88 protein-coding genes and 2 tRNA genes (1 of these 90 running past the window's edge) are annotated in these 96676 nt (G+C 62.3%); 43 read left to right on the top strand and 47 right to left on the bottom strand.

Translation table 11 applies throughout. The features are described 5' to 3' along the window. Positions 1-29 precede the first annotated feature (29 nt). The 6 genes from RBH19_RS11410 to RBH19_RS11385 form a co-directional block, all read right to left on the bottom strand. Positions 30-539 (bottom strand): hypothetical protein, encoded by a 510-nt coding sequence (locus tag RBH19_RS11410; RefSeq protein WP_306728987.1) that lies wholly within the window; start codon positions 537-539, stop codon positions 30-32. Between the two features lie 109 nt (positions 540-648). Next, complete coding sequence (locus RBH19_RS11405) at positions 649-1155, bottom strand: hypothetical protein (protein WP_306728986.1); 507 nt, start codon at positions 1153-1155, stop codon at positions 649-651. A gap of 107 nt (positions 1156-1262) precedes the next feature. Further along, positions 1263-1853 carry a hypothetical protein gene (locus RBH19_RS11400; protein WP_306728985.1) on the bottom strand — a complete coding sequence of 197 codons (591 nt, stop codon included), beginning with the start codon at positions 1851-1853 and terminating at the stop codon, positions 1263-1265. 84 nt (positions 1854-1937) lie between these two features. After that, positions 1938-2474 carry a hypothetical protein gene (locus RBH19_RS11395; RefSeq protein ID WP_306728984.1) on the bottom strand — a complete coding sequence of 179 codons (537 nt, stop codon included), beginning with the start codon at positions 2472-2474 and terminating at the stop codon, positions 1938-1940. A gap of 120 nt (positions 2475-2594) precedes the next feature. Continuing rightward, a complete protein-coding gene (locus RBH19_RS11390) occupies positions 2595-3056 on the bottom strand; it encodes a hypothetical protein (RefSeq protein ID WP_306728983.1) in 462 nt (153 codons plus the stop codon). Positions 3057-3076: 20 nt separating this feature from the next. Then, entirely contained in the window at positions 3077-3790 is a 714-nt protein-coding gene (locus RBH19_RS11385) for a hypothetical protein (protein ID WP_306728982.1), read from the bottom strand. Between the two features lie 269 nt (positions 3791-4059). Between RBH19_RS11385 and RBH19_RS11380 the strand changes: the two genes are divergently transcribed. After that, positions 4060-5061 (top strand): integron integrase, encoded by a 1002-nt coding sequence (locus RBH19_RS11380; RefSeq protein ID WP_306728981.1) that lies wholly within the window; start codon positions 4060-4062, stop codon positions 5059-5061. Positions 5062-5448: 387 nt separating this feature from the next. Here RBH19_RS11380 and RBH19_RS11375 read toward each other — a convergent pair whose 3' ends face one another. After that, positions 5449-6669 carry a methionine gamma-lyase gene (locus RBH19_RS11375; protein ID WP_306728980.1) on the bottom strand — a complete coding sequence of 407 codons (1221 nt, stop codon included), beginning with the start codon at positions 6667-6669 and terminating at the stop codon, positions 5449-5451. A 135-nt stretch (positions 6670-6804) separates the two neighbouring features. Between RBH19_RS11375 and RBH19_RS11370 the strand changes: the two genes are divergently transcribed. Continuing rightward, a complete protein-coding gene (locus RBH19_RS11370) occupies positions 6805-7260 on the top strand; it encodes an Lrp/AsnC family transcriptional regulator (protein ID WP_306728979.1) in 456 nt (151 codons plus the stop codon). A gap of 63 nt (positions 7261-7323) precedes the next feature. Here RBH19_RS11370 and RBH19_RS11365 read toward each other — a convergent pair whose 3' ends face one another. The 3 genes from RBH19_RS11365 to RBH19_RS11355 all read right to left on the bottom strand — a co-directional run bounded on the left by RBH19_RS11365 (position 7324) and on the right by RBH19_RS11355 (position 10582). Beyond that, on the bottom strand, positions 7324-8268 hold the full coding sequence (locus tag RBH19_RS11365; protein WP_306728978.1) for an aldo/keto reductase: 945 nt from the start codon (positions 8266-8268) through the stop codon (positions 7324-7326). Between the two features lie 51 nt (positions 8269-8319). Further along, the gene (locus RBH19_RS11360) at positions 8320-9696 is read right to left on the bottom strand and encodes an NTP/NDP exchange transporter (protein WP_306728977.1); all 1377 of its coding nucleotides are present in this window, start codon (positions 9694-9696) and stop codon (positions 8320-8322) included. Positions 9697-9904: 208 nt separating this feature from the next. Next, positions 9905-10582 carry a helix-turn-helix transcriptional regulator gene (locus tag RBH19_RS11355; protein WP_306728976.1) on the bottom strand — a complete coding sequence of 226 codons (678 nt, stop codon included), beginning with the start codon at positions 10580-10582 and terminating at the stop codon, positions 9905-9907. A 186-nt stretch (positions 10583-10768) separates the two neighbouring features. Here RBH19_RS11355 and RBH19_RS11350 point away from each other — a divergent pair, with 186 nt between their 5' ends. The 3 genes from RBH19_RS11350 to RBH19_RS11340 all read left to right on the top strand — a co-directional run bounded on the left by RBH19_RS11350 (position 10769) and on the right by RBH19_RS11340 (position 13200). Further along, positions 10769-11626: a hypothetical protein gene (locus tag RBH19_RS11350; protein WP_306728975.1), complete on the top strand. Its 858-nt coding sequence runs from the start codon at positions 10769-10771 to the stop codon at positions 11624-11626. Between the two features lie 134 nt (positions 11627-11760). Further along, on the top strand, positions 11761-12741 hold the full coding sequence (locus RBH19_RS11345) for a hypothetical protein (RefSeq protein WP_306728974.1): 981 nt from the start codon (positions 11761-11763) through the stop codon (positions 12739-12741). A gap of 162 nt (positions 12742-12903) precedes the next feature. Next, positions 12904-13200 carry a hypothetical protein gene (locus tag RBH19_RS11340; RefSeq protein WP_306728973.1) on the top strand — a complete coding sequence of 99 codons (297 nt, stop codon included), beginning with the start codon at positions 12904-12906 and terminating at the stop codon, positions 13198-13200. Between the two features lie 13 nt (positions 13201-13213). Here the strand turns inward: RBH19_RS11340 and RBH19_RS11335 are convergent, their stop codons facing one another. The 3 genes from RBH19_RS11335 to RBH19_RS11325 form a co-directional block, all read right to left on the bottom strand. Continuing rightward, positions 13214-14395, bottom strand: a complete 1182-nt coding sequence (locus RBH19_RS11335; RefSeq protein WP_306728972.1) for an acetate/propionate family kinase — start codon at positions 14393-14395, stop codon at positions 13214-13216. Beyond that, positions 14392-15369, bottom strand: a complete 978-nt coding sequence (locus RBH19_RS11330; RefSeq protein WP_306728971.1) for a bifunctional enoyl-CoA hydratase/phosphate acetyltransferase — start codon at positions 15367-15369, stop codon at positions 14392-14394. The genes RBH19_RS11335 and RBH19_RS11330 overlap by 4 nt, the downstream gene beginning before the upstream one ends. Positions 15370-15450: 81 nt before the next feature. Beyond that, positions 15451-18057, bottom strand: a complete 2607-nt coding sequence (locus RBH19_RS11325; RefSeq protein ID WP_306728970.1) for an EAL domain-containing protein — start codon at positions 18055-18057, stop codon at positions 15451-15453. A gap of 140 nt (positions 18058-18197) precedes the next feature. On the opposite strand from RBH19_RS11325, the gene kynU reads away from it, so the two are divergent. Both kynU and RBH19_RS11315 read left to right on the top strand, forming a co-directional pair. Beyond that, on the top strand, positions 18198-19472 hold the full coding sequence (gene kynU / locus RBH19_RS11320) for a kynureninase (RefSeq protein WP_306728969.1): 1275 nt from the start codon (positions 18198-18200) through the stop codon (positions 19470-19472). A gap of 498 nt (positions 19473-19970) precedes the next feature. Continuing rightward, a complete protein-coding gene (locus tag RBH19_RS11315) occupies positions 19971-21326 on the top strand; it encodes an FAD-dependent oxidoreductase (protein WP_306728968.1) in 1356 nt (451 codons plus the stop codon). Between the two features lie 263 nt (positions 21327-21589). On the opposite strand, the gene zigA is transcribed toward RBH19_RS11315, so the two are convergent. Next, positions 21590-22804, bottom strand: a complete 1215-nt coding sequence (zigA, locus tag RBH19_RS11310; RefSeq protein WP_306728967.1) for a zinc metallochaperone GTPase ZigA — start codon at positions 22802-22804, stop codon at positions 21590-21592. Positions 22805-22948: 144 nt separating this feature from the next. Continuing rightward, positions 22949-23422: a transcriptional repressor gene (locus tag RBH19_RS11305; protein ID WP_306728966.1), complete on the bottom strand. Its 474-nt coding sequence runs from the start codon at positions 23420-23422 to the stop codon at positions 22949-22951. Positions 23423-23539: 117 nt separating this feature from the next. On the opposite strand from RBH19_RS11305, the gene RBH19_RS11300 reads away from it, so the two are divergent. From RBH19_RS11300 to RBH19_RS11290, 3 genes are read left to right on the top strand one after another with little or no spacing between them, the layout of a single operon-like run. Then, entirely contained in the window at positions 23540-24220 is a 681-nt protein-coding gene (locus tag RBH19_RS11300; protein ID WP_306728965.1) for an ATP-binding cassette domain-containing protein, read from the top strand. After that, positions 24217-25479, top strand: a complete 1263-nt coding sequence (locus RBH19_RS11295; protein ID WP_306728964.1) for an ABC transporter permease — start codon at positions 24217-24219, stop codon at positions 25477-25479. Before RBH19_RS11300 ends, RBH19_RS11295 begins: the two co-directional genes overlap by 4 nt. 18 nt (positions 25480-25497) lie before the next feature. Next, complete coding sequence (locus RBH19_RS11290; RefSeq protein WP_306728963.1) at positions 25498-26019, top strand: DUF3299 domain-containing protein; 522 nt, start codon at positions 25498-25500, stop codon at positions 26017-26019. Here the strand turns inward: RBH19_RS11290 and folA are convergent, their stop codons facing one another. Next, positions 26020-26508 (bottom strand): type 3 dihydrofolate reductase, encoded by a 489-nt coding sequence (gene folA, locus RBH19_RS11285; protein WP_306728962.1) that lies wholly within the window; start codon positions 26506-26508, stop codon positions 26020-26022. 43 nt (positions 26509-26551) lie between these two features. Here folA and RBH19_RS11280 point away from each other — a divergent pair, with 43 nt between their 5' ends. Next, complete coding sequence (locus RBH19_RS11280) at positions 26552-27145, top strand: TMEM165/GDT1 family protein (RefSeq protein ID WP_306728961.1); 594 nt, start codon at positions 26552-26554, stop codon at positions 27143-27145. A gap of 47 nt (positions 27146-27192) precedes the next feature. Next, complete coding sequence (locus RBH19_RS11275) at positions 27193-28062, top strand: undecaprenyl-diphosphate phosphatase (RefSeq protein ID WP_306728960.1); 870 nt, start codon at positions 27193-27195, stop codon at positions 28060-28062. A 69-nt stretch (positions 28063-28131) separates the two neighbouring features. Here RBH19_RS11275 and mgtE read toward each other — a convergent pair whose 3' ends face one another. From mgtE to lgt, 4 genes are all read right to left on the bottom strand, one after another. After that, positions 28132-29496, bottom strand: a complete 1365-nt coding sequence (gene mgtE / locus RBH19_RS11270; protein ID WP_306728959.1) for a magnesium transporter — start codon at positions 29494-29496, stop codon at positions 28132-28134. A gap of 69 nt (positions 29497-29565) precedes the next feature. Next, on the bottom strand, positions 29566-30255 hold the full coding sequence (locus RBH19_RS11265) for a PA4824 family protein (RefSeq protein ID WP_306728958.1): 690 nt from the start codon (positions 30253-30255) through the stop codon (positions 29566-29568). A 459-nt stretch (positions 30256-30714) separates the two neighbouring features. Next, the gene (gene thyA, locus RBH19_RS11260) at positions 30715-31509 is read right to left on the bottom strand and encodes a thymidylate synthase (RefSeq protein ID WP_306728957.1); all 795 of its coding nucleotides are present in this window, start codon (positions 31507-31509) and stop codon (positions 30715-30717) included. After that, complete coding sequence (lgt, locus tag RBH19_RS11255; protein ID WP_306728956.1) at positions 31506-32318, bottom strand: prolipoprotein diacylglyceryl transferase; 813 nt, start codon at positions 32316-32318, stop codon at positions 31506-31508. Before lgt ends, thyA begins: the two co-directional genes overlap by 4 nt. 362 nt (positions 32319-32680) lie before the next feature. On the opposite strand from lgt, the gene RBH19_RS11250 reads away from it, so the two are divergent. Continuing rightward, positions 32681-33877, top strand: a complete 1197-nt coding sequence (locus tag RBH19_RS11250; protein ID WP_306728955.1) for a class I SAM-dependent rRNA methyltransferase — start codon at positions 32681-32683, stop codon at positions 33875-33877. A gap of 253 nt (positions 33878-34130) precedes the next feature. Here RBH19_RS11250 and RBH19_RS11245 read toward each other — a convergent pair whose 3' ends face one another. From RBH19_RS11245 to gcvT, 7 genes are all read right to left on the bottom strand, one after another. Next, the gene (locus tag RBH19_RS11245) at positions 34131-36926 is read right to left on the bottom strand and encodes a trypsin-like peptidase domain-containing protein (protein ID WP_306728954.1); all 2796 of its coding nucleotides are present in this window, start codon (positions 36924-36926) and stop codon (positions 34131-34133) included. A 26-nt stretch (positions 36927-36952) separates the two neighbouring features. After that, positions 36953-37891, bottom strand: a complete 939-nt coding sequence (locus RBH19_RS11240) for a carbohydrate kinase family protein (protein ID WP_306728953.1) — start codon at positions 37889-37891, stop codon at positions 36953-36955. Positions 37892-38020: 129 nt separating this feature from the next. Beyond that, positions 38021-39529 carry an aminomethyl-transferring glycine dehydrogenase subunit GcvPB gene (gene gcvPB, locus RBH19_RS11235; protein ID WP_306728952.1) on the bottom strand — a complete coding sequence of 503 codons (1509 nt, stop codon included), beginning with the start codon at positions 39527-39529 and terminating at the stop codon, positions 38021-38023. 18 nt (positions 39530-39547) lie between these two features. Further along, positions 39548-40048: a thiol peroxidase gene (gene tpx / locus RBH19_RS11230; protein ID WP_306728951.1), complete on the bottom strand. Its 501-nt coding sequence runs from the start codon at positions 40046-40048 to the stop codon at positions 39548-39550. 38 nt (positions 40049-40086) lie between these two features. Continuing rightward, a complete protein-coding gene (gene gcvPA, locus RBH19_RS11225) occupies positions 40087-41460 on the bottom strand; it encodes an aminomethyl-transferring glycine dehydrogenase subunit GcvPA (protein WP_306728950.1) in 1374 nt (457 codons plus the stop codon). A gap of 250 nt (positions 41461-41710) precedes the next feature. Next, positions 41711-42100: a glycine cleavage system protein GcvH gene (gcvH, locus tag RBH19_RS11220; protein WP_306728949.1), complete on the bottom strand. Its 390-nt coding sequence runs from the start codon at positions 42098-42100 to the stop codon at positions 41711-41713. 55 nt (positions 42101-42155) lie between these two features. Then, the gene (gene gcvT / locus RBH19_RS11215) at positions 42156-43247 is read right to left on the bottom strand and encodes a glycine cleavage system aminomethyltransferase GcvT (RefSeq protein WP_306728948.1); all 1092 of its coding nucleotides are present in this window, start codon (positions 43245-43247) and stop codon (positions 42156-42158) included. Positions 43248-43528: 281 nt separating this feature from the next. Between gcvT and RBH19_RS11210 the strand changes: the two genes are divergently transcribed. The 5 genes from RBH19_RS11210 to RBH19_RS11190 all read left to right on the top strand — a co-directional run bounded on the left by RBH19_RS11210 (position 43529) and on the right by RBH19_RS11190 (position 49540). Beyond that, positions 43529-45316, top strand: coding sequence for a DUF885 domain-containing protein (locus RBH19_RS11210; protein ID WP_306728947.1), 1788 nt, complete (start codon positions 43529-43531; stop codon positions 45314-45316). Positions 45317-45483: 167 nt separating this feature from the next. After that, positions 45484-46698 (top strand): MFS transporter, encoded by a 1215-nt coding sequence (locus tag RBH19_RS11205; RefSeq protein ID WP_306728946.1) that lies wholly within the window; start codon positions 45484-45486, stop codon positions 46696-46698. A gap of 225 nt (positions 46699-46923) precedes the next feature. Beyond that, on the top strand, positions 46924-48168 hold the full coding sequence (gene ispG / locus RBH19_RS11200; RefSeq protein ID WP_306728945.1) for a flavodoxin-dependent (E)-4-hydroxy-3-methylbut-2-enyl-diphosphate synthase: 1245 nt from the start codon (positions 46924-46926) through the stop codon (positions 48166-48168). A 120-nt stretch (positions 48169-48288) separates the two neighbouring features. Further along, positions 48289-49128, top strand: coding sequence for a phenylalanine 4-monooxygenase (gene phhA, locus RBH19_RS11195; protein ID WP_306728944.1), 840 nt, complete (start codon positions 48289-48291; stop codon positions 49126-49128). 76 nt (positions 49129-49204) lie between these two features. Continuing rightward, positions 49205-49540, top strand: coding sequence for a 4a-hydroxytetrahydrobiopterin dehydratase (locus RBH19_RS11190; protein ID WP_306728943.1), 336 nt, complete (start codon positions 49205-49207; stop codon positions 49538-49540). Between the two features lie 303 nt (positions 49541-49843). Here the strand turns inward: RBH19_RS11190 and RBH19_RS11185 are convergent, their stop codons facing one another. Then, positions 49844-51013 (bottom strand): UbiH/UbiF/VisC/COQ6 family ubiquinone biosynthesis hydroxylase, encoded by a 1170-nt coding sequence (locus tag RBH19_RS11185; RefSeq protein ID WP_306728942.1) that lies wholly within the window; start codon positions 51011-51013, stop codon positions 49844-49846. Positions 51014-51233: 220 nt separating this feature from the next. On the opposite strand from RBH19_RS11185, the gene RBH19_RS11180 reads away from it, so the two are divergent. Next, the gene (locus RBH19_RS11180; RefSeq protein ID WP_306728941.1) at positions 51234-51482 is read left to right on the top strand and encodes a hypothetical protein; all 249 of its coding nucleotides are present in this window, start codon (positions 51234-51236) and stop codon (positions 51480-51482) included. 293 nt (positions 51483-51775) lie between these two features. Here the strand turns inward: RBH19_RS11180 and RBH19_RS11175 are convergent. From RBH19_RS11175 to RBH19_RS11140, 8 genes are all read right to left on the bottom strand, one after another. Beyond that, positions 51776-51852 (bottom strand) — tRNA-Arg (locus tag RBH19_RS11175). 321 nt (positions 51853-52173) lie between these two features. Beyond that, positions 52174-52263 (bottom strand) — tRNA-Ser (locus RBH19_RS11170). Positions 52264-52378: 115 nt separating this feature from the next. After that, the gene (gene csrA / locus RBH19_RS11165; RefSeq protein WP_306728940.1) at positions 52379-52579 is read right to left on the bottom strand and encodes a carbon storage regulator CsrA; all 201 of its coding nucleotides are present in this window, start codon (positions 52577-52579) and stop codon (positions 52379-52381) included. A gap of 228 nt (positions 52580-52807) precedes the next feature. Then, positions 52808-55447, bottom strand: coding sequence for an alanine--tRNA ligase (alaS, locus tag RBH19_RS11160; protein ID WP_306728939.1), 2640 nt, complete (start codon positions 55445-55447; stop codon positions 52808-52810). 342 nt (positions 55448-55789) lie between these two features. Next, positions 55790-56272, bottom strand: a complete 483-nt coding sequence (locus RBH19_RS11155; protein WP_306728938.1) for a regulatory protein RecX — start codon at positions 56270-56272, stop codon at positions 55790-55792. 37 nt (positions 56273-56309) lie between these two features. After that, positions 56310-57359, bottom strand: a complete 1050-nt coding sequence (recA, locus tag RBH19_RS11150; RefSeq protein WP_306728937.1) for a recombinase RecA — start codon at positions 57357-57359, stop codon at positions 56310-56312. A gap of 212 nt (positions 57360-57571) precedes the next feature. Then, the gene (thpR, locus tag RBH19_RS11145; protein ID WP_306728936.1) at positions 57572-58102 is read right to left on the bottom strand and encodes an RNA 2',3'-cyclic phosphodiesterase; all 531 of its coding nucleotides are present in this window, start codon (positions 58100-58102) and stop codon (positions 57572-57574) included. A gap of 49 nt (positions 58103-58151) precedes the next feature. Further along, a complete protein-coding gene (locus RBH19_RS11140; protein WP_306728935.1) occupies positions 58152-58667 on the bottom strand; it encodes a CinA family protein in 516 nt (171 codons plus the stop codon). 113 nt (positions 58668-58780) lie between these two features. Between RBH19_RS11140 and mutS the strand changes: the two genes are divergently transcribed. Continuing rightward, positions 58781-61372, top strand: coding sequence for a DNA mismatch repair protein MutS (gene mutS / locus RBH19_RS11135; RefSeq protein WP_306728934.1), 2592 nt, complete (start codon positions 58781-58783; stop codon positions 61370-61372). 200 nt (positions 61373-61572) lie between these two features. Here mutS and RBH19_RS11130 read toward each other — a convergent pair whose 3' ends face one another. From RBH19_RS11130 to RBH19_RS11120, 3 genes are all read right to left on the bottom strand, one after another. Beyond that, the gene (locus tag RBH19_RS11130) at positions 61573-62343 is read right to left on the bottom strand and encodes an esterase/lipase family protein (protein WP_510184480.1); all 771 of its coding nucleotides are present in this window, start codon (positions 62341-62343) and stop codon (positions 61573-61575) included. A gap of 159 nt (positions 62344-62502) precedes the next feature. Beyond that, positions 62503-62946, bottom strand: a complete 444-nt coding sequence (nudB, locus tag RBH19_RS11125; protein WP_306728932.1) for a dihydroneopterin triphosphate diphosphatase — start codon at positions 62944-62946, stop codon at positions 62503-62505. Positions 62947-63175: 229 nt separating this feature from the next. Then, positions 63176-64039 (bottom strand): SDR family NAD(P)-dependent oxidoreductase, encoded by an 864-nt coding sequence (locus tag RBH19_RS11120; protein WP_306728931.1) that lies wholly within the window; start codon positions 64037-64039, stop codon positions 63176-63178. A 251-nt stretch (positions 64040-64290) separates the two neighbouring features. Between RBH19_RS11120 and RBH19_RS11115 the strand changes: the two genes are divergently transcribed. From RBH19_RS11115 to aspS, 3 genes are all read left to right on the top strand, one after another. Beyond that, complete coding sequence (locus tag RBH19_RS11115) at positions 64291-64575, top strand: FmdB family zinc ribbon protein (protein WP_306728930.1); 285 nt, start codon at positions 64291-64293, stop codon at positions 64573-64575. Next, entirely contained in the window at positions 64572-65270 is a 699-nt protein-coding gene (locus tag RBH19_RS11110; RefSeq protein WP_306728929.1) for a DUF502 domain-containing protein, read from the top strand. Before RBH19_RS11115 ends, RBH19_RS11110 begins: the two co-directional genes overlap by 4 nt. Before the next feature lie 398 nt (positions 65271-65668). Further along, a complete protein-coding gene (aspS, locus tag RBH19_RS11105) occupies positions 65669-67465 on the top strand; it encodes an aspartate--tRNA ligase (RefSeq protein ID WP_306728928.1) in 1797 nt (598 codons plus the stop codon). Between the two features lie 166 nt (positions 67466-67631). Here aspS and mrtJ read toward each other — a convergent pair whose 3' ends face one another. From mrtJ to rluD, 5 genes are all read right to left on the bottom strand, one after another. Continuing rightward, a complete protein-coding gene (mrtJ, locus tag RBH19_RS11100; protein ID WP_306728927.1) occupies positions 67632-68102 on the bottom strand; it encodes a JDVT-CTERM system glutamic-type intramembrane protease MrtJ in 471 nt (156 codons plus the stop codon). Positions 68103-68113: 11 nt separating this feature from the next. Beyond that, positions 68114-70717 (bottom strand): ATP-dependent chaperone ClpB, encoded by a 2604-nt coding sequence (clpB, locus tag RBH19_RS11095; RefSeq protein WP_306728926.1) that lies wholly within the window; start codon positions 70715-70717, stop codon positions 68114-68116. 91 nt (positions 70718-70808) lie between these two features. Continuing rightward, a complete protein-coding gene (locus RBH19_RS11090; RefSeq protein ID WP_306728925.1) occupies positions 70809-71558 on the bottom strand; it encodes a ZIP family metal transporter in 750 nt (249 codons plus the stop codon). Positions 71559-71630: 72 nt separating this feature from the next. Beyond that, positions 71631-72386 (bottom strand): peptidoglycan editing factor PgeF, encoded by a 756-nt coding sequence (gene pgeF, locus RBH19_RS11085; RefSeq protein WP_306728924.1) that lies wholly within the window; start codon positions 72384-72386, stop codon positions 71631-71633. Continuing rightward, positions 72383-73384, bottom strand: coding sequence for a 23S rRNA pseudouridine(1911/1915/1917) synthase RluD (rluD, locus tag RBH19_RS11080; protein ID WP_374728974.1), 1002 nt, complete (start codon positions 73382-73384; stop codon positions 72383-72385). Before rluD ends, pgeF begins: the two co-directional genes overlap by 4 nt. Positions 73385-73511: 127 nt before the next feature. On the opposite strand from rluD, the gene RBH19_RS11075 reads away from it, so the two are divergent. Then, on the top strand, positions 73512-74336 hold the full coding sequence (locus tag RBH19_RS11075) for an outer membrane protein assembly factor BamD (protein ID WP_306728922.1): 825 nt from the start codon (positions 73512-73514) through the stop codon (positions 74334-74336). A 72-nt stretch (positions 74337-74408) separates the two neighbouring features. Here the strand turns inward: RBH19_RS11075 and RBH19_RS11070 are convergent, their stop codons facing one another. From RBH19_RS11070 to sucC, 3 genes are all read right to left on the bottom strand, one after another. Next, the gene (locus RBH19_RS11070; protein WP_306728921.1) at positions 74409-76034 is read right to left on the bottom strand and encodes an NAD+ synthase; all 1626 of its coding nucleotides are present in this window, start codon (positions 76032-76034) and stop codon (positions 74409-74411) included. Between the two features lie 97 nt (positions 76035-76131). Next, positions 76132-77001, bottom strand: a complete 870-nt coding sequence (gene sucD, locus RBH19_RS11065; protein ID WP_306728920.1) for a succinate--CoA ligase subunit alpha — start codon at positions 76999-77001, stop codon at positions 76132-76134. Between the two features lie 71 nt (positions 77002-77072). Further along, entirely contained in the window at positions 77073-78236 is a 1164-nt protein-coding gene (gene sucC / locus RBH19_RS11060) for an ADP-forming succinate--CoA ligase subunit beta (protein WP_306728919.1), read from the bottom strand. A gap of 22 nt (positions 78237-78258) precedes the next feature. On the opposite strand from sucC, the gene RBH19_RS11055 reads away from it, so the two are divergent. The 19 genes from RBH19_RS11055 to RBH19_RS10965 form a co-directional block, all read left to right on the top strand. Beyond that, positions 78259-78417, top strand: a complete 159-nt coding sequence (locus RBH19_RS11055; RefSeq protein ID WP_306728918.1) for a hypothetical protein — start codon at positions 78259-78261, stop codon at positions 78415-78417. Next, on the top strand, positions 78401-80035 hold the full coding sequence (locus RBH19_RS11050; protein WP_306728917.1) for an ATP-binding protein: 1635 nt from the start codon (positions 78401-78403) through the stop codon (positions 80033-80035). The genes RBH19_RS11055 and RBH19_RS11050 overlap by 17 nt, the downstream gene beginning before the upstream one ends. Before the next feature lie 257 nt (positions 80036-80292). Further along, positions 80293-80574: a peptidylprolyl isomerase gene (locus tag RBH19_RS11045; RefSeq protein ID WP_306728916.1), complete on the top strand. Its 282-nt coding sequence runs from the start codon at positions 80293-80295 to the stop codon at positions 80572-80574. A gap of 430 nt (positions 80575-81004) precedes the next feature. Next, positions 81005-82429, top strand: coding sequence for a cytochrome-c oxidase, cbb3-type subunit I (gene ccoN, locus RBH19_RS11040; RefSeq protein ID WP_306728915.1), 1425 nt, complete (start codon positions 81005-81007; stop codon positions 82427-82429). A gap of 4 nt (positions 82430-82433) precedes the next feature. After that, positions 82434-83045 (top strand): cytochrome-c oxidase, cbb3-type subunit II, encoded by a 612-nt coding sequence (gene ccoO, locus RBH19_RS11035; protein WP_306728914.1) that lies wholly within the window; start codon positions 82434-82436, stop codon positions 83043-83045. Next, positions 83045-83224, top strand: a complete 180-nt coding sequence (locus RBH19_RS11030; RefSeq protein ID WP_306728913.1) for a cbb3-type cytochrome oxidase subunit 3 — start codon at positions 83045-83047, stop codon at positions 83222-83224. The genes ccoO and RBH19_RS11030 overlap by 1 nt, the downstream gene beginning before the upstream one ends. Next, complete coding sequence (ccoP, locus tag RBH19_RS11025) at positions 83217-84140, top strand: cytochrome-c oxidase, cbb3-type subunit III (protein ID WP_306728912.1); 924 nt, start codon at positions 83217-83219, stop codon at positions 84138-84140. The genes RBH19_RS11030 and ccoP overlap by 8 nt, the downstream gene beginning before the upstream one ends. After that, a complete protein-coding gene (locus RBH19_RS11020; RefSeq protein WP_306728911.1) occupies positions 84130-84393 on the top strand; it encodes a hypothetical protein in 264 nt (87 codons plus the stop codon). The genes ccoP and RBH19_RS11020 overlap by 11 nt, the downstream gene beginning before the upstream one ends. A 27-nt stretch (positions 84394-84420) precedes the next feature. Next, positions 84421-85797, top strand: coding sequence for a cytochrome c oxidase accessory protein CcoG (gene ccoG / locus RBH19_RS11015; protein WP_306728910.1), 1377 nt, complete (start codon positions 84421-84423; stop codon positions 85795-85797). Between the two features lie 14 nt (positions 85798-85811). Beyond that, positions 85812-86387 (top strand): FixH family protein, encoded by a 576-nt coding sequence (locus RBH19_RS11010; protein ID WP_306728909.1) that lies wholly within the window; start codon positions 85812-85814, stop codon positions 86385-86387. A 2-nt stretch (positions 86388-86389) separates the two neighbouring features. Next, positions 86390-88849 (top strand): heavy metal translocating P-type ATPase, encoded by a 2460-nt coding sequence (locus RBH19_RS11005; protein WP_306728908.1) that lies wholly within the window; start codon positions 86390-86392, stop codon positions 88847-88849. Beyond that, positions 88839-89042 (top strand): hypothetical protein, encoded by a 204-nt coding sequence (locus RBH19_RS11000; protein ID WP_306728907.1) that lies wholly within the window; start codon positions 88839-88841, stop codon positions 89040-89042. Before RBH19_RS11005 ends, RBH19_RS11000 begins: the two co-directional genes overlap by 11 nt. 4 nt (positions 89043-89046) lie before the next feature. Beyond that, a complete protein-coding gene (gene ccoS, locus RBH19_RS10995; protein WP_306728906.1) occupies positions 89047-89289 on the top strand; it encodes a cbb3-type cytochrome oxidase assembly protein CcoS in 243 nt (80 codons plus the stop codon). Then, positions 89279-90025 (top strand): sulfite exporter TauE/SafE family protein, encoded by a 747-nt coding sequence (locus tag RBH19_RS10990; RefSeq protein WP_306728905.1) that lies wholly within the window; start codon positions 89279-89281, stop codon positions 90023-90025. The genes ccoS and RBH19_RS10990 overlap by 11 nt, the downstream gene beginning before the upstream one ends. Positions 90026-90361: 336 nt before the next feature. After that, positions 90362-91543, top strand: coding sequence for a cyclic di-GMP phosphodiesterase (locus RBH19_RS10985; protein WP_306728904.1), 1182 nt, complete (start codon positions 90362-90364; stop codon positions 91541-91543). Between the two features lie 192 nt (positions 91544-91735). Further along, entirely contained in the window at positions 91736-93337 is a 1602-nt protein-coding gene (locus RBH19_RS10980; protein WP_306728903.1) for an electron transfer flavoprotein-ubiquinone oxidoreductase, read from the top strand. Positions 93338-93581: 244 nt separating this feature from the next. Further along, complete coding sequence (locus RBH19_RS10975) at positions 93582-94328, top strand: electron transfer flavoprotein subunit beta/FixA family protein (protein ID WP_306728902.1); 747 nt, start codon at positions 93582-93584, stop codon at positions 94326-94328. Continuing rightward, a complete protein-coding gene (locus tag RBH19_RS10970) occupies positions 94328-95266 on the top strand; it encodes an electron transfer flavoprotein subunit alpha/FixB family protein (protein WP_306728901.1) in 939 nt (312 codons plus the stop codon). Before RBH19_RS10975 ends, RBH19_RS10970 begins: the two co-directional genes overlap by 1 nt. A gap of 26 nt (positions 95267-95292) precedes the next feature. After that, positions 95293-96676, top strand: the 5' portion of a protein-coding gene (locus RBH19_RS10965) for an acetoacetate--CoA ligase (protein ID WP_306728900.1). Its footprint extends 575 nt past the window's final position; only the first 1384 of its 1959 coding nucleotides appear in the window; its start codon is at positions 95293-95295; the stop codon falls past the right edge of the window.

Below are 96676 nucleotides of genomic sequence, written 5' to 3'. Positions count from 1 at the left end.
CGATCCGTGTTGACGCTGTGGTTAGGAGTTCAATCGACATAATATTTCAGCCGAATCCGGCTGACGTTTCCATTGCTAAGTTCGAATAATGCTTGCTCGGTCACGCCAGAATAGACGACCCTGTCTTCTTCTCTAATTGTCGGTTCGCCCAACGCCGTGACTACATGCTCGAATGACTGGCCCACCGCGACATCACGCGCGAGAACCCACCTAGAGGATTGAATATCAATCCAAATGACATGAAGCTGCTGAGGATCACCAAACACGCGATACCGGGCTTCCAGACCTCCCTGAAACTGAATGGTGCAATACGTCAAAACCCCATCTGCGTGGGGGTTTTCGACGTCCTCACAGCTTTCATCAAGAACCTTGGCAGTTGCCCGAAGACCTCCCTGGGATGAGTCATCGAGAAATATGGGGGCACGGTGAATGTAGCGATCAATTTCGTCCATTCGCTCAAGCATCGCCTCTTGCTCCGGCGTCAATTGAGCGGATACGAAGATAGGTACGAGAGCCAATAGCAAGAGGATCCACCTCATGCGATACTCCTAACGCAAAGCTGAGCGGCGGGCTTGAAGCGGAGCGGAAAGCCCGTCCGGCGCAGGCCCGGCCAGGGCCGGAGCGAACTCGAGCGACTGGTTAGGAAGTTTAGTATTCATCACCCCAATCCAGGACCCACCGGCCATCTTCATAAAGTACCTCGGCAAGCTGCCCGCACTCCAGGCAATGTGCCCAAAATAGCCTGCCTTCGCGCACAAAAAGGGCAGAGAAGTGCGTGTCGACTGTGTACTCAGAAAACACCACCTCAATTTCATCATCTTGCAGATTCGAGGCAATGAGAATCTTATAATCCTGGCCCGCCTCCGTTTCAGCCAGCCCTACCTCCCAACGTAAAATCTCAGATGACTTGTCGATTGACATATCAACGCGAAACATCGCCCGCTGTTCGGCCAATTCTTGACACTGGGAAGGCGAGAATACGTTGTCAGATCCACAGTCAAAAATCGCAATTTTCTCAAAATCCACCCTTAGCGTATCAACCGACTGACCAAGGTATCTCGTATCGCTAGGGGTAACCCGCTCAGTCACCCACCACGCCTTGCCCGGGGCATCCACCGCCACAAGAATGAAAGCTAGGGAAAGAAAGAGCTTCATGATTCGACTTCCTAACGCCCAGCGTAACCGGACGGTTTACCCTGTGCGAACGCAGAGGGTAAACCGGTCCGCGTTCACGCTGTTGTTAGACCATAAACTGGGTGAACTCACTGCCTGTTATTCGTTTTCCACCATCTACCTATAGCACCAAACAGCCGACTAATTGGACCTTGCCGATGCCTATCTACAATTTTAAATAGGCTTTGCAAGTTCTTCTCTAACTGCGCCAGTTGCGAAATATAGGCGGACCGAGCTCGCTCAGGGACTGGGCCATACCGTGAGTTCTCAACATAAACCGCCATTCCGGCGTAGATCTGCGTCAACCCCTGTACCAATCCCGAAATACCCCCCAATGATTTACTGATGTCCGCCGCTCCCTTCCGGGCTTCCCAATCCGACACATCTGATAAGACTTGATCATAATCCTGCGGAAGGGTCGGCGGAGAAGGCGGAAGCTCCTTGAAATCACCTTCGTCAAGGTCGAACAGTGCCTTGATACTTTCTATCCCACCCGCCTGTCGCCACGCCTTTGATATTTCTACATCAATAAAAATATCTTCCAAGACCCGCCAGACCCTAGAGAATACGCGACGTTTTTCCTCATTCGTCTTCCACAAATAGACTGCAAGCGCAGTAAATGTACTGAGCGCCCAGCCGATCAGTAGAAAAACAAGGTTTTCAACCGCGGAACTCGACACCCGGAATCTCCTTGCTTGGTCTAACGTCCGCAACACCGGACAAATTGCAGCGAAGCGGAAATTTGGTCCGCGTGCTTGCGATTGTTATAAGCCGAATTGGCCACCAAATTCATCTATGAGTTCTCCTGCCTTAAACACCTGAACTACATAAGATCGATTCTCTGGATTCAGCTCTACAAAGTAACCAAGCTCATAGCCGCACACATGTTCTGGGTGTGCTTCCCCATCGTAAGACCAAACACCATCAAAGCTAGATTTTGTCAATGCCCTCAATCTAGATCTATCACTAATTTTTTCTTCTTCTGGTCGCTCAGATTTCTTCATTTCAATGGCAATAAGATTATCTTTCCTCATGACTTCGCCGCGACTATGCAAGATTAAATCACAAGTGATAGTCACTACTTGCATGTCGTCATCGAGGATGGTTTTCACCCTGCCATTTTGCTTTCGATTATATTCTGGGTCTGCATAGTATCCGGGGTAACCATTTTCGTTGGCAAACACTTGCAAAGGCATAGCCAACCTAGCGCAAAGATTTCGCTCGCTCACCCCACTTAGTATGTTTTGAGCTTCGGCCTCGAAAAAAGCCTGTAAAGCCTCATTGAAAACTTGAGATAACACGAACTCTCCTTGGCTTATATTGGCTTATAACGTTTGCCTTAACCGGCGCGGCCACTGAGCCAGCCCGGCGAAGCCGGCCCGGAGCTTGCCCCGCGTCCGGTTGAAGGCTTTGTTATGTGCTCAGCGCTCCGGTTCCCAGCCCAGTATTTCATAAAACTGATGGGCAAAATGGTCCTGCTTTTCCTCAAACGGACATACCCTCTTGGGATATTCAGCAAGGAACCGGACGAACTCGTGGTATAGATCAAGAACCCAGCCGTCTCTTCCGATTTCTTCGGCAAATCCGACCATTTTGTCTCCATACATCTCCTTCTGAAAATGGTAAACCGCATTCCTCGCACGCTTAAGCAAGGCAACTCCCTGTTGATGTTTCATCAGGAGTCTATCGATTTCTGAATCCTGCAGCTTGAGCTCCTGCCATCCTTCTATTGCGACATACATGGACGCAAAAAACTGGAACGAAATGGCCAATGATTCAGCCGGAGTCTCGTCTTCAGCACATATCCAACGGTCACCGTTTAATTGTGCCCAGTGAACATAGTGCCCCCATGAGGCTACTTGCTTAAGTTCTGTCCAATCCATAAAGGCACATAACGCTTGGGTTAACCGGCGCCGGCACTGAGCTTGACCGGCTTTGCCACCGCGGAGCTTTCCGGCGTCCGGTTAAACCCTTTGTTAGCGCAAATCAATTCCTGAAACTCAATGACAAAGAAATCCCGTCTATCGCTTCGTTCAATGCTTCTAACTTGCATCGCTTCAGTTGGTCGCCATCTCGCGGAGTGGAAAAAACCCGAAATTTCCTTGGAGTATTCTCCGAACCCTTCCTTTTCTCTTTGTTTTTCTGGTCGATCTGCCAGGGAGTCCAGGTTCTGAAGCCGTTGCACCAACGCACGATCGCCCTCGAGCGTTACCTTAAAGATCCCCTGTCCGCGCCCTGGCCTTATTAGAACGATACGACTAGTAGTAACATTCCGGCTCGGACCAGACGAAAATGGCGTGGCCAGATGACCGATATGCCGTGTTTCCGGTGGAAACTCGACCTGAAAGTCACCCTCAATATCAGGACCAACGGACACTGACTCGTAATAGGTGCCATCCTTCAGCTCGTCAGCCACCAAATCTCGAAATGCCTCTGGCACACCATAGAAGACTGGCGCTACCAATACCATCGGACTAAGTTCACCACACGATTCTAGGGGATCAGGCTTAACCAATATCTCGAGAACAGGAACATCAGCAGACTGATGAGCAATCCCAATACATCCACCAAGCGCAGTGGTCAGAAGAAGCGCTGAAATGAACCAAAACTTACTCATCAATAGACACCGATTCGCATGCGCTAACAGTTGATTGTACGACTGGCGCGTTTATTGGGGATAACGCGCCGTCTCGATAAGTCCGTCGCCAGGTAGTTCGGTGCCCGGCGATTCGTGTTTTCTTTCAATAACATAGCGCAAACTTCGGGGTTTGGCGTCCGGGGATACCTTGACAGTCGCATTTTCCTCTCCCAATAATACTGTATATCCATACAGTTACCAAAAGGGGAGGTGGCGAGATGGGTCAGTGGCGATCTGGTGGGAGATCGGTGGCGGCTGCGGGGGCGGACGCTGCGCGGCAGGAAGGCCGGGAGGGGCGGCCGCGTTTGCGGGAACAGGTGCGGCGGGTGATCCGCACTCGGCGTTACAGCCGTCAGACCGAGAAGAGTTATTGGTACTGGATACGCTATTTCATTCGCTTCCACCGAATGCGCCATCCGCGGGAGATGGGGGAGGCGGAGGTGGCGGAGTTCCTGAGTTTTCTGGCAACGGAGCGGCATGTGGCGGTTTCGACTCAGAGCCAGGCGCTGAATGCGCTGGTGTTTCTGTATCGCGCGGTGCTGGAGCGGCCGCTGGGTGAGATTCAGGGCATCCGGCCGGCGAAGCGGCCGCGGCGCTTGCCGGTGGTGTTCAGTCATGAGGAGGCCATGGCAGTGATTCGGCGCCTGGAGGCACCTTATCAGTTGATGGCTTCCTTGATGTATGGCAGCGGGCTGCGGGTGACGGAGGCGGCTCGGCTGCGCATGAAGGATGTGGATCTGGGGCGTGCTGTTCTGACGGTTCGGGATGGCAAGGGGAACAAGGATCGGACGACGATATTGCCGACTGCCGTTACAGGAGCGCTCAGGGAACGAATGCAATGGGTTGAGACGCAGTGGCGACGAACGCCACTGGATCGGCGCCAGCCGGTCAGTCTTCCCTTTGCTCTGGCGCGAAAATACCCCAATGCGGCCACTTCCCTGCCCTGGCAATGGCTGTTTCCCGCGCCGGGCCTGAGCCTGGACGACGAGGACAGGGCCGTTCGTCATCATCTGCATGTGAGTGCGGTTCAGCGCCGCGTGAGAGAAGCGGTTCGAGCCTGCGGGATCGGCAAGCCGGCCAGCTGCCATACCTTCCGACACAGCTTTGCCACGGAATTGCTTCGCGGGGGTGCGGACATACGCACGGTGCAGGAGCTGCTGGGGCATGTGGATCTGAACACGACGCAGATCTATACCCATGTGCTCGGAACGGGCTTTGCCGGGGTGCGCAGTCCGATGGAGATGATCTGACGCTTCAGGCGGTGGCTTTCGGGGTTTGATGGCACGGCTCCCTGTGCTCGACTCTAATGATTCACCTCAGTGTAGCTGTCGGTACCAGGGCCCGCCATGTTGCTTGGTTTCCAGGCATTGCCGGCAGCCGCTCAGGCCTTCTTCACCCTGGGCGGTGTCGTTGAGAAACTGCCGGCCCTCAGCCTCGGGCTTCCCGGATGTATAGACCCGAATGATTACTTTGTCTTATACGCAAGACATTGGGGCCCTGATGTCTTACGTATAAGACGCCTAAGCCGTGAAGAAGCGATATCGTGCTGCCTGGGGGAGAATACTCGGACGCCAGACACCACGGCCCGGAACACCCTTCAGTGTCCCGGGCCGTGTTGCGTGTGGGTTCGGGCCGATTCAGCTCGCCTTGCGAAGATCGACCTTTTGATCAAGCTTGTCGAAGGCCTGTTGCAGGTCGGCGATGATGTCGGCCGGGGTTTCCAGGCCCACGGAGAGGCGGACGAGATCATCGCTGATGCCGTGTTCGGCGCGTTCCTCGGGGCTGAGCACGGAGTGGGTCATGCTGGCCGGGTGCTGGATGAGGCTTTCGGCGTCGCCCAGGGAGACGGCGCGGCGGATCATCTGCAGGCTGTTCATGAGGGTGCGGCCGGCTTCCACGCCGCCCTCCACATCAAAGGCCATGATGGCGCTGAAGCCGTGCATCTGCTTCTTGGCCAGCTCGTGCTGGGGGAAGCTTTCCAGGCCCGGGTAGTAGACCTTCTTCACCCTGGGCTGGGCTTCCAGCCAGCGGGCCACTTCCATTGCATTCCTTTCCTGGCGCTCCATGCGCACTTCCAGGGTCTTCAGGCCGCGCATGAGCAGGAAGGCGGTGAAGGGCGACATGACCGCGCCGGTGAAGTCCTTCAGGCCGGTGAGGCGGACATGAAACATGTCTTCCTCACTGCCCAGCAGCACGCCGGCCACCAGGTCGCCGTGACCGCCCAGGTATTTGGTGGCGGAATGGGCGACGAAGTCCGCGCCCAGTTCGATGGGGCGGGTGTTGACCGGGGTGGCATAGGTGTTGTCCACGGCCACGCGGGCACCATGCTTTTTGGCGATCTTCGACACGGCCTCGATGTCCACCAGGTCCATGGTGGGGTTGGCCGGGGTTTCGAAGTAGACCATCCTGGTCTTGTCGCTGATGGCGGCTTCCAGGTTGGCCGGGTCGGAGAGATCCACATGACGGACCTTGATGCCGAACTCGGTCAGGCCGTGGTTGAAGAAGGCGTGGGTGCAGCCGTAGAGAGTGGTATCGGCAATCATCTCATCGCCGGGGCGCAGGAAGCTCCACATCAGGGCGGTGATGGCGCCCATGCCACTGGCAAATCCCAGCGCGGCCTCGGCGCCTTCCAGGGCGGCCATGCGCTTTTCCAGCAGCTCCACGGTGGGGTTGGAGATGCGGGAATAGAAGTGGCCGGCCTCTTCGCCGGCGAAGCGGGCCGCGCCCTGCTCGGCACTGTCAAAGGCGAAGGTGGAGGTGACGTGCATGGGCGGGGTGAGCGCGCCCTGCTCTTCCAGTGGGTCGTATCCGTAATGGATGGCGCGGGTGGCGAAACCCGAGTGCTTGTCTGCGGCCATGGTGCTGCTCCCGTCGTCTTGCGACTGTCTTCCGTTGGCGATGCCCTGATGCTATGCCCTATTTCGGGGCATTTGCTTGCAATTCATGGCGCCTGGGCGCAGTCTTTTGGCAGATTCTGCCAATAGAGAAGGAATATGGACAAGATTGACCGCAAGATCCTGCGTGAGCTGCAACTGGATGGCCGTCTGAGCAATCAGGAGCTGGCCCAGCGGGTGAACCTCTCGCCCTCCCCCTGCTTGCGGCGGGTGCGGCGGCTGGAGGAACAGAAGGTGATCCGGGGCTACACGGCAGTGGTGGATCAGAAGGCCTACGGCTACCCCATCACGGTGTTCGCCCGGGTGGCCCTGGAGCGCCACGACACCGAAACGGTGGCCGAGTTCGAGCGCCGGGTGAAGGAGATCGACGAGATCATCGACTGCTTTCTGATGACCGGCCAGCGGGATTATCTGCTGCGGGTGGTGGCGTCGAGCCTGGAGGATTACGAGCGCTTCGTGCGCGATACCCTGCACACCATTCCGGGTATCGGCTCGATCGATACCAGCTTTGCCTATGGCGTCGTGAAGCGCTCACCGGCGCTGCCGCAGACCTGAATCGTCCCTGTCACGGTGATGGCGACGGGGGCGATTCCAGGCCCGGACCGGGGCGATGGCGATTTACAGCGATTCGATATGACGGACCATGCGCTGGCGCATCTCCTGATCCGGCAGGCGACCCAGGGCAGCGCCCATGTTGTCGGCCATGTGGCGGGCGCGGCTGGTGGCCGGTGTGGCGGCAGTGACCACCGGGCTGGAAACCACCCACTTGAGGAAGAACTGGCCCCAGGTATGGGCGTCGAATTCGGCCGCCCAGTCCGGCACTTCCTTGCCGTCCACCTTCTCCCACAGGCGGGTGCGGCCAAAGGGCGCGTAGACCAGCACGCCGATACCCTTGTCTCTTGCCATGGGGAAGATGCGCTCTTCCATGGTGTGGTTGTCAATAGCGTAGTCCACACCAATGAAATCCAGCTCGTACTGCTCCATTACCTTCTCAAGCTGTTCGTACTGGCGCGGGAAGGTGGTGGTGACGCCAATGTAACGGATACGCCCTTCGTCCTTCTGTTCCTGGAGAATCGGGAGCTGGGTCTCTACATCACCCAGGTTGTGCACCTGAATGAGGTCAATGGGATCCTTGCGCACGTACTCGAAGGAACGTTCCAGCTGAGCCATGGCTCGTTCCGGGTCGGCGGCACCACCACCACGCGGTGCCACATTGAGCTTGGTGGCCCAGAAGATTCGCTCCCGGATTCCGAGCTCGTTGACGATGCGACCGGCCACTTCCTCGGAACCCCCGTAGCCGGGGGCGGTGTCGAAGACGCTGTTGGCGTGCTCGGACAGTTTGGCGAACACATCACGGATTCGATCATACTCTCCTGCCTCTGCCACGCTGCGGAAGGTGGCGGAGCTGCCCAGGCCCACCACCGGCACCGCTTCGTCAGTACCGGGGATGGTGCGTGTAATCAGTGGCAGCTCGCGATCACCGGCCCACATGAGGCCGGGCTTCAGGGCGAGGGCCACCCCGGCGGCAAGACTCATCTTCAAGTATTCACGACGTGTGATCATGCAATGCTCCTCCTTATCAATGGGGGGCACGGCCTGGCAGGCCCGGGCCCACTAACCTCGCCCTGTCCCCGGGCTCAGTGACGATTCGGGTGACGCGTGACCATCACCGCCGTTCGCGGCGGGCTGGTCACCGAGATGCTGCCCGGCCAGTTTCTGCTGGCTGCGTCCAAGCCACAGGGCCAGGCCGGCCCAGACCAGCGCCAGTGGTACGGCCACACTGGCCACACCGGCCAGCCCCATGCCCAGACGCCCAAGCAGCCCTTCCACCTGGGCACCGACCACGTCACCGCCACGATAGACGAAAGTATCGATGAAGGCCTTGGACTTGTACTTGTCTTCGCGGCTGGTCACGGTATAGAGGGTTTCGCGGGCCGGGCGCTGAATGGCCCGCTGCACGGCGCGGAAGACCGCTTCAAACACGATCAGAGCCGCCAGCGATCCGACCACGGCCAGGCCGATGAAGCCGAGTGCCGCCGTGATGGGCAACAGGGCAAGCGTGATGTGAACCCCCAGCCGATGCATGAGATGACCGGCAATCAGGGCCTGCATGATGAGGGTGGCCACCTGAGTGATGAGATCGATGCGGGCAAAGACCGTGGTTCGGTAATCCAGATCATCACCCAGTTCGGCCACCATCTGCAGGCGCGTGAAATAGAGGAAGGTGGCCATGATGGCCAGGATGACCGCGTAGGCGGCGATGCCCATGAGATAGCGGGATCGGAACACCGCCTTGAAGCCCTCCCAGGCACTGCCACCAATCACGGCGTGTTCGTCCACGACCGGCGGGGCCTCCGGGTCGGAGGCCAGGTCCGGGCTGCGGCGGTGGGGCTGCTGCCAGGCCAGTATCCAGGCAATGACCACGGCCAGACCGAGAAAGGCAGTGGAAATCAGCAGCAAGGCCGGCGTACCCAGGGGATCCGCCAGCATGGACGCCAGCCAGGGACCGAAGATGGCGCCACAGGTGCCGCCCACGGCGATCATGCCGAACAGGCGCTTGCCCTGCTCCAGGGAAAAGCGGTCGGCCATCAGGGCCCAGAACACCATGGTGACAAAAAGATTGAAGACGCTGAACCAGACGTAAAAGACCTGACCGGTCGTCACGCCAATGACATCCGGCGTCACGGTCATCAGCATGTAAAAGACAATCAGGCTGAGGCCAAAGAAGCCATAGGTGGCACTGATGAAATAAAGGCGTGGCAGGCGGCTGACCAGCAACCCGAAGAACGGGTTCACCAGCAGGGTAATGACAGCCGTTCCCACGAACAGCCAACGCACGGCCTCAATGCCACCCTGCAGGCCCAACGCTTCGCGCGCGGGACGCAGCAGCATGAGCGCGGTCAGTACGCAGAAAAAGAACAGGCCGGCCAGAAAGACGGACAGAACCTCACTGCGCCGAACGTTGAAGAACTGCTGCAGGTAAGCGGGCATGAAGTTTCCTTCAACCAGGCTGCCCCGGCCTTGTGCATCACGGGGATCAGCACCGTGATGTGAGCAGAATCAGGACGAACTCGAACAGATTATCGACCTTAGTCCCGTTTCAAGGCAAAACGGTTCCCCCCGGCCCGGGATTTCTGCCGTGGCCACTCAGGAAACCTCCGACTGATCCATTTGCCCCGGGCGTTGACGTCGACAGGGCCTAGGACGATTCATCCGAATCCGTCAGGCGCCGGCCCAGGCGAAAACGGCACACCGTGCCACCACGCACCATGCACTCCACGTGCTCGACCTGCCGTCCACTCAAACCTTCCATCAGAGCGAGATCCATTCGGCAGACTTCTTCGTGGCGGCTGGCAAGGTGGTGGTAGATGCAGTTGTGGGCATCGATGAGGGGCAATTCGGCACCGGGTTCCGGCTGGCTGTCGGCCTCATAGCCCACCTCCTTCATGAGTTCGACCAGCGCATCAATGCGTGCCGCTTCACTGCGTCCCTGTACCCGCTCACGAAGCTGGTCGGCCAGGCTGGCACCCAGGCTCTCCATGTAACGGCCAAGTACCTCGCCACCACTCTGATCCTTGATCATGTTGATCAAAAGATCACTGAACATGGCGTAATGCTTGGGAAAGAGGTGAATGCCATCGGCGGTCAGGCGCCAGCCATGGGAGGGGCGGCCGCCCGTGGAAGGTAGTGTCTGACGCTCCACGTACCCGTCCCGCTCCAGGTTCTTGAGGTGCTGATCCACTGCGTTGCGGCTGAGACCCAGACGACTGGCCAGACTGTCGGCGGTGAGGGGTTCGGGCGCCGCCAGCAGCCGCCGCATCAGCGTCTGCTGGCGATCGGAAAAGGCCGCCAGTGGTGGCAATCCCGGTTTGCTCATGAACACGGCCTCCTGTCGGATTCGCTTTAGTTTGTACCAAAAATACTGGAAAAAGCGGTGTTTTGGACTACGCTCAATATCAAGGGTACCCCGCCCTTGTCCGCCCGTGTCAGGGCTGCCTGACAGTCACCACACCCGGTGAACCGGGCGACGGTTCCCCCCGCCCCAACCGGGATGGGGGATATCATGACCAGTCTCGCGCACCACCATCGTACTTCGGCCCCACGTCTCTCGCTCGCCATCAGTCTGACGGTCATCTCATTCGGCCTGACGGCTTGCTTCAGCAGCAGTTCCGGCAATGGCGATGACAGTAATGGGGGCGCGCTCGAGCCGACCCTGGCGTCCATTCAGGCAAATATCTTTACCCCCATCTGCACCGCTTGCCACATCGGGAGCAGTGCCCCGGAGGGCCTGCGCCTGACACAGGGTCAGTCTCACGCCCATCTGGTGGGGGTGCCAAGCAATCAGGTTGATCTGCTGCGTGTGGAGGCCGGGAATCCCGAGGACAGCTACCTGATTCACAAGCTGGAAGGCCGTCAGGCCGTCGGTGCTCGCATGCCCCAGGGCGGTCCGTTTCTCAGCCAGTCGGAAATCGCGGTGATCCGCCAGTGGATTCAGGACGGTGCTTTGGCGAATGTGGCTGGCTCGACCGCCGCGGCAAGTGTGCAACTCGCCTGGCCCCCGGACGGCAGCCACATCCATCACCCGCCGGATCCGCTCATTCTCCAGTTCGACCAGGAAATGGATGCCAGCCTCATTCATGAGGCTTCGATCCAGCTGATATACCGGGATACTCATTCCCCCGACACGACAGCGTCAGTGAAAGCCACCGATCTGACCCTGCGCATCAGCCATCTGGCTCCAACAACGGTATTGATCACTCGCGGCGAAGGGCAGTGGACTTCCGGGCACTACGAAATCCGAGTGGCGGGCAGCGGCCACTGGCCTGTACGCACACGCGCTGGCGAACCCATTGACGGCGATGGAGATGGTCATCCCGGTGGAGATTATCGCACCACCTTTGAGTTGAGCATGGAACCGTGAACGCCCGTAGCTGCTCACTGGGAAGCAGGAGAGAATCTGGCGCCCGCAGCTATTTGCTCCTCATACTGTTCTGCCTGGCGCTGCTGTCGGCTCCACCGTTGGGTGCCGAACCCTGGATTGCCGTGCAAACCGGAATGAAATGCGCCAATTGTCACGTCAACCCTGCCGGCGGTGGCATGCGCAACACCTACGGCAACATCTGGGCCCAGAACAGCCTGCCGGCCAGACAGATCGAGACGCGCGAAGGCCCCTGGACCGGGATGTTGAATGCCTATGCCGCCATTGGCGCCAATCTGCGCGCCAATGCCGTTTACGACGAAATACCCAATCAGGAAAGTGGCTTTGCCTTCGAGCACGAGGAAACCCGCCTGTATCTTCAGCTGAGCCCCCTGCCCGATCGTCTTGAAATCTATATCGACCAGCGCATGGGGCCGGGGGGTAGCAGCAATCAGGAAGCCTTTGGCCGCTATCGTCTTGCCAACCGGGAATGGCACGTGACGGCGGGGCAAATGTATCTGCCCTATGGTCTGCGCCTGGAAGATGACTCGGCTTTCGTGCGCCAGACCCCCGGCATCAATTTCAATACACCCCAGGCCGCGGTCTCGGTGGGATGGGAACCCCGCCGCTGGAGCATCCAGAGCACTGTCTCCGAGGGCAGTGATGCCCGGCGAGGCAAGCAGCTCAGTCTGCGTGCGGAGCATGTGCGTGAGCGGTGGCGTGCCGGCGGCAGTCTCAACAGCAATCATGGCGATGATGGCACACGCTGGATGCAGAATGCATTTGCGGGGCTGCGTACGGGGTCCATCGCCTGGCTGGCCGAGATCAACCATATCCGTGACGACAATCTGGCTGACGACACCCTGCGCCAATGGCTTGGCCTGGTGGAGGCGAACTGGCTAGTCCGGCAGGGACACAACCTGAAGCTCACGCTGGAGTATCTGGATCCGGATGTGGACGCGAGGGGTAATGATCGGAATCGCTACAGCCTGGTGTGGGAGTGCGCACCCATTCCCTTTGTGCAGTTGCGGCTGGGCGCCCGTCTCCATGATGGGCCTTCGGAGATCGACTTACACAATCGCTCCCGATACTTCCTGCAGTTCCACAGTTTCTTCTGAACCAGGGAGAGCGATGGCCGCATGGACCGCCCCTGTCGGGCGGGGAGGTAACCATCGTGTTCCGCATACACCCCTCGTTTCGACCTGCCCTGCTGTTGCCGATCACACTGCTGGCGATCTCGATGACGGCCTGGGTGGTTACTCCTGCAGTTCGACCGGGAAATGGATGCCAGCCGCCTGCACGGGCAATCCATCCAGCTGTTTCGCCTGACTGAAACAGACACCACACCGGAAGTCATGCAATTGATGGACAAGGCGACTGTTCGAATCACCCGCCTTGCTCCGGCGACGACGGTGGCACTCGCGCTGCCGCATGCCGAATGGCAGGCCGGCCACTATGAACTGCGCGTGATCGGTGACCCGGCTCATGGTGTCAGCGGTCGCCACGGCGATGCGCTGGACGGCGATGGTGATGGCATGGCCGGTGGCAACTACAGCGCATTCTTCGAGCTGCGCTGATTGCCGGCTGGCATCACCCCGACGGATTCGTCGTCAGCAGGTGGCGAGTGTGGCGCGCGATGACGGCCTGCTCGTCGGTAGGCAAGACGTAAACGGGCCGGCTGCCGCTGGAGTGAATACGGGCGGCATTGGTCTCCTTGGCCGGCTCATCGAGGTCGAAATCCAGCCAGGCCAGGTACTCGACGATGGCCCGGCGCACCGGCGCGCAGTTCTCGCCAATGCCGGCGGTGAAGACCAGTCCGTCCAGCCCGCCCAGGGCCGCGGCCAGGGAGGCGATTTCCCGGGCCGCCCGGTAGCAGAACACGTCCACGGCACGGGCGGCGGATGCCTCGCCGCTGGCGAGAAGTTCGCGCATGTCATGGCTGATGCCGGACATGCCGAGCAGGCCGGAACGGTGGTATAGAAGATCCTGCACCGCCTCCACGCTCATTCCCTGCTGTTGAATGAGGTAGAGCACTACCCCCGGATCCAGGGCGCCGCAACGCTGCCCCATGGGCAGGCCATCCAGTGCCGTGAAACCCATGCTGGTGGCCTGACTCCGACCATCCTTCATCCCGCAGAGACTGGCACCATTGCCAAGATGGGCGACCACCACCCGGCCCCTGGCCAGAACCGGATCTTCCTCTCTCAACCGGCCGGCGATGTACTCGTAGGAAAGTCCGTGAAAGCCATATCGCAACACGCCGCGCTCCTGCCACTCCCCCGGCAGGGCGAACTGCTGTGCCACCCAGGGCTGGCTGCGATGGAAGGCCGTATCGAAACAGGCCACCTGGGGCAAGTCGGGGCGCCGCTGCATGAGGTGACGCGCAGCGGCCAGGTTGTGCGGCTGGTGAAGTGGCGCCAGACCTGAAAGATCATCCAGCTCCTCCAGGCGGTCGGCGTCAAGGATGAGTGGTTCGCTGTGCCGTGTCCCGCCATGAACCACACGATGTCCCACGGCGCGCAGGGAGCGGTGTCCGACATTGGCGTCAAGCCAGTCCAGGAGCCGCTGCAGGGCCTCGGCGTGATCACCCCTATCCAGGGTCAATGTTTCATCGTTGGTGTCCTTGCCATCGCTGATGTGCAGACGGGCGCTGTTCCCGCCCAGCCCATCCGCCTGCCCTCGCCACAAGGGGGACTCGCCATCCATGGGATACACGGCAAACTTGATGCTGGACGAACCGGCATTGAGCACCAGCAGACGGTCTTCGCTCATGATTCGCGCTGCTCCCGCATCGCCTGTTCACGACGATCCTTGGCGGCTTTCACCATGAGCTGGGCGATGGCACAGGCGGCCATGCGTGAGAAACGGTCATCGGCCCGGCTGGTGAGAACCAGGGGGACGCGTGCACCGAGAACGATCCCGGCCGCCTCGGCCCCCGCCAGGTAATGGAGTTGCTTGCCCAGCATATTGGCCGACTCCACATCCGGCGCCAGCAGAATATCGGCCCGGCCGGCAACGTCGCCGCCAATCCCCTTGGCGCTGGCCGCCTCTTCGGAAATGGCATTATCGAAGGCCAGTGGGCCGTCCAGTCGACCGCCACGAATCTGACCGCGCTCGGCCATCTTGCACAGGGCTGCCGCATCCACGGTGGATTGCAGGGCCGGATTGACCTCCTCGGTGGCTGAGATGATGGCCACGCGTGGCCGGTCCGTGCCCATGGCCTCGGACAGTTCAATGGCATTCTGGATGATGTCGGCCTTGGTCATGAGATCGGGGCGGATGTTGATGGCCGAATCCGTGATGAGCAAAGGCCGTGGATAGCTGGGTACATCCATCACCCAGACATGGCTCATGCGTCGTCCGGTACGCAAACCGGCATCACGCGGCACGATGGCCCCCATGAACTCGCGAGTATGCAATGAGCCTTTCATGAGGGCATCCACCTCGCCCTCTCTGGCCATGGCGGCTGCCCGCTCGGCCGCACCATGGCTGTGCTCTGTTTCCTCGATGGCAACGTCGGCCAGGCTGACACCCGCCTCTTCCGCGCAACGGCGAATGCGATGGCCAGGCCCCACCAGCACCGGTTGAATCAGACCCTGATCACGGGCCTCCAGCGCACCACGCAGGCTTTCCTCATCCACGGGATGCACGACCGCCATGGTCAGCGGTGGCAAGCCCTCGGCCAGTTTCAGCAGGCGCTTGAGCTGCACCCGCTCGCTCTTTCCGTGACGCCCCTTGCCAGTCATGGATCGGTTCTCCCAGGTAGTCCGCTTCCCGGCCACTTTACCGGATATGCGCTGGCGATTGAGCGTTACCAGGCGAGGGGCTTACAACCCCCGCTGCTTCCGTCTGCCCTCGGCGTTCAGCGTCAACTGGCTGAGTGGTTGCGGTCGGCTGATTCCGTAGCCCTGGACCATGTCGACATTCATGCTTCGAAGCTCAGCCAGAATAGCGTCGTTCTCCACATGCTCCGCGATGGTCTGCTTGCCCATGATGTGGCCCAGGTCATTGATCTCGGCCACCATTGCCCGATCCCTGGGGTCATCAAGAATGTCGCGGACGAAACTGCCATCAATCTTCAGGAAATCGGCGGGCAAATGCTTGAGATAGGCCATGGAGGACTGCCCGATACCGAAGTCGTCCAGAGCAAAGCGACAGCCCAGTTCGCGCAGTCGCCGAATGGCGCCACTGGCGGTGGACAGGTTGGCAATCGCGGCGGTCTCGGTAATCTCGAAACAGAGCTTTTCGGTGGGCACACCGGTTTCCCTGACCCGACGTGAAAGCCTGTCCAGAAAAGCTTCATCACCCAGGCTGCGTCCGGACAGGTTGACGGTGAACAGGGAGATACTCTCCATGGTGCCCGGGTTGGCCTTGACCCAATCGAGCACATGGTCGACGACCCACCGATCCACACGATTGGCTACGGAGTAGCGTTCTGCCGCCGGCATGAACAATCCGGCTGAAATTCGCTCTCCTTCCGGGGAAAGCATCCGCAGGAGAACCTCCAGGCACAGCCGCTCGGGGTCTCCCACGCATTGAATGGTCTGATAATGAAGTTCGAAGCGATCTTCTTCCAGCGCCGCCAACACCTGCTTGGCCCACCGCATTTCACCATGACGCTCCAGCAATCGGTCATCATCGGCCTCATAGACATGAATCCGATTACGGCCTTCGTCCTTTGCCGCATAGCAGGCGGCATCACCCTGTTTCAGCACATCACCGGCGCTGACTGCGTCTGGCCGGATGGAGACCAGCCCGATACTGGTGGTCACGCGATACACGCCCTCCGCAATACGAAACTCCATTCGCTCCACACCACGGCGCAGCGTCTCCGCAACCCGATTGGCCTGATCCGGGTCAGTGTCCGGTAACAGCACCGCGAACTCATCCCCGCCAAGACGGGCAATCCGTTCACTGCTGCCCAGCATCATTCGCATTCGCAATGCTATCTGACGCAGCAGGTCATCGCCGGTGGCGTGATCCGTGGTTTCATTGATCAGTTTGAACTGATCGATATCCAGGTGAAAAAGTGCATGTTCACGACCTTCCTGGCGGCTGCTCTCGATCAGCCGGGCCAATTGACGCTCGAAATCGGTTCGATTGAGCAGACCGGTAAGCCGGTCATGACGACTGTGATAGTCCAGCTCCTCCGCCAGTTCGCGTACTTCCGTGAGATCCTGGGCAATCAATATGAAATGTCGTGGCTCTCCGTCCGTGCCACGAACGAGGGTAAGGGTTGCCGTCACCCAGACCGATTGACCGTCCCGATGCTGAAGGCGAAGCTCAAGCTGAAACACGGCGTTTTGCTGTGCAAGGCACTCTTCCATGCGTCCTTCAAGCCGCTCCAGATCCGACTCATGTGTCACTGCAGACAGGACTTGCCCCTCAATGTCATCCCGGGTCAGGCCCAGCATGGCGCACAATCGGCCGTTGACGGAGAGAAGTTCACCGTCAAGGCCCAGGCGTGCAATGCCCGCACCGGCGTGTTCGAACGTTGCCCGTGCATCCGCCTCGCTTTCCCGCAGCGCCCGCTCGGTGGCCTGCCTTGTCTTGAGCTCCCGCTGCAGTTCACGGGTACGCTGAGCCACCTGGCGACGCAGGGATGTGATCCAGACCAGGGTCATCAGGCCAAGCATCACCATCAACGCCATGAGCCAGCCCAGATACCGCAACACGTCACCCCAGCCGGGCCCCGATGGGGGCCCCAGCCACTGGTCATAAAGGCGATTGAATTGACCACTGGCACGCAGGGCAGCGATATTTTCGTTCAGGAGGTCGAGCATCTCCGTATTCCCGCGCCTGACCGCCAGTGCATATTCCACCGGAAGTATGGGTGGCCCGGTGGTCGTCAGATTCTCGAAACCCAGTTCCCGCAAGACCTGGCGACCGCCGATCTGGCTCACCAGGGCAGCGTCATAACGCCCGCTGGCGAGCAGGCGAATGGCATCCCGCTCGGTTTCCACCAGGACGGGGTATATCCCCAGATCGGCATCCTGAATCACATCGTGGGCATAGGCGGCACGCTGAACGATGACCTCTCGGCCAGCCAGGTCATCAAAGGAGTCAATTCCCGTCTGACCGCGGGGCACGAAGAGCTCGTGGTAAACCATGACATGGGGTGTGGCAAAATCCACTTCCGCCGTGCGACGTTCGGACACGAACATGGGAAGGATATCAATATCACCCGATTCAATGCCGCGACGGCGCAGCTCCCAGGGCCCCAGATCAACCTCCAGATTCCAGCCCTCCCGCTCGGCGATGGCCTGAACCAGGGCGACATTGAAGCCCTCTGCCTTGCCGTTGTCGTCAAGGTACTCGTAAGGGGGGTAGCCATAGTCTCCACCCAGACGGACGACTCGTGCCTCGTCCGCCCACAGCGAAGAAGAAAGGCAAAAAACGGGCAGAGCCCAAAAGCAAACCAGGAAATACCGCACCACCACTCTCCCCAAGAACCGGAAGGCCCCCCCTTTTTCTCAAGCCCCTGATTCAGATTAGTTCACGGCTTGCCCAACTTCCATGCTGAAGGCACTGCCGGGAGATGCGCGAACGGCAGGCTTCGGTACAATAGCCCGCCATGAACAACCTCGACTTCTCTCTCGACGCCGCCCGGCGCCTGGACCGGGACGACCCGCTCGCCGAATGGCGGGCGGCCTTCCATATTCCACCGGGCCCGGATGGCTCCGACTGCCTGTATTTCACCGGCAACTCTCTGGGGCTTCAGCCCCGGCGGGTGCGGGAAATGCTGCAGGAAGAGCTGGACGACTGGGCCAGGCTGGGCGTGCAGGGGCATACCGAGGCCCGCCGGCCGTGGATGCCCTATCACGAGAACTTCACCGAGCTGAACGCCCGCCTGGTGGGGGCAAAACCCCATGAAGTGGTGCAGATGAACAGCCTGACGGTGAATCTGCACCTGATGATGGTGAGCTTCTACCGCCCCACGGCCGAGCGCCCGGCCATCCTGATCGAGAAACCGGCCTTTCCCTCGGATCGCCACGCCGCGGCCTCCCAGATCCGCTTTCACGGCTTCGATCCGGAGCGGGATCTGATCGAGATCGGCCCGCGTGAGGGCGAGGCCAATATTCGCCCGGACGACCTGATGGCCCTGATCGAGGAAGAGGGCCATCGCATCGCCCTGGTGCTGCTCCCGGGCGTGCAGTATTACAGCGGCCAGGTCTTCGACATGGCGGGCATTGCTCGGGCCGCCCAGGCCAAGGGGGCCAAGGTCGGTTTTGATCTGGCCCACGCCGCCGGCAACATTCCCCTTCAGCTGCATGACTGGGGCGTGGACTTCGCCGCCTGGTGTTCCTATAAATACCTCAATGGTGGCCCCGGCGCGATCGCCGGCTGCTTCGTGCATGAACGCCATGCCGAGGACGAGTCCCTGCCCCGCTTTGCCGGCTGGTGGGGGCACGACAAATCCAGCCGTTTCCGGATGGGCCCGGAGTTTCATCCCATTGCGGGCGCCGAGGGCTGGCAGCTCTCCAACCCGCCGATCCTGTCCATGACCCCGGTGCTGGCCTCCCTGCAGATCTTCGATGAAGTGGGCATGGAAGCGCTGCGGGAAAAATCCCTGAAGCTGAGCGACACCCTGCTGGCCTGGCTGGACGAACGCCTGGCCGAGGAAGTCGAAGTCATCACACCACGAAACGAGCAGGAGCGCGGCTGCCAGCTGTCACTGCGGCTCAAACAGGGCGATGGGCGCCAGGTGTTCGAGGCACTGGAAGACAACGGCGTCATCTGCGACTGGCGCTACCCGGATGTCATCCGCATCGCCCCGGTGCCCTTGTACAACCGCTTCGAGGACCTGTATCACTTCGTGGGGCGGCTTGATAAAGCCATCAAGGGCTAAAACAGGGGAACCACCGAAGGGGGCATGACGGGTTCCGATAACCCCCTGTAGGCGCAGGAGCCTCTTCCCGTTGCTTACGCACACGCAGCCAAGGGGATTTTTTCTCTCGCGAGGCGCAGGGAGCGTAGTGTAGCCTCTGTGCTACATAAGCGAGCTGCAACGACGTCGAGAGGGAAAATCCCCTTGGCCCTTCGGGTTGGCACAGAGAGCACCTGCTTCGGCGTTGCATTGCTTGCCCGTAGCCCGCGCTACTGTGCGGCGCAATGCGCCTTGAATCAGGCGCTCTCTGTGCCAACTGCGTGGGCGTAGGCAGCGGGAAGAGGCTCCATCATCCGCGTAATGGCCAGAATTCGACGTTGGCCTGTTTCACGAGGTGCATCTCCCACTGCAGGGTTGTCCAATAGAGGATCAAGCGGCAGCTGCGATCATTGCGCGGATAAATCCGCGCCTACAGCGAGGCAATAGCTGGCGAAGTGCCCATTCAAGGTGAGATTTGTTATGAGCAATGAAAGGATCGTAATCGCTGGTGCCGGTCTGGCCGGGTCCCTGATGGCGGTGTATCTGGCGCGCCGGGGTCATGAGGTGACGGTGTTCGAGAAGCGGCCGGACATGCGGCGGGAGACCATCTCGGCCGGGCGCTCCATCAACCTGGCCCTGGCCAATCGCGGCATGGCGGGTCTTGAAGGGGCCGGGGTGATGGATCGGATCAAGGATCTGCTCATCCCCATGGAAGGGCGGATGCTGCATGACGAACAGGGCAATCTCGATTTCCAGGCCTACGGCAAGCGGCCGGAGGAAGTGATCTATTCGGTTTCCCGGGGCGAGCTGAACAAGCGCCTGATGGATGCCGCCGACGAGACCGGTCAGGTGCACTTTCACTTCAATCAGGCCCTGGAATCGGTGGACTTCAGGCAACGGCGCATTCATCTGCGGGATGAAAGCAGTGGCGAAGAGCAGGTGCTCGAATGCGACCGCCTGATCGCCACCGATGGCGCCGGCTCACCGACCCGCCAGGCCATGAAGGAACACCTCGGCATGGACGTGAGCGAGGAGCTGCTGGGTCACGGCTACAAGGAACTCAACATTCCCGGCACGGCGGACGGCGACTGGCAGATGGAACGTGGCGCCCTGCACATCTGGCCACGCGGGGGCTACATGCTGATCGCCCTGCCGAACCTGGACGGCAGTTTCACCGTCACCCTCTTCCTGCCCCATGAGGGTGAGCCTTCCTTCACCTCACTCGGTGATGATCCCGAACGCATCCGTCGCTTTTTCGAGAACAACTTTCAAGATGCCACGGCGCTGATGCCCGCGCTGGTGGGCACCTATCGGGAGAATCCCCTGGGCAAGCTGGGTACGGTGCGCACCCCGCACTGGCGGGTGGAAGACTTCGCCCTGCTGCTGGGGGACGCGGCCCATGCCATCGTGCCCTTCCACGGCCAGGGGATGAACTGCGCCTTCGAGGATTGCCTGGAGCTGGACCGCTGTCTGGATGAATTCAGCGGTGACTGGGAGCAGGCCTTCGCGGCCACGGAAGAACGCCGCCAGCCCAATGCCAATGCCATCGCCGACATGGCTCTGGAAAACTACGTGGAAATGCGCGATTCGGTACGCGACCCCAAGTTCAAGTTGCAGAAGGAACTTGGCTGGAAACTGGAGGAGCGCTATCCAAACCGTTTCATTCCCCGCTACTCCATGGTCATGTTCCATCACCTGCCCTACGCCGAAGCCCAGTCACGGGGCCGGATTCAGCAGGGCATCCTGGATGAACTGACCGAAGGGGTGGATAGCGTCGAGGCGGTGGACATGGAACGGGCGGATGCGCTCATTCGTGAGCGCCTGGATGAGGTTTGAAAACCTCGCGCCAAAGGCAGCAACACGCCTGATTCATAACCCCCTGTAGGCGCGGATTCATCCGCGCAATGGCCAGAATCCGACGTTGGCCTGTTTCATGAGGTGCGTCTCCCATTGCATCGCTGCCCAATAGAAGATCAAACGGCAGCTGCAATCATTGCGCGGATGAATCCGCGCCTACAGGGTGCGTTAGCAAGGAGCAGTTACGCGGTATTGTTCAAACGCCCGAAGTCGAGCGACAATCACGGCATTGGCCATGCACCTCAACCTGCCTCTTCCAGGGTCCGCCATTCCGGGAAGGGGTCCCGGAAGGATTGCCAGGCCTCCGGCCCCATGGCCATCTCTTCATCCGTCAGCAGGCACTGCTCGACCCGCGCCCGGAAGGCGGCCTCATCCATGTGGATGCCGATGAAGACCAGTTCCTGACGGCGGTCGCCGTAGGGGCCTTCGAACTGCTGGCGAATGGCGGCGCGCTCATCCGCTTCGGCAGGAAGCGCGGCCTCGGGTGTGGCGGCCCACCAGAATCCGGCGGCCTGATGGGTCAGGGCACTGCCGGCCTGGGACATCTCACCGACGAAGTCCATACGGGTCGCCAGCCAGAAATAACCCTTGGCGCGAACCACATTGCCCCAGTCTGAATGAAACAGCTGGTACAGACGTTCAGGATGAAACGGCCGACGGGAACGGAAAACGAAACTGCTGATTCCATATTCCTCCGTTTCCGGGGTGTGTTCACCCCGCATTTCCTTCGCCCAGCCAGGCATATTGGCGGCACGCTGAAGATCGAAGCGCCCCGTCTCCATGATCTGATCCAGCGCGACCCGACCAAACTCGCTGTAGACAATATGGGCCTCGGGATTCAGGGATTTCACCAGAGCGGTCACCAGATTGCGATCGCCATCACTGACGCGGTCGATCTTGTTGACCACGACCACATCGGCGAATTCGATCTGCTCAACCAGCAGGTCCACCACGGCACGTTCATCTTCCTCACCCGCTGACTCGCCCCGGTCCGCGAGGAAATCGGTGGTGCTGTAATCCGCCAGCAGGTTGGCGGCATCCACCACGGTTACCATGGTATCCAGTTTTGCCACTTGGGCGAGGCTGGCGCCATTTTCGTCGGCAAATTCAAAGGTAGCAGCCACGGGCATGGGCTCGGAAATCCCGGTGGATTCGATCAACAGGTAATCGAAGCGGACGGACTCAGCCAGCTCTCGAACTTCCTTGAGCAGATCATCCCGAAGGGTGCAGCAGATGCAGCCGTTGCTCATCTCCACCAGCTGTTCATCGGTGCGGCTGAGGTTGGCGCTACCGTCACGGATCAGGCCGGCATCAATATTCACCTCACTCATGTCGTTGACGATCACCGCGACCTTGCGGCCTTCACGGTTATGCAGGACATGGTTCAGCAGCGTGGTCTTGCCGGCACCAAGGAAGCCGGACAACACCGTGACCGGAAGACGGCGATCATTGCTCATGCTCATCACTCTCAACCTCATAATGTAACGTTATAACCTGACTATTCCGATCAAATACGCAGAATCACAGGGCAGCTGCGATCATTGCGCGGATGAATCCGCGCCTACAGGGGGTATTAACAAGGAGCGGTTACGCAGTTTAGCTCAGGACCCCGAAGCCGAGCGGCAATCCGGGCACTGTCCGTGAACCTCAACCGTCTGGCTGCTGACGCGAAAACCCTGCTTGAGGGCCTGCTCGCCCAGGGCCCTGGTCACCCCGGCCACGGAAATCTCTTCCACATGACGGCAATCGTCACAGATCAGCAACTGGAATTCGTGGGTACGTTCGGGATGCCGGCAGCCCACGTAGGCGTTCTCGCTCTCGATTCGATGAATCAGCCCCTGGGCCAGGAGGAATTCCAGGGCGCGATAGACCGTGGGCGGTTTGGCGCTGCCGCCCTCGTCGCCCAGGCGATCCAGCAGATCGTAGGCCTTGATGGCCTCGTGGCTTTCCCAGATCAGCTCCAGCACCCGCTTGCGCAAGGGCGTGAGGCGCGCGCCCCGCTCGGCGCACACGCGCTCGGCGCTGGCCAGCGCGTTGCGAATACAGTGTTGGTGATTGTGAGCCTGGGCGGCCATGCCGGATCCTCCGCAAAAACCCTATTGTGCCGCATTCTATTACCGTTACAATATAACACTTAATCCACCATCCGGCCAGTTTGGTGCCGGCCCCTGCCAGGGAGCGGACAGCGGTTCATGAGCGAATCATCCACCAGGGAGCAGCCATCCGGCCTCGCTGCGGTCGAGGTGAAGAACCTGCGCTGCCGACGCGGGGAGCGCGAGCTCTTCCACATCCACCATTGGGCCTTGCCGGCCTCCGGCCACGGGCTCCTGCAGGGACCTTCCGGCTGCGGCAAGACAACCCTGCTGCATCTGATTGCGGGGCTCGATGTCAGCGCTGAAGGGCAGTTGACCGTGCTGGGTGAGGGATTGCTGACGAAGGGCAGTCGCCAGCGGGATCGATTCCGGGCACGACGCATCGGGCTGGTATTTCAGGATTTTCACCTGCTGGAAGGCCTGACCGTGGAAGACAATCTGCGCCTGGCCGGCTGGCTGGGTACCCGCGGCGACCGCCGTCGCCCCGCCCTCGAGCTGCTGGACCGCCTGGGCCTGTCGGGTCTGGCGCGTGCCTGGCCTCACACTCTGAGTCAGGGCGAGAAGCAGCGGGTGGCCATTGCCCGGGCACTGATCAATCACCCGGACCTGATCCTGGCGGATGAACCCACTTCAGCCCTGGATGATGACAATGCCGAAGCGGTGATTCGCCTGCTGATGGAAGAGGCTGACCATCATGGTGCCAGCCTGCTCGTATCCACGCACGATGCCCGCATCGCCGATCACTTCCCCCATCAGCTTCGGCTGGGAGGCGATCGATGAACGCCGTGTCGCTCTCCCTGCGCCAGCTCGCCCGGCGACCCTTCCAGACCGTCATCAATGCCCTGGTCATGGGCCTGGGCATTGGCATTGTGGTGCTGCTCTTGCTGGGCCAGGAGCAGCTGCGGGAACGCATGAGCCGGGATGCCGACGGCATCGACCTGGTGGTGGGGCCCTCCGGCAGCCCCATGCAGCTCATTCTGTCATCCATTTACCACGTGGATATTCCCATCGGGAACATTCCCCTCTCCGCCCGGAACGTCATTCATCGGGAGCGTGCCGTGCGCGGCACCATTCCTCTTGCCCTGGGTGACAGCTATCAGGGCTTTCGCATTGTCGGCACCGAGCCCGCTTACGCCGAACATTATGGCGCCGAGCTGCGTGCCGGCCGGCTGTGGCAGGGCAGCATGGAAGCCGTGATTGGTGCCGAGGTGGCCCGGCGCACGGGGCTGGCCAAGGGGGATGTCTTCGCCGGCCAGCATGGTCTGGGCGAAGGCGGCCCCGTTCATGGCGACCACCCCTTTGAGGTGGTCGGGGTACTGGATTACACCGGCAGCGTGCTCGATCGCCTGATTCTGACGGCGGTGGAAAGTGTCTGGGATGTGCATGGGGGCCATGATCACGGCCATGGCCATGGCCACGCTCATGAGCATGAGCATGAACACGGGCACGGGCACGACAACGACAACGACAACGACAACGACAACGAGTATGGGGGGGAGGTGACGGCGATTCTGGTGCAGTACGCTTCGCCCATGGCGGCGACGCGCCTGCCCCTGATGATCGAGCGGGAGACGCCCTGGCAGGCGGCCCAGCCAGCCCGTGAGTCGGCCCGCCTGTTCGCCATGCTGGGCCCCGCCCTGGATGCCCTGAAGATCTTCGGCGCCGTCCTCGTGGGCGCGTCCCTGCTCGGGGTCTTTGCCCTGCTCTACCAGAACCTGCGGCAACGGCGCTATGATCTCGCCGTCATGCGGGCGATTGGGGGCGGCCCAGGGCTGATCTTCCGGCTGACCCTGCTGGAAGGCTTTTTCATGGTGCTGGCCGGCCTTGGCACCGGCCTGCTACTGGGCCATGCGGCCACGGCACTTCTCGGTGCCTTCACGGTCGAAGGCCGGGCCATGCAACTCAGTGGCTGGTACTGGGCAGCGGGCGAGACCACTCTGGTGCTGGCTGTGCTGGGGCTCGGGCTGCTGATTGCCCTGATCCCCGCCTGGCTGGCCGCCAATACGGATGTGGCACGAACCCTGAGACGGGGTTACTGACACCGGAGTCAGACGTCAATGCGAACCATTCTTTCAGTCCTGCTTCTGCTTGCCCTGAGCCTGCCCGTTGCGGCATGGGCCCAGCTCACCGATGAGGAACTGGCCAGCGAGCCACCACCGGAAGACGCCACCTTCGATGACTTTGCCCACCTGGTACCGCCCACCCCGGAAGGCGCGGTCAGCTGGGATCTGCTCGGCAGTACCGAGGAAATCGTGGAGATCGTCAACCGACGCAGCTTCCTGCGCCCGGATTACCCGGATGAGGTCAAGGCCCTGGATGGCCAGACCATCCGCATCAAGGGCTTCATCTATCCCATGCAGAACCAGGAATGGATGGCGGAGTTCCTGTTCACCGCCCTGCCACCCAGCTGCCCCTACTGCCTGCCCGCCGGCGCTGGCTACATCATCGAAACCCGTGCCAAGAACCCCATCCGCTTCAGCTGGGATGCCGTGCTACTGGAGGGCGAACTGGAGGTGCTGGAGGATGATCCCTACGGATTGTTCTATCGCCTGAATGATGCCCGACGAGTAAGGGAATGATCACCCCTTCCGTTCCAGCGTCACGAATGCCAGATCATGGGCATTCTTTTCATCCGCCGGCCGATGCTCACGGCTGACTTCGCCCCATTGTTCGGATGACCATGCCGGGAACGCCGTATCCCCGTCGATCTCGGCATCGATGAAGGTCAGTTCCAGACGGGTCGCACGGGGCAAGGCCTCGCGGTAGAGCTGACCGCCGCCGATGACCATCACGGTCTCGCTGTCCGCCACCCTGGCCAGGGCCTCCTCCAGTGAAGTGGCCACCTCGGCACCCGGAAATTCCGCTTCGGGGTTGCGCGTCACCACGATGTTGCGGCGCTTGGGCAGGGCAAAGCCGATGGACTCAAAGGTCTTGCGCCCCATGATGACCGGGTGATTGAGCGTGACCCGCTTGAAGTGGGCCAGGTCGGCCGGCAGATGCCAGGGCATGCCGCCGTCACGGCCGATGACATGATGGCGGGCCATGGCGGCTACCAGAACAATCTCCATACGTCTCTCGCTTGCCGAAGTTGATACCGATTCACGGGCGCCAATGATACCCTACGCCGCCATGGAAGCCTTTATTCTCTCCCTCGCCGCCGTGTCTCTGGCCGAACTGGGTGATCGCACCCAGCTGCTCGCCTTGCTGCTGGCCGTCCGGTTTCGCAAACCCTGGGCCGTGCTGGCCGGCCTGGCGGTCGCCTCGGTGGGCATTCATGGGCTGTCGGCCGGCGTCGGCATGAGCATCGGTCAGTTCGTGGATCAGCAGGTGCTGGGCTGGATCGTCGGTGCCCTGTTCGTCGGCATGGGCATCTGGGTGCTGGTGCCGGAGGAGGCACACGCCGACGATCGCCCCCGCGAGACCGGTCGAGGCGCCTTTGTCACGGCCATGATCACCTTCTTTCTGATGGAGATCGGGGACAAGACCCAGCTCACTTCCATGGCCATGGCCGCCCATTTCGAGACCGTGATTCCGGTCATGATGGGCGCCACCTTTGCCATGTTGCTGGTCAATGCCCCCGTGATCTGGCTGGGCCACAAGTTCGCCGACCGCATCCCCATGCGCACGGTGCGCGTGCTGGCCGCTCTGGTCTTCATCGCCATTGGCCTGTGGATTCTCTGGGAGACGGGCTTCAACAACGCCTGAATTGACGCTAGGCTGCAAGGCCAATTGCAAGGGAGTCCGACCGACTGATGGCATTGTGGATTGCACTGCTGCTGGGGATCATCCAGGGCCTGTTCATGTTCATTCCGGTGAGCTCCACCGCTCACCTGGTGATCGCCCAGCACTGGCTGATCGGCGCCGGCCACGACCTGCCAGCACCGGACAGCGCCGAGATGATCCTGTTCGACCTGGTGGTCCATGTGGGCACCCTGGTCTCCATCGTGGTGGTCTTCTGGCACAGCCTGTTCGAATTCGTGCGTCGAATCTTAAGCGACACCTGGCAGTGGCTGAGTGAGGGGGGCCACGCCCCCTGGCATTACCTCTTTCTGCGCCTGTTCCTGCTCTGCCTCTTTTCCGTGCTGGTCACCGGCATCATTGGCCTGAGCTTCAAGTTCTTCTTCGAGCGATTCTTCGCCAACCCCGTCCTGGTGGCCGGCACCCTCACCCTGACGGGCGTCCTGCTCTGGTGGACGGATCGCCTGCGCCACTTGCCGGTGGGTCTGAAGCGGATTCGCCTCGGCACCGCCGCCTGGATCGGTCTGGCCCAGGGTCTTTCCCTGGTACCCGGACTGAGCCGCAGTGGCATGACCATCACCTTCGCCCTGCTGGCCGGGGTCAAGCGCCGCTGGGCCGCCCAGTACAGCTTCTTCCTGGCCATACCCACCATCCTGGCCGCCACCCTGGTGCAGAGCGTCGAGGTGGTCACCGGCAATGGCCTCAACGGCATGAGCCTGACCGCCCTCAGCATCGGCTTTGTCACTGCCGCCGTGGTCGGCATTGCCGCCTTGAAGTTGGTCCTCGCCCTGCTCTACCGCGCCCGCCTGCGGGTCTTCTCCTTCTACCTCTGGCTGCTGGCCGCGGCGGTGCTGTTTGGCTTCCTGGATGCGGGGACGTTCTAGGGGGCCATAGAGAAAGCCATAAAAAAAACCCGGCACGAGGCCGGGGTTTCTGTCACGCTTATGAGTCGCTCAGACGGCACCGGCATCCGGCAGGGTCAGAATGGCGGTGGCGATCGAGAAGTAGATCATGATGCCGATGATATCGATCATGGTCGTGATCAAGGGCGCACTGGCACTCGCCGGATCCAGCTTCAGTTTCTGCAGAATGAAGGGCAACAGCGTACCGAGCAGCGAACCGGCTACAACCACCGAGAACATGGAAAAAGCCACTACCATGGCGACCTCCTCTCCCGCTCGCCAAAGCCCGAGAACGGACACGCAGAGCCCCATGGTAATCCCAAGGGCGGCCGCAACCCCGAACTCCTTCAGCAGCATCCGCAACCAGTCACCCGGATGGACATCACCTGTACCCAGTGCTCGCACCATCAGCGTCGAAGCCTGTGCGCCTGCGTTACCGCCACTGGCCATCAACATTGGCATGAAAATAACTAGCGCGATTACCGCCTCGATAGTCGCCTCAAAATAGGCAATAGCAGCGCCCGAAAACAGATTGACGAAGACCAGCAGCACCAGCCAGCCGACGCGTTTACGATAGAGCAGCGAGGGCTGAGCATCCTTGAGGCTCAGATTCAGTACACCCACCGAGCCCATCTTCTGGAAGTCCTCGGTGCTCTCGGCCTCGGCCACGTCGAACACATCGTCCACCGTCACGATACCCACCAGCCGGCCCTTGTCATCGGCCACGGGCAGCGCCTCAATATCGTAGTGCTGAATTTTCTGAACAGCCTCTTCGCGGTCATCCGTCACGGTAACACTGACCACATCATCGTCCATGATACGCTCCACTTTCTCCTCGGGTTTACCGAGAATGAAGCGCTTCAGCTCGATCATGTCCAACAGCTGTTCATTGTCATCCGTGACATAGATGACGTTGACCGTCTCGCCCTCCTCACTCTGCTCGCGGATATGCGCCATTGCCTGCGCAATACTCCACTCGGGCCGAACTGCCACGAAGTGTGGGGTCATCAGGCGGCCAACGGACTCTTCCGGGTAGCCCAGCAGGCGCAGCGCCTGTTTCACATCCCTCGGTGGCAATAAACGAAGGAGATTACGCATCTCCTCCTCGGGCAGGCGTTCCAGGAAGGCGGTACGGTCGTCCGCCGCCATGTTCTGCAGAATGTAGCGTCCTTCCTCCTGGCTCAGCCGGTCGAGCAGGATGATCTGCAAGCGATGGTCGAGATAGGCAAATACTTCAGCCCACAAGGGACGATCCAGCACCTTGAAGACACGATGCTGGAGATCATCGTCCAGATCACTGAGCACATGACTGATATCTTGAATGTGCTGATCTTCAAGCAGGTGCTTGACCTCTGCCCACTTCTCCTGCTCGAGCAGCTCGCGCACTTCAATCAAGAGATCTTTATTTCCTTCCATTTCGTCGTCTCCCGCTTACGGGAGGGAAGCGGTTTGGTCGCTTCCCGGGGTCATTGTTATAGGTTCAGCTCAGAATTCCCAGGCAAAGCCAATGGTAAACCAATCATCATCGCTGTTATCCAGATTACGAGCGTAGCTGATGTCCATCAGCCCAGGGCCATCACCCAAGGAAAAACGTACCCCGGCCTGGGCCAGCAGATCTTCCCCGGTGCCGGTGAACACTTCTCCGATCAACTCCATTCGAGGTGTGATCGCATACTGGGATCCCACGCCATAGAAAAAACCATCCTTATTGTCAGCGCCGCTTCGATCCTGCATCCAACCGGCATTCAGGTGCAGCAGCCAGTTGCCGTCCGTCAGCGGAAAAGTCACCGGGATATAGGCAAAAATCTCATCGAGAGAACCGGCGTCATCATTACGGGTACCGACCACCCAGCCAATGCCGAAATCATCGCCGGCCTCAAAGTCCCGCCACAGGGATTTCAATTCGACACCATAGGTCTCTTCCCGGCCGTCACCAAAGGAAAAGGACTCGATGACACCGGTCAGTTCCAGACCGTTGTTGAAAGTGTAGGCGGGTTCGATGACAAAGCCATTGGTGGAATCACCGAAGTCCTCGTACCACAGCTCCAGGCCAAGAGTGCCGGGCGGAAAAATGGCGGCATCATCCACCAGCCAGTGGCCACCGGAAGCGTTGGCAGTGAAGGGGCTGGCAAGGGCGGCACCAAAAGCCGCGCCCAGAATAACTTCCTTGCGCATAGGTCTCTCCTGTCTCCATGCAGGCGGTTTCAAAGGGTACCGACTTCCCGATAACCGACAGGCACAGCAGAGCAAACAGTGCTGACAGACATCAGCGCAATGGCATACAGGCTAACAGCATCGTGTTTCCATTTCAGGAACACGAGCCGAACCTGGCCTTTGCAGACCTGTTTGCATTGAGAGAAACGGGCTGGCGATGAATCTGGCGAGGCCGGCAGAAGGCCGGCAGTGATTCGCGATGGGATTCACGCTAGACCGCTTCACAGCGAAGCTGCGAAGCGGTCAGCAGGAAGGAGTTCCAGTGAGACGGCCTCGCGGCTTCAGCTTGTCCTGCCCGTGATCGGGCATCTACTGCTAACGTCCAACTGGGGGTTCCTCCTTTCACTTGAAGACCGGCGGCATTATACGAAGCCCGCGCCACCTGTCAACAAGAGACTCACCGGCTCTGACAAAGTTCCCTCAGACGGCTACCGGCGCCTTGATGTGCGGATGGGGATCGTAATCACGGATTTCGAAGTCTTCGAAGCGATAATCGAACAGGCTGTCAGGCCGCCGAGCGATATGCAGACTTGGCAGAGGGCGGGGCTGACGGCTCAGCTGTTCGTCCGCCTGTTCCAGGTGGTTAAGGTAAAGGTGGCAGTCGCCACCGGTCCAGATGAAGTCACCCACATCCAGATCCAGCTGCTGGGCCATCATGTGAACCAGGATGGAATAGGAGGCGATATTGAAGGGCAGGCCGAGAAAGATATCGGCACTGCGCTGATAGAGCTGGCAGGACAGCCTGCCGTCGGCCACATAGAACTGGAAGAAGGCGTGACAGGGGGCCAGCGCCATCTGATCCAGCTGGCCTACGTTCCAGGCGGAGACGATCATGCGTCGGGAGTCGGGGGTACGGCGAAGCTGCTCCATCACCTGGCTGATCTGATCGATACTCTGCCCGTCCGCCGTGGGCCAGGAACGCCACTGGTAGCCATACACCGGCCCAAGGTCACCCTGCTCGTCCGCCCACTCGTTCCAGATGCGGACATTGTTTTCCTGCAGGTAGCGAATATTGGTATCGCCACTGAGGAACCACAGCAGTTCATGAATGATGGAACGAAAATGCAGCTTCTTGGTGGTCACGGCCGGGAAACCGTCGGCCAGGTTGAAACGCATCTGATGACCGAACACGCTCAGGGTGCCGGTGCCGGTGCGGTCTTCCTTGCGCTGACCATGCTCACGCACATGGCGCATGAGATCCAGATAAGCCTTCATGATTCACTCTCGATGTTGCGATCCGCCTTGCTCGGTGGGTACACCCGCTGGCGCTGTGAGAAATAGATCAGGGCAATGCCCACCAGAATCAGCGGCAGGGACAGCACCTGCCCCATGGTGAGCCAGTCCCAGGCCAGGTAGCCGATGTGCTCGTCCGGCATGCGAACGAATTCCACCAGGAAGCGGAAGACGCCGTACAGCAGAGCAAACAGGCCGGAAATCAGCATTCGTGGCTGGGGGCGGGAGGACAGCCAGAAGAGCACCACGAACAGCACCAGGCCCTCCAGAGCGGCCTGATACAGCTGAGAGGGATGACGTGCCACGCCATGGACGATCATGCCGAAGGGCCCGTCGGTGGGCTTGCCCCAGAGCTCGCTGTTGATGAAATTTCCGATCCGCCCCAGACCCAGGCCGATGGGCACCACGGGGGCGATGAAATCGGTAATATCGAAGAACTGGCGCTGGTAGCGGCGGCCGTACAGCCAGCAGGCCACCAGGACGCCCAGCAGCCCCCCATGGAAACTCATCCCGCCCTGCCAGATGCGCAGAATCAGGGAGGGGTCGTCGATGTAGGCGCCCAGGTTGTAGAACAGGATGTAACCCAAACGGCCGCCAATGATGATGCCCAGCACCCCATAGAAGATCAGATCCGCCAGGTCATTGGAGGTCCAGCCCACATCCGGCCGCCGCAGGCGACGGCTCAGCAGCCACCAGGCGCCCACCACCCCGAAGACATACATCAGGCCATACCAGTGAATGGCCATCGGCCCGAGTTCAATGGCAACCGGGTCGATATCCGGGTAATGCATGCGGGGTCTCCCTTGAGTCCGGCGGGTCTGGGGTGCCGGTATATTACCGGATACCGGCCCGGCCTGAGAACCGGTGATTAAAAGCGCCGCGAAATGGACGCAAAATGAACGCTAAATGATTGATTAGCCACAGATGAACACAGATGGACACAGATTGGGTTCGGGTGGCTTCAGGGCAGTATTCCGGCAGGCGACGAACTCTATTGCGTGCCAGAGACCCTCGGCCTGGAACGGCCAAAACATCCGTGTTCATCTGTGTCCATCTGTGGCTTTTTTAATTTTGCGTGTATTTCGCGTCCATTTCGCGGCGCATTTCCCGTGGGTGTTAGAATTGCCGGCCTTTCACCCGGCGGGAGATGACCATGGGCCATGCGGAACTGCGTCTGAAGAAGAATGAGGATCGGCGGCTTCGGGCGGGGCATGCCTGGATCTTCAGCAATGAGATCGACAGTGAGGCCTGCCGGCTGACGGATTTCGAGCCGGGCCAGCTGGTGAACGTGCTGGCCCAGGGCGGCAAGCCCATGGGCACCGCCTATGTAAATCCCCACTCCCTGATCGGCGGTCGCATGATCAGCCGCCAGACCGATGTGGAACTGGACAAGTCCCTGATCAAGCATCGCCTGAATATCGCCCACGGCCTGCGCAAGAAGCTCTACGGCGAGGGCGCCTGCCGCCTGGTCTTTGGCGAGGCGGATGGCCTGCCCGGCCTGGTGGTGGAGCGCTTTGGCGATGTCTATGCCGTGCAGGCGAGCACCGCCGGCATGGACGTGCGCCGGGACGAGGTGTACCAGGCCATCGAGGAGCTGTATCAGCCCTCGGCCATCGTCAGCCGCAACGACAACCCGGTACGAAAACTGGAGAACCTGCCGGTGGAGTCGCCGGAGACCGTATTCGGCGCACTGGACGGCCTGGTGGAGATCGAGGAAGCCGGCCTCCGCTTCAGCCTTGACCCCCTGGGTGGCCAGAAGACCGGCTGGTTCTTCGACCAGCGCCCCCTGCGGGAACGCCTGCCCGCCTATGTCGACAAGGGCGCCCGCGTCCTCGACCTGTACAGCTACCTTGGCGCCTGGGGCCTGCGCGCCGCTCATGCCGGGGCCGATGAGGTACTCTGCGTAGACAGCTCCGAGGCGGCCATCGCCGGCATTCAGCGCAATGCGGAACTGAACGGGCTCTCGGTCAATACCCTGGAAGGGGATGTGATGGCGGTGCTGAAGGAGCTGCGCCAGAACGGCGAGAAGTTCGACGTCATCGTGTGCGACCCGCCCGCCCTGATCAAGCGCCGCAAGGACATCAAGCAGGGAAAGAAGGCCTACCGCCAACTCAACCAGGCCGCCCTGCAGGTGCTGGCCAAGGACGGCATCCTGGTCTCGGCCTCCTGCTCGGCCCATATGCCCCGGGACGAACTCATTCGCACCGTCCAGGCCTCAGCCCGCCACGTGGACCGTGCCGCCCAGCTGCTGGAAATCGGCGGCCAGGGCCCGGATCACCCCATTCACCCGGCCATCCCCGAAACCGCCTACCTCAAGACCGCCTTCTTCCGAGTCCTGCCGAGCTGGTAAGGCGGGGAAAGCGCCGCGAGATGCACGCAAAATGAACGCGAAATAATTGAATAGCCACAGATAAACACAGATGGACACAGATTGGGGTTAGGTGGCTCCAGGACAGTGTTCCGGCAATCGACGAACTCTATTGCTTGCTAGCGACCTTCGGTCTGGCACGGCCACAACATCCGTGTTCATCTGTGTCCATCTGTGACCATTTTTTTGATTTTGCGTGTATTTCGCGTCCATTTCGCGGCGCATTCCCCGGTTTTCAGTGCTGAATGCGGCGCCAGCGGCCGTCGTCGCGGTTGATTTCGCTGGTGGGCCAGAAGTACTTGTCCAGCTTGAGGGTCGTGACGGAAGTGCTGCCGTCCCAGTCTTCCAGGCGCAGGCGCACCGGGCTGCGGTGTTCGCGATCAGCCACGGCGGCGAGGAATTCATCCAGATCCGTGACCGTTTTACCGTCCACTTCGATGATGCGGCGGCCCGGATTGAGGCCATGGCGGCTGGCCGGTGAACCGTAGCTGAAATTGGAGACGAAGACGCCGCGCCGCGGAATGCCCCTCTGGGCGGCCATGGCCCGGTGTGGCTCATGCAGGGTGGCGCCGGCCCACTGCACGATGCGCTCGATGCCGCGCCCGTCCAGGTGCACGGTGGGTACTTCCAGCTCCAGCACCTCACCGTCCCGCAGCACGGTCAGGGGCACGATTTCGGCCTGACTGGCCTGGTTCAGGGCGTGGAAATCGTTGACCGCACGCCCATCCACCGCCAGCAGCAGGTCACCGGATTCCAGCCGATCCTCGGCCGGTGCGCCGGCCACGATGCGCTCCACGGACAGGACCCCGCGGGGGCGCTCTTCCAGTTCAGCAAGGCGGCTGGCCCAGTTGTCGGGCAGGCCCAGCTTGCGGGCGCTGGACATGGGCATGAGCAGGAACTCCACTTCCAGGGATCGCAGCCCCTCGCCATTGCGACCATGCGCCAGGGAATGCTGAATCACATCGGCGGGAATCCCCTTGAAGGCTTCGCCACGCGCCCCCTGCTTGCCGTAATTGGCCCACAGGGCCAGCACACGGCCGTGGCGATCCGCCAGCACACCCCCCACATCCGAGGGCGGATTGGCCACGGACAGGGTATCGATATTCACATCCCGGAAACGGAAACTGGAGGACAGGGACAGGCGCAGGGGCTCGATGCTACCGGCCTCGGTGCGGCGGGCGACCAGACTCTGATCGGGGCGATGCCCCACCACCCAGAGCTCATCACCGGGCTGTGGCCGCCGCGGATTGAAAGTGGCCGAGCGCACGTCGCTACCCACCAGCAGGGCCGGGTCATACTGGATCAGCGCCAGATTGTTCAGCGGATGCAGGAAGACCACTTCGCCCGGCACCTCCAGGGAACTGGCGAAGGTCAGGCGCAGGTCACCCATGCGGCTGGGCACCGCCGCACGATCCACCAGCACCAGGCCTTCCCGGGCGTCCACCACCACGCCGGTGCCGGTGAAACCCACCCCGTCCATGCCTTCGACGCGGAACGGCATATCGAACTCGACCCAGACCAGGGAGCGCGACAGACGCTGGGCACGCGCATCACCGTAGTCGCCGAATCGAACCGTTCCGGCCTGGAACGCTCGATTCTCCGGCGGCTCGGCAAAGTCCTCGCACGGCCACTGGCCGGTGGCACTGTCCAGGCTGCAGAGTCGGGCCGGGAACCAGGTGCGATCCACGTTCATGGTGGCCAGCACTTCCCGACGCGGCTCATCCAGGCGGGTGTAGCGCACGGGCACGCGTGCGCCGTCCGGCTGGGCCTCGAAGGCGGCCCGGAAATCGTCCAGGGTATCCACTCGCTGGCCCCCGACAGACCGGATGATGGAGCCACGAGGCACCCCGGCGCGCCCGAACATGAAGCCCGGCGACGCGACATAGACACCGCCCGGGGCGCGATTGAAGTGGCGGGCCTGCTGGTAGGAAAGCGGATTGACAACGGCACCGCCGACTTCGGCGTAGCGCGTCGGCGTAATGGCCTTGAGATCGCCCACGGTCAATTCGACCCGAATCTCCTCTTCGCCTCGCCGGATATCCAATGCCAGGGTTTCCCCCACCCGCTCATCCAGAATCTCTGCCAGGGGCACGAATCGGGTCACCAGACGGCCGTCGATGCGCAGGAGAATATCGCCGGGACGGAGTCTTTCATGGGCCGGCCCTTCGGGTACCACCTGATCCACTACCAACATGCCGGTCTGATCCGGAAAATTCATGCGAACGGCGCTTTCCATCGCCTCATCCAGTCCCAGACGGCGCAGTTCATCAAAGGACTGCCTGACGAAGGTGGTCTGCAAGGTACCCCGTGTCACGTTCTCGCCATTACGCAACTTCTCGAGCACACGAATGGCCCGATCCAGCGGCAGAAAATAGCTGGAACTGGCATCGATGCGCCCACCGGCGTTGAGGGCGATTGCCCGCCCTTCCCGGTCGATCACCGGTGACCCGGAAGAGCCTCCGCTGGTCCCGGAAGCGGCCTGGAAATAGAACGTGTTGAAGTCGTTGTAGCGGCCTCGGCCATAGTTGGGGGCTTCCCGGTCCAGGCGCGCCAGGGTTCCGGAAAGAATGGACAGGCGTTCGCCCGCATCATTGCCGACGACGCGGATTTCCTCACCCACCCGTGCCGCATCCGGTACCAGGGGAATGCTGACCGGCTCGATATGGCGGAGCTTGCCGGGGTCGTACTGGAAGAAACCGAAGTCATGCACCGGATCGCGATAGAGGGGCACCAGGTCCACCTCCTCGGAGTTCTGAAACACCGCCTCGGCCACCACAGGCCCCGGGTACACCACATGACGGTTGGTCAGGATGATGCCGCGTTCCGCATCCACCACGAAGCCGGTGGCCTCGGTGCTGTTCTCCCACTCGGTATCGAAAGGCCGAGGGGCATCCACGCGGATCTGAACCACACCGGAGGAAATCCGCTCCAGGGTCTGGGCCCAGTCCGCCGCCGCCGTGGCCGGCAATAGCCCCGTCACCAGGGCCAGTACCAGAAACACGGAAGAAGAACTGCGAATGTCAGCCTGCATGCATCACCTGTCCGGTCTCAAGCGGTTCATCCAAAGTCGTAGCCAAATGCCTTGCGGAAGCGGGCACGGAATTCATCCCGGTCGAAGCGATGATTCTGCGTTCCATGTTCCGCCACCTTTATCGAGCCCATCAAGGAGGCCACGCGTCCGGTGGTCAGCCAGTCAAACTCGTTCATCAGGCCAAACAGCAGCCCGGCGCGATAGGCATCGCCACAGCCGGTGGGGTCGTTGACCGCCTCGGGTTTCACGGCCTCCACTTCGTGGGTTTCGCCATTGGCCAGGATCAGGGACCCCTCGGCACCACGGGTAATGATCAGCGCCTCCACCCGCTCGGCCAGGGCGTCACGATCAAGGCCCGTACGATCTTCGAGCATTCCGGCCTCGTAATCGTTCACTGCCACCCATTTGGCCTTGTCGACGAAAGCCAGCAGTTCCTCGCCATTGAACATGGGCAGGCCCTGGCCGGGGTCAAAGAGAAAGGGAATGCCGGCTTCGGCAAACTGCTCGGCGTGCTGTAGCATGCCGTCGCGACCATCCGGGGCAATCACGCCCAGAGTAATGCCGGCATCGGCAGGCACCGCCTGGCTGTGGGATTGGTTCATGGCACCGGGGTGAAAGGCGGTGATCTGGTTGTCATCCATGTCAGTGGTAATGTAGGCCTGAGCGGTATACTCACCGGGCACGCGACGCACATATCGATCGTCAATGCCCTGCTCTTCCAGCCAGCCTTCATAGGGGAGAAAATCCGTCTCACCCACGGTAGCCATTGGAATACCATCCCCCCCCAACAGCTTCAGGTTGTAGGCAATGTTGCCGGCCGTGCCACCGAACTCCCGGCGCAGGCGCGGCACGAGGAAAGCCACGTTCAACATGTGAACCCGGTCGGGCATGATCTGATCCTTGAAGCGACCGTCGAAGACCATGATGGTGTCGTAGGCGTAGGAACCACAGACCAGAGCCGTCATTGCATATCTCCCGATTTAATTTTCGAAATGGGCTGTTGCAAACAAGCGGGGCGCGAGATCACCGGGTCATGCACTCATTCCCGGCAACCCCGCGCCCCGGCGCGAATGATGTTTCAGATGGGGCCGTGTTCAGGCCGCGTTGGCCTTCCGCCATGCCAGATCCAGTTCCTTGGCCGCCTTGACGTCATCCAGACGCTTCACCGGCAAGGTGTAGGGGGCACCCTTCACGGTCTGGGGCTCGGTCTCGGCCTCACGCTTGATGGCGGTCATGGCCGCCACGAAGCCGTCCAGCTCTTCCTTGGCTTCACTTTCAGTGGGCTCGATGAGCAGACACTCGGGCACCAGCAGGGGGAAGTACATGGTCGGCGCATGGAAACCGAAGTCCAGCAGGCGCTTGGCATAGTCGGTGGCGATCACGCCCGTTTCCTTGGCCTGGCGCTTGAGGGTCACGATGAACTCGTGACTGGCGCGGCGTTCCGGATAAGCCAGATCGAAACCGGCTTCACGCAGCTTCACCATCAGGTAATTGGCGTTCAGGGTGGCGTACTCACCCACCCGCTGCATGCCGGAGCGGCCCAGCAGGCGAGCATAGATGTAGGCCCGCAGCAGCACACCGGCATTGCCCATGAAAGCGGACAGACGACCAATGCTGTTGGGCAGCTCGTCCTTGTTGCTCCAGCGGAAAGCTTCACCGTCCTTCATGACGATGGGACCGGGCATGAAGGGTTTCAGGCGCTTGGAGACACCAATGGCGCCGCTGCCCGGGCCACCACCACCATGGGGGGTCGAGAAGGTCTTGTGCAGATTCATGTGGATGACATCGAAGCCCATGTCGCCCGGGCGCACCTTGCCGAGAATGGCATTGAGGTTGGCGCCATCGTAGTAAAGCAGGCCACCGGCCTCGTGGACGATCTTCGACATTTCCTCGATCTTGCGATCGAAAACACCCACGGTGCTGGGGTTGGTGAGCATGATGCCGGCGGTCTTCGGCCCCACCACTTCACGCAGGGCATCCAGGTCCACGTCGCCGTCCTTTCCGGTGGGGATCTCCCGCACCTTGCAGCCACACATCACCGCCGTGGCCGGATTGGTGCCATGGGCAGCATCGGGGACGATGATTTCGTCACGCTCATGATCACCACGAGACTCATGATAGGCCTTGATCATGGCCACCCCGGCGAACTCGCCCTGGGCACCCGCCATGGGCGTCAGCGAGACACCGGCCATGCCCGTGACTTCCTGCAGAATACCTTGAAGATCATGCATGCATTCCAGGAAACCCTGGCCGTGACCTTCCGGCCCCAGGGGATGACGAGCCAGGAAGCCCGGCAGCATGGCCAGGGTGTTACAGGCCCTCGGGTTGTACTTCATGGTGCAGGAACCCAGGGGATAGAAGTTTGTGTCAATGGAGAAGTTCTTCTGGGACAGACGGGTGTAGTGACGCACCACCTGCAGCTCGGACACCGCCGGCAGCTCCGGGGCCTCCTTGCGGCGGAACTGTTCCGGAATGTCATCAATGGCCGGCTTCTCGGCGGGGGCCTGGGCGTAGGCGCGGCGCCCCTGACGGGCATGTTCGAAAATCAGCATAGTCGTCTGCTTCCAGTTCTCATTGACAGGCCAATGCCGGGCACTGGCCATGATGTTTCAAGACAGTGCTCAGCCCAATGCTTTCAGGGCCGCTTCGTAATCCGGTTCCTGGGCGATTTCCGGCACCAGTTCGGCATGCAGAACCTTGTCGTTTTCATCCAGAACCACGACAGCACGAGCTGTCAGGCCTTCACTGGGGCCATCCGTCATCAGCACACCATAATCCCGACCGAAATCCTTGTTGCGCATCATCGACAGGGTAATGACATTATCCAGGCCCTCGTCCTTGCAGAACTGACCGGAGGCAAAGGGCAAATCACCGGAGATCATCAACATGACCGTATCCGGATGCTCGGAGGCAAACTGGTTGAATTTGCGTGTTGATTCCGCGCAGATACCCGTGGCGAGACTGATGAAGATGTTCAGCACCTTCTTCTTGCCGGCAAAATCCTTCAGGCTACGATCGGAAAAATCACCGGCGACCAGCCTGAAATCGGGTGCCGCACTCCCTACCGCCGGTACATCACCGATGGTATGAATTTCCTTGCCCTGCAGAGTAATCGTCGCCATGCCACTGCCTCCTTGGTCTTGTTTCGCTTGCGGAGAAATCAGGCGGCCTTCACCGATGCCAGCACTTCACTCATGGCATCGCGGTAGGCGCGGATGTCGTCCTCGGTCTTGGTTTCGGTGGCGCACAGCAGCACCGTCTCGCCCAGTTCCGGGTACCAGTCCTTCAGCGACAGACCACCGAGAATGTCACGCTCGGCCAGGGCGGCCAGTACCTTCTCGGCCGGCCGATCCAGGCGGATGGCGGCTTCATGGAAGAAGGGGCCGTCGAAGACCGGCTCGATGCCGTCCAGCTCGCACAGGGCCTCCACCAGCTGGCGGGTGCGCTGGTGACTGGTGGCCGCCACGCGGGCCAGGCCTTCGGCCCCCAGCAGCGCCATGTAGATGGTAGCCGCCGTCACCATCAGGCCCTGGTTGGTGCAGATGTTGGAGGTGGCCTTGGAACGGCGAATATGCTGCTCACGGGGCTGCAGGGTGAGGGCAAAACCTTCCTTGCCCTCTTCATCCACGGTACGACCCACGATGCGACCCGGCATCTGGCGCACATGCTTCTGCTTGCAGCAGAGCAGGCCAAAATAAGGACCGCCGGAGGACAGGGGCACACCCAGGGGCTGACCCTCACCCACCACGATGTCGGCACCCTGCTCACCCCAGTTGCCCGGGGGCTCGATGATGGCCAGGCTGGTGGGGTTGACCACACCGATGACCAGCGCGCCCTGGGCATGGGCCCAGTCGGTGATGGCGTTCACTTCTTCCAGCTTGCCGAAGAAGTTGGGCTGGGGAATGACCACGGCGGTGATGTCCTCGCCCTCGAAGCGCTTGTAGCCATCCAGCAGGGTGGTGCCGGATTCGGCGCAGTAAGGCACATCCTGGAAATCGAGCTTCTGGCTGCCGGCGATGGCATGGGTCACTTCCCGGTAGAGCGGATGCACGGCCGTGGGCATGAGAATGCGGCGGGACTTGGACTTGCGATTGGCCCGCACGGCCATCAGGCAGGCTTCCGCGAGACCCGAGGCCCCGTCGTACAGGGAGGCATTGGAGACCTCCATGCCGGTCAGCTGGGTCATCATGGACTGATATTCGTAGATCAGTTGCAGGGTGCCCTGGCTGGCCTCGGCCTGGTAGGGCGTATAGGCGGTGTAATACTCGCCACGGGTGGTGATTTCCCATACCGCCGCCGGAATGTGGTGCTCGTAGGCACCGGCACCGATGTAGCAGGCAGGCTGCCCGTCACGCCCGGCCCGCTCATGCATGAGGCGGCTGATGGCCATCTCGCTCAGCGAGTCCGGCACACCCGGTAGATCGTGAATGCGCAGGTTGGCGGGGATTTCATCGAACAGGGTCTCAATGCTGTCAACGCCAATGGCGTCGAGCATTTCCTTGACCTCGTTCTCGGTATGGGGAATGAAAGGCATCGCCGTTATCCAGTTCTCAAATGAAAGAAAAAAAACCGAACCCACTCAGAAACCACAGTAGTAACCCGCTGGTGGGCTTCCATTGCTGGAACCGCTGATGGGTGCGCTGGGGCTTTCAGTTGGCATTCAGCGGCGCTGATTCAAGGCGCGGTCCGCAGCACAGTAGCAGCGCTACGGGCAAGGGCCGCAACGCAGAAGCAGCGTTGCTGAATGCCAACTGAATACGCCAGAGTGCCCATCAGCGGTTCCTTTACTCTTCGTCGATGACCTTCTGGTAGCCGGCGGCGTCCAGGAGATCGCCCAGGTCATCGGCGTTTTCCGGCTGCAGCTTGAAGAGCCAGCCTTCGCCATAGGGGTCTTCGTTCACGTGCTCGGGTTCATCGGCCAGCACATCATGGGCCTCGATGATTTCACCGGCCACCGGGCTGTAGATGTCAGAGGCGGCCTTGACCGATTCCACCACCGCGCAGGCATCGCCGGCGCCGAAGCTCTGACCGACTTCCGGGGCTTCCACGTAGACCAGATCCCCCAGGGCGGCCTGGGCGTGATCAGTAATACCGACGGTCACGCTGCCATCATCTTCCAGCCGTACCCATTCGTGGCTTTTGGTGTACTTGAGTTCCGCGGGCACATTGCTCATTTGCCTGTCTCCCTTTTTCGATAAGGATGCAAGAGTGACGACCGGAGCCGTCGTGTCAGAGGGCGACCTTGATCTCGCCCTGTCGGACAAAGGGCGGCCGCACGACGCGGGCCGGCACCTTGCGGTTTCGAATCTCCACTTCCACCTGCTCGCCACAATCCACGGGTACGCGGGCCAGACCGATGGAACGCTCCAGCGTGGGCGAGAAACTGCCGCTGGTGGTCTCACCTTCACCCGCCTCGCTGTGCACGGGCTGATGGGCGCGCAACACGCCACGACCTTCCAGGATCAAGCCCACGAACTTGTAACGGGGGCCGGCTTCCTTCTGCGCCACCAGCGCCTTGCGGCCGATGAAATCCCGATCCTCCGGCTCCCAGGCCACCGTCCAGGCCAGGCCGGCTTCCAGCGGCGTGATGTGTTCATCCATGTCATTGCCGTAAAGGTTCAGCCCGGCCTCCAGGCGCAGGGTATCGCGGGCACCAAGGCCAATGGGGCCGACACCGGCATCCATCAGGCCCTGCCACCAGTCAGCAGCGCGCTCGGCCGGCAGCACCACCTCGAAACCGTCCTCGCCCGTGTAGCCGGTTCTGGCCACGAAGATATCGCCGAAATCACCGCAGGCAAAGGGTTTCAGGGCCAGGGCCGCGTCCCGGTGCTCGGCCGGCAGCAGCGCCGCGGCGCGCTCGCGGGCGGCCGGCCCCTGAATGGCCAGCATGGCAAGCTCCTCGCGCTCGCTCACGGTGACGCCTTCGGTGCCCTTCACCTGCTCGGTGATCCATTCCAGGTCGCGCTCGCAGGTGGCGGCATTGACCACCAGGCGATAACGATTCTCTTCCCGCCAGTAGGTGATCAGATCATCGATGATGCCACCCTGCTCATTGAGCATGCAGCCGTACAGGGCCCGACCGGGAGCCTTGAGCTTGGCGATGTCGTTGGCCAGCAGGGTACGCAGGAACTCGCGGGCGCTCTCGCCTTCGATGTCCACCACCGTCATGTGGGAAACATCAAACACACCAGCCTCCTTGCGAACGCTGTGGTGCTCCTCGATCTGGGAGCCGTAGTTCACCGGCATGTCCCAGCCGCCGAAATCCACCATGCGGGCGCCGAGGTCGACATGCTGTTGATGAAGTGGGGTTTTCTTGCCCATGGAGATCCTTCGTGTGTTCGTAATTGAATCGGGTCTCGGAAAGCGTTCCGGGGCGGTCCTGCACCGGACGGAAACAGGGGCCGTGAGTGGCCGGGCCAAGGTGCGCAATCATACCGGAAGGCGCCTGTTGGCACCAATCCCAACATGCTCGCTCGTGCTAAGCTCAGGCGCTGTCGGGATTGGCGCCGCGAGGGGAATCGTGCCCAATCCGGGGGAGTGTAGCGAGCCGCCCGCCAGCACGCCGGTGGGCACCGACGAGAACCCTGAGGAGTCTGCAATCGATGAAGATGATGCGAAGCCTGACCACGCTGCTACTGCTGGGCCTGCTGGCCGCCTGCGCCGAGAATGACGGTGTCAGCGAGCACGAGCGCCAGGCCGCCGACGCGGTCGCCGCCCTGCACCAGCTGTTCGACGATGAGTGGGAGCGCGCCCTGCGTGAGAGCCCGACCTACGCCTCCGCCCAGGGGGATCGGCGCTGGAATGACCAGTGGCCGGATCTCAGCGAGGAGGCCCGTGCGGCCCGGCAGGCCGCGGAACGGGAAGTGATCGAGCGGCTTGATGCCATCGACCGCTCCCTGCTGCCGGCCGAAGAACAGCTCAACTACGACCTCTTCCGCACCGACTACGAGACCCGCATCGAAGGACATGATTTCGACAGCCACCTGATCACCCTGAACCAGCGGGGCGGCATCCAGAACGCCGACGACACCGCCAGCCGCATTCCCCAGGAGCGGGTGTCGGACTTCGAGGACTGGATCACCCGTCTGGAGACCTTCGATGGCTACATGGATCAGACCATCGCGCTCCTCAGGCGCGGCATCGAGACCGGCTGGACCCTGCCGCACGTAATTGCCCAGCGCATCCCGCCGCAGATCGACGCCCAGCGGGTGGACGATCCGGAGGACAGCGGCTTCTACGCCCCCTTCCGTGACATGCCCGGCCGCATCAGCGAGGACGAGCAGGAACGCCTGCGCGCCGCTGCCCGCGAGGCCATCAACGAAGTGGTGCTGCCGGCCTATGAGCGTTTCTACACCTTCTTCACCGAGGAGTACCTGCCCGGTGCGCGGGAAACCCTGGGTGCCCGCCACTTCCCGGATGGCGAGCGCTATTACAGCTGGCGCGCCCGCCACTTCACCACCACCGATCTCAGCCCGGAGGAAATCCACGAGATCGGCCTGAGTGAGGTCGAGCGCATTCGCGGCGAGATGTATACGATCATCGAGAAACTGGATTTCGATGGCGACTTCGATGACTTCCTGCACTATCTGCGCACGGACGAGAAGTTCTATTACGAAGACCCCGATGATCTGCTCCAGCACTACCGGGCGGAATCCAAGCGCATTGACGGGCTGCTGCCGCCCTTCTTCAACACCATGCCGCGCATGCCCTACGGCGTGACGCCCATTCCGGATGCCATTGCCCCGGACACCACCACCGCTTACTACTCGCGCCCGGCGGCGGACGGCACCCGGGCCGGCTTCTACTACGTCAATCTCTACCGGCCGGACACCCGGCCGATCTGGGAAATCCCGGCCCTGAGCGTGCATGAGGCGGTGCCGGGCCATCACTTCCAGATTGCCCTGGCCCAGGAAATCGAGGGTCTGCCCAACTTCCGTCGCTACGGCGGCGCGACCGCCTTCGTCGAAGGCTGGGCCCTGTACACCGAGTGGCTGGCCCACGAGATGGGCGTGTACGAAACCCTCTATGACGAATTCGGCCAGCTGACCTATGAAATGTGGCGGGCCGTGCGTCTGGTGGTGGACACCGGCCTGCACGTCATGGACTGGACCCGTGATGAAGCCATCGACTTCTTCATGAGCAACGCCGCCCGGGCCGAGCACGACATCATCAACGAGATCGACCGCTACATCGCCTGGCCGGGCCAGGCTCTGGCCTACAAGATCGGCGAGCTCAAGATCCGCGAACTGCGCGAACGCGCCGAGGAAGCCCTGGGCGAGGATTTCGACATCCGCTATTTCCACGACACCGTGCTGCTCAACGGCGCCATCCCCCTGGATGTGCTGGAGCAGGTGGTGGATGAATGGATCAAGGAAAAAAGTTCCCAGTGAACAGTTCCCAGTGAACAGCGGGCCGTGCCAGCTGATCGGCCCGCTGTTTCCTGACAGTCACTACTACTTATCTGGCAGGCAGCCGGCATTGCATCAACAACGTGGCAGGGCCCAGCAGTAACCGCGGCCCTGCTGTTCACTGGGAACTGGGAACTGTTCACTGGACCATGCAACCCCGCGACGATACCCAAGCCCTCAACACCCGCGCCGTCCTGGCCCTGATCATCGCCATGGGCCTGGTGGGTGTCAGTTTCGGGGCCAGCGCACCGCTGGTGGCCTCGATTCTGGAGGAGCGGGGTTTCTCCGAGTATTACACCGGGGCGGTATCGGCTACCCTGTCACTGGCAATCGCCCTGCTCAGCCCCTTTGCCGGCACTCTGGTGGCCCGCCTGGGCCCGCGCTGGATCACCCTGGCCGGGATTCTGCTGCAGGGCCTGTGCTTTTCCGCGCTGGGCCTGGCCCTGTTCTGGCATGAGCACCTGCTGTTCCCGGTGCGTTTCCTGCTCGGCCTGGCGGCGGCCTTTACCTTCATCGCCGCCGAAACCGCCCTGCTGCGCGGGGTCCAGCCCTGGCAACGGGGGCGGGCCATGGCTGCCTACGGCACCGTGCTGGGGCTGGGCTATGGCGGCGGCGTGCTGCTCTCGGCCCCGGCCTACGCCTGGTTTGGCCTGTGGTGCTTCGCCCTGGTCGGCCTGCTGGCGGTGATCGTCGCCCCGGTCTGCCGCTGGGGCCTGAAAGGCCTGCCCCGCCCCGAGCCTGCCAGCGATTCCAGCCGCCGGCGCGGGCGTCACCTGCGCTGGCGCCTGGTGGCCCTGGGCCTGTTCGGCGCGGTGATCTTCGGCGTGCTGGACAACGGCATGACCGGGATCTACCCGGTGGAAGGCCATCGCCTGGGCTTCGACCGCGGCCAGACGCTGAACATCGTCGGCATCATGCTCATCGCCTCGGTGCTGGCCCAGCCCCTTTGCGGCATCCTGGCCGACCGTATCGGCGCCCTGCGGGTGCTGGCCGGCCTCGGCCTGATTGGCCTGGCCGGCTCCGCGGCCACCGGCTGGATCGCCTGGCAGGGCCTGGGCTACGGGGCCACCGTGGCCGGCTTCGCCGTGGTGGGCCTGGCCGGCGGCGGCACCTATCCCGTCTGCCTCAAGCTGATCGGCGACCGGGTTCGCTCCGAGGCCCTGCCCAAGGCCAACGCCGCCTTCTCCGCCGCCTACGGCTGGGCCTCCCTGTTCGGCCCCATCGCCGGCGCCCTGATGATCGACGCCGCCATCCGCACCGGCCTGCTGGGCTGGGCGCTGCCCGGGTTGGGGTTGATGGTTTTTGCCGTTCTTTTGCCCTTGTTGGCCCTCGACCGGCGGTGGCGGTCGGGTTTGGTGAAGTGAACAGTGAACAGTTCCCAGTGAACAGCCGGCCGTGCAGGCAATGATCCCGTGCCGCTCCGGATAAACCCGGACAACCCAGCGCTCAGTGAGTCACTGAATCAATCAGAAAAGCAGAAGGCCGCTCGGTTGGCACGGCCTGCTGTTCACTGGGAACTGTTCACTGTTCACTTTCTCCCCTCCCAGGCCTCTGCGGTAGAATATGGCACTGCGTTTCAGGAGCCCCCAATGATTGAAAGGCGCAAGACAAGACAAGTCCTGGTAGGCGGTGTCCCCGTGGGCGGCGGCGCGCCCATCATGGTCCAGTCCATGACCAACACCGACACGGCCGACATCGAGGCGACCGTCAAGCAGGTGGCCGAGCTGGCGCGGGCCGGTTCCGAAGTGGTGCGCATCACCGTCAACAACGAGGCCGCCGCCGCGGCCGTGCCCACCATCCGCGAGCGCCTGGAGGCCATGGGCATGGACGTGCCCCTGGTGGGAGATTTCCACTTCAACGGCCACAAGCTCCTGACGAAGTACCCCGACTGCGCCGCTGCCCTGGCCAAGCTGCGCATCAACCCGGGCAATGTGGGCAAGGGTTCGCGCCGGGACAGCCAGTTCGCGCAGATGATCGAAATCGCCATCGAGCACGACAAGCCGGTGCGCATCGGCGTCAACTGGGGCAGCCTGGACCAGGACCTGCTCACCCGCCTGATGGACGAGAACGCCCGCGCCGCCGAGCCGCGCGAAGCCCGCGACATCATGTTCGAGGCCATGATCCAGTCCGCCATCGGCAGCGCCGAACGGGCCGAGGAACTGGGCCTGGCAGGCGACAAGATTGTCCTGTCCTGCAAGATGAGCGGCGTACAGGATCTGATCACGGTCTATCGCCAGCTGGCCGATCGCTGCGACTATCCCCTGCACCTGGGCCTCACCGAGGCCGGCATGGGTTCCAAGGGCATCGTGTCGTCCACCGCGGCACTCGCGGTGCTGCTGCAGGAAGGCATCGGCGACACCATCCGCATTTCCCTGACCCCGGAACCGGGTGGTGCGCGCACCCGCGAGGTCATCGTTGGGCAGGAAATCCTGCAGAGCATGGGCCTGCGTTCCTTTACCCCGCAGGTGGTGGCCTGCCCGGGCTGCGGCCGCACCACCAGCACCTTCTTTCAGGAGCTGGCGCGGGACATCGAGACCTGGATCCGCGAGCAGATGCCGCGCTGGCGCAAGCAGTACCAAGGCGTGGAAGACATGCAGGTGGCCGTCATGGGCTGCGTGGTCAATGGCCCGGGGGAATCCCGCCATGCCAACATCGGCATCAGCCTGCCGGGCACCGGTGAGCGCCCGGTGGCGCCGGTCTTCGAGGATGGCGAGAAGACCGTCACGCTCAAGGGCGATCACATCGCGCAGGAATTTCAGGGCCTGGTGCAGGCCTATGTGGAATCCCACTACCATCCCCGCGAGGGCAGCGATAAGCGCCGCGAAGCGGGCTGACAGCCCGTGGCGAACGAGCCCCTGCGCCAGGCTGTACAAACAGGTAAGATGGGAAACATGAACTCATAAGGACGGCCCCGCTCAGGCGGCCGGATCCGGTATTCAACGGGAGGTGATCTCATGGGCAAGGGCACGAAGTACGAAGCCAAGGTCCCAGACGAGAATGGCTACATCCATTACACGGATGAGGAAAACCAGATCTGGCACGAGCTGATCACGAATCAGAAGAAGGTGCTGCCCGGCCGCGCCTCGCCCATCTGGCTGGAGGCCATGGAGCGCATGGAGTTCCCGGAAGACCGGGTGCCCCAGTGCAAGGAAGTCTCCGAAGTGTTGATGGATCACACCGGCTGGTCGGTGGCGCCGGTGCCGGCCCTGATCAACTTCGACAAGTTCTTTGCCCTGCTGGCGGACAAGCAGTTCCCCGCGGCCAGCTTCATTCGCACCCGCGAGGAAATGGAATACCTGCAGGAGCCGGACATCTTCCACGAGATCTTCGGTCACACCCCCCTGCTGACCGACAAGCGCTTCGCCGACTTCACCCACGCCTATGGCAAGGCCGGCCTGGAAGCAAGCAAGGAAGATCGCAAGTATCTGGCCGCCCTGTACTGGTTCACGGTGGAGTTCGGCCTGATCAATACACAAGAAGGTCTGCGCACCTACGGTGCCGGTGTGGTGTCCTCGCCCGGCGAAACCGTGTACTCGGTGGAAAGCGACGAGCCGGAGCGCAAGCCCTTCGACCCGGTGGAGTGCATGCGCACCCCCTACCGCATTGATATCTATCAGCGCACCTACTTCGTCATCGACAGCCTGGATGACCTCTTCGAAGTGGCCAATCAGGACATGATGGCGATGGTGGAGGAAGCCAAGCGCAAGGGCATGCATCCGCCCAACTTCCCCTTCGACGACCTGCCGGAGGAAAAGCAGGAACGCTTCAAGCGCCTGCTCAAGGAAGCATCGTAAGCCAACAGTTCCTGCTCAAGGGGCCGGCCCCGTAGGGGCCGGCCTTATTGATTCCAAAAACAACGGGAGACCGACCATGTCCGATTTGACCGCACAGCACTGCGCCCCCTGCGAAGGCGGCGTCAAGCCCTTCGACCAGGCCGAAGCCGAAAAGCACATAAAGGAACTGGATGAAGGCTGGGAAATCGTCGATGGCGGCAAGACCATCCGCAAGACCTTCAAGTTCAAGGGCTTCAACAAGACCATGGGCTTCATGAACGCCGTGGCCTGGATCGCCAACGCCGAAGGCCACCACCCGGACGTGAAACTGGGCTTCAACTTCTGCGAACTCAACTGGCAGACCCACGCCATCGATGGCCTGTCCATCAACGACTTCATCTGCGCCGCCAAGGTGGATGCGCTGTTCAAGTGAGGCGTGAGGAGAAAACCCCGCTTCGGCGGGGTTTTTTTGTGGCGAAAACATTGGAACCACCGAAGACGCCGACTATGAAATGGCTACGGCCCGTCTATTGCCTCGCTGTAGGCGCGGATTCATCCGCGCAATGGTCCGAATTCGCCGCCCGTTCTGTTAACGGATCCACCATTGGTTTAAACCGGCGATACCTTTCTCGCAAATGAGCCCTGCCGGATTCAAGCCATTGCGCGGATGAATCCGCGCCTACGGCGAGGCCTTAGAGAGGTATGTATTGATTCCTATTCGGTGGTTCCAGGGTTTTCACCCCATCGCCCGCCGGATCACCTCGCGCTTGATCGGTCCGCTGTGGTCGAACAGGCGCATGCCCCAGCCGCGCAGCAGGTCCATTCCCGGTGCGTCGCTGCGGAACAGGCGGTTGATGCCATCCAGGGTATGCAGCATGAAGCGGTTGTCGGGGGCGCGGGCGCGTTCGTAGCGGCGAAGGACGGCACGCTCACCCGGATCATTGCCACGCTCGACGGCGCGGCCCATGACGCTCAGGAGTTCGGCCACGTCCTTAAGACCCAGGTTCATGCCGAGACCCGCCAGGGGATGCACGGTATGGGCCGCATCGCCCACCAGCACCAGGCGCTGGTCGATGTAGCGCTCGGCCTGGCGGGAACACAGGGGGAAGGCCACTACCTCGGTATCGGGCATCAACTCACCCAGGACTCCGTCGCTGGCCAGGGTCAGTTCCCGGCCGAAGGCCTCGGGCGCGAGCCCCTTCAGGCGCTCCGCCTCGGCCGGCGTGGTGGACCAGACAATCGAGCAGCGCCCGTCCGCCAGGGGAAGCAGTGCCAGCGGGCCGGTCTCCAGGAATCGCTGGCGGGCCGTTTCATCATGGGGCTTCTCGCTTGTGATATGGGCCACCAGCGCCATCTGCTCGTGATCCACCGGCCTTACGCCAATGCCGGCCATCTCCCGCAGGGGCGACTGCCCCCCGTCGGCGGCCACCACCAGGCGCGACCGCAGGCGACCGGCGCCGGCCAGGCTGAGAATGGCGCCGTCCGGCTCCAGGCTCACCCGCTCCACCCGCTCGGGGGTGAAGCAATCCACGGACGAGTCCCTGAGACGTTCATGCAGAGCCGCCTGAATGACCCGGTTCTCGATGATGTGCCCCAGGTCCGGCTCGGCCACGTCGGCCGCGTCGAACTCCACCCGGCCATGAGCATCCCAGACACTCATGTGGCGGTAGGGGCTGGCCCGTACACCGGCGATGTGATCCCAGGCTCCCAGGTCCGTCAGCAAGCGCTGAGAGGCCCGCGAGACAGCGAACACCCGCAGGTCCAGGGTCTCGGCCGGATCCACCGGTGCCTGCAGCGGCCGCGCGTCCACCAGCGCCACCGAAAAGCCCTTCCGAGCCAGCCCAAGCGCGGCCGCCGCGCCGACCGGGCCGGCACCCACCACGGTAATGTCATGGTTCTTTTTCATGCCGGGCATCCTACTGCGCGGCTTCGGGAAAGGCCAGACGACAGGGACTGTCGTGGATTGGAGGTGGCTGATGAAATCGCGGGCCGCATTTTCAGAATTATCCTACAGCGCAGGCGCCAAAAGAGGTCTAGTCTCAATATCCCATGCTTGAGAAAGTCTGGTCATCGATGCCCCAGGCCGGACACCACTGCCGGCCCGCAACGTCAAGGAGGAGACGGTCATGCGAGGCAACTGGAAATGCTCCATCCGCACGGAAGCCGCCGAAGCGCTCGGCATTCAGAAACGAATTCCCAGCGAGTATTACGAACGGGTCATCCACTCGAAGAATACCTCACGCGAAGCCGCCATCAGCGCGGCCATCTACGAGCTGTTGCCCGGTGGCCTGCCGGTACCCGCCAGAGACCGCAATGTCTACGAATCCCTCATTGCCTGTGAACAGGACGACAGCGACTGGCCGATGACGCATTAGGCGAAACGACGGATTCCCCATTTTCGGTGGATCGGCGCTTTCCTGATCGGCCAATAAAAAACCCGCCACGAGGGCGGGTTCTTTTATATGGCGGGGCTGGGAGGATTGTTCGGCCCGTCCTTGGGCCTCACCCCTCCGCTGCGCTCCGGGGCCTTCCGCCTCCGGCGAAAGTCCAAATTTGCTCCCGGCAAATTTGTCGAACCGCTATCATTTTTAATGAGAGGTCGGGGGTTCGAATAATCTTCACAATCAGCCATAAAAAAACCCCCGCCTGCACGGCGGGGGTTTTTGTATGGCGGGGCTGGGAGGATTCGAACCCCCGACCTCTCGGTTCGTAGCCGAACGCTCTATCCAACTGAGCTACAGCCCCTGATTTTCTGCGCTTTTCCCTGGACGGGAAAGCCGCGCATTATGCTGAAAAACGCGGCTTCCGTCAACGCCGAACCCGCTTTCGGGTTCGAACCAAGACTTCACCCGCAATAGCCAATCACCACACCTAGTGGTATTAGCCGAATCTGGCGGAGAGGGAGGGATTACTCCGCGCATCCATGCGCTCCGCCCTCCGGGCCTGCTCCGCTTCGCTTCGCAGTTCAAATTCGCTCCCGGCGAATTTGTCGAACCCTCCATCGGGTTCGAATTCAGCTGCCTGCGAGGCAAGTGCCAACCGCTGATTTGGCGGCACCTCATAATCTGGCGGAGAGGGAGGGATTCGAACCCTCGGAGCCCGTTAGGACTCACTCCCTTAGCAGGGGAGCGCTTTCGACCACTCAGCCACCTCTCCGGGGTGCTTCACGCCAGGCGCGAAGCAGGGGGCGAATGATACCGGGGGAGCCGCTGATCGTAAAGGCCGGCTTGCCTCTCATCGCCCCTCAACCTGCTGGACTTGCGAATGCGCCTCAGGCGTTCTCGCCTTCACCGGCGGCATTGCCTTCGCTTTCCTGGCGAATACGCTCGTAGATTTCTTCACGATGGACGGCGACATCCTTGGGGGCATTCACGCCGATCCGCACCTGGTTGCCTTTCACCCCAAGCACGGTCACGGTGACTTCATCACCGATCATTACGGTTTCACCCACTCGCCGGGTCAGAATCAACATGGTGTTACTCCTCGTCCCTAATGGACACTCAATCACCCTGATAGGGCGTCCCGGTCGACCATTCTTCTGCTCGGATACTCGGGAGGCCCTGCGCACTCAAGATTGCCGACTTCAGCCGGTCTCATTGTTGATCATTGCCAGAGGCAGACCCCGATTAAACAGGATTCGCCTTCGTATTACCAGTTTTTGCCGGTCGGTGTGCAGATTTCCAGCCGTTCCCGAGGCAGTTTACTGCCCAATCTGCTCACGCACCCAGGCTTCAACCGAGGCCAGGGCCTCATCCAGCTTGCCGGGCTCGGTGCCCCCGGCCTGGGCCATGTCGGGGCGGCCGCCGCCCTTGCCACCCACCTGGCTGGCAACGGCGTTGACCAGGTCGCCGGCCTTTATCCGCTTGGTTTCGTCCTTGGTCACCCCGGCGGCGAGGCGAACCTTGCCGTCTTCCACGGTGGCCAGCACCACGGCGGCACGACCCAGCTTGTTCTTGAGCTGGTCCACCGCATCCCGCAGGGCCTTGGCGTCGGCACCGTCCAGGCGCTCGGCCAGCACCTTGATACCGTCGATTTCCACTGCCTTGCCGGTCAGATCACTGCCGGTGCCGCTGGCCAGCTTGCCGCGCAGCTGGGTGATCTCCTTCTCCAGTTTCTTCTGCTTGTCCAGCAGCTGGGCGACCCGCTCGGGGGTATCCTCGCGATCGGAACGGACCAGACCGGCAATCTTCGCCAGGCGGGCATCGGTCTCACGCATCCACTGGATGGCGCCGAATCCAGTCACCGCCTCGATACGACGAACGCCGGCGGCGATGCCGCCCTCGTAGGTGATGCGGAAGGCACCGATGTCGCCGGTGCGGGCCACGTGGGTGCCGCCGCACAGTTCCATGGAGAAGTCACCGAAGCGCAGGGTGCGCACTTCACTGCTGTAATGCTCCCCGGCCAGGTGCAGGGCGCCGGCCCGGACCGCGTCGTCAAAGGCCATGTGACGCACTTCGGCCGCCACGTTGGCCAGGATCTGTTCATTGACCCGGTTCTCGATCGATTCGAGCTGCTCCGGCGTCAGGGCCTCGCCGTGGGAAAAGTCGAAACGCAGGCGATCCGGGGCCACCAGGGAGCCTTTCTGGGCAATATGGTCGCCGAGTACTTCCCGCAGCGCGGCGTTGAGCAGATGGGTGGCGGAGTGGTTGCGCACGATGTCGGCGCGACGGCGCTCGTCGATGCGCGCCTCCACTTTCTCGCCCACCTTGAGCCGGCCACTTTTCAGGGTCCCGATATGGGCATGGGCGGCGGCGCCCTGCTTTTGGGTGTCCTCGACACGGAATTCACCCCCGTCGGTCTCGATCACGCCACTGTCACCCATCTGGCCACCGCCTTCGGCGTAGAAGGGCGTGGCATCCAGCACCACGATGCCGCTCTCACCGGCTTCGAGGCTGTCCACCGGATCGCCATCACGGAAGATATGGGTGACGGTGGCCGTGTGGCCGGTCTTTTCATAGCCGGTGAATTCGGTCTCGGCATCCACGTCCGGCGCGGCGCCATGGGCAGCACTGAAGCTGCTGGCGGCACGGGCCCGTTCGCGCTGGGCATTCATGGCGGCATCGAAGCCTTCCTGATCCACCTTGAGATCCCGTTCACGGGCGATGTCAGCGGTCAGGTCCACCGGGAAGCCGTAGGTGTCATAGAGCTTGAAGACGGTATCACCGGGAATGGTGTCACCCTCGAGACCGGCAATGGCCTCGTCCAGCAGCTTCATGCCCTGTTCTACCGTTTCCGCAAAGCGCTCTTCTTCGCGGCGCAGGGCCTTGATGACGTCATCCTGGCGGCGGCGCAGTTCGGGGAAGGCCTCGCCCATTTCCTCCACCAGCGTGGGCACCAGCTTGTGGAAGAAACTGCCACTCGCGCCCAGCTTGAAACCATGGCGCACGGCGCGCCGGATGATGCGGCGCAGCACGTAACCACGCCCCTCGTTGGAGGGAATCACGCCGTCCACGATCAGGAAGCTGCAGGCACGGATGTGATCGGCGATGACCTTGAGCGAGGGATGGCTCAGATCCTGGTCGCCTCCCACGGCCTCGGCCGCGGAGTGAATCAGGCGCTGGAACAGGTCGGTGTCGTAGTTGCTGTGTACGCCCTGCAGCACCGCCGCAATGCGCTCCAGGCCCATGCCGGTGTCGACGCAGGGTGCCGGCAGGGGCGTCATTTCGCCGCTGGCGTCCCGGTCATACTGCATGAACACCAGATTCCAGATCTCCACATAGCGGTCGCCATCTTCCTCGGGGGTGCCGGGGGGGCCACCGGGAACCTCGGGGCCGTGATCATAGAAGATCTCGGAACAGGGGCCACAGGGGCCGGTATCCCCCATGGACCAGAAATTGTCGGCCGCCCCGATGCGTGAAAAACGCTCGGCACTGACACCCACTTCCTTGAGCCAGATGTCGGCGGCCTCGTCGTCTTCCTCGTAAACGGTCACCCACAGCCGCTCTTCCGGCAGGCCCACTTCGCGGGTCAGGAATTCCCAGGCGTACTGGATGGCCTCGCGCTTGAAGTAATCGCCGAAACTGAAGTTGCCCAGCATTTCGAAGAAGGTGTGATGGCGGGCGGTATAGCCGACGTTCTCCAGGTCATTGTGCTTGCCGCCGGCACGCACGCAGCGCTGGGAGGTGGTGGCCCGGGTATAACCCGGCTTCTCACGCCCGAGAAAGACGTCCTTGAACTGCACCATGCCGGCATTGGTGAACAGCAGCGTGGGATCGTTCTGCGGCACCAGCGGGCTGGACGGCACGATGGTGTGACCACGCTCCCGGAAATAGTCCAGAAAACGCTGGCGCAGTTCGGCAGTACTCAGGGTCTTGGTGTTGTCGCTCATGGGCTGGGACATGGTCTCTCGGCGTCGTTCAGGGTCAATCGGCGAAACGACCATTATGCCTTGAGGTGGGGGTGGCTTGCGACAGGGGGAAGGGCCTGGAACCACCGAAGACGCCGAAGCACACCGAAGAAAACCGAAAGATTCACCCGCTGAAAGGCAAAGCCCCCCGGAATATCTCAGGTCAAGTCGGCCCGGACATCGGTCGCTGTGGGAGCGGCCACACTACGACAGGAGGCTCACCGAAGCCTTGATCGCGGCGGACGCCGCTCCCACAGGGCTTGACACCGATCCCGCAAGAAAAAGTTTTTTCCGCCTTTGCTTTTCTTCGGCGTACTTCGGTGGTTCCCGGGTTTGTTATTCCAGACCCAGTTCCGCCGGGTCCACGTCCAGTGCCGTGCGCACGTGGTCGGCGGCGAAGCCACGCTGGGCGAGGAAGCGGGCCTGGCGGGCCTTTTCCTCGAGGGTGGCGGGGCGCTCGTCGCCGAACTTGCGGCGGCGGACGTCGGCGGCGAGATGGCTGAAATCGCAGCCGGCCTCCCGCAGCCCGTGGTCGATGAGCGATCCGTCGACGCCGCGCTGCTGAAGCTCGGCACGGATCTTCATGGGGCCGGAACCGCGATCAACCCGGCTGCGAACAAAGTGTTCGACAAAGCGTTCTTCGCAGAGATAGCCCAGCTCTTCCAGCCGGGCGAGTGCGGTTTCAGTGGTATCACGACCATAACCCTTGCGGGACAGGCGCTGGGCCAGTTCCGCACGGGCGTACTCACGACGCGACAGCAGGCGCACGGCGTAGGCCGTGGCCTTGCTGACGCTGTCTTCAGGCTGATCCGTCTGCAACGACAACCCCGGCCCTGCTCAAAGACGAAGGGCGGAATCAGGCCTCGGCCTGTTCCTGATCCGCCGCTGGCGCCTCTTCCTCGTTTCTGGCCTTCTTCTTCGGCAACAGCATCTCGCGCAGGGCCGCCTCGATTTCCTGGGCCGTCTCGGGATTGTCCTTGAGGAACTGGCGGGCGTTGTCCTTGCCCTGGCCGATGCGATCGCCCTTGTAGCTGTACCAGGAACCCGCCTTGTCCACCAGGCCATTGGCCACACCCAGGTCGATGATCTCGCCTTCGCGGGAAATGCCCTGGCCGTAGAGAATTTCGAACTCCGTCTGGCGGAAGGGTGGCGCCACCTTGTTCTTGACCACTTTCACGCGGGTGTCATTGCCCAGCACTTCATCGCCCTTCTTGATCGAACCAATGCGGCGGATGTCGAGGCGCACCGAGGAGTAGAACTTCAGGGCATTACCGCCGGTGGTGGTCTCGGGGCTGCCGAACATGACACCGATCTTCATGCGAATCTGGTTGATGAAGACCACCAGGGTGCCGGAACGCTTGATGTTGGCGGTGAGTTTGCGCAGGGCCTGGGACATCAGGCGCGCCTGCAGGCCCACGTGGGAATCACCCATCTCGCCTTCGATCTCGGCCTTGGGGGTGAGCGCGGCCACGGAGTCGACAATCACCACATCCACGGCCCCGGAGCGCACCAGCATGTCGGCAATCTCCAGCGCCTGCTCGCCGGTATCGGGCTGGGAAACCAGCAGATCATCCAGGTTCACGCCCAGCTTCTCGGCGTATTCCGGATCGAGGGCGTGCTCGGCGTCCACGAAGGCCGCGGTGCCGCCCTGCTTCTGGCATTCGGCAATCACGTGCAGGGTAAGCGTGGTCTTGCCCGAGGATTCCGGCCCGTAGATTTCGGCGACGCGGCCCTTGGGCAGACCACCCACGCCGAGAGCGACGTCGAGGCCCAGGGAGCCGGTGGAAATGGCGGAGACGTCACGGAATTCCGCGCCATCGCCCATGCGCATCACGGAGCCCTTGCCGAACTGCTTCTCGATCTGCCCAAGGGCCGCGGCCAGTGCCTTCTTTCTGTTCTCGTCCATCAAAACCCCCATGAGGTTGCGCGGATGCGGGCGGTGCCCGTCACGGTGAATTTGCGCTGCATTATCCCACCCGGATCGGCCGGGCTGAAAGGCCCGATCGGGGCCGCTGGTCGACTCATGCTGTCAGCCTGGAGCGACAGATGATGTCGGAAACAAACCGCAGGCCTTTCCGGGCCACCCGGAACAACGCGCCTGTACGTTTGTACAGTAGTCTAGTCGATCAGCGACCATTCGCCAACAATCTCGTACTCCGAGATCGGGCCATCAGTGTGGGAACGCACCAGACAGAAACGTTCGGCGCGCCAGGTGAGCGGTTCAATGACCGGCGGGGCTTCGGCCACCGTGACACCGCGGGCCACGGTCACATGGGGCTTGTAGGGGCGACTGCGCAGGTCGAAGCCTTCACCGCCCAGCTCGGTATTGAGGTCGGCCACGACGCCCAGCAGGGGATCCGGTGTGTCGCTGCATCCCAGCCACAGCACCCGTGGTTGAGGCCAGAAGCCGGCACGATCCAGCACCAGCTCCACGTCACGATTGCGTACCCGTGCGGCGGCCGCCTCGGCCCGGCCGGCCTGCTCATCGGACAGCGAGCCCAGGAAGCGCAGAGTGATGTGCAGGTTGTCGCGGGGTACCGCCTTGCCATCCTCGGCCACGGCCTGGACGGAGCGCGCCCGCTCATCGAGTTCGCTGCGAAGGGCTTCATCCGGCCAGAGGGCGAAGAAGAGTCGATGGGTACTACTCACTGGTAAAACTCCCGTTCTGGTTGGGAACCTCCGCACGGAGATTCCAGCGTCACTCAAGGCCCCCCAGCCATTCCAGCGCCATGCCCAGGGCATGGGCCACGCTGGCCCGGCGCACCGCTTCGCGGTCGCCCGAAAACTGTCGCGATTCCCGGCGCAGCGTACCGGCGCCGTCGGCCAGGGCGAAACAGACCAGCCCCACCGGCTTGTCGCGGCTGCCTCCGCCCGGCCCGGCCACACCACTCACTGCCAGGGCAATATCGGCTCCGGCACGCAGGCGAGCACCGATGGCCATGGCCGAGACCACTTCTTCCGAAACGGCGCCGTGGGTCTCGAGCATGGCCGTGTCCACACCCAGCTCCTCGGCCTTGGCGGCATTGGAATAGGTGATCCAGCCACGCTGGAACCACTCGGAACTGCCGGCCACGTCGGTCAGGCATTTGCCCAGCCAGCCGCCGGTGCATGATTCTGCCACAGTCACACTGGCCTGCCTCGCCAGCAGAGCCGTGCCCAGGTGCTGCGCCTGGGCAAACAGCTGTTCATCGGTGGGCGGCTTGATCGTGGTCATGCGTGGGATACTAACGGATTTGCACGCACAGGGTGAGCGACTTGCCAGCCGGGCATCGGCTCAATACGATGCCCGCCTTGATCTTCAATGAATGCGGACCACAGGAACCGAGCATGAGCGACGATCGTTTCGCCGGACATACCCCGATGATGCGCCAGTATCTGCGGGTCAAGGCGGAGCATCCGGACATTCTGCTCTTCTACCGCATGGGCGATTTCTACGAATTGTTCTTCGAAGACGCCCAACGCGCCGCCGAACTGCTCGACATCACCCTGACCAAACGGGGCGAGTCCGCCGGCAAGCCCATTCCCATGGCCGGCGTGCCCTATCATTCCGCGGAGAGCTATCTCGCCCGCCTGGTCCGCCTGGGCGAATCCGTGGCCATCTGCGAGCAGGTGGGGGATCCGGCCACCAGCAAGGGTCCGGTGGAGCGCAAGGTGGTGCGCATCATCACGCCGGGCACCGTCACCGATGAGGCGCTGCTGGAAGAGCGCCGGGACAACCTGCTCACCGCCATCCACCATCGGGACGGCCACTGGGGCCTGGCCACCCTGGACCTGACCAGTGGCCGCTTCATCCTGCTCGAGATCGACGGACATGAAGCCCTGGTGGCGGAACTGGAACGCCTCAATCCCGCCGAACTTCTGCATGACGAAGACGAGGCCTTGCCCGCCCCGGCCCGGGAACGCGCGGGTCGCCGCGCGCGACCAAGCTGGCATTTCGACCCGGGGCACGGGCGCCAGTTGCTGTGCGAGCAGTTCCAGGTGCGGGATTTGTCCGGCTTCGATTGCGAGGATCGGCCACTGGCCATTGCCGCCGCCGGCGCGCTCATGGGCTATGTGCGGGAAACCCAGCGGACCGCCCTGCCCCATATCCGCCAGCTGCGGGTGGAGCGGCGCGAGGAAGCCGTGGTCATGGACGCGGCCACCCGTCGCAATCTGGAGATCGACCGCAATCTGGGCGGACGCGACCAGCACACCCTGGCCGGCGTCTTCGACCGCAGTGCCACGCCCATGGGCAGCCGTCTTCTGCGGCGCTGGCTGAACCGTCCCCTGCGTGACCGGGACACCCTGCGTGGCCGTTACCAGTGCATCGATACCCTGCTGACGACACACAGTCACCCCGGCCTGGCCGAGGCTCTGCGCGGCATCGGGGACGTGGAACGCATCCTGGCCCGGGTGGCCCTGCGCTCCGCCCGGCCACGGGATCTCTCCCGCCTGCGCGACAGCCTGGCCCAGGTGCCCGCCCTGCGGGATCACATTGCCCGCCTGGACTCCCCGCTGCTGGCCCGCCTGGCCGAGGGTCTGGGAGACCCCTCACCGGTGGTAAGCCTGCTGCAGGCGGCGGTGATCGACAGCCCGCCCGCCGTGATCCGGGACGGAGGCGTGATCGCCGAAGCCTACGACGAAGCACTGGATGAACTGCGTCGCCTGTCCAGCAATGCCGATGGCTTTCTCACGGATCTGGAAAAGCGCGAGCGCGAGCGCACCGGTATCAGCACCCTGAAGGTGGGCTACAACCGGGTGCATGGCTACTTCATCGAGATCAGCAAGGCCCAGGCAAGGGAAGTGCCCACCGAGTACCAGCGCCGCCAGACCCTCAAGGCCGCCGAGCGCTACATCACGCCGGAACTGAAAGGGTTCGAGAACAAGGTACTGAGCGCCCGCGAACGCGCGCTGGCCCGGGAAAAGGCCTTGTACGAACAACTGCTGGACAAGCTCGGCGAGCATCTGCCGATGATGCAGACCACGGCCGAAGCCCTGGCCGAACTGGATGTCATGAGCTGCCTGGCCGAGCGGGCGGAAAGCCTGAACCTGGTCATGCCGGAGCTGACGGACGAACCCTGCCTTCGTGTGCAGGGCGGCCGTCACCCCGTGGTGGAGGGCGTGATTGACGATGCCTTCGTGCCCAACGATCTGAACATGGATGAACAACGCCGCCTGCTGATCATTACCGGCCCCAACATGGGCGGCAAATCCACCTATATGCGTCAGGTGGCGCTGATTGCCATCCTCGCCCACGTGGGCAGCTTCGTACCGGCGGACGCCGCCGTGCTCGGTCCCATCGACCGCATCTTTACCCGCATCGGCGCCTCGGACGATCTCGCCGGCGGCCAGTCCACCTTCATGGTGGAGATGAGCGAAACCGCCAACATCCTCAATAACGCCACCGACCAGAGCCTGGTGCTGATGGATGAAATCGGCCGCGGCACCAGCACCTATGACGGCGTATCCCTGGCCCGGGCCTGCGCCGAGCACATCGCCCGAGAGATTGGCGCCTACACTCTCTTCGCCACCCATTACTTCGAGCTGACCGAGCTGCCCGAGCAGCTGCCGGCCTGCGTCAACGTGCACCTGGACGCCACCGAGCACGGCGAGAAGCTGGTCTTCCTGCACCAGGTCCGCGAAGGGCCGGCCAACCAGAGCTACGGCCTGCAGGTCGCCGCCCTGGCCGGGGTACCGAAGTCCGTGATCAAGGCCGCCCGGGGGCATCTCACTGAACTGGAACAGGGACAGCGCAGCGAGCAGCCCCAACTGGGCCTGTTCCAGGCACCACCTCCCCGGCCCGTGAAACCCGTGGAGGGATCGGACAAGCCGGATCGCCTGCGGGAAGAACTGCAGGGCCTGAACCCCGATGACCTCAGCCCGCGGGAGGCCCTGGAACGGCTGTATCGCCTGAAGGGCCTGCTGGACAAGGACCAATAGACCTCGCCTACCTCGCTACAGGCACCGTGGGAGCGGATTTATCCGCGATGCATTCTTGTGTGCCCAGAGGCCGTAACAGGTCCTACATATTCAAGATCTGATCTTGTTCAAAACCCGGTACCTGTTACGGCTTGCCGGGTCACAAAAAAGCATCGAGGCTGAAGCCTCTCCCACAGTCGCCAAGATCGGCACCGGGACAATCAACCGTGATCGAAGCAACCATCCCGCAGAAAGGCGACAATCTGATCGGCCACCTGGCGGGACATCAGCATGCTGGTGTGGCTGACATCCAGGAGGATGTAATCGCTGGCCCCCACCAGTTCAGTTTCCTCCACAGCCACGGTGCCATCATTGGGTTCGGGCAGCTCGCTCAGGGCCACACCCACACCGATGCCTCGGGTGCCCGCGAGCACACCGAGCCCGTTGGGCCAGGACCAGACCGGTTCACGCTCTTCCAGCAGCCCCTCCTGCCCACTGCGACCGAGAATCACCTCGCCAAACCGATTCGCGGCCGTGGCGCGGGCCGCCTGACTGCCACGCACTGGTGAACCAAGAAACACAATGCGGCCACTGATCACGGATCCGTAACGCTCGAACAGACGCAGAGTCAACAATCCACCAAGGCTGTGCGCCACCAGGTGAATTCGGGTTCCGTCCACGGTCTGGAGAAAGTCATGCAGGCTTTCGGCATTCTCGTCCAGGGTGCCCGACAGGGTACGGTAGGAGAATTGCTCGGTGGCATAACCCGCTTCACGCACCTGGCGCCGAAGATAGAACAGCTCCATTCCCGTCATCCACAGACCGTGGATGAACACCACCGTCTCGGCCGGCTGGGTTCCCTGCTGCTTCGGCATTCGCCGGTTCTCCGTTGGTGGTGTGGTTGTCGTTGATTGTACCGCCGAGGCGGGCGGGTTCCAGTGACTGTTTTTTCGTCGTTGTCGTTGTCGTTGTCGGAATTTTCCAAGGAGCAAGGAGCAAACCCCTAAAAAAACCTGGCCGTGGCGGTTCCAGGTGTTTTTCCCGTAGCTCGCTGCTCGTCACTCGCAGCTTGGAAAACCGATTACGACAACGACAACGACAACGATAAAAACCGGCACTGCCGAGCCTTGCTGCTCGCTTCTCGCTACTTGCTATCCCAAGACCATCGGAATCACCTGCAGCAACCCCCGCCGATTACTCCAGGAACTCACCCTTGCCACCGCCCGGTCGAAGGGCAGCCACTGCCAGCTCACGTGTTCATCCGGGTTGATTTGTACGGGAACGGGCGACGGGGCCTGCCAGCAGAAGACGGTTTCGTGATTCGTTTCAGTACCGGGTGGAAAGCGATGGCGCCAGTCGGGATGAATCTCGAAGCGGGCTTCCAGGCCACAGGGCCGGGGCGGCTGTCGGGGATCGAGACCGGTTTCCTCGCGCAGCTCGCGCCATGCTGCCTCGGCATGGCTCTCGCCCCAGTTCAGACTGCCAGTCACCGACTGGAAGAATCCGGCCGGCTGACGGCGTTCGAGGATGAGGATTTCCGCGTCGGGGGTGTAAACGAGAACGAGAACGGATTCCGGGCGTTTGTGCTGTGTCATTGCAGCCCGCCTCCGGCACGGGAGCCGCGGTTGGGATGGCGCTTGGGTTCGTTGTCGTTGTCGTTGTCGTTGTCGTTGTCGGAATTTTCCAAGGAGCAACCCCCTAAAAAACCTGGCCGTGGCGGTTCTAGGTGTTTTTCCCGTAGCTCGCTGCTCGTCACTCGCAGCTTGGAAGTCCGATTACGACAACGACAACGACAACGATTGGAGAACCGCTACCCACCCCGACTCAATGCCGCCGCAAAACCCCATCCAGCCACCGCGTCGGAAGAATCCGGCGCAGGAAGCTCAGCACATAGGCCGGCAGGGTAACGTAATAGCGGGCGCGGGGGCGGCGGGACTCCAGGGCCTTGACCAGACGGCGCATCACGGCCGCGGGACTCACGGAGCCGGGCATTCGGCCTTCCGGGTCACTGTTGAGCCGCTCGAGACGCTCATAGTGTTCGGCATGAACCGAACCCTTGAGGTCGATGTAGCGCCGGGCATTGGCCAGGGCACTCTTGCGGAAACTGGATTCCACCGGGCCGGGATTGATGGTGACCACATCGATGCCCGAACCCTTGAGCTCCATGCGCAAAGCATCGGTGAAACCCTCCAGAGCAAACTTGGAGGCGTTGTAGGCCCCACGCCAGGGCATGGACACCAGACCCAGAATGGAACTGATCATGACGATGCGGCCCTTGCCCCGCTGGCGCATGAGCGGCAACACCCGATTAGTGAGCTCAATGGTGCCAAAGACATTGGCCTCGAACTGGCTGCGCATGGCGGCCCGGGAAAGATCCTCCACCGCACCGGGCAGGGCGAAAGCGGCGTTGTTGATCAGGGCGTCGATACGTCCGTCGGTGGCCTCCATGATCTGATCGACGGCCACGGTGATGGACAGGGAGTCATTCAGATCCAGCTGCAGGGCCTCCAGACCGGCCCGTTCCAGGCGGTGCACATCCAGGGTACGGCGGGCGGTGGCGAAGACACGCCAGCCGCGATCCCGGAAGAGATGGGCGGCCGCTTCACCGATGCCACTGGAACAGCCGGTGATGAGGAGGGTGGGGCGCTGGTCGCCAGCGGTGGTCTCAAGGGCGGTGCTTTTGCTCATGGTCTCCCCAGTTCGGAATGCATTCGATACCGTGTTTTCTGCCATGTTAACGCGCCCGACGGCAAATGCCGAAGGGCCGCTACCGCGGGTCATCGGCTATAATAGCCCCCTGTCGTCGGCCGGATGGCGGGAAACGACCGAAAAAGGCCAGGCAAGGCTTGCTTTTCCCGTGGATGACGCCAAATTCGCACCGGACTCCGCCCGGAGTTCATCAGACCGTTTGCAGAACCATCTTGATCGAGGTATCGAGGATGCCCATTTACGAATATCGCTGTGAGGCCTGCGGCCACGAAATGGAAGCCCTGCAGAAGATCAGTGACGCTGATCTCACCCAATGCCCCCAGTGCCAGGAAGCCGCCCTGCGCAAGCTGGTCTCGGCCGCGGCCTTCCGTCTCTCCGGCTCGGGCTGGTATGAGACCGACTTCAAGAAGGACAACAAGCGCAATCTGGCCGGTGATTCCGCCAGCAGTAGCAAGAGCGGGAGCGACGCCGGAAAGAGTGACGGCAAGAAAACCAGGGCGGCGGAGCCTGCATGAGTCACCCGGAAGGAAAACCACCCAGCCTGATGGCCCGCCTGCGGCGCTATATCGTCGCCGGCATTCTGGTACTGGTTCCCGTCGGGGTCACGATCTTCGCCCTGCGCTTTCTGGTCAATCTGCTCGACCGTTCGCTGACCCTGCTGCCGGACCGGATCCAGCCCGAACAGCTGTTCGGCTTCCAGATCCCCGGGCTGGGCATCGTGCTCAGCCTGGCGGTGTTGATACTCACCGGCATGCTGGCGGCCAATTTCTTCGGCCGCAAACTGGTGGAAATCGGCGAGCGCATCCTTGACCGCATTCCGGTGGTGCGCTCCATCTACTACGGCAGCAAGCAAATTGCCGAAACCATGTTTTCCGGCCAGAGCGATGCCTTTCGCAAGCCGGTGCTCATCCCCTATCCCCACGAAAATTCCTGGGCCCTGGCCTTCGTCACCAACAGTGATCTGGGCGAGATCCAGCACCGCACCGGCCAGGATGTCGTGGGCGTCTATGTACCCACCACCCCCAACCCCACTTCCGGCTTCAACCTGATGATCCCGCGCAAGGACGTCATCGAGCTGGACATGAGCGTGGACGAGGCCCTGCGCATGATCATCTCCCTGGGCGTGGTGGTCCCCGTCTGGAACCCGGACGGGAAGAAGGTGGCCAAGGCGGTGGAGGCACAGGGGAAGAAGTTGCCGGGGAAGGATTGAAAAAACTGGAACCACCGAAGACGCCGAAAACACCGAAAAATGCCAATCAAAAGCCTGTAACCCCATGGGGGGGGGATTGGCTGAACAGCCTTGCCCGGCCTGCTGTAGGAGCGGCTTTAGCCGCGATAGGACCATCGGCTGGCATTGATCGCGGCTAAAGCCGCTCCCACAGCAGCCTGGCCGGATCCAGGCAACCCGTTTTTTCTGAGATCCTCTGTGCTGATATCTTTTTCGGTGTTTTCGGCGTCTTCGGTGGTTCCAGTGTTTTCAGCCCCACCTTGCGGTAAACCCGCTCAAATCGTAATATTCCCGCCTTTCGGGCCCCTCCGGCGCGCTGGCGCCCTATTCCCGACAGGCCGAATCCATCTCACCCACACGAGAAAGCGGGAGCAACGCTGATGCGTTCCCATTATTGCGGAAAAGTTGACGAATCCCTTCTGGATCAGGAAGTTACCGTATGCGGCTGGGTCAATCGCCGGCGCGACCACGGAGGCGTGATCTTTGTTGACCTGCGCGACCGGGAAGGTCTGCTGCAGGTGGTGTTCGATCCGGACCGGGCGGATGTCTTCGCCACCGCCGAGCGCCTGCGCAGCGAATACGTGATTCGCGTGCGCGGCCGGGTGCGCCGACGCCCCGAGGGGACCACCAACGACAAGCTCCCCACCGGCCAGGTGGAAGTGCTGGGCCTGGAGCTGGAAGTGCTGAACAAGGCGGAAACGCCGCCCTTCCACCAGGACGAGCACGATGTGGGTGAGGATCTGCGCCTCAAGTACCGCTACGTGGATCTGCGCCGGGAACACATGCAGCGCAAGCTCAAGCTGCGCGCCCAGGTGACCTCGGCCATGCGCCGCCACCTGGACGAGCAGGGCTTCCTGGACGTGGAAACCCCCATGCTGACCCGCGCCACCCCGGAAGGCGCGCGCGACTACGTGGTGCCCAGCCGCACCCATCCCGGCCAGTTCTTTGCCCTGCCCCAGTCGCCGCAGCTGTTCAAGCAGCTGCTGATGATGTCGGGCGTGGACCGCTACTACCAGATCGTGCGCTGTTTCCGTGACGAAGACCTGCGCGCCGACCGCCAGCCGGAATTCACCCAGCTCGACATGGAGCTCAGCTTCATGTCCGAAGAACAGATCATGGATCTGGTGGAAGGCCTGATCCGCTCCCTGTTCAAGGACGTGATGGGGGTGGAGCTGGAAAACCCCTTCCCGCGCATGCCCTATGCGGAAGCCATGCGCCGCTTCGCCTCGGACAAGCCGGATCTGCGCATCCCCCTGGAACTGGTGGACGTGGCCGACCTGGTGGCCGATGCCGAATTCAAGGTCTTCTCCGGCCCGGCCAAGGACGCCAAGGGCCGCGTGGCCGCCCTGCGCCTGCCCAAGGGTGGCGAGCTGACCCGCAAGGAAATCGACGGCTACACCGAATTCGTTGGCCGCTACGGTGCCAAGGGCCTGGCCTACATCAAGGTCAATGATCCGGCCCAGGGCCGCGAGGGCCTGCAGTCGCCGATCCTGAAATTCCTCTCCGACACCGCCGTGGCCGGCATCCTCGAGCGCACCGGCGCCGAGGCCGGCGACCTGGTCTTCTTCGGGGCCGACAAGGCCAAGGTGGTCAACGACGCCCTGGGCGCCTTGCGCGTCAAGCTGGGCAAGGACCGTGGCCTGGTGGAAGACGGCTGGCGCCCGCTGTGGGTGGTGGACTTCCCCATGTTCGAGTACGACGAGGGCGACCAGCGCTGGTACTCCCTGCACCACCCCTTCACCGCGCCGCGAGTGGACAGTGCCGAGGGCCTGAAGTCGGCCAAGCCGGAGGAACTCATCTCCCGCGCCTACGACATGGTGCTCAACGGCTCCGAAATCGGCGGCGGCTCCATCCGTATCCATGACACGGAGATGCAGTCGGCGGTGTTCGACTACCTCGGCATCAGCGAAGAGGAAGCGCGCGAGAAGTTTGGCTTCCTGCTGGATGCCCTGAAGTACGGCTGCCCGCCCCACGGCGGCATCGCCTTCGGCCTGGACCGCCTGGTCATGCTGATGGCCGGCGCCGACAGCATCCGTGAAGTGATTGCCTTCCCCAAGACCCAGACCGCCGCCTGCCTGCTCACCGACGCCCCCGGCACGGTGGACAACAAGCAGCTGCGTGAACTGGGCATCCGCCTGCGCAAGACTGCTGCCCCGGAGGGGCAGAGTGAACAGTGAACAGTTCCCAGTGAACAGTAGGCCGTGCAAACCGCATGGGCCTACTGTTTACTGACAGGTCTAATCCAAGCCGAGCCTTCGGACTGTCAGGGCCTCGCCAACGCGCAAGACCATCCGGTGGGCCGGCCAACTGTTCACTGGGAACTGGGAACTGGGAACTTCTTTTCTATCCCCAGAAGAACCACACCACCCCGAAGTTGTACACCACATGCAGCAGGATGGGCGTGCCCAGGGTGTCGTGGCGTTCGCGGAAGTAGCCGAAGATCAGTGAGGGGAAGAAGACCAGGGCCGCCCAGAGCGGTGGCTGGTGAATCAGGTGCAGAGCGGCGAAGCAGAGGCTGGTGATGATGTTGGCCAGGCTCAGGATGCCCCAGCTCTTGCGGCTGAGAGAAGCCAGCCAGTCCTGCAGTACCCCGCGAAAGACGATCTCCTCCAGCACCGGATAGACCAGCACCGGCATCAGGAACAACCAGGGCTCACTCAGGGGCCACAGCCAGTCTTCCGTCGGCACCAGCACAAAGAGCATGATTGTCCAAGCCATCGGCCCGGCCGCAAGGGCCAGGCCGAGGACCGGATCCGTCCACTGGATACCGCCGAAGCGAAAGCGATAGACCGGCTGCCAGCGAAGTCTGTTCAACCCGCCGCCACTCAATGGATCGCCGCTTCTTTCGGTGCCTGCTCCTGGGCAGAGAAGTGGAAGGCCTCACCCTCCACATCCACCCGGATGGTGTCATCCGGACCGAATTCCCCGGCCAGGATCCGCTCCGCCAGCGGGTTCTCGATACGCTGCTGGATGGCCCGCTTGAGCGGCCGGGCGCCATAGACCGGGTCAAAGCCGGCCTCGCCCAGACGATCCAGGGCCGCCTCGCTGATCTCCAGCTGCATGTCCCGCTCGCCCAGTCTGGCCCGCAGATGGGCCAGCTGAATGTTGGCGATGTCGCGGATCTGCTCGCGACCCAAGGCGTGGAAGACCACCACGTCGTCGATGCGGTTGATGAACTCGGGCCGGAAGTGCTGCCCGACCACCTCCATGACCGCCGATTTCATGGCTTCATAGTCCGCGTCCTGGGTGAAGCCCTGAATCTCCTGGGAGCCCAGGTTGGAGGTCATCACCACCACCGTGTTGCGGAAGTCCACCGTGCGGCCCTGGCCATCGGTCAGGCGACCGTCGTCGAGCACCTGCAGCAGGATGTTGAAGACATCCGGGTGGGCCTTCTCCACTTCGTCCAGCAGGATCACCGAGTAGGGCCGGCGACGGACCTTCTCGGTCAGTTGCCCGCCTTCGTCGTAGCCCACATAGCCGGGCGGTGCGCCCACCAGGCGAGCCACGGAGTGCTTTTCCATGTACTCCGACATGTCGATCCGCACCATGGCCTCTTCGGTGTCGAAGAGGAAGTTCGCCAGCGACTTGCACAACTCGGTCTTGCCCACGCCGGTGGGGCCCAGGAAGAGGAAGGAGCCATTGGGCCGGTGGGGGTCGGAGATACCGGCCCGGGAACGGCGGATGGCATTGGCCACCACCTTGAGGGCTTCATCCTGGCCCACCACGCGCTCGCGCAGGGCGTCTTCCATCTTCAGCAGTTTCTCCTTCTCGGACTCGAGCATCTTGGACACCGGGATGCCGGTCCAGCGGGAGACCACCTCGGCCACCTCCTCGTCAGTGACCCGGTTGCGCAGGAGTTTTGTTTCAGAACTCTGTTCAGAGTCGGCCGCCTCGGCCAGTTTCTTCTCCAGCTCCGGGATGCGCCCGTACTGGATCTCGGACATGCGACCGAGGTCACCGGCACGCCGCGCCGCTTCCAGCTCGGTGCGCGCCCGCTCCAGCTCCTCCTTGATGTGGCTGGCGCCCTGCACCGAGGCCTTCTCGGCCTTCCAGATTTCCTCCAGGTCGGCGTACTCGCGCTCCAGCTCCCCGATCTCCTGATCGAGATTCTCCAGGCGGCGGCGGGAGGCGTCGTCCTTCTCCTTCTTCAGGGCCTCGCGTTCGATCTTGAGCTGGATCAGACGCCGTTCCAGTCGATCCATGGATTCGGGCTTGGAGTCGATCTCCATGCGAATGCGGCTGGCGGCCTCGTCGATCAGGTCGATGGCCTTGTCCGGCAGCTGCCGGTCGGTGATGTAGCGATGGGACAGGGCGGCGGCGGCCACGATGGCCGGGTCGGTGATCTCCACCCCGTGGTGAACCTCATAGCGCTCCTTGAGACCGCGCAGGATGGCCACCGTGTCCTGCTCGCTGGGCTCATCCACCAGCACCTTCTGGAAACGACGCTCCAGGGCGGCGTCCTTCTCCAGGTACTTGCGGTATTCGTCCAGGGTGGTGGCACCCACGCAGTGCAGCTCACCGCGAGCCAGGGCCGGCTTGAGCATGTTGCCGGCGTCCATGGAGCCCTCGGCCTTGCCGGCACCGACCATGGTGTGGATCTCGTCGATGAACAGGATCACCCGGCCCTCTTCCTGGGCCAGTTCCTTGAGCACGGCCTTGAGCCGTTCCTCGAAATCGCCGCGGTATTTGGCGCCGGCCAGCAGGGCCCCCATGTCCAGGGACAGGACGCGCTTGTCCTTGAGCCCTTCCGGCACCTCGCCGTTGACGATGCGCTGGGCCAGACCCTCGACGATGGCGGTCTTGCCCACGCCGGGTTCCCCGATCAGCACCGGGTTGTTCTTGGTGCGCCGCTGCAGCACCTGCACGGTGCGACGGATTTCCTCGTCGCGACCGATCACCGGATCCAGCTTGCCCTGCTCGGCGCGCTCGGTGATGTCGATGGTGTACTTCTCCAGGGCCTGGCGCTGGTCCTCGGCGTTGGGGTCATCCACGCTCTCACCACCACGGACTTCCTCGATGGCCTTCTCGATGGCCCCCTTGACCGCGCCACAGTTGCGCAGGATGCCACCCAGGTCGCCCTTATCTTCCACCGCCGCGAGCAGGAACAGCTCGCTGGAAATGTAACTGTCGCCCCGCTTCTGGGCCAGCTTGTCACAGCTGTTGAGCAGGCGGATGAGGTTCTGTGAGGGGTGTACATCGGCCTCGCCCCCGGACACCGTGGGCAAACGATCCAGTGCTTCGCCCAGGCTGGAACGCAGTCGATTGATCTCGATACCAGACTTGTCCATCAGCGGGCGCAGACCGCCTCCATCCTGATCCAGCATGGCCATCATGAGATGCACCGGTTCCATGAACTGGTGATCCCGGCCAAGCGCCAGGGACTGGGCATCGGCCAATGCCAGCTGGAATTTGCTTGTCAGTTTATCCATTCGCATGGGTTCTTCCCCGTTCTGATGCTTCACTGACCTGAAAGTGGTGGCATTCGCCGCTGATTCAAGCGCAGTGCTCACTGCAGGGCGATCAGTGAACCAGGTGGTGGACAAGGAAGATGATGGCGGAACCGGCAAGAATTGCCATGATCTGGGTCAGACCGGCGCGAAAACGGGTCTCGCGATGCAGTTCCGGAACCAGAACGGCGAGGGCGATATAGCAGAACAGGGCCGCGGCCAGTACCAGCACGAAGGGCCGCGCCGCCGACAACGGTCCGAGCCACCACAGGGCCAGCAAACCGCCGGGGATGATGGCGGCGCTGGCCAGCAGATTGAGCAGGAAGGCCTGCAGACGCCGGTAACCGCTATCCAGCAACACGGCAATATTGCCCAGTTCATGGGGTACTTCATGGGCAATCACCGCCAGGGCCGTAACCAGACCCAGCCAAGGATCGGTCAACCAGGCGGCAATGACGACCACCCCGTCCACGAACTTGTGCAGGGCATCGGAGAGCAGAATCATCGGGCCCGCCGGCTTGTGGGCCCGGGGCTGTCGGGCCTGCCGCCAGCGCAGAAATTTCTCCAGCAGAAAGGCCAGCAGCAGCGAGAGGAAGAAGACCTTGCCGACCGTTTCGCTGCCCCGGCCATCCAGCTCATTCAGGGCATGGGGAATGAGTTCAAACCAGGCTGCCCCGAGCAGGGCGCCCACAGCGAACGCGAGCAGTATCGGCAGGGCTCGGCTGCGAAAACGCAGCGGCAGGATCAGAAACAGCGACGCCAGCAGGCTTCCGCTCAGGCCGGCCAGGGCAACGAAAAGCATGGCCTGGAGTGTCTCTGGCATGGTGTTCCCCTGCTGTCGGCCGCGGACGGACCCTGGCTTGAAACGGCGAAATGTTACATCATAACAACACTGTCAAGCGCTGCCCTCGATCCAGATCAGGCTGGCCATGCGCCCGCAGGGCGCCGAGCGTCGATGCGAGTAGAAGCGTTGCGGCTGGCTGAAGGTGCAGCCCGCGGCGGCACTGACATCGGCAACGCCGGCACGCTGAAGGCGATGCCTTGCGAGGCGCTGGAGATCCGCCCGCCAGTGTCCCGGCCCATCCGCCCGAAAACAGGGCTCATCACCGGCGTGGCGATCCAGAAACGCCGCACGAACCTCATCGCCCACCTGGAAGGCCTCCAGCCCGATGGCTGGCCCCAGCCAGGCCTGCAGCTCCGTGGCCGGCCTGTCCATGGCGGCCAGGGTCGCCTCGATCACGCCCTCGGCCAGTCCCCGCCAACCTGCATGCGCCAGCCCGACGGCCCGTCCCTGACGATCGGCGACAAAGACCGGCAAACAATCGGCGGTGAGGATGGCGCAGACCACATCGGGCTGATCGGTCCAGGCGGCATCCGCTCTGGTACTCGCTTCAGCCGAGGGAAGGTACGCAACGGCCGTACCATGAACCTGGTTCAGCCAGCGGGGGGCCTCCGGCAGCCCGGCGACCCGCTGCAGGTCCGCCCGATTGGCGGCCACTGCAGCCGGATCATCGCCCACGTGCTCACCCAGGTTCAGCCCGGCCCAGTCGCCCTGGCTATGGCCGGGCAGATCCGGATGCCGGCGCCAGGTGGTCAGGGCACGGATGGCGGGATGCGCCGTCCACCCTGCTTCGAGATACAGCGCGCTCACCGGTCCGCCCGCCTCCGGGCCTCGGCCTCCCGGGCCCGGGCATCTTCACGCAGGGCGCGCAGCAGGGCCTGGAAATCCGTCGGCAATTCAGCCGCGACCTCGATGGTTTCACCGCTCACCGGATGCGTCAGGGAGAGCCGGGCCGCATGCAGGGCCTGACGGCGGAAGCCGCGCAGGGACTCGGCGAGGGTCTCGGTGGCGCCCCGGGGAACGGACAGGCGCCGTCCGTAAACCGGATCACCGACAATGGGATAGCGCACATGAGCCATGTGCACCCGGATCTGGTGGGTTCGCCCGGTCTCCAGTTTCACGTCCAGCAAGGTATGGAAAGGGAAACGTTCGGCGACACGATAGTGGGTCACGGCCTCGCGCCCCCCCTGGCGCACGGCAATACGCTTGCGATCCACCGGGTGCCGGGCCAGTGGCGCGTCCACCGTGCCCCCGGAGGGCATGCTGCCGATAACCAAAGCCTGATAACGCCGAACGATCTCCCGTGCCTGCATGGCCTCGGTCAGTCGAGCGTGGGCCCGGCTGCTGCGGGCGATCACCAGCAGGCCGCTGGTGTCCTTGTCGAGACGGTGGATGAGACCGTGCCGGGGCACGGCCGCCAGCTCCGGGAAGCGGTGCAGCAGCGCATTTTCCAGGGTGCCGTCGGGATTGCCCGCTCCCGGGTGGACCACCAGACCGGGCGGCTTGTCCAGCACGACGAGGTCTTCGTCCTCGTAAACAATATGCAGCGGAATCGCTTGCGCGGAGACCGAAGAATGCTCATCGAGCCGATCGGGGGCATCAAGGCTGGCCAGTTGCCCGCCGTGCACCGGCTCACGGGGCCTTACAGCCTGCCCGTCCAGCCGTGCATGCCCCGCTTCGATCCAGCCCTTGAGCTGACTGCGGGAATAATCCGGGAACAGCCGCGCCAGCACGCGGTCGAAACGCTGGCCGGCGTATTCATCGGGAATTGGGATTTCGTCTGCCAAGCCCTGGACTCCAGATAACATTGGGGTGTGCTTTCACTTGTCGGTATACTACCGGGTTTGGGCCCACCGCACCCACTCGTCATCCCCCCGAGGCCACGGGAATCCAGCGGTACGCAGACATTTGCAGACAGCCCACTCGCAGACATTCATGGAGCCGCCGAACATCATGCACGGCAAGCACGACGATTCCAGCTTCTCTCTCGGCACCACCTTCCGGGTGATTCTGATTACCGCCCTGCTCGGCCTTGCCGCCTGTGGCACCACCCAGGAGCCCCGGCAACCGGTGGATCTTGGCATGAGCGCCGAAGAGCTCTACGAACAGGCCTGGCGCCGCATTCAGGGTGGCAATTTTGACGGTGCCATGCAGAGCCTGCGCCGCCTGGAAGCACGCTACCCCTTCTCGCCGGAGGGCCAGCAGGCTCAGCTGGATCAGATATTTGTTACCTACCTGCAGCGTGATCGTCGCGGAACGGCTGAGCAGGCCAATCGCTTCATCCGCGAGAACCCGCGCAGTGAGCATCTGCCCTACGCCTATTACATGCAGGGGATGGCCTGGTTCGAAACCCGGGGCTCCTTTACCCGCCGCGTTCTTGGCTTCGACCACGCCCGTCTGAATATCCGCAACGCCGAGCGTTCCTTTGATGCCTTCCGCGAACTGGTTGAACGCTATCCTGACAGTGACTACGCCGATGACGCCCGCCTGCGCATGATCTACCTGCGCAACACCATGGCCCGGCATCACTGGTACGTGGCCAGGCATTACCTGGACCAGGGGGCCTACATGGCCGCCGCGGCACGCGCCACGCGGGTGGTCGAAGACCTGCAGCCCAATGCGGTGACGCCCTATGCCCTGGATATCCTGATTGAGGCCTATGCCGCCGTGGGCGAGGAAACTCTGGCAGCGGATACCCGCCGGGTTCTCGATCGCAGCTACCCGGAGCACCGTCGGGGACAGCGTCCGCCGGCGCTCTGACTCAACTCCATGAAAACACGAAGAAAACGGCCTGCGACAACAGGCCGTTTTTAATCCGGTCGTACAGGCGATTCAGCGCCGGAAGCGCGAGACAATGGGATAACGCCGGTCACGACCGAAGGCACGACGGCTCAGTCGTGGACCGGGCGCCCCCTGACGGCGCTTGTATTCACTGGCCTGCACCATGACAAGGACACGATGAACGGTGGCGGCATCGTGCCCGGCCTGGATGATAGCCTCCGCCGAGCAATCCGCCTCGACGAACGCCTCGATGATGGCATCCAGTTCGGCGTAGTCCGGCAGACTGTCGCTGTCATACTGGTCGGCCCGCAACTCGGCCGACGGTGGCCGATCAATCACGGCTTCGGGCATGACCTTGCCCTGCTCATTGCGCCAGCGCGACAAGGCATACACGCGGGTCTTGGTCAGATCCTTGAGCGGCGCGAAAGCACCCACCATGTCACCGTAGAGCGTGGCGTAGCCCATGGCCAGTTCGCTCTTGTTGCCGGTGGCCAGGACCATGCCGCCGTCCCGATTGGAAAGGCTCATGAGCATGGCGCCCCGCAGGCGGGCCTGAATGTTCTCGGCCGCCACGCCACTGAGCGCCTCACCCGTGCCGGAATCGATGATGCCGGTCACGGCCGCCACTCCTTCATCGATCGGCAGCTCCAGGTAGTCAACGCCCATCAGACGCGCCTGTTCACGGGCACACTGGAAGCTGATATCGCGGGTATAGCGGGAGGCCATCATCACCGCCGTGACATTCTCCGCACCCAGGGCATCCCCGGCCACGGCCAGGGTCAGCGCGGAATCGATGCCGCCGGACAGTCCCACCAGCGCCCGCCGGACTCCGTTCTTGCCGAGATAATCCCGGGTCGCCAGCACGGCACCGCGATACTGGCTTTCATCGGTGGACAGGATCGGGGCGCGGGTTTCAGAGGCCAACGCCAGGCGACCACCCTCGCGGCGTACCGCCACGGTGAACAGGCCGGCCTCCCATTCCGGGGCCCGCATGACCACCTCGCCATTGCCATCCAGCGCCAGGCTGTTGCCGTCAAAGACCACCTCATCCTGCCCACCCAGAAGATTGCAGACCACCATGGGCAGGCCGCATTCCTGCCAGCGCTGACGGAAATTCCAATCCCGTTCACTGGCCTTGTCACGGGCATAGGGCGAGGCACTGATGCTGACAATCAGCTCGGCGCCGGCATCGGCACAGCTGGCCGCCGGCCCCGGTCGCCAGAGGTCCTCGCACACGGTCAGGCCGAGACGAATGCCACGGAATTCGACCACACAGGCGGACTCCCCCGCCTGGAACCAGCGCTGTTCGTCAAAGACACCGTAATTGGGCAGGCAACGCTTGCGGTAGCTGGCCAGCGGCCGGCCACCGTCGATGAGGCGGGCCACGTTGAACAGACCCTCTTCACCATACTCCGGGGCACCATAGAGAATCGCCAGCCCTTCCGGAAGCGATGCCCGGAGCTCGTCCTCGGCCCGGGACAGCTGCTCGCGAAACTCGGGAGACAGAAGCAGATCCTCGGGGCAGTAGCCGCACAGACTGAGCTCCGGAAACAGCAACAGATCCACGCCGTCGGCATGGGCCTGTGCGGCCGCATCCTGCATCTGGGCCAGGTTGCCGGCCAGGTCACCGACCACCAGATTGAGCTGGGCCACCGCCAGCTTCAGCTCATCGGACATGTGCTCACTCTCCCCTCAGGGTTTTGAGTCGCCAAACAAGAAGTCCCCGCCCGGCAAGCCGGACGGGGACCCGATACGATCATCTCGCTTGCGCCGTTCAGGGCAGGACTTTCTGAATGGCCTGACCCAGTTCCGCCGGCGACTTGACCGTGGTGGCACCCGCCGCTTCCAGGGCCGCGAACTTGTCGTCCGCCGTGCCCTTGCCACCGGAAATGATGGCACCGGCATGGCCCATGCGCTTTCCGGGCGGCGCGGTGACACCGGCGATGTAGGCCACCACCGGCTTGCTGACGTGCTTCTTGATGAAGTCAGCCGCCTCTTCCTCGTCGGTGCCGCCAATCTCACCCACCATGATGATGGCTTCGGTCTTGGGATCCTTCTCGAACAGCTCCAGACAGTCAATGAAGCTCATGCCGTGAACCGGGTCACCACCGATGCCCACGCAGGTGGACTGGCCATGACCGGTACGGGTGGTCTGGTGCACCGCTTCATAGGTCAGGGTGCCGGAGCGGGAGACCACGCCCACCTTGCCAGGCTTGTGGATCTGGCCCGGCATGATGCCGATCTTGCACTCGCCGGGGGTAATGATGCCCGGGCAGTTGGGGCCGATCAGGCGGCAGTCATGCTCCTTCATGGCCTCCTTGACCTTGACCATGTCCAGCGCCGGAATGTGCTCGGTGATGCAGACGATGGTCTTGATGCCGGCATCGGCCGCTTCCAGGATGGCATCGGCGGCAAAGGGTGCCGGCACGTAGATCATGCTGGCCTCGGCACCGGTCTCGGCCACCGCGTCGTGCACGGTGTTGAAGACCGGCAGACCCAGATGGGTCTCGCCACCGCGGCCGGGGGTCACGCCACCCACCATTTTGGTGCCGTAGGCAATGCACTGTTCGGAATGAAAGGTGCCCTGCTTGCCGGTGAAACCCTGGCAGATCACCTTGGTGTCTTTGTTGACAAGAATGCTCATGTCGCTTCCCGTTTGAGATTCTGCTTGGTAGCCCGCATGGCGGGCCACGCCCTGTGAATGTTGCGGCGAACTTACTGGCCGGCGGCTTCCACGGCCTTGGCAGCGCCGTCGCTGAGGTCATCGGCGGGGATGATGTCCAGGCCGCTCTTTTCCAGCAGGGCCTTGCCTTCATCCACGTTGGTGCCTTCCAGGCGCACCACCACCGGCACCTTCACGCCAACCTCTTCCACCGCGGCAATGATGCCTTCGGCAATCAGGTCACAGCGCACGATGCCACCGAAGATGTTGACCAGAATGGCCTTCACGCCTTCGTTGGACACGATCAGCTTGAAGGCTTCGGTCACCCGCTCCTTGGTGGCGCCACCGCCCACATCCAGGAAGTTGGCAGGCTGGCCGCCGGACAGCTTGATCACATCCATGGTGGCCATGGCCAGACCGGCGCCGTTCACCATGCAGCCAATGTTGCCTTCCAGGGAGACATAGTTGAGGTCATGCCTGCTGGCTTCCACCTCGGCCTCGTCTTCCTGGCTCAGGTCACGCATCTCGGCCAGCCGCTTCTGCCGGTAGAGGGCGTTGTCGTCCAGGTTGACCTTGCCGTCCAGGGCCTTGATTTCACCCTCCGGGGTGACGATCAGGGGGTTGATCTCCACCAGGCTGCAGTCACAGGCCTCGAACATCTTGTACAGGCCACCGGCGATCTTGGTGAAGGCGCCCAGCTGGGCCTTGGTCAGCTCCAGGCCAAAGGCCAGCTGACGGGCCTGGTAGGGCTGCAGGCCGGCGGCCGGATGCACGGTGACCTTGAAGATTTTCTCGGGCGTCTTTTCGGCGACCTCTTCGATGTCCACACCACCTTCCGGGGAGGCCATGAAGACCACACGCTCGGAGGCGCGATCCACCACCACCGACAGGTAGAGCTCACGCTCGATGTCGGAGCCCTTCTCGATATAGACCTCGTGCACCGGCAGGCCTTCCGGGCCGGTCTGGTGGGTGACGATGGTCGAACCCAGCATTTCCTTGGTCTTCTCACCGGCCTCTTCAGGCGTCTTGGTGAGCTTGACGCCACCGGCCTTGCCGCGACCGCCCGCGTGGACCTGGGCCTTGACGACCCACATGTCGCCACCGAGTTCCTTGGCGGCGGCCACGGCCTCTTCGGCGGATTTCACTACGCGACCATCGGAAACGGGAACGCCGAATTCCGCAAATATCTGTTTTGCTTGGTATTCGTGAAGATTCATCGTGTAAGCTCGGGCTTGGGGGATGGGTGATACGGAAAACCGCACCGCCGGGAATGGCGTCACCGGCCCGATGGCCTGCTACCGTCCCGAACCGCTGCGGCCCGCGATAAAGACGCGTATTCTGGCGGAAATCGGAGAAATTCGCAAAAAAACGGGGATGACCGGTGACGGAAAGGGCTAAGGATGAACAGGTCGGGGGGCGAGACACCCCACCCCGCGCCGATCTCAATCTGCGCTGGCGTTCGCTGCGCCTGCTGAATCTGTTCCGAGCTGGCCTGGCACTGTCGTTCCTGATGGGATTCTATCTGCAGCCTGCCGGCGGCATGTTGGGAGCCAGCCAGGAGGGCGTTTTTCTGTTTGCCACCCTCGGGCTGGGGCTGCTGGCGATTGTCACCGCGGTAACCCTCCGCCGCCAATGGCCGAATGTGCGAATTCAAGCCATTGGTCAACTATCCATCGATTGCGCCCTGTACTTCATGATTTTGTGGGCCAGCGGTGGCCTGGAGACCGGGCTAGGTAACCTGCTTTTCATTCCCGTGGCGGGCGCCAGCCTGATACTGGGCAGCCGGCTGTCTATCACGCTGGCGGCCCTGATTACCCTTGTCATGCTGTTTCAGGAGATTCTTCTGACGTGGTCACCGGACACGGTCGAACCGCGCTTCACACACGCCGGCATCCTCGGTGCGCTGTTCATGATCATGTCCGTGGTCGGCGCCCACCTGTCCCGGCGCCTGCGGGAAAGCGAGGCACTGGCGCTCAAGCGCGGTCTTGACCTGCGCAACCTGGCCGAGCTCAACGACTACATCATCCAGCAGCTGCGCACCGGTATCGTGGTGGTGGATCATCAGGATCGGCTGCAACTGATCAATGGCAGTGCCGCACAATTCCTTGGCATCACGGATCATTACCGCAACGTGCCGGTGCGAAACCTGTCGCGACAGCTGACCCAGTTGGTCGAGGCACGGCGCCGCAAGCCCTACGATCGTCCACCGTCGTTCACCGCCGCTGACGGCGAAACGCTGGTGGTTCCCCGCTTCACGGAACTGGGCGACCCGGACAACCCCGGCACGCTCATCTTCCTCGAAGACGGGAGCCTGCAGAGCCAGCGAGCCCAGGAGATGAAACTGGCGGCGCTGGGACGGTTCACCGCCAGCATCGCGCATGAACTGCGCAACCCTCTGAGCGCCATTCGTCACGCCAATCAGCTACTGGCCGAATCGCCCCGCCTGCAAGAAGAAGAACGCAAGCTCAACGGGATCATCGAGCGCCACACGGAGCGGGTCAACCGCATCATTGAGACGGTGCTGAAGCTGTCCCGGCGGGAGCAGACCGACCCCCGACGCATGAACCTGAGTGAGTGGGCCAGGGATTTCCGCCGGGAAATGACAGAAACCGGGAAACTGCCGGAATCCCGCATCGGACTTACGGTACCGGAAGAGGACATCTGGGTGCATATGGATCCGGATCATCTCTATCAGGTGGTTCAGAACCTGGTGGACAACGCCCTGCTCCACGGCGAAGACGGCCCCGGTGAACGCGTACACCTGCGAATCACCTACCTGCCCTCCCGCAATCGTCCTCTGCTGGAAGTGGTGGATCACGGCCCCGGCATCCCGCCGGATGAAGCCGAGCACATCTTCGAGCCTTTCTACACCGCCAGCCCCCGAGGTACCGGCCTTGGCCTGTTCGTGGCCCGCGAACTGTGCGACTGCAACCGGGCAAGACTGGAATACCGACGCCAGGGCAACGACACCGTTTTCCGCATCGTCTTCGCCGACCCGGAGCGCTGGCTGACTTGATGGCCGGCTTTGCCGGCAGGAGCAAGGGGCGAGGAGCAAGGAGCAAACGGCGAAACAGTTGCGGGCTGCTGTGGGAGAGGCTTTAGCCTAGAAAAGTGCCTTCTGTTGGCCACAATCGAGGCTAAAGCCTCTCCCACAGCAAAAACCCCCGAGCCGGTTTTTCTTGCTCCTTGCTCCTTGCTCCTTCCAAGCCGCCCGGCGCGGGGGCTGTGCTATTGTTTCCCCTGCCCCTTATTCGATCTGGAGAGAAAGCTGATATGGCGAAGGCAACCGCAAGACACATTCTCGTGGACAGCCAGGAAGAATGTGAACGTCTCAAGCAGGAAATCGAGTCTGGCGCCGATTTCGGTGATCTGGCCCAGAAGCACTCCAACTGCCCCTCGGGTGGCCGCGGTGGCGACCTGGGCGAATTCGGCCCGGGCATGATGGTGAAGGAATTCGACGAAGTGGTCTTCAGCGCCCCGGTCAACACCGTCCAGGGCCCGGTCAAGACCCAGTTTGGCTTTCACCTGCTGGAAGTGACCAGCCGGGAAGACTGAGCCGGGACAACGGTTTACTCCCAACGGCGCCGGCTTCAGCCGGCGCCGTTTTTTTTTGGCACCTGATCCGTTCCGGCCATTCGCCTGTGTGATCGACACCCCTGCCGCCGCCTCAAACGACCCCATGACCTCCATTGCCTCGCTGTAGGCGCGGATTTATCCGCGCAATGGCGGTTGATTTGCCCCTGAGCAGGCTGATTGCCAGCTGAGCGCGGGAATGCGCGGATAAATCCGCGCCTACAGCGAGGCAATGGATCCGTGATTGCCAGCGCACACGCTCACGAGGGCGCACGGGGCTCACACCGCTTCGCCCTGCCCCGAACTTGATCCACGTCAAGTTTACGTCCCGACCGGTGGCCGATAATCCCGGCGAGACTCGGCAACGCCGAGGTTTTTCACCCTCTCACCCGAAAACATGGGACCTCACACGATGGAAGCCACACCCAATTACAACGAAAAGGTCGTCCGGCAATTCGCCGTCGCGACGGTCGTCTGGGGCGTGGTGGGCATGCTGGTCGGCGTCTGGATCGCCGCTCAGCTGATCTGGCCCGCCCTCAACTTCGACACGGCCTGGCTGAGCTACGGGCGCCTGCGGCCGCTGCACACCAATGCGGTGATCTTCGCCTTCGGCGGCTCGGCCCTGTTCGCCACCTCCTACTGGGTGGTCCAGCGGACCTGCGGCGTGCGCCTGATCTCCGACAAGCTGGCGGCCTTCACCTTCTGGGGCTGGCAGGCGGTGATCGTGGCGGCGGCCATCACTCTGCCCCTGGGGATCACCCAGGCCAAGGAGTACGCCGAACTGGAGTGGCCCATTGCCCTGCTGATCGCGGCGGTCTGGATCGCCTACGCCTTCGTCTTCTTCGGCACCATCTTCATCCGAAAGGTGAAACATATTTATGTGGCGAACTGGTTCTATGGCGCCTTCATCATCGCCGTGGCCGTGCTGCATATCGTCAACAACCTGGTGATCCCGGTCGGCTTGACCAAGTCCTATCCCGTCTATGCCGGCGCCGTGGATGCCATGGTGCAGTGGTGGTATGGCCATAATGCCGTGGGCTTCTTCCTGACGGCGGGCTTCCTCGGGATGATGTACTACTTCGTGCCCAAGCAGGCCAACCGGCCGATCTACTCCTACCGCCTGTCCATCGTGCATTTCTGGGCCCTGATTTCCATCTACATGTGGGCCGGCCCCCATCATCTGCACTACACCGCCCTGCCGGAGTGGGGCCAGTCTCTGGGCATGGTCTTTTCCATCATCCTGCTGGCCCCGAGCTGGGGCGGCATGATCAACGGCATCATGACCCTGTCCGGCGCCTGGCATAAGCTGCGCACGGATCCGATCCTGAAATTCCTGATCGTGTCCCTGTCCTTCTACGGCATGGCCACTTTCGAAGGGCCGATGATGTCCATCAAGACGGTCAATGCCCTGTCCCATTACACCGACTGGACCATCGGCCATGTGCACGCGGGTGCCCTGGGCTGGGTGGCGTTCATCACCTATGGCGCCATCTACTTCCTCATTCCCCGCCTGTTCGGCAAGGAGAAGATGTACAGCGTCAAGGCCATTGAATGGCACTTCTGGATTTCCACCATCGGCGTGGTGCTCTACATCGCCTCCATGTGGATTGCCGGCGTGATGCAGGGGCTGATGTGGCGGGCCGTGAACGATGACGGCACGCTCACCTACACATTCATGGAGTCCCTGGTGGCCACTTACCCCTATTACATGGTGCGTCTGCTGGGTGGCCTGATCTTCTTCATCGGCATGCTGCTGATGGCCTGGAACGTGTGGATGACCACACGCCCGGAGAAATCATCAAGCACCGCTCCGTCCCTTTCCAGCCAGGAGGCCTGAACCAATGAGTCACGCCGTCGTTGAAAAGAATGTGACGCTGATGGCCGTACTGATTGCCGCGGTGATCAGTGTGGCCGGCCTGGTCCAGATCGTTCCACTGTTCTTCATTACCGAGACTACGCAACCGGCCGAGGGCATCGAGCCGCTCCCGGCGCTGGAGTTTGCCGGCCGGGACATCTACATCCGGGAAGGCTGCCACGTCTGCCATTCCCAGATGATCCGCCCATTCCGGGCCGAGACGGAGCGCTATGGCCATTACTCGGTAGCCGGCGAGTTCGTCTATGAGCGGCCCTTCCTCTGGGGTTCCAAGCGCACCGGGCCGGACCTGGCCCGCGTGGGCGGCCTGTATTCGGATTACTGGCATTACGTGCACCTGATGAATCCGCGTGATGTGGTGCCGGAATCCAACATGCCGTCCTATCCCTGGCTGGCCGAGCGCGAGCTCAACCCCAATGCCGTCGCCAAGCGCATGGTAGCCCAGATGCAGTGGCTGAACGTGCCCTACACCTATCTGCAGATCGAACGCGAGACCGAAGAACTGGAAGGCAAGACCGAAATGGAGGCGCTGATTGCCTATCTCCAGAGTCTCGGCACGAACTTCGAGAGGAATCGCTGATGACCATGGAGACCTTCTTCAGCCTGCTGACCCTGCTACTGCTGCTGATCTTCATCGGCATCGTGGCATGGGCCTACAGCAAGCGCCGAAAGCAGGATTTCGAGGAAGCAGCCAATCTGCCCCTGGAAGACGACAAGCCGGCGGAACGCCGCATGGGAGGAGACAGGGATCATGAGTAGCGCCTGGAGCTGGTATATCAGCATTATCGTGGTGGCCAACATCCTGGCCTGTGTCTGGTTGATTCGCTGGACCAACAAGAAGCGCCCCGGTGAAGGGGCGGCTCACGAGACCACCGGCCATTCCTGGGACGGGCTCACGGAGCTCAATCAGCCCATGCCGCGCTGGTGGCTGTGGCTGTTCTACGCGACCATTGTCTGGGGGTTGATCTATCTCGCCCTCTACCCCGGACTGGGCGCCTACCCGGGAATGCTGGGCTGGTCCCAGTACAGCCAGTATGAGGAAGAAGTGCAGCGAGTCGAGGAAGAGGTCGCCCCCCTGTTTGCCGGCTACGCGGAAAAGGATCTGCTGGTGCTGGCGCGCCATGATGAGGCCATGCAGACCGGACGCCGCTTGTTTGCCAATAACTGCGCGGTCTGTCACGGCACCGACGCCGGTGGCCGCCCGGGGTTTCCAAGCCTCAGCGATGACGACTGGAAATGGGGCGGCGAACCGGAACAGGTACTGAGCAGCATCATGGATGGCCGTCAGGGCATCATGCCGGCTCTCGGTGCGGCACTGGGTGAGGAGGGCGTGGAAGCCGTCACGGCCTATGTCTTCCATCTCAACGACCGGGATGCGCCCGAGGAACTGGTGGAACGCGGGCGGGGCCTGTTCTCCCAGCAGTGCGCGGCCTGCCACGGCCAGGACGCCAAGGGCAATCAGGCACTGGGCGCGCCCGACCTGAGCAATGATATCTGGGTCTATGGCGGCACCCGTGAGGCCATCGAGCGCTCCATCCGTGAAGGCCGGGCCGCGGAAATGCCCGCCCAGAAGGACATTCTCGGTGAGCATCGGGCCTACCTGCTGGCGGCCTATGTGCTCAGTCTGTCCATGGATCAACGCCCCAATGGCAGCGAGAGTGATCATGCAGAGTAATAAGGCAGGGCGCCTGCGGCTGCTCGGCAGCACCCTCTGGCCATCGTTTCTGGTGGCCGGAGGGGCCAGCGGCATCTTCTTCGCCAGTATTGACCCCGAGATGCTGCGTCTTGAAACCGTGCCCGGCCTGGAGCTGAGCCGCATGGCCGGCTACACCATCGGTTTCTTCATGTTCTGGATGGTGGGGCTCGCTTCCAGCCTGCTGACCATTCTGCTTCTGGGCCCGGGCGAGCCCTCCAGCCGCCGGCAATGACGACAAGATGAGGTCAGGAACGTGAGCATGCCGGACAACAGCGGTGAGATGTATGCTGCACGGGAGAAGATCCATCCCCGTGAGGTCAAGGGCGTCTTCCAGAATCTGCGCGTACTCAGCGTCATCGTATTGCTGGGTATCTATTACGGCCTGCCCTGGCTGCAATGGGGCGAGCGTCAGGCCGTGCTGTTCGACCTGCCGGCTCGTCAATTTCATCTCTTCGCTTTGACCTTCTGGCCACAGGATTTCGTCTTTCTCGCCCTGCTACTGATCATTGCCGCGTTGAGTCTGTTCTTCTTCACGGCCCTGGCCGGACGACTCTGGTGTGGTTACGCCTGCCCGCAGACGGTCTGGACTGAACTCTTCATGTGGATCGAGCGCTGGACCGAAGGACCGCGCCAGAAACGCATCAAGCTGGATCGCTCGCCCTGGAACCGGGACAAACTCGTCCGTCGCGGTAGCAAGCATGTGCTTTGGGTGCTGCTGGGCCTGTGGACGGGCCTGACCTTTGTCGGCTATTTCACCCCGATCACTGAACTGATGGCCCGCGCCACCACCTTCAGCCTGGGCCCCTGGGAAACCTTCTGGTCACTCTTCTACGGTTTTGCCACCTGGGGCAATGCGGGGTTCCTGCGCGAGCAGGTGTGCATTTACATGTGTCCCTATGCGCGCTTCCAGAGCGCGATGTTTGACCGCAATACCCTGATCATTTCCTACGATGAACAGCGCGGAGAGCCACGCGGCGGGCGCTCCCGTGGTGTGAACCCGCAGGAGAAAGGCCTGGGCGACTGCATCGACTGCAACCTCTGCGTTCAGGCCTGCCCCACCGGCATCGACATCCGCAAGGGACTCCAATACGAATGCATTGCCTGCGCGGCCTGTATCGATGCCTGTGATCAGGTGATGGACAAGATGGACTATCCCCGCGGCCTGATCCGCTATACCACGGAAAACGCGCTGGAAGGGAAACCATCCCGCATCCTGCGACCACGAGTTTTCATCTACGGCACCCTGCTGCTGCTGTTGATGGCCGGCGCCGTCACCGGCATCACACTGCGTAGCGAGGTCAACATGGAAGTGTTGGCGGACCGCAATGTGATGTACCGGGAAGTGGATTTCCAGACGCTGGAAAATGTCTACAGCCTGCGGATTCTCAACAAGCGCATGGAGGAACGCCACTTCCGGCTGGAAGTGAGTGGTCTGGATGGAATGGAAGTCATCACCCGACCGGAAACCATCCGCCTTGGCCCCGGTGGCACGGACAATGTCACTGCTCGCGTGCGCGTAGCGCGTGATGCCGTCTCCGGACCGGGCAATCCCATTGAATTCAGACTGGTGGCCGAGGACGATCCCTCGGTCTTCAGCCGCAGTCGAGCCCGATTCCACGGCCCGATGCCCGATTGAACGAGGTGAAGCGAATGAAAGCCGCAAACAGGGATTCCGCAAAGCCGGCACCGGCCTGGCGCCAGTTCTGGTTCTGGTTCGTCCTTGCGCCCCCCATGGCCTCCATTGTCGTTGGCCTCAGCCTCTTGTACACGGCGGTCACCCAGGGCGACGACAAGGTGGTGGACAACTATTATCAGGCCGGACGCGCCATCCACAAGGATTTCGCTCTGGAACGGCGGGCCGGTGAGCTGGGACTGGAAGCCAGTTTCGTGGTGGGTCGTGCCGACGGCCAGATCACGGTTCATCTGCAGGGCGGTGACGACACCCCCGAGCGTCTCAAACTCTATCTCTCCCATGCCACCCACGCACGCCGTGACCGCAGGCTGGAATTGGAAGCCGATGGCACGGGGCTGTATCGCGGTCACATCGGCAAGCCGGTCATCGGTCGGCATTATGTGCGTCTGGAACCGATGGAAGGCGACTGGCGGCTGGCCTCGGCCCTGGATGTGCACGAGGATCATCTGGAGATTCACCCGACCCGTGACCAGAACGGAGATCGGCGCGCACCAAGCCACCCTGATCTGCGCTGGAACCCTGAGGATATCTGACGGTGACTGTGTCCTTGTCCAGCCGGGGCACCGCCGGGGCTGCGGATCACCACAGCACCATTGACTGCTTTCACTGCGGCGAAGCCGTACCGGAAGGGCTGGATCTGCGGGTGCGGATTGACGAGGAGGATCAGCCGGTCTGCTGTCACGGCTGTCAGGCCGTGGCCAGCCTGATCCTGGATTCCGGCCTGGATGCCTTTTACCGCTACCGCCCGGAAGCCACCGGCCGGCCTGAAGACACGCCGCTGGACAGCCAGGCCTTTTGCCGATTCGATGAAGAACGCATTCAGGAAGATTTCACCCATCAGCATGCTGACGGCAGCCGCGAGGCCGCCCTGCTGGTGGACGGTCTCTATTGTGCGGCCTGTGGCTGGCTGATCGAGCGCAGCCTGGACGATGCCGAGGGCGTTGAGGAAATCCGGGTCAATCCGGCCACCGGGCGTGCCCTGCTGCGCTGGCGGCCGGATCGCGTCCGCCTGAGCCATCTCATGGGGCACATGAGCCGCCTTGGCTACCAGCCGCAGCCGGTGCTGCCCGAAGCCGCCGACTCCCAGGCCCAGAAGGAACGCCGATCCGCCATGCGCCGCCTGATCGTGGCCGGCCTCGGCATGATGCAGGCGATGATGTTCGCCGTGGCCCTGTACGCCGGCCAGTTTCACGGCATGGAAGCCAGCCATGAGCAGTTCCTGCGCCTGGTCAGCCTGCTGGTGGCCACCCCGGTGATTCTTTACGCCGGCCTGCCCATCTTCATGGGCGCCATCCGGGACCTGAAGAACCTGGCGCCGGGCATGGATGTACCGGTGTCACTGGCCATCGGCACCGGCTACTTCGCCAGTGCCTGGGTCACCTTCTTCGGCGGCCCGGAGGTGTATTTCGACTCCATCGCCATGTTCACCTTCTTTCTGCTGGTGGCACGCTATGTGGAAATGGCGGCCCGGCATCGCGCCAATGCCACTACCGATGCCCTGGCCAGGCTGGTGCCGGATACCGCCATTCGCCTGAATGACGGGGAAGGGGAAGAACAGGTGCCGGTCCGGGAACTGCGTGTGGGCGATCGCGTCCTGGTCCGCCCGGGCAGCACCATTCCGGCCGATGGGGTACTGCTGGCGGGTGACACCCGGGTGGATGAATCCATGCTCACCGGCGAATCCCGACCCCTGAGCCGCGGCGCCGGTGACCCCCTGATCGGTGGCAGCCTCAATGTTTCCCATCCGGTCACGGTGCGGGTCACCCGCACCGGGCAGGATGGCACCGTGGCGCACATCGGTCGCCTGCTCAGTCGTGCCCAGGCCGAACGCCCCGGCCTGACCCGTCTGGCCGACCGTGTGGCCCGGGTCTTCGTCACCCTGGTGCTGATCGCCTCGGCCACGGTCTTTGCGATCTGGTGGCATGTGAATCCGGCCATGGCCTTCCCGGTCACCCTGGCCATGCTGATCGCCACCTGCCCCTGCGCCCTGTCCCTGGCCACGCCCACCGCCCTGGCGGCCGGCACCAATCACATGGCCGGCCGCGGGTTGCTGGTCACCCGTTCCGATGCCCTGGAAACCCTGGCCAAGGTGACCCATGTCGTCCTGGACAAGACCGGCACCCTGACCCGAGGCGAGTTGCGCATCGTGGAAACCCGGACACTGGGCAATCACGGCGAAAGCGATGCCCGGGCACTGGCCGCGGCTCTGGAAAAGGGTTCGGAGCACCCCCTGGCGCGGGCCTTCGATTCGGGCCGGGGCAACGTCTCGGCCGACGCTGTGGAGACCCACCGTGGCCAGGGCGTGGAAGGCATGATTCACGGCCGGCGCCATCGCATCGGGCGGCCGGACTGGGTGGCCGAACTGTCCGCCACCCACGGCCTGGACAAGAACGAGCTGGACGAGGCCTGGGTGGCGCTCGGCAGCGAAGCGGGTGCCATCGCGCTATTCCGCCTGGATGATCCCTTGCGCGACGATGCCACCGAGACCATGGCACGGTTGAAGGCGCTCGGGCTGCAGCTGGAGATCCTCAGTGGGGATGCCGTCGAACCCGTTCGCCGGACGGCTTCAGCCATCGGTATCAGCCATTGGCAGGCCCGCATGAGCCCGGAAGACAAGCTCGAGCGCGTGCGTGAACTGCAGAAGGACGGTGCCATCGTGCTCATGGTGGGCGACGGCATCAATGATGCCCCTGTCCTGGCCGGCGCGAATATTTCGGCCGCGCTCAACCAGGGTACGGCCCTGGCCCAGACCAGCGCCGGCATGATTTCCCTCGGCGACCGCCTGGGTAGCATCGCCGACGGCGTCAGTGCTGCCCGACGCACCCTGAGAACCATCCGCCAGAACCTGGCCTTCTCGGCCACGTACAATGCCAGCATGCTGCCCCTGGCCGCACTGGGCCTGGTGGCGCCTTACGTGGCCGCCGCCGGCATGACCCTGAGTTCGGTGGTGGTGGTCTTGAATGCGCGGCGGTTGGGAAAAACAAGTGAACAGTGAGCAGTTCCCAGTGAACAGCTGGCTGTGCCCGCCGAACAGCCTCCTGTTTCCTGAAATGCTGGTGCCACACAAAGCCTCAAATTGGCACGGTCCTGCCATAGCGGCAGGGCATTTTCACGGGCACGGCCAGCTGTTCACTGGGAACTGGGAACTGTTCACTATCACCGCCCATTATTGGCAACAATCGCTATGAAGCCATGAACATCATTTTTGTCTCCATCCCCATCGGCATCATCCTCATCGGCCTGGCCATTGCCGCCTTTTTCTGGGCGGTGCGCAGCGGGCAATACGATGATCTGGACAGCCCGGCGTGGTCCGTCCTGATGGATGAGGATCGGGAGGAACGGCGGCACCGTCGGGCCAGTCGCGGTACGTCGACGACGGAAGCGGACAGCGAGGGGCGTGACGGACAGGAGGATGATGCCGGCCATGGGCGCTGAGATCACCCTCTTGGCGGCTTTCCTGGCCGGTCTGGCCGGCAGTGCCCACTGCCTTGGCATGTGCGGCGGTATCGCCGGGGCACTGGGAATGGCCGGTGGGGCCGGCGAGCATCGTCTCAGAGGCGGTATCAATGCCCTGCTCTACAACCTGGGCCGGGTGGGTAGCTACATGCTCATTGGTACCGCGGCGGCCGCCCTGGTGGCGCTGGGCGGGGCCGCCCTTTCCCTGCCCCACTGGGCCGGTACCCTGCGCATTGCCACGGCCCTGATCCTGCTGGCCATCGGTTTCCAGCTGGCCTTTAACTGGAGCGGACTGCGCCGCATCGAGCAGCTCGGCGGGCGCGTCTGGCAAAAACTGGCACCGCTGGCCCGGCGCTTCCTGCCTCCGCGAACCCCCTTGCATGCCCTCGCCCTGGGCGCCCTCTGGGGCTGGCTGCCCTGTGGCCTGGTCTACACCCTGGTCCTCGCGGCCGCGGTCTCCGGTGACCCACTCACCGGGGGAGCCATCATGCTCGCCTTCGGCCTCGGCACCCTGCCAGCCATGACCGGCACCACCATGATGGGCGGACAGATCAACCGGCTACGGCAGACCACCACCTTCCGCCGCACGGCCGGTGCCCTGCTGATCGGCTTTGGCTTGTGGACGGCCGTTTTCCCAGTCAGCCACATCCAGGGTGAGCACGAAGCATCCGACCACTCCCACGCTGCCCTTGAATGCCATTCAATCGATCCATGATTTCAGTGGAATGAAATGGAGGGTGACTGTCGTGCCTGACAGCACTCAACATGTGAATACCTTTTCTACATTCATGCACCATTGATCGGGATCGAATCACCGACTGTCAGACCGTTCACGGTAAGTCACCCGACTTGCCCAGAATCACTGGACTTATGGTTAATCGACTCCTAGGTTCAGATAAGAATCAGGGCCGCCTTGACTCGAAGGGGGAACATTCTGATCAAGCGATACCGCTCCACTTGGGGGCACGGACTGCCAATAAGAAAGGAAGAATGGATGCCGGGAGCGTCAAAAGGCTGATCCTTTCAGCCAAAAGGGGAGGAAAGACCGGCAATGGCAGTGCAATACATTCCCGTCGAAGCCTTGCAACCGGGGCATTACGTCAGCGCCCTGGATCGTCCCTGGGTAGAAACACCGTTTCTGTTCCAGGGCTTCGAAATTACCAGCCACAATGAGCTTGAAACCCTAAGGACCTATTGTCGCCATGTCTGGGTTGATTGCGAGCGATCCCGTGTGGCGGTTGAAACAGCGTCTCGGCCGGAAGCCACCTGCTCCGACCTGGCACCACTCAAACGGCAGTTCAAGGATGGCCTGGAAGCCCTTGGCCAGGCCCGCGAGATGGCCCTGGATGCCTGCACACGGGTGAACACCCGCCTGCGCAAGTATAGCCAGCTGGATCTGGACGAACTGGCCCCCGCCGTTACCGAGTTACACACCCAGGTAACCGCCTATCCGCAAGTGGCCCGCTGGTTGCTCACCCTGCGTGAACATGAAGACACCCTGGCCGAGCACTCGGTCAATGTCTGCACCCTGGCAATCATGATGGGCCAGGCGTTGAAGATGGAAACCTGGCAACAGGCCGAAATGGCACTGGGCGGGTTGCTGCATGATGTGGGCAAGCTCTGCCTGCCTCCTCGTCTTCTCAGTAAACAGGCACCATTGAGTTCGACGGAGTGGAAACAGATTCAGCAGGCGCCGGTCTACGGCCACAAATTGCTGCAGGATTGCGGCCTGCACCCCCGGGTGCTCACAATGGTGCGCAATCACCAGGAACGTCTCGATGGCAGCGGTTTTCCCGACGGACTGCGAGGCGAGCAGATCGAACAGCCCGTGCGTGTCATCGGCCTGGTCAATGCCTACGACGCCATGACCATGAGCCGCCCCGGCTTTCCAGCCATGTCCGGCTACCGGGCCATGCTCGAGCTCGCCCGCCAGGCCGGGCACCGCTGGGACCCTGAACTGGTGCAGTCCTTCGTGCTCCTGATGGGCATCTACCCGGCAGGCACCTGTGTATCACTCGATAACGGTTCCCGGGCCGTGGTGGTGGACAGCAAACCGGAAGCAAGACTCAACCCGATCATTGCCATGCGCCGCGGAAACGGCGCGAAAACCCGCTGGAACCTGACCGACCTGTCCCTGCCACGTCATCCGCGACGGATACGCAGCCTGGATCCACCCGACTGGGACCACAGCCGGCTGATGCGATTCATCAGCGACCAGCTGCTGGCCGCCTGAACGCTCGAACCAGGCCGATTGCGCGCCCGAGCACGGTTGAGGCGCCATTTTTGCCCAATACAGCCACCCAGACGGCCTCAAACCGGGCCGGCTCGGCTGAAATCACACCCTGCCTCCGTTAGAATTGGCGTCTTGTCTTTGCCGCCGGCCCTGGCCGGGGCGACACACCCGGACCCGATCTGAGGGGGATTCATGTCCGAACGCGATGTGATGGAATACGATGTAGTGGTGGTGGGCGCCGGCCCGGCCGGTCTGTCCTTTGCGATCCGCCTGCGCCAGCTCAATCCCGACACCAGCATCTGTGTCCTGGAGAAAGGCGCGGAAATCGGCTCCCACAGCCTCTCGGGCGCGGTCATGGAACCCGGTGCCCTGGATACCCTGTGGCCGGAATGGCGGGACAACCCGCCCGAAGTCTGTGTCCCCGCCGGCAAGGACGAGTTTCTCTTCTTCACACCGCAGAAACGCTACCGGCTGCCCACGCCGCCGCAGATGAAGAACCACGGCAACTTCATCGTTTCCCTGGGCGCGCTCAACCGCCGCCTGGCGGAGAAAGCGGAGAGCCTGGACATCGACGTCTTCCCCGGCTTCCCCGCCGCCGAGGCACTTTTCGACGGCGATGGCGCTGTCATGGGGGTGCGTTGCGGGGACATGGGCCTGCAGGCCGATGGTTCACCGGGCCCCAACTTCGCCCCGGGGGTGGATATTCATGCCGGACTCACCGTGCTCGCGGAGGGCTGCCGCGGCAACGTCTCCAAGACCCTGATCCAGAAGTACGAGCTGGACGGCAAGGCCTCTCCCCAGACCTATGGCCTGGGCATGAAGGAGCTCTGGCAGCTGCCGGAGGGCTGCGGCGAACCCGGCAAGATCCAGCACAGCCAGGGCTGGCCCCTGGACAGCCGGACCTACGGCGGCTCCTTTGTCTATCACCTGGAAAACGACCAGGTCTACATTGGTTTCGTGGTTGGTCTGGATTATGAAGACCCGCACTTCTCCCCCTTTGAGGCCTTCCAGCAGTTCAAGCACCACCCGGAAATGAAGAAGCTTCTGGAGGGCGGCGAGATCATTTCCGCCGGGGCGCGCAGCATCGTCGAGGGTGGCTGGCAGTCCCTGCCCACCATGGACATGCCCGGCGCGCTGCTGATCGGCGATGCCGCCGGCACCCTGAACGTGCCCAAGATCAAGGGCATCCACCAGGCCATTCGCTCCGGCATGGAAGCGGCCGATCATTGGCATGAGAAGGCCGATACGGCCGGTTTCGACGCCCGCTTCCGGGCCTCCGCGGCGGGTCGGGAACTGAAAAAGGTTCGCAACATCCGCCCGGGTTTCAACAAGGGTCTTTGGCGAGGGCTTTTCACCGCCGCGGTGGAGACCGTCACCTTCGGCAAGCTGCCGCGAACGCTGGGGAATCACGCCGACCACGCCCAGCTCAGACAGCTGAAGGAGCAGCCGGAAGCGGTGGAACGCCACTGGGTGGCTCGCGAGCTGCCGCCCCGGGATCGCCTGGCCTCGGTCTTCCATGCGGCCACGGCCCATGATGAAAGCCAGCCGGTGCACCTCAAGGTGCGCGACACCGACATCTGCGTAACCCGCTGTGCCGAGGAGTTCGGAAACCCCTGCACCAAATTCTGCCCGGCCAACGTATACGAGATGGTTGAAGAAGACGGCAATAAGCGCCTGCAGATCAATGCCGCCAACTGCGTTCACTGCAAGGCCTGCGACATCAAGGATCCGTACCAGATCATCGACTGGGTGACGCCCGAGGGGGGCTCAGGGCCGAATTACCAGAATCTGTAGATTAGTGAACAGTTCCCAGTGAACAGCTGGCCGAGCCAACCGAAGGGCCTACTGGTTCCTGAGACACCGTTGCCATTTCAAAATCAGAGGTTCCCTACCGGGGCCTTGCCGAAGCGGCACCGCAACTTCACGGGCTACGGCCCTACTGTTCACTGGGAACTGGGAACTGTTCACTTCCCATCAGGGAACTGTTCACTTCCCTGAATAGAAACAAACACGCGAACCCGCAACGAGGACCAACTTAATGAAAATCCTGGTTCCCATAAAACGAACCATCGACTACAACATCAAGGCCAAGGTGAATCGCGATGGCAGCGGTGTGGTCACCGATGGCGTGAAGATGAGCATCAATCCCTTCGACGAGATCGCGCTGGAAGAAGCCCTGCGCATCCGTGACCGGGGTGAGGCGGAAGAGGTCATCGCCGTGACCATCGGGGTGGGCGCGGCCCAGCAACAGCTGCGTACAGCCCTGGCCATGGGCGCCGACAGAGCCATTCTGGTGGAGACCGATGAGCTGGTTCAGCCGCCCTTGGCTGCCCGTGTGCTACTCAAGATTCGTGAAGAGGAAGGCACCGACCTGGTGCTGATGGGCAAGCAGGCGATCGACGATGATGCCAATCAGACTGGCCAGATGCTCGCCGCACTGTGGGATCGCCCCCAGGCCACCTTCACCTCCAGGCTGGAATTCACGGACGGCAAGGCCCGGGCCACCCGCGAGGTGGATGCCGGCCTGGAAACCATCGAAATCGATCTGCCGGCCGTGGTCACCACGGACCTGCGCCTGAACGAGCCGCGCTTCGTCAAGATGCCGGACATCATGAAGGCCAAGCGCAAACCGCTGGATACCCGCCCGCTGGACGAGCTGGGTGTCGAAACACCACCGGTGCTGGAGATCCAGACCCACGAGGCGCCACCCGAACGCAAGGGCGGACACAAGGTGGAATCCGTTGAAGAACTGGTGAGCGAACTGAAAGAACGGGGAGTGCTGTAATGAGCCGCACGCTACTGATCGCCGAACATGACGGCAAGAAACTCAACCCCTCCACCGCCAAGTCACTGACAGCGGCGTTGGCCGTCGGGCACCCCGTGGACATCGCCGTCTTCGCGGCCAACGCCGGCGAGATAGCCGAACAGGCGGCCGCGCTGGAAGGCACCGACACCGTCATCAAGGTGGAACGCGAAGAGAACGAACACCTACTGGCCGCCACGCTGGCCCCGCAGATCAAGGCACTGGCGGATGGCTACAGCCACGTCTTCATGCCCTCGACCACCTTCGGCAAGGATGTGATGCCGCGCGTGGCCGCCCTGCTCAATTCGCCCCAGGTGAGCGACATCATGGAAGTGCTGGATGCCCACAGTTTCAAGCGGCCCATCTATGCCAACAACGTGATCGTCACCGTCAAGGCGCCCTCCGATACCGTCGTCACCGGCACCATTCGCACCGCCTCTTTCAAGGACGCAAAGACCGGTGGCAGCGCCCAGATCACGGACAAGGCCCTGGATGTGGAATTGCCCACGCACACCCGCTTCGTGGATCTGGAAGTGCACAAGAGCGACCGCCCGGACCTGCAATCCGCACAGCGCGTGGTCTCCGGTGGTCGCGGTGTGGGCAACAAGGAAAACTTCGAGATCATCTATCGCATCGCCGACAAGCTGGGTGCCGGCGTGGGCGCTTCCCGCGCGGCCGTGGATGCCGGCTTCGTGCCCAATGACATGCAGGTGGGCCAGACCGGCAAGATCGTTGCCCCTGAGCTTTACATCTGCTTTGGCATTTCCGGTGCCATCCAGCATGTCACCGGCATCAAGGATGCCGGCACCATCGTGGCCGTGAACAAGGATCCCGACGCCCCCATCTTCGAGATTGCCGATATTGGCCTGGTGGGGGATCTGTTCGAGATCATTCCGGAACTGGAAAGGGCGCTCGACTGAAGTCGCTGCCCATAAAGGACCGCACTATGACTGAGCCGACACCTGTCTGGGTGCCCAGCGAGGATCGGATTGCCGAGACCAACATGGCCCGCTTCATGGACCATGTCCGCCAGGAGTATTCGGCCAATGTAACGAACTATTCCGGCCTCTACCGCTGGTCGGTAGAAAACCCCGAGCGTTTCTGGCCGGCCATTTGGGCATTTTGTGGCATCAAGGCCTCACAGCCCTGGGAGGCCGTACTGGAACCGGCTGAGCACATGCGAAAGGCCCGCTGGTTCACTGGCAGCCGCCTCAACTTTGCCGAGAACCTGCTGCGTTACCGGGATGACCAGACGGCACTGATCTTTCGTGATGAACAGGGGCATCAGCGTGCGCTCAGCTACCGCGAGCTGTATGAAGAAACCGCGAAACTGGCCAAGGGCCTGAAGGCCGCCGGCGTGGGCGTGGGTGATCGGGTGGCCGGTTACATGCCCAACATGCCGGAGACCATCATCGCCATGCTGGCCACCACCAGCATTGGCGCCATCTGGTCCTCCTGCTCTCAGGACTTCGGTGTCAGCGGCCTGCTGGACCGTTTCGGCCAGATTGAGCCGAAGGTCATGATCACGGCTGATGGCTACTGGTATAACGGCAAGGAGATTCATGCCCTGCCCCGTGTGCGTGAAGCCCTGGATCAGATGCCATCGGTGGAAGAGCTGATTGTGGTACCGAATCTCTCCGAGCAACCGGACCTGTCAGCGTTTGATAAAGCACGCACGCTGTCGGATTTCGCCGCCGACGAAGGCGGGGAAATCGAATTCGAACAGCTGCCTTTCGACCATCCGGTCTACATCCTGTTTTCCTCCGGCACCACCGGCAAGCCCAAGTGCATCGTTCACGGCGCCGGCGGCACCCTGATCCAGCATCTCAAGGAACTGGTACTGCACACGGATCTGAACCGGGAAGATCGCTTCTTCTACTTCACCACCTGCGGCTGGATGATGTGGAACTGGCTGGTGAGTGGCCTGGCGGTGGGCAGCACGGTGGTTCTCTACGACGGTTCGCCCTTTAACCCGGGACCGAAGAGCCTGCTCAAGCTGATCGAAGAAGAAAGCATTACCGTTTTCGGCGCGTCCGCCAAGTACTTCTCGGCACTGGAGAAGGCCGGCGAAAAGCCATCCCGCGACCATGACATGGGTAGCCTCAAGGCCATATTATCCACCGGCTCTCCGCTTCTGCCCGAGAACTATGACTTCATCTACGGGGAGATGAAACACGATGTCTGTCTCTCTTCCATCTCCGGAGGCACTGACATCGTGTCCTGCTTCGTCCTCGGCAACCCGACACTTCCGGTTTACCGTGGGGAAATCCAGTGTCGTGGTCTTGGCATGGCAGTTAACGTCTTTGACGATAACGGCCAGCCCATTCGCG

It is taken from the genome of Natronospira bacteriovora, from assembly GCF_030848495.1.
GTDB lineage: Bacteria > Pseudomonadota > Gammaproteobacteria > Natronospirales > Natronospiraceae > Natronospira > Natronospira bacteriovora.
This window is presented reverse-complemented; position numbering and strand designations above follow the sequence as displayed.

Coding starts and splice junctions, on each gene's coding strand:
- RBH19_RS11410 (WP_306728987.1), bottom strand. CDS start 539: ATGAGGTGGATCCTCTTGCTATTGGCTCTCGTACCTATCTTCGTATCC.
- RBH19_RS11405 (WP_306728986.1), bottom strand. CDS start 1,155: ATGAAGCTCTTTCTTTCCCTAGCTTTCATTCTTGTGGCGGTGGATGCC.
- RBH19_RS11390 (WP_306728983.1), bottom strand. CDS start 3,056: ATGGATTGGACAGAACTTAAGCAAGTAGCCTCATGGGGGCACTATGTT.
- RBH19_RS11385 (WP_306728982.1), bottom strand. CDS start 3,790: ATGAGTAAGTTTTGGTTCATTTCAGCGCTTCTTCTGACCACTGCGCTT.
- RBH19_RS11375 (WP_306728980.1), bottom strand. CDS start 6,669: ATGGCCGCAGACAAGCACTCGGGTTTCGCCACCCGCGCCATCCATTAC.
- RBH19_RS11370 (WP_306728979.1), top strand. CDS start 6,805: ATGGACAAGATTGACCGCAAGATCCTGCGTGAGCTGCAACTGGATGGC.
- RBH19_RS11365 (WP_306728978.1), bottom strand. CDS start 8,268: ATGATCACACGTCGTGAATACTTGAAGATGAGTCTTGCCGCCGGGGTG.
- RBH19_RS11360 (WP_306728977.1), bottom strand. CDS start 9,696: ATGCCCGCTTACCTGCAGCAGTTCTTCAACGTTCGGCGCAGTGAGGTT.
- RBH19_RS11355 (WP_306728976.1), bottom strand. CDS start 10,582: ATGAGCAAACCGGGATTGCCACCACTGGCGGCCTTTTCCGATCGCCAG.
- RBH19_RS11350 (WP_306728975.1), top strand. CDS start 10,769: ATGACCAGTCTCGCGCACCACCATCGTACTTCGGCCCCACGTCTCTCG.
- RBH19_RS11345 (WP_306728974.1), top strand. CDS start 11,761: ATGAAATGCGCCAATTGTCACGTCAACCCTGCCGGCGGTGGCATGCGC.
- RBH19_RS11340 (WP_306728973.1), top strand. CDS start 12,904: ATGGATGCCAGCCGCCTGCACGGGCAATCCATCCAGCTGTTTCGCCTG.
- RBH19_RS11335 (WP_306728972.1), bottom strand. CDS start 14,395: ATGAGCGAAGACCGTCTGCTGGTGCTCAATGCCGGTTCGTCCAGCATC.
- RBH19_RS11330 (WP_306728971.1), bottom strand. CDS start 15,369: ATGACTGGCAAGGGGCGTCACGGAAAGAGCGAGCGGGTGCAGCTCAAG.
- kynU (WP_306728969.1), top strand. CDS start 18,198: ATGAACAACCTCGACTTCTCTCTCGACGCCGCCCGGCGCCTGGACCGG.
- RBH19_RS11315 (WP_306728968.1), top strand. CDS start 19,971: ATGAGCAATGAAAGGATCGTAATCGCTGGTGCCGGTCTGGCCGGGTCC.
- zigA (WP_306728967.1), bottom strand. CDS start 22,804: ATGAGCAATGATCGCCGTCTTCCGGTCACGGTGTTGTCCGGCTTCCTT.
- RBH19_RS11305 (WP_306728966.1), bottom strand. CDS start 23,422: ATGGCCGCCCAGGCTCACAATCACCAACACTGTATTCGCAACGCGCTG.
- RBH19_RS11300 (WP_306728965.1), top strand. CDS start 23,540: ATGAGCGAATCATCCACCAGGGAGCAGCCATCCGGCCTCGCTGCGGTC.
- RBH19_RS11295 (WP_306728964.1), top strand. CDS start 24,217: ATGAACGCCGTGTCGCTCTCCCTGCGCCAGCTCGCCCGGCGACCCTTC.
- RBH19_RS11290 (WP_306728963.1), top strand. CDS start 25,498: ATGCGAACCATTCTTTCAGTCCTGCTTCTGCTTGCCCTGAGCCTGCCC.
- folA (WP_306728962.1), bottom strand. CDS start 26,508: ATGGAGATTGTTCTGGTAGCCGCCATGGCCCGCCATCATGTCATCGGC.
- RBH19_RS11280 (WP_306728961.1), top strand. CDS start 26,552: ATGATACCCTACGCCGCCATGGAAGCCTTTATTCTCTCCCTCGCCGCC.
- RBH19_RS11275 (WP_306728960.1), top strand. CDS start 27,193: ATGGCATTGTGGATTGCACTGCTGCTGGGGATCATCCAGGGCCTGTTC.
- mgtE (WP_306728959.1), bottom strand. CDS start 29,496: ATGGAAGGAAATAAAGATCTCTTGATTGAAGTGCGCGAGCTGCTCGAG.
- RBH19_RS11265 (WP_306728958.1), bottom strand. CDS start 30,255: ATGCGCAAGGAAGTTATTCTGGGCGCGGCTTTTGGTGCCGCCCTTGCC.
- thyA (WP_306728957.1), bottom strand. CDS start 31,509: ATGAAGGCTTATCTGGATCTCATGCGCCATGTGCGTGAGCATGGTCAG.
- lgt (WP_306728956.1), bottom strand. CDS start 32,318: ATGCATTACCCGGATATCGACCCGGTTGCCATTGAACTCGGGCCGATG.
- RBH19_RS11250 (WP_306728955.1), top strand. CDS start 32,681: ATGGGCCATGCGGAACTGCGTCTGAAGAAGAATGAGGATCGGCGGCTT.
- RBH19_RS11245 (WP_306728954.1), bottom strand. CDS start 36,926: ATGCAGGCTGACATTCGCAGTTCTTCTTCCGTGTTTCTGGTACTGGCC.
- RBH19_RS11240 (WP_306728953.1), bottom strand. CDS start 37,891: ATGACGGCTCTGGTCTGTGGTTCCTACGCCTACGACACCATCATGGTC.
- gcvPB (WP_306728952.1), bottom strand. CDS start 39,529: ATGGCCAGTGCCCGGCATTGGCCTGTCAATGAGAACTGGAAGCAGACG.
- tpx (WP_306728951.1), bottom strand. CDS start 40,048: ATGGCGACGATTACTCTGCAGGGCAAGGAAATTCATACCATCGGTGAT.
- gcvPA (WP_306728950.1), bottom strand. CDS start 41,460: ATGCCTTTCATTCCCCATACCGAGAACGAGGTCAAGGAAATGCTCGAC.
- gcvH (WP_306728949.1), bottom strand. CDS start 42,100: ATGAGCAATGTGCCCGCGGAACTCAAGTACACCAAAAGCCACGAATGG.
- gcvT (WP_306728948.1), bottom strand. CDS start 43,247: ATGGGCAAGAAAACCCCACTTCATCAACAGCATGTCGACCTCGGCGCC.
- RBH19_RS11210 (WP_306728947.1), top strand. CDS start 43,529: ATGAAGATGATGCGAAGCCTGACCACGCTGCTACTGCTGGGCCTGCTG.
- RBH19_RS11205 (WP_306728946.1), top strand. CDS start 45,484: ATGCAACCCCGCGACGATACCCAAGCCCTCAACACCCGCGCCGTCCTG.
- ispG (WP_306728945.1), top strand. CDS start 46,924: ATGATTGAAAGGCGCAAGACAAGACAAGTCCTGGTAGGCGGTGTCCCC.
- phhA (WP_306728944.1), top strand. CDS start 48,289: ATGGGCAAGGGCACGAAGTACGAAGCCAAGGTCCCAGACGAGAATGGC.
- RBH19_RS11190 (WP_306728943.1), top strand. CDS start 49,205: ATGTCCGATTTGACCGCACAGCACTGCGCCCCCTGCGAAGGCGGCGTC.
- RBH19_RS11185 (WP_306728942.1), bottom strand. CDS start 51,013: ATGAAAAAGAACCATGACATTACCGTGGTGGGTGCCGGCCCGGTCGGC.
- RBH19_RS11180 (WP_306728941.1), top strand. CDS start 51,234: ATGCGAGGCAACTGGAAATGCTCCATCCGCACGGAAGCCGCCGAAGCG.
- csrA (WP_306728940.1), bottom strand. CDS start 52,579: ATGTTGATTCTGACCCGGCGAGTGGGTGAAACCGTAATGATCGGTGAT.
- alaS (WP_306728939.1), bottom strand. CDS start 55,447: ATGTCCCAGCCCATGAGCGACAACACCAAGACCCTGAGTACTGCCGAA.
- recA (WP_306728937.1), bottom strand. CDS start 57,359: ATGGACGAGAACAGAAAGAAGGCACTGGCCGCGGCCCTTGGGCAGATC.
- RBH19_RS11140 (WP_306728935.1), bottom strand. CDS start 58,667: ATGACCACGATCAAGCCGCCCACCGATGAACAGCTGTTTGCCCAGGCG.
- mutS (WP_306728934.1), top strand. CDS start 58,781: ATGAGCGACGATCGTTTCGCCGGACATACCCCGATGATGCGCCAGTAT.
- nudB (WP_306728932.1), bottom strand. CDS start 62,946: ATGACACAGCACAAACGCCCGGAATCCGTTCTCGTTCTCGTTTACACC.
- RBH19_RS11120 (WP_306728931.1), bottom strand. CDS start 64,039: ATGAGCAAAAGCACCGCCCTTGAGACCACCGCTGGCGACCAGCGCCCC.
- RBH19_RS11115 (WP_306728930.1), top strand. CDS start 64,291: ATGCCCATTTACGAATATCGCTGTGAGGCCTGCGGCCACGAAATGGAA.
- RBH19_RS11110 (WP_306728929.1), top strand. CDS start 64,572: ATGAGTCACCCGGAAGGAAAACCACCCAGCCTGATGGCCCGCCTGCGG.
- aspS (WP_306728928.1), top strand. CDS start 65,669: ATGCGTTCCCATTATTGCGGAAAAGTTGACGAATCCCTTCTGGATCAG.
- clpB (WP_306728926.1), bottom strand. CDS start 70,717: ATGGATAAACTGACAAGCAAATTCCAGCTGGCATTGGCCGATGCCCAG.
- RBH19_RS11090 (WP_306728925.1), bottom strand. CDS start 71,558: ATGCCAGAGACACTCCAGGCCATGCTTTTCGTTGCCCTGGCCGGCCTG.
- rluD (WP_374728974.1), bottom strand. CDS start 73,384: ATGTTATCTGGAGTCCAGGGCTTGGCAGACGAAATCCCAATTCCCGAT.
- RBH19_RS11075 (WP_306728922.1), top strand. CDS start 73,512: ATGGAGCCGCCGAACATCATGCACGGCAAGCACGACGATTCCAGCTTC.
- RBH19_RS11070 (WP_306728921.1), bottom strand. CDS start 76,034: ATGTCCGATGAGCTGAAGCTGGCGGTGGCCCAGCTCAATCTGGTGGTC.
- sucD (WP_306728920.1), bottom strand. CDS start 77,001: ATGAGCATTCTTGTCAACAAAGACACCAAGGTGATCTGCCAGGGTTTC.
- sucC (WP_306728919.1), bottom strand. CDS start 78,236: ATGAATCTTCACGAATACCAAGCAAAACAGATATTTGCGGAATTCGGC.
- RBH19_RS11055 (WP_306728918.1), top strand. CDS start 78,259: ATGGGTGATACGGAAAACCGCACCGCCGGGAATGGCGTCACCGGCCCG.
- RBH19_RS11045 (WP_306728916.1), top strand. CDS start 80,293: ATGGCGAAGGCAACCGCAAGACACATTCTCGTGGACAGCCAGGAAGAA.
- ccoN (WP_306728915.1), top strand. CDS start 81,005: ATGGAAGCCACACCCAATTACAACGAAAAGGTCGTCCGGCAATTCGCC.
- ccoO (WP_306728914.1), top strand. CDS start 82,434: ATGAGTCACGCCGTCGTTGAAAAGAATGTGACGCTGATGGCCGTACTG.
- RBH19_RS11030 (WP_306728913.1), top strand. CDS start 83,045: ATGACCATGGAGACCTTCTTCAGCCTGCTGACCCTGCTACTGCTGCTG.
- ccoP (WP_306728912.1), top strand. CDS start 83,217: ATGAGTAGCGCCTGGAGCTGGTATATCAGCATTATCGTGGTGGCCAAC.
- RBH19_RS11020 (WP_306728911.1), top strand. CDS start 84,130: ATGCAGAGTAATAAGGCAGGGCGCCTGCGGCTGCTCGGCAGCACCCTC.
- ccoG (WP_306728910.1), top strand. CDS start 84,421: ATGCCGGACAACAGCGGTGAGATGTATGCTGCACGGGAGAAGATCCAT.
- RBH19_RS11010 (WP_306728909.1), top strand. CDS start 85,812: ATGAAAGCCGCAAACAGGGATTCCGCAAAGCCGGCACCGGCCTGGCGC.
- ccoS (WP_306728906.1), top strand. CDS start 89,047: ATGAACATCATTTTTGTCTCCATCCCCATCGGCATCATCCTCATCGGC.
- RBH19_RS10990 (WP_306728905.1), top strand. CDS start 89,279: ATGGGCGCTGAGATCACCCTCTTGGCGGCTTTCCTGGCCGGTCTGGCC.
- RBH19_RS10985 (WP_306728904.1), top strand. CDS start 90,362: ATGGCAGTGCAATACATTCCCGTCGAAGCCTTGCAACCGGGGCATTAC.
- RBH19_RS10980 (WP_306728903.1), top strand. CDS start 91,736: ATGTCCGAACGCGATGTGATGGAATACGATGTAGTGGTGGTGGGCGCC.
- RBH19_RS10975 (WP_306728902.1), top strand. CDS start 93,582: ATGAAAATCCTGGTTCCCATAAAACGAACCATCGACTACAACATCAAG.
- RBH19_RS10970 (WP_306728901.1), top strand. CDS start 94,328: ATGAGCCGCACGCTACTGATCGCCGAACATGACGGCAAGAAACTCAAC.